Raw genomic sequence first — 83,863 nt, forward strand, 5'->3', positions numbered from 1 at the left:
CTGAATCCTCCTTCGACGAGGTCATGACCGTCAATGTCAAAGCTCCGGTATTCGTCACCCAGCAGGCATTGCCTCGGTTGAGGGATGGGGGGCGCATTATCAATCTCTCCTCATTCGTGACTCGCGCAGCCTCGCCCAGCGTGTTCGCCTACAGTATCACCAAGGGCGCGATAGATACCTTCACGCGCGTCTTGGCGAAGCAGCTGGGAAGCCGCAATATTACAGTGAACGCCATTCAGCCCGGCATTATTAATACCGAGATGAATGCCGGTACGCTGCAGGACCCGAACGGGCAGCAGTTTGCCGCCGGGCTTTCCGTTTTCAGAAGGTGGGGCGAGCCGGAAGACGTAGCGGACATCGCCGCCTTCCTCGCCTCGTCGGACAGCCGCTGGGTCACCGGAGAGTTCATTGACGCCAGCGGCGGCTCGCATCTGTAAGCTTCGCAGATCCGGAATGCGGTCGGAGCCGACAGCCCGTTAGCTGTCGGCTTCCGGCCTACCTCCATAATAGGGATCGCCCGGATCGAGATCGAGTACGACGCGGTGCGGAGCGGCCAGCGCATATTGGTGCGCGCAGCGCCAGCGCATGTCCTCCGTAAAGCCGACGGTCTCCCCATCGCTAATAATATCGCCCTCTTTAAACAGGTAGTAGCCGATATCCGTCAGGAACGAAGCTACTTCGTTCGGGGTAAGGTCGAAAAAATGACACTGCACGTCCGGGACTCCTAGCGCGGCGAGCCCTATCGTATCCATCAGCGATTCGGGACGCGCACTCCCGGTCCCCTGTACATTGTAAAAACGTACATTCATCGCGCCGTACAAAATAGCGCCATTCTCGATAGCGTCCAAATAAGCCCGGGGCTCAACCAGCTTGTCGCTTTCGCGGAAATAAAGAGCATCGCAAGGAGCGGTCTCCAGCACGGCCCGGAGCGAGCCCGTAAACAGCTCTAGTCTATCCTTCGGCTCCAGTCCGGAAGCCAGCATATCGACAAGCAGCAGGGAGTGCCGGCATTGCTCCAACGTCTGTTCCGCTTCCTGCCAATGCCAGGCTTGCTCGATGGCCGTTTTGTATTCCGTTGGCGAACGAAGTTCCGATTCCACCAAGCTCGTTTGGGCGGGCATTTCCCCTTCTGCGTATCCAACCATGTAATTAAGATGGAAGAAGTGCAGCAGATCCTGATCCGTCTCTTCATTGGGCTCCCATACGGCAATTCCTGCTTCGCTCTTCCGCTGTTCCGGCCGATCCAGCTTACCCGTATATCGCTCCATATTGGCGTATAACAGCTCTCTCTGCAATTGAGGCTTCTCCTTGTAGATCAGCTCAACCGAATACACCCGCGCGAATCCGAAGTCCTTTTCACTTTCAACCAGCTCGTCCATTTCCTTATCCTTCATCGTTATCGCCTCCATACTATGCATCTATTATATATAGGCTAATTCGATTCTTCCAGATTCTAGGGGCCTGAAAATCGGCAAGCCTCGTATTGGGAAATATGTCACATCTATTTTAGAGTCTTTATTTGTTATAATCGAACAATGCAGCACGGGCATCGCCGACAACAGGAGGAAATACGCTTTGGTTTTTAGTTCAATTCTCTTTTTATTTTGCTTTTTGCCGCTTGTTCTTGCCCTTTATTTCGCCGTTCCGTCCAAATATAAAAATACGCTTCTACTGATTTTCAGCTTAATCTTCTATGCCTGGGGCGAACCCCGATACGTCGTCCTCATGCTCCTATCGATCCTCTTAAATTACGGTTTTGGAATAGGGATCGATAACGCCGGCGACAATCGCGGCAAAAAAAGAGTCGCAATTCTAACGATGGCAATCGTGGTTAATATCGGACTGCTCGGATTTTTCAAATACGCCAACTTTTTTGTCGATCTGCTCAATTCCGCCTTGCAAACGAATATACATCTCCAACCGGTGCCGCTGCCTTTGGGCATTTCTTTTTATACGTTTCATGTGCTGAGCTATCTAATCGACGTGTATCGCAAGAAGGAGCAGGCGCAACGAAATTTATTCGACCTGGCGCTGTACATTACCTTCTTCCCGCAGCTTGTAGCTGGTCCTATCATTCGCTACAATGCGATCGCCGAGCAGCTTCGCAAACGCGTATTCAGCTCCGTTCAATTTGCCGAGGGCATTCGGCGTTTTATACTGGGCCTGTCCAAAAAAGTGCTGCTGGCCAACCCTCTCGGCTCCGTAGCGGACACCGTATTCGCGACATCCGCCATGGATCTTTCTACGGGAAGCGCCTGGGTAGGCATTATCGCTTATACGCTGCAAATCTATTACGATTTCTCGGGCTACAGCGATATGGCGATCGGTTTAGCCAAAATGTTCGGCTTCGAATTCGCGGAAAACTTCAATTATCCGTACATCGCCAAAAGCATTTCCGAGTTCTGGCGACGCTGGCATATCTCTCTGGGCAGTTGGTTCAGGGATTACGTCTATATTCCGCTTGGGGGAAGCAGAGTCGCTACGTGGAAAATATACCGCAACCTATTCCTCGTGTGGGCTCTGACCGGATTCTGGCACGGCGCCAGTTGGACGTTTATCGCATGGGGAACGTACTACGGCATTCTAATCGCCCTGGAGAAAGCCGGTCTGGAAAAGCTGCTGTCCCGAATCTATCCGTTTAATCACGTTGCCGTCATTCTGCTTGTGATGATCGGATGGGTGTTCTTCCGGGCCGACGACTTCGGGTATGCTACGGAGTTTATCGGCGCCATGTTTCACTCCCGCGGCGACGCTCTATTCGATTCCCAAGCGCTGTCGCTGCTGTCTCTGAATTGGCTGCAGTTTGCCGTTGCGATTATCGTCGCCGCGCCGATCTACCCCAACCTTCGGAAGCTGCAGTTTGGCAAGTCGGTCACGAAGGTTCTTGCGGCAGCCGCATTGCTGCTCCACTTTTTCCTATTCGCCGAAGTCGTACTGTATTTAATTAATTCGACCTATAACCCGTTCTTGTATTTCAGATTCTGATGCAAGTAGAAGGAGTTTCGAAGTGAGTAAACCTGTCTCCATCCTCTATATCGTCGTATTTCTAGCGATCCTCTTCGGCTTTGCGATTGCCGGCATGGTATTACCCGATAGAGCCGTCTCCACCGTCGAAAACAGAGCCTTAAGCAAGCTGCCGGCCTTCAGCTTCGAGGCCGTTGGCACGCGTCGCTTCTTCGAGGAGATGAATCAATATATCAACGACCAAGCGCCGCTCCGCGATGAGATGGTGCGGCTCTACCAAAGTCAGCAAAATTCCGGTATATTCAACTCCATGCTGCTGGAAAACCTGTTTCATGTGAAGCCGCCGCAGAAGCCCGAAGAAGGAACCGTCGTCAAAGATTCGCGCGTCGTATCCAATCTGGTCGTCATCAACAAGAAGTGGATTTTTCCGGTGACGGACCCTCTCGTTCATACAGATAAAATGGACGAATCGACCGCCAAGCTGAACGACGCGATTCAATTCGCCGCGGATCAACAAACCGAGACGTACTTCGTCTTTAATCCGTCGAGAACCAGAACTTTAATGCATCTCTATCCGGATTATATGCAGACCGACGCTTACGCCAAGTCGAAGGCCTACTTCCTATCCAAGCTCGACAAGAGCGTAAATGTCGTCGATATCGGCAAGAAATTCGATGCTTTTACGAACGCGGCAAAGGAAGAGCTTTACTTGGAAACGGATCATCATTGGAATATCCAAGGCGCTTTTGCCGCCTATCAAGAGATGATCGCCGAAATTTCCGCCAAGTCGGCCCAGTTCGAAGATAAACCGATGTCTCTAGATGATATCCGCGTATCCGGACTGACGATCGGCAGCTTCGAAGGCAGCTACAACTCGCAAATCAATTATGCCGTCAATCCCAAAACCGCCGATCGAACGGTGATTTACGAGCCGAACAAGCCGTTCTCGTTCAGTAAATTTGAAGTAATCAATAAAGACGGGACGCAAACCGTCAAAAGCTTTAACGATTTCTACGGCTTCAAACGGGGCCAAAGCACTTATGCCTATGGAACGATCTATGGCGGGGACAGACGGAAAATCGCTTATGAAAACCCGCAAGCCAACAATCGATTAAACGTCCTGCTGCTTAAAGATTCTTTCATGAATCCTCTTACGCCGTATTTAGCGCAGCATTTTAACAAACTCACGGTTTACGACAACCGCTATTATTCCGAATTCAGCTTAAAAGAAATTCTCGCCAGCGAACACTTCGATATGCTCATCATCGCTTTCCATGACGATAATCTGTTTAGCGGCTCATATGAGTTTGACAAACCGCTCTAACGATAAGGAAGTGGGGATGTATCGGGGCAGAGGGACGGCTTATCCGTCTAAACCGGAAATCCCGCGAAGCGACCCTTCCGGATTGAATTGTTCGGGGCTCCTTTTTATTTATTTTTGGTATGATGATAAAAGCGAAGGATAACCAGCAAACTTTTATTTTCAGGAGAGCGGGCGAAAAATTGAGCGCAATTCTTATTGTTGATGATGAGTCTGACATTCGCGCACTGATTCGCATTCACTTAGAGCGAGCGGGCTTGCCAATCGTCGAAGCCCGGTCGGGGCGGCAAGCGATTGAGCAAATACAGGAACACTCGATTGAATTAATAATTTTAGATTTAATGATGGACGACGGAAACGGATTCGAGGTACTACACCATTTGCGCAGAACGAGTTCTAATGTACTTGTAATTGCACTTAGCGCCAGAAGAGAGATTCAGGATAAAGTAGACACTCTTGGCCTAGGAGCGGACGATTATATTACAAAACCGTTTAGTCCGGTGGAGCTGGTTGCCCGCGTTCAAGCCCAATTGAGGAGACATCGTTCCCATACATCGCCACCCTCCGGAATCATTCGATTAAACAACCTGGCCCTCGATGTAGATAATTTAATTCTGCACAATGGCGGGATACAGCATCCATTAACCGAGATTGAATGCGCGCTTCTGCAATTATTCATGACAAATCCCGACCGCACGCTGACCAGAAGGGACATCTATCAACAGATCTGGAAGCATGAAAATTACGACAGCAACAACTTGGGCGTTTTTATTAACCGGATCCGTATAATGCTCGAAGGCACTGACGATTCTCCGCTTCACCTTCATACCGTACGCGGCATTGGATATCGATTTTCAGGGGATGGACGATGAAGAATCGCACAAAGCTATGGCTTATCATACTGACTAGCGCCGTAGGCAGCTTGATTCTGTTTCTTGCTCTCTCTATCGTTGTAGGAAACATTTGGGTCAAGGGCTACAATTTGAACAAGTTGAATGCGATTTCTTCTGAAACACTGAATTTAATCGAACAGCACCATTTTCCCGACAAGGATAACCTTCGGCCTCTGCTGGATTCAGTACATAACCGGAACCCGGACCTGCGCCTGGAATGGGTCGCTCCTGACGGGGCGGTAATCTACGATACCTCAGGTGAAACTGAACGTTACGACTTTACTCAATTGGCGAACCGTATGGTGGATATGCCGAACAACCTTTGGAGCGTCAACAAGCAGGTAACTCTCGTTTATTCCCTCAGCTTGAACGGACAGTCCTATTATTTGCTCTTAAGTCTGCCCAGTGAAGCGATGCAAGCAGGACAATACTTCTTCTATGCGCGTACGAACGAGATCCTTTATACACTCATCCTGCCTATCCTTTTATCCGCCATAGTGCCGTATTTGCTGTCTCTATGGTTTTTCTCCTCCATTAATCGGCGGATCGGCAAGCTGAACGAGGCGCTTAATCAAATCAATTTTCGAAGTGAAGTTATCGTGCTAGAGGATAAGTCGAAGGATGAGATCGGGCAGCTTAACCGGCATTATAATGAGATGGCGCACCGGCTTCAAAGCCAGGCCAGTCAGATCGAGCAATTCGACAACCGGCGCAAGCTGCTGCTATCCAATCTTTCTCACGATTTGCGAACACCGCTAACTATGATTCTCGGCTATGCCGAAACGATTCGCGCAGGCGCCTATAAAGATGAAGACGAGCTTCAGGCCGGCGCAAAAATCATTCTGCAGCGATCCCGCTACATGGACAGTCTGCTAGATCAGCTATTGGACATCTCTCGGCAGAATGAGAATGCGCATGAACTCTATTTTGCCCCACACAATTTGTCCGAAATGTTGAGGAAGATCTTACTGGATTATCTGTTGATTTTGGATGATCGGAACTTCACAATCGAAGTCGACATACCGGATAAAGATGTAGTGATTCCTATCCATGCGCCCCTTATCGAACGTGCCTTCCGCAACTTGCTGGACAACGCCATTCAACACGGAAAAGAAGGGCATTTCATCGGAATTGGATTAACGGAAAATGAAAAGGAAGTGTGCATGACTGTCAAAGATCGCGGCAGAGGAATTTCACCTGGAGATCAAGAGTACGTATTTGAACGATCCTATCGTGTTGACGGAGGGAGAAAGGGCGACGGACTCGGCTTCGGACTGTCAATCGTCCGAGAGATCGTAGAATCTCATCACGGAAGTGTGCAACTGAGCAGCGTCCCCTATACGGAAACCTTATTCCAAGTCACGCTTCCGAAAAATCGACTGGGCAACTGAAGTTTCGTTTCCACGTTATTAAAAAATCCATCGCAGCAGGGGATGTACCCCGTACGATGGATTTTCCAATTTGGATGGTTCGTTAGATTAAGTGTCGGCGTTCGGGTTCGGATTCGGGTTCGGGCCTGTGTTCGGGTTCGGGTTCGGATTCGGGTTCGGGCCTGTGTTCGGGTCCGGGTCCGGGTCCGGGTCCGGGTTCGGGTTCGGGTTCGGATTTGGATTTGGATTCGGGTTCGGATTTGGATTCGGGTTCGGATTTGGATTCGGATTCGGATTTGGATTCGAGCCTGTGTTCGGGTCTGGGCTCGTCGTAGGCTCCGATGTCGATGGCGTCTTAGGGGTCTCCGGTCTCTTGACCGGAGATTCGGTCACCGTAACCGGGACTGGCTTACCCTCCTCATTCTTCACCTCATTGCCAAATAACGTCTTCAGTCCGTTCGCATTGATGACCGGCGTCTTGGACGTATCAAGCTGGAAACCTTCATGCAGTGTAATAATGATCGTCTTCTTGTCCTCGGACAGCACGAAGCTGTCCAGCTTCGGATTAAGCGGAACTCCGTTAATTGTAATCTTGGACAGATCGATAGACGTGGGATCAGCCCCTGCCGTCAACGTCAGATTCAACTTGTTCCCTGCCGCGAAATCCGCACCTGATACCTCAAGAGGTTTAGACTCTTCGAGCGTTCTGGCGGATTCAAATGCTCCGGTTGCAAGCAGTCCTCGATCTGCCGGCGTATTGCCGCCGAACGTACCATCCGGAGCGTTACTGAGTAGTTTAAGCTCAAGGGCTAACCCCACGTAACCTTGCGCCCAACTAGAAACAGTCTGATCGCCAACGCCCGAGGTCTCCTGTGCCTTATCATCCATACCCAACCCTCGTACTAAAAACGTAGCTAATTGCTCCTTAGTTACTTTCCCCGCCGGGTTGAAGGTACCGTCACCCATGCCTGTCGTTATTCCTGCTCTCTTCATCGCTTCAATATACGGTAACGCATAACCTACCCCAGGACTGTCGGATTTTACATCCGTGAAGGAGGATGTCTTGAGATTTCCGTCGACTTTTAGGCCCACAACGAGAGCCATCACTTTCGCGAATTGAGCGCGATTCATCTCTTCTTTTAATCCAAAATTATCCTCAGACATCCCATCAAAAATGCCTACTGAAATCAATGCATCCAACTTAGCCTTCGTCGCTGTGTCCAAGTCTTTTAGATCGGTGAAATCAGCCGACGTTTTTGCTGAAACAATGCTGCCGCTAGACGACACGGCGAAGGTCAAACCAAGAACCAATACGAAAGAACTGATAAGGGATTTCTTGTTCATGATCTTTTCCTAACCTACCTTCTAGTCATATTTTTTGTTGCTTACCCTACGCCCTTTTAAAATCCTAACATCAGAAACACCACCAAATATTAATGAAATATTAATGGGTCCCATCCCCCCCTAAGCGACCGTGGGCTCATCCGCTTGCCGGATAACTATGATATTATTGGGTAAAGCTGAGAAACCAAGGCAAGTTGCGGAAAAGCAGCTTGGTGAACTGAAACGGTATCAAGGAGGATCTCCAATGTCGGATCAAATCGAAGTCAAGTATACTTTTAATGCTCCGCGCAACCTCGTTTTTAAGGCATTCACCGATTCGCAGCATCTGCAAAACTGGTGGGGGCCGCAAGGATGGACATTTCAAGTCGCGAAAGCGGATTTCCGTTCCGGCGGTACCTTTCACTATAGCCAGCAGCCTGCCGACGGCGACAAAATGTGGGTTCGATTTGTATACAATGAAATAATCCCTACCGAGAAGATCGTTTACACCAGTTTCTTCTCCGATGCGGAAGGCAACAAAGCACGCGCTCCTTTCGATGCACACTGGCCCATGGAAACTCTGAACAGCATGACGTTCATTGAAGATGGAGAACAAACGATTCTTACAACGATTATGGCTCCCCTATCCCCAACCGAGGAGGAGTTCAAAACCTACTTTTCTTCGCAAGAGATGATTCACGACGGGTTTACCGGTACGTTCGATCAATTAGCCGCTTACCTTAAAAACAATTCGATCTAGCGAATATTCTGCATTCGACGAGAACGCCAAAGAGGGCCGCGCAGCAGCTGCCTATCGGCAACCTGTCGCAGCCCTCTAACTTATTGTAGGCGCGTAGCCTACAGATACAAATTCAGGCACATGCCTCTATGTCGCTCTGTACTCCAGGTGCAGCAAGGGAAATGGCTTGCCGGAGCCATCCAATTCCGACCGTCCCGTTTGCACGAATCCAAACCGTTTGTAGAAAGCGCAAGCACCCTCGTTTTGTTCGTTGACATCCACTTGGACTGTGCTTCCCTTTAATTTCTGGACATGCTTGATTAAGCGGCTTCCTATCCCCATTCCGTGACATTCCGGATCAACGAACAGCATTTCGATCTTGGTTCCGTCCAGTCCGATAAACCCTGTCGGTTCCTCCCTTTCATTCCTTCCAACCCATATCTCGACTTCCTTTAATGCCCCGTTTTGAACGATTGAACGGTAGAATTGAAGATCCGAATCCGACAAAAAGGTATGGGTAAGACGTACGGCACGATACCAAATGTCGACTAACCGGTCGTGATCCTCATCCTGATAGGGCGTTATTTCATCCGGCACGATTGTTCCTCCATTCGTTCCATATCAGTACGCGCCATCGGCGAACCAATCCCTTAGCTTTTGACCGCCGCAACCAGCAGGAACATCGGGCGACGAACTTCTTCCTGCCAAGCCGGATGGCTATCCAGCATTTCTTGGGTCGGTTGCAGCTCGGAAAGCTTCGTAATCGTAAACCCTGATGCGATTAATGCATTCATCTGAGTGGCGACTGTCCTATGGTATTTCACGACATCGTTATCGAGAAACCTTGCCTGCCTCGGACCTTCTTGATGATAGTTGTCGACAGGCCAATGCAGCTTCTCGCCTTCCGAATTATAGTGCCAGTCCTGAGCGGCAAGCGCGGTGAAAATAGGATGCTCAACCGAGAATACGAAGCTCCCCTTGTCGTCAAGGCAGCGATGGATTTTCCGGCAAATGGCCTCAAAATCTTCTACATAGTGAAGTGCCAGCGAGCTGATCACCGTATCGAACTCTCCCGCTGCAAAATCGATATCCTCGATCCCGAGTCTACGATACTCGATATGCGGATCGTCCGTCATCGTTCTTGCACGCTCCAGCATATTCTCCGAGAGATCTACGCCAATAACCGACTTCGCTTGGTTCTCGCGCGCATAGCGGCAATGCCAGCCAAAGCCGCAGCCGAGATCGAGTACCCTTTTGCCGCGCAAATCCGGGAGCATGGCACGGAAGGTTGACCATTCTCCCGCGGCCTCCAAACCGCCCACCGAACGAGGCATCGAGCTATATTTTTCAAAAAATCCCGAATCGTCATATTTGTTTTGTTGCATAGCAATAACCCCCTAAATCCCGATTCATTTATAGGATTGATAATCCCTCACCTTGTATTATAGAGGGTTTCTCGGTCTCCATCCACTTGTGGCAGGGTCAAATAGATCCTTAAAGCAGATGACGGATTTTGGTTATCGTACCTTAAAGGATCAGGGATAACCTCATTAAACCTTAGCATTTGCACGAATGATGTTTAATAAGGGGGTAGGCAAAAAATGATCCGAACACGGAGGTTGATACGATGACAACAACCCAGAGTGGCGTCGCGATTCCGATTTTCCCCTGCAAGTCCATAGACGAGCAATTGGATTTCTACCAAGCTTTAGGCTTTGAGCTAACTTATCGGCAGGCCAGGCCAAACCTGTACGCCTGCGTCCGGCACCCTGTTGTGGAATTGCATTTTTTCGTGCTAAAGCAGTTGGAGCCGGCCAATTCCTACAGCATGTGTTATGTAAGCGTCTCGGACGTGGATGCCGTGCACAAAAATTTCTGCGAGAATCTAAAAAAGGCCTATCGGAAAATCCCCGTTAAAGGTTATCCTCGAATTACCAAGCTCAATAACCTGGCGGAGGACCGAAGATTCAATCTCATCGATCCAGCCGGAAACCGCTTGTTGATCGGTCAGAAGCACACCGCGTCCGAACCCTCTCGCGTCGATTCATACGTTGTCGTGCACCCGTCGAGATTTGTTAACGCATTTGAAACGGCATACCGATTGGCGTACGCTAAAGATGATCCCGCGGGGGCGGCCCGAGTGCTTGATCTTGTTTTCGCGAAAGACGAAGAAGTACCCGTAACCCTTCTTTACAAAGCTTATGTACTACGGGCCGATATCGCCGTTGCCATGGACGATCCGAATGCCGCAGGAACTTATATTAGACGAACGGAGAGCTTATCCATGTCCGTTCAAGAGCTTGAAGAGGCGGCCGAAGCAACCGAACGGTTAAATGAGCTTAGAACGACTTTAGAGTAGGGATAAACCCCCTAACAGGGAGGGCATAGAATTTGAGAAGCGAGCAGGAAATGAGGCAGCTATTTGTCGACTTTGCCCAGAGGGATGAGCGGATCCAGTTGGCAACGCTTGAGGGGTCGCGGACGAATGTCAACATTGCCCCCGATTCGTTCCAGGATTTCGACATTTCTTATTTTGTGACGGACTTGGAATCGTTTAAGGAGAATGACCGGTGGCTGGACGTGTTCGGCAATCGCTTAATGATGCAGAAGCCCGAGGATATGGAGCTTTTTCCTCCGGAATTGGGCAATTGGTTTTCCTATATCATTCTCTTCGAGGACGGCAACAAGCTTGACTTGACGCTCATTCCGGTTAATGAAGTCGAGGCGTATTGGGAACAAAGCGACGGGCTGGCGAAGGTTTTGCTGGATAAGGCCGGCCTGGTGCAAAATGAAATTCGCGCGAACGATCGGCAGTATTGGATTCGGAAACCGACGGCAAGAGAGTACGACGATTGCTGCAATGAATTTTGGATGGTCTCAACGTATGTCGTCAAAGGGTTGGCGAGAAAAGAAATCCTGTTCGCGAGCGATCATCTGCACGAGATTGCCCGCCCCAATCTGCTCAGAATGATGGCCTGGCACATTGGAGCGGAGCGCGGTTATGACTTCAGCGTAGGGAAAAATTATAAGTTCATCGACCGTTATCTTCCTGCCGAGGATTGGGAGAGCTTGTTGTCTACCTATGACGGAAAGGCCTACCCGAATGTGTGGCGATCGTTGTTCGCCTGTTATGCATTGTTTAGGAAGTATTCAGGATCCGTAGCGGAAAAGCTCGGTTACCGTTACCCCGACTACGATGTTGCAATCACCCCGTATACGGAAAATATCTATGATCAGGTTTCGCGAACGGAATCATAGTCCGGGATATTTCACGACTGGCCACTTTTCCTTCCTCAAGGCATGCATGAGCTCCGGCCCGGCATTTAGATTCTCCTGTACCAGTTGATGAGGGGTCAGCGCCATCCACTGATTCAACGATACGTCTTCAAAACGGCTGCTTTTGAACATCTCCAGAAACCACACGCTTTGATCGCCGGTATTTTGAACGTAATGGCCGAAGGCGCGCGGCACATAGCCTACGTCGCCCGCTCGGTAATCGAAGGTACGCGCTGTCCCTAGACCGCCGAAGACGGTCATCCGCGCCGTCCCCGACATATAGTACTGCCATTCGTCCGCGTTCGGGTGCCAGTGCAATTCCCTCATTCCGCCCGGCTTGATTTCGACTAAAGCCGCTGCGACCGTCGTTGAGATCGGAAAGTTCGTCGAATCGACAATTCGGACGGTACCGCCCGGAAATACCTGCGGAGCCTGCGCAAGCAGACGGTGCGTAAAGCTTAACGGCACGGTTCCGAAGGGATCCTCCACCTTTTGCGATTCAAGGGTGCCGGGCGCGGTTCCCTGGAAAATGTACACCTGATCCTTGGGGATATTCCGAAAGGCATGCTCCGGCACGCCGAAATTCGCGGATAGCACGTCTTTCGGAGTATGCGCGAACCAATCCGTTATAGATAAGGTGTTCAGATCGGAGAAGCTGCCGTCGTCGAAAACGAGCAAAAACTCGCAGCCTTCTTCCAGCCCTTGAATCGAATGCGGAATGCCCGCCGGGAAAAACCACAAATCTCCCACGCCGATATCGGCGATAAAGTTTCTCCCGTTCTGATCGACGGAGGTCACACGCGCGCGGCCCACAAGCATGATCGCCCATTCCGACTGCTGATGCCAATGCAATTCGCGTACGCCGCCGGGAGTCAACGCCATATTCACCCCGGCCAGCGTAGTCGCAATCGGAAGCTGTCTCACGGTGACCTCCCGCGACCAGCCTCCATGATTTAACTGCATATAAGTATCGGAGAACGAAAACTTCAGATTCGGAAGCGTCCCGGCATCGGTAACGGGCGGGACAAGCATATCCGGATTTTCAATATCCCGCATCACATCCCGCGGACCTAGATCCCACCAGCCGGTGCCGTCGCCCCTGATCGGCTGAGGCACATCTCCATACCGTTCTTCATTCTGCAAAATGTACTCCCCTCGCTTCAATAACTTCGAATAGGCACTGGGTAAGCGCCCAATTACAGGTTATGAATGAGATTGAGAGTTGGGAACCTTCATTAAGCGGCTAGCCGCTTCTGGAAATCGGCCGAGTATTCGGCAAGGCATGCTATAATATGGATATCCTAGAACGCTCAATCACAAGATTCATAAATCATCCCAATGCGGAGGCTAAATTCATGAGGCTGGATGCGGATATCACGGAGCTGGTGAAGCACACAAAGCGCAAGTTGAGGGGACTAGCCTTATCTCAAGTATTAGAGGAATTTGACAGCCAGATTATGGGACTGAGCGACGACAAGCGCCGGTTGAAGTACGAGAAAATGAGAGGCAGCGCTTATTCATTTTTTCGCGGCAGCGCCTATTTGTTTTACTACGACATGAGCAATGAATGGCTGCCCTATCACACCCGTCCGGAGCGTCCGACTTGGATTCAAGGCGATCTGCATATTGAGAACTTTGGCGCGTTCCGAAGCGAGAAAGGCCGAATCGTCTTCGACGTTAACGATTTTGACGAAGGCTGCATCGGGTCCTACTTGTATGACGTTCTTCGCATGTCCGTCAGCCTCTTGCTTGCTATGCCCGAAGATACGCTATCGATCGAAGAGCAAATCGACACTGTGAATGCCTACTTGTCCGCCTACGTGGAGCAGATTACAAAGTACGCTGAACGAGAAGAGGATCCCGGCGATCTTGTGTTCGACGAGCATTCGACCAAAGGGCCTATTCGCAAGCTATTGAGGAAAACGGAAAATCTTGCGGCAAGCAATTTCGTTGAAAAGATCACCTTATTGGAAGAAGGGCGGCGCGTATTCCGTTGGTCGGAGGAGATTCAGAAACCGACGGAAGAGGAGGAACAGCTCATCGTAACCGGATGGACCGAATACATGAGCCATTTATCTTCCCGATTAGGACTTCCGGATTCTTATTATCGTCTGAAGGACATTGCGGTCAAACATGGTTCCGGTACTGCCTCTATCGGGTTGGACCGTTATTATGTGCTTATGGAGGGCGGAGAGGAGCACCAAGGGCTCGACGATCTTATTATCGAAATCAAGGAAGTACGCGCGCCGGTTCCGGTGTACTTCATGCCTTTTAACGACGAATTCTGGGAACAGTTCGCCCATCAAGGAAAACGGGTGATTACGACCCAGCAAGCGATGCATCATGAAGCCGATCCTTTCCTCGGCTACTTGACGATGAACGGCCGGCATTTCTACGCCAGAGAAAGATCGCCGTACAAGAAAAAGCTGAAACTGCTTAAGCTCAAGGAATCGAAGGATTGGCTGAAGACGGCGGAATGTATGGGACGGATTACAGCCAAACTGCATGCCCGCGCGGATGCGGATGTAGAGAATGGCATCTTAAGCTATCACAGCGAGGACGAAATTGTCCGGGCGATCGGCAAAGACACAGAAGCATTTTGCGACTATGTAACGAATAGAGCCTTATCCTACTCGCATCAGGTAAGGGAGGACTATGCGTTGTTCGCGGAATGGAGCGAGGCATGGGATGCAAAGACAGCCCGGGCTTCCCGCAGAAAAAGCAAGGCGGCTCGCCTAAAGGAGATGGCCCTTAAAGCCGAAGCGTCTCCTCCTACTCCTAGTAGGAAGAGAACGCGGACCGCGGCCAAAGGAACGGTGCAAGACTCCCCGAAACCGATTGAAACCAGTCAACCGGAGTAACGGAGTGGTTTGTATTCGCTTGTAGGGCTGTCTCGAATTGGTGGGCGAGGCAGCCTGCGGGGGCCACTTAGGCACTTTTTGGGCCTACACTACACAGTCTGGCTAAGCCAAGGCACCTTTTTGGCCTCCGCTACACAGCTTGGCTAGCGCCAAGGCACTTTCTTGGCTTCCGCTACACAGTCTGGCTAGCGCCAAGGCACTTTTTGGGCCTACACTACACAGTCTGGCTAGCGCCAAGGCACTTTTTGGGCCTACACTACACAGTCTGGCTAGCACCAAGGCACTTTCTTGGCCTACACTACACAGTCTGGCTAGCGCCAAGGTACTTTCTTGACCTCCGCTACACAGTCTGGCTAGCGCCAAGGCACTTTCTTGGCCTCCGCTACACAGCCCGACGAGCACCAAGGCACTTTCTTGGCCTACACTATACGAGACAACGAGATGCTCTTAATCGTCCCACCTGAGGCGATGGAGAAATCAGGTTCAACAAGATAACACGACTCCAAGCATCGGCACTCGGGCGAGGATTTCTATTTGAGTTGACTTATGGAATCGGCTTTACGAAATGGGCACATAGATTTCAATGACATTGTCAGCCTTGTCGAGACGGTCGAGTTCTTCCCATCGTTCGATATCATATTCTCTGGCATCGGTGTATCCGTTCAAGTCTAGCCATTCGTTAATAGCCGCATGGGTCGCGTCAATATCGCCTTCATCCCCTTGATGCAGGAAGCGAAGAAACCTACCCTCAGGAACAATGTGAACTATCATCCCCTCCGGTGCTGCAGGCGGGTGTTGGTTCACTTCAACCGCTACAATATGGGTATGCGTTACATCCGGCGTCCAATCGCAATCCGGGTATACCTGAACAAGCATCATACTCCTGTCGACACGCTGCGATATTTCCGCAATCCGGGATGCAAGCTTTTCTCGCAATCCGGCGACAATCGCCCCCTCAACATCATCATTCAAGCTGGCCTCAACGCTGTATCCGACCAAGTTCATCCTCTTGCGCGTAACGATTTCAACCTCGGACTTCAGCATTCTATACCTCGCTCGTTCTTCAATTTTGACACATTGTTGGGTCTCGAATAAGGCCATAGTCCCTGAATCGACCGCGTCCTACGCAACCTAATTTCGTCCGGTTAATGCCAACGACTGCCGGTAATCGCCGAACTCTTTAGCCAAGACGGAACGTACTTGCTTAATCTTCCACTGCAGATGCTCGCGGTCGGTCATGTAGTCCATCGACGCCTCCCAGCCCAGGCGGGAATCGGCTTCGACGAGCGGAATCGTGCTCTCCGCGTTCGCGACCTCCAGCAAGGCAACCCGCTCCATCTCTTTCAGCAGCTCCTCGGCCCTCTCCGCATCGGGTTCGGCGAACAGCTTCGTCTTCAGCATATACCATTTCTTCAGATGAATCGTCGTTTGCACGGAATTAGCGATAAAACGGCCGATGCCCAGCATACGTTCGCCTTCTTCCAGCTTTTGTCGTCCACCCCCGCCTCCAGTCGCATCGCTCCCCAGAGCCGTCAATGCCCGCTCCAAGCAAGCGTTGCCCCGCAGCATCTCCTCCAGCATTCGCTCCAGACTGCGAATCTCGACTCCGAATCGGGCGATGCCGAGCGATTGGCGAGGATCCTCATGCGGCTTGTAGTCCGTCAGGACGATTTCGTTGCCCCACAGCGCGTGCCAGGCCGCCGGAATCTGGACGGGCTGCCGGAACACCATCGGATACGACGGACCGACGCGGAACGGACCGTATTGGTCTTCGTTCGTCGGCACATAATGCCGAATCGCTTCGCTCCAGTGCCCCCAAGCTTCCAGCGCGTGCTCCGCCCCGCTTTCCCCGAAATCGCGTCGGGCGATCCCGGCCAGGGCCTCCTCTGCGGATAACCCGTTCGTCCAATAAGACCATTTCGTCAGCTCGCTGACAAATGACGGCCACCAGCCGTAATGATGTGTTTCCATCAAACCGGACAGGCCCCAATCCACCCTTGCGCGATGAAGGGCTTCGTGGCGTCTCGTCCACTGTCCCGGCATCGGCTGATACGGGATGACGCCGACATCCCAAGTCAACCCTCCCGTATTGCTCATCGCGTACAGCTTGATGCCCCGTTCGCTTGCCGCCTCCGCCTCGCTTCGAAAGTACTCGCCGGGCCCCTCGAACGATAACGTGTAATCCACGCACACGTTCGTGACGTTCTCCCGCTGCACCTGCTCGAACATCTCGAAGGTGACGAGCAGCGTAATGTCGTCCGGCAAGTCGCGAATAAGCCGTAGCCGATCTTCCGCCGGAGCCCAGCCCCAGTTGTACGTCCAGAACACGATCTCCGCCCCGGCGTTATGCTTGCGCACCGCCTTCTTGACCGCGTTCACCCACTGCGGATAGTCCGTGCACGGCCACCAGCCCGGGCTCGGCTTTGTCTTCGGCTCGTCCGAAGGCCAATCCAGCCGAAGCACGCCCGTCGTATTCGGATCCTTGCTCGGAAATTCGACCGACTCCCCGACGAGGATAACCCCTTTGAATCGAGGACAGGCCTCGAAAATCTTGCCGTACGTCCCCGCGTAGTAAGCCTCGGCGCCGGAATCCTCCGGATGCACGCGGCTGCTGTCCAGATAGCTGTACATGTAGACGTCGAGTCCGTATTTCTCCGCCCGGTCGATCAGGTTGTTGAAATCCTGATGCCCGTCCGTCGTCCGATCCACATCCTTGACGAACAGCAAGATCGCGTCGATGCCCGCATGGGCCATCGCGTTCAGATGCTCGTCCGGATAATGATCGAGTCCCCATCCGGAATGCGCCATTCGCGGTGCGAACAGCGGCTCCCGCGTAACGTCCCGGGTCTCGACGATCGGAGCTTCCCGCAAGTTCATCAAGTCTTCCAGAAAGTAGCTTCCTTGCCCGACTCCCCTGTCGTCATATCCGCATACGAGGATACGTTGCTGCTCCACGATCAGTCTGTAGGAGCGAGGCTCGGCCAAGCTCCCCCCTATTCCCGAAGACCAATCCTTCTTCTCCCCCAGCACGATGACGCGCTCCTCGGCAGCTGCCGCCGACACGTCGAGAACTCGCCGCAAGCCTACGGATACGTTCATGCTGACGTCGAAATAGTCCTGCAAATCCTTGGCGACCCGCCGGATTAGCGGCGATGCCCCCTCCCCCGTCACGATGGTCCACCCCTCGTCTACCAGCGCTTCTCCTCCGGATGGAAGAACCTCCGGATTTCGCCTATTCGGTTTATGCGCCGTCTCCAACCGCCTACGAAACTCGTATTTCTTTTCCGCCACGTTAGACCCTCCCTAAGCCGCGTTCTCGTTTTTCCGGATTGCTCCCGTTCCCCATCTATTCTTTGACGCTGCCCATGACGATTCCTTTCACGAAATACCGCTGCAAGAACGGATACACGAGCATGATCGGCAGCGCACCCACGAAGATTTGCGCGGCCTTGGCCGTGCGATCCGATACTTCCCGAAGATTGTTGAGCGCCTCTCCCGTTACGGACGTCAGATCCATACGGACCAGAATCGTCTGCAAATACGTGGACAGCGGATAATTGTCGTGAGACTTCATCAAGATCAGCCCGTCGAACCAGGAGTTCCAATGATTCACGATCGTAAACAGCATAATCGTCGCGATCGCCGGCATGGACAACGGAGCGTATATGCGCCACAGCGTCGTCCAATGTCCCGCTCCGTCGATGGAAGCCGATTCCTCCAGCTCCTTCGGCAGTCCGCGAAAGAAATTCAGCAGCAAAATAATATTGAACACCGGGACCGCGCCCGGGAGCACGAGAGCCCAGATCGTATCCATGATGCCGGTCCACTTGATCGTCATATACCAAGGAATCAAGCCGCCGTTAAACAAAATCGTAAAGACGAAAGCCCAGGCATAGATTGTCCGCATTCGGAAAGCGTGCGTCTCCTTCGATAACGGGTAAGCCACGAGCAGCGTGATGAGCATGCCGACGACGGTTCCGAGCGAGACCCGCTGCAGCGTCACTCCGATCGAGGTTAGAAATTCCGGTTTTTTCAAAATAAACTCGTAAGAGCTCGTCGTGAACCCGACCGGCCACAAACTGACGAGCCCCGCCCCCGCTTCGCTGCTCCCGCTGAAGGAGATCGCCAGAATGTGGATGATCGGCAGCAGGCAAGCGAACGACAAGGCGACCAGGAACAGGATGTTGAACGCGTTGAACACCCGATACCCCATACTCATTCGAATCATGATCGCGTCCCTCCCTCTAGAAAATCCGGTAGTTAGCCAGTCGATACGCCAAGAAATAAGACAGGGAGATCATGACGCAGGAGACGATCGATTTGAACAAGCCGATGGCGGTAGCCACGCTGTACTGGGCTTGCTCCAATCCGACCCGATAGACGAGCGTATCGATGATGTCGCCGCTCTCGTAGACGGACGGGCTATATAAATTGAATACTTGATCGAATCCCGCATTCAGCACGTTTCCTAGACTTAGCGTCGCGAGGAGCACGACGATCGGCAATATCCCCGGTAGCGTAATGTTCAGCGTTTGTTTCCAACGGCTCGCTCCGTCGATGACGGCCGCTTCGTATAAGGAAGGATTAATGCCGGTTAATGCCGCCAAATAAACGATCGTATTGAATCCGAATTCCTTCCAGACGTCCGAGATCACGATCGTAATCGGAAACCAGCGGTTATCCCCGAGAAAATAAATCGGCTCGATGCCGAATACTCCGAGCAGTTGATTCACGATCCCCTGCGACGGCGATAGAATATCGATCAAGATGCCGCCCAGAATAATCCACGACAGAAAATGCGGCAAGTAGATGAGCGTCTGTACGCCCCGCTTCAACCATTCCTTCCGAAGCTCGTTCAGCAGGAGCGCGACCGCGATCGGCACGAGCTGCCCGACGACGATTTTCAGGCTGGCGATGTACAACGTATTCCAGAGCACCCGGAGCGAATTCGGCATGTCCCAGACGTAGCGGAAATGCTCCAAGCCGACCCACGGATTATCGAAAAAGGGACGAGCGGGAAGAAACTTCTGAAAGGCCATCGTCAGACCGAAAAAGGGAACGTAGCTGTAGATCAAAATCAGGACGAGCCCCGGCAATATCATCATGTGCAGCGGAATTTCCCGTCTCCATTTTCTCAGTCCCATGTCTTACGCATCTCCTTACTGAGCGAAGAAGAGGAAGTAACCGAGGCTACTCCCCCTTCTCCGATTCGCATGATTTCCTTTATTGCTGGGCGTACCAGTCGTTGATCTCCTGCGTGATCTGATCGCCGCCGAGCTTCTTCCAGTCCGTGACGAACTTGTCGAAGTCGTCGATCGGAGCGGCGCCCATAATGATCTTCGTGAACGTTTCCTTAAGCAGCGTCATCAGGGTGGCGCCCTTCTCGCCGATCGTCGCCGTCGGCGCGCCGTAAAATTCGTTGCGGAGAATGCTATTCGTCTCCAAATATTTTTCGATGACCGTGAAGGAGCCTTCAGGGCCGAATACCCGTTCATTGCCCCAGCCTTTGTTGTCTCCCTCGCGGTACCTCATGATATCGTCGTAGATCAACTGTACGTCCGGCTTCAGCCCGCTCGGATCCTTAGAGTCCAATCTTGGGGTGACGGTTCTGTACTTGTCGATGTTATACGTAATCGGAGCCCCGGCGATAAGCGAATGCTTAAACGTCTCGATACCGTCCTTCGTCGCGCCGTAGACTTCCTCTTGATACGGATGGTCATAGCGCATATCGAACCACAGATTGAGCATCTTGATCGCCGCTTCCGGATTTTTGGCGCCTTTCTTGACGACGTAATACTGATTGACGGAGAAAGGAACTTGGCCGAGCGCCGGCTTGTCGTCGACGGAAGTAATCGCGAAAGGCCGCCATTGCATATTCGGATCGAGATCCTTGCCTCCCTGCAGCGGCCACAGCGGCGTCCACATCTGGCCGTAGTACATGCCGATCTTGCCGCTCGTGACGGCTTCCGCCACCTTCGTGCCGTCCTTCGTACCGAATTCCTTGTCGATCTCCTTATCCTTGTACATTCTCTGCATTTCGGCCAAGGCCGCCTTCATCTCCGGCTGGATGTTGCTGTTGACCAGTTGGCCGGAGGCGTCCTTGATCCAGATGTTGAAATAAGCATGATAACCGTTCAGGAACCCTTCGAAGCCGGCAAATCCGCCTTCAAGGTCCTTCGTCAGAGCCAGACCCGAGGTGTCGGCCTTGCCGTTGCCGTCCGGATCCTGAGTCGTGAACGCCTTGGAGATGGCCAGCACGTCGCTCATCGTCTTCGGTTCGGGCAAGCCCAGCTTCTCCAGCCAGTCCGTGCGCACCCAGAGAAGCGCCACGTTATCGATGTCGGAGCCGAGCCTCGGAATGCCCATCAGCTTCCCGTCGAACGTTGCCGACTTGAGCGAGACGCCTCCATCCGCGTTCATCGAGGTTTTGACGAATTCGGAAGCAGTGCTCTCGTACACGCCGGAGATATCCTCAAGTTGGCCGGCCTCCACCATCTGCTTCATTTGGTTCGGGTTAACGGCCATGATGTCCGCCAAGTCGTTGCTCGCGATCGCCACGTTCAGCTTCTGGTCGTACTGTTCTCCCGGGCCCTGGAACGTCCAGGCGTGCTTCAGCTTGATGCCCAGCTTCTCTTCGTATACGCTTATCCACTCATTGTTGTCGGCATTCTGACCTTCTACAAACTTCGTCATTTCGTCATAGGGACGGATGGCCGTCACTTCGATCGGAGGATCGTATTTGCCTAAAGGATCGATCGCAGGCGCGGACGATTCCGTTGCGGACCCGGATGCCGCGGCACTTGACTCGGCCGGAGCCGAAGAGCTTGAAGAAGCCTGATTGCCGTTATTGCCCCCGCTGCAAGCGGAGAGTACCGTCGCCAGCAGCAAAGCGGTAGTCGCCGCAGTGGCGACCGTTCTCGTCATCTTCATTCGTTGTTCCCCCTACGTAAATGTGAAATGGCGCGAGACCAAGAAGGAGCTCTCTTCTTGTTTTTGATTATAGGGGCGCGAGGAATTCCGTTCTATTGGACGATTTCTACTTCTCTTGCCTTCTGTCTACGACTTCCTTGGACGCCGGCCGGACGTCAAATCAACGCGACTTTCTGGAAAACTCCCGATATTCCTGAGGCGTTCGCTCCGTCATTTTCTTGAATAGCCTCGTAAAATACGCCGCCGACTCGAAGCCGACCTTGATCGCGACGTCTTGCGCCTTCTCGTTCGTCTCTTCCAACAGACGCTTCGCTTCAGCCAGCCTGGCTTCCGTAATCGTCTCGGAAAGCCCGTTCCCGGTAAGCTGTTTGTATAATCTCGACAGGTACGCCGGATTCAAGGCGACGACTTCTCCGATCCGGGTTAGCGACAAGTCGCCCCCAAGATTATCGGCGACGTATTGGTGGATGGTAGCCACGACGCTGCGGCCATGCTGACGATTCATCCCTTCCTGCCGGACGAAGACGGAGTCGGCTAGATCCGCGAGGCGCAGAATCTCCTCTTCCCAGCTCTCGCGCGTATGTGCCTTCAGCAGCTTGTCCGGGTCAATTCTCTCCGACAGCTCCTTGAGCGCGCCTTCGGCTGAAGCGAACGCCAGGAACGTCGCGAGCAGTTGGCAGCTGGCGACAAGGCGCAGCTCGGGCTCCGAGCCGATCGTCTCGTGCCGGAGCCATTCGGTCAGCTTCGCTTGAAATTCCGTTTGCTGCCCGTTCTCCAAGCACGCTTCCAGCTGCACCGCTTGCTTTCGGATCCACTTGGTCGCGGAATCCCGGCTTGCGCTCTCCGCGGCCTCGGGCTCCGGCTGGTCGTCCGTCAGCAGCAGCTGCTGCCCCATGGCAAAGCTTCTGCGAAGCGAACGGTTTAATCCTTCGAAACGTTCCGCAATGAAAGACCAAGGGACGAGCTCGCTTGCAGAAGCGAAGCTCAGCTTTAATCTCAGCAGCTCGCCGCACGTCGTCTGAATTTTCTCCGCCATGCCCCGGACATATAGCGCGAGGCTGGAGCCTTCCCTCTCTTGATCGTCCGGAGTTTGGATCAGCCACGCGATCCGGTTCTTGTCGTAGGCGAAAGACAGGGTGCGAGCGGCAGGAGACAAGTATTCTTCCGCGATATTCTGAATCGCGTATAGCAGCAGCGTCTGATCGGAAGCGTTGCGATCCGCCCATTCGTCCACTTTGCCGACGAGAAGCAGCACGGGAGCCGCGGTCGAGAACGGCATATCGAGCTCGTCCAGCCTCTCCTGCAGTCTCATCGTCGGATGGAGATCGCCGCGGAACAAATCAAGCAGAAACTCCTTCTGAAGCAGCGGCAGCGCGGATTGAATCTGGGCCTGGGCCTTCTCGAGCTGGGTGCCCATCTCGAATTCCCGCTCCAGCTCGGCCAGCGCTTTGCGCACCGCGGCCAAGATCGCCGCGTCCCCTTCGGTCTTCAGAATGTAATCGACCGCGCGGTGATGAATCGCTTCCTTCGCGTAATTGAAATCGTTGTGTCCGGTTAAGAAAACGATTTTGCAGCGCGGCCAGCGCTGCAGGATTCGGCGCTGCAGCTCCAGACCGTCCATGCCCGGCATGCAGATGTCCGTCAACACGATATCCATAGCCGTTCTCTCCAACCAGCTTAACGCTTCGGCGGCAGAACTGGCCTTATACACTTCCGACTCCGGCAATTCGGCCTCCTTGATCATGCCGGCCAGACCGTTCACGATGAACGGTTCGTCATCGACGATCAGTATCCTTCGTATGGTCATCGTTATTCCTCCTTCCGTTCTCCGCGATCCGCGGGCACAACCATCTCGACCTTTAAGCCGCCGAACGCGCTTCGCGAGACGCTAAGGCCGCAATCCTCGCCGAATCGCAGCGATAATCTTCTATGCACGTTCAGCAATCCCGTTTTCTCCGTCTGATCCTCGCGCTTGCTCTCAAGCCTATATCGAAGGTCTGACAAGCATTCGTCGCTCAGCTCGTCTCCGTTATCCTCCACGGAGAGCGCGAGCGCCCCGTCCTGAAGCCTCTTTGCAGTTAGTGCGACGATCCCGCCAGACACCTTCGACTTCAACCCATGCTGATAGGCGTTCTCCACAAGCGGCTGCAGAATGAGGCGCGGGATTCGAACGCCGTCCGGTTTGACTTCCGGAAGCTCCGATACCCGGGCTTCGATCCGATTGTGCGATCGCATCTGCTGGATTTCCAAATAAGCGAGCGTGTGGTTCCACTCTTCCTCTACGGTCGCCTCGTCAGAGGAATTACGGGTAATATATTGGAAATATTCCCCTAGATATTTCGTAGCCTTGGTTACGTTATCCACGTCGTGCGCTTCGGCCATACGATGGACCATGAAGTACGTGTTGTACAGGAAATGCGGATTGATCTGGGATTGCAGCTGTTTCAGCTCCGATTGCTGGGCCATGATCCGCGACTCGTACACTTCCTGGATCGAGTGTTTCAGCTTGCCGACCATGACGTTAAATTGCCCGTACAGGTATTGAAATTCGTCGTAATTCCGGTGCACGATCGTCAAACTCAAGTCCCCATTCTCCACTTTGCGGAACGCCCGTACCATTTTTCTCAGCGGAAAATGAATTAACCGGAAGATCCAGTAGGAGAATGCGACGACGACGGCAAGCGAAATTCCGGACAGAATCCAAAACCAGGTACGGTATTTATCGAGCGGCCCTAACACCTGCTCTTCCGGCATATAGAGAACCAAGTCCATGTTCAGGAGCTGGGAACGCTCGAACGCCACGTAATAATTCCGATTATGAATTTCAATTTTCCCTTGTCCGGACTTCAGTTCCTGAGGCTGTTGCTTGACGAATTGCCGAGCGATAGCCTGTACGGGTTCTTCCGCGCCGCTCCTCAGCACCCACTCCTGCTCCTCGTTAAAGAGCAGAGAGCCCTCGCGGTCCCCGTTGACGATCTGGCTGAGGAAGCTTTTCAGTCTCGGTTGATCCATTTCCGATTGCAAAATGTAAGCCGGAGATTTATCCGAATACGAGGGATCGGGGTTAATGGAGTTGAGCAAGAGCTTGCCCTTCCAGTAGACGACGGGGGACACCTGGCTCCGATTCAGCTGCTGGAGCTCGCGGACTTCCTCCTCTGTCATGGCTAATTCGTAGTTCGTGGAGAGAAGCGTTTTGCCGATCAAGGGAATATAAGCTTTCGCTTCGGCGATGTAGAGGCTGGAATTTTTCATAACGAGCAGTTTGTTTTGCACTCGCTTCTCCATCAGCATCACGTCGTAATAGGGAAGAATGGGGGAGATCATACTGAGCTTGGTGACGTCGTCGTCGACAATGTACTGCTTGTGAAGCCGGATGAGCCGCTCCATCTCCGCTTCGAGCGATCCCATGTGATAATGGATGCGCGACTCCATGGAAGCGAGAATTTCCTGGCGGACGCTATCCGCACCCATCCGGTTCATCTGCAGGCTCACGAAAAATAGGGGCACGATGGCGACCAGGAACGTTAAGAGCAGTTTCGGGAAAATTGTCATTTTGCGCATGAGGCTTGGAAACCGCATCTGGACACCACATCCTGTTCGAAGAGCATGAGAAGCGTATCCTTAACATTTCGGTAAGCGGAACGGGGTTTCCTACGGAATCGGCTCGAACTTCTCTTGCCTATTCTTTACTTTTCTTGACTTTGAATGACGAAATAAATTGAATCAATGACGAGGATGCCCATTTCATTCCGCAAGGGATGGTTTAGTCACAAAAAACAGGCAGATCACCGGCCCTTCCCGCGCCTGGTGCCCTGCCTGAATTTATTGTCATTTTATTTGTTCCGCCTTGCATACCCGCTTCCTCGTCCCGGCATCGTTTCCTATTCTTCGACTAACCGGTAATGCGGCAAGCGAGACAGAGGCGCATCTGCCTCCAGCGCGCAAGGTCCCTGCACCCTGCTTCCGTCGTCTCCCAGCCACTCGCCTGCAGGAAAACGGATGACGCGACGACGCGCCCCTTCCTCCACGACCGGCGCCACGAGCAAACGGTCGCCGACCATGAACTGATCCGTAACATCCTCCAGCCCGCAGTCGGGAAATACGTAAGCCATGTGCCGCATAATCGGCTCTCCGGTAGTCGAAGCGTGCTGCGCCAGCGCGAGGAACGTGTCGCCAAGCTCCGCATGCAGCTTCGCCGCCTCGACGCAGTATGCGAGATGCTCCCGATCCAGTACGCGCCAAGGCGCCGTCGAGAACTGCATCATCGGAAACAGCGCCGAGCATTGCGCGTAACGGACGAACAGCTCTTGATCAATGCGGAACGACGGATTGTTCTCAACGTCTCCGATCTGCCCTCCGCCAATCATATCCGGGCAAATATAAGCATAACCCGCCAGCCCTTGCGCAAGCCCGTTCGGGATCAGCGAGGCAAGCCCGTTCAGATCCCAGCTGTGCTGGCGGTCCCGCAGACGCTGGACAAGCGGCTGTCCGCCCATTTTCCAGCAGGCTCGATACTCGTTAAACGCATACCGCCGGCCGACTGCCGCCCAAGCCTCGCAATGGCCGTTCGGATGCATCGGAACCGCGCTCCGGTCGGACGCTCGGTAGTATTCGGGATCGCCTGCGTCCAGCTTGAATCCGTCGATGCCGTAATCGTCCATTAGACGCTGCAATTCCTCCTGGTACCAAGCGACCGCATCCGAGTTCGTGCAGTCGAGCACGGCGCTGTAGCCGTTCCACCACCTACGAATGGCGGTCTCTCCCCGCTCGTCGCGCAGAAGATATCCTTTGCTCTCGAGCATCCGGAAATTAGCGGCATTATCCGGGCTGACGAATGGGCAAGTCCACAGCATGACCTGGAAGCCAAGCTCGTGCAATCTGTCTGTCATTGCCTTAGGATCGGGAAACCGATCGGATCGGAAACGCCATACCCCATAGTCCTCCATCCAGTTGTCGTCAATCATGATGACTCCCGGCGGCAATCCGTTCGCCAATACCGCCTCGGCGTAGCGCAGCGTCTTTTCCTGCGTCGGCTCATATTGCAGCTCGATCCACAGGTTATACTGCGGCACCGAGAAAAAACGCGCGTCCGGCAGCGTACCGGTTGCCGGGAAATGCTCGGCCGACGCCGAAAGGAATGCCTGGCGGAGATTCCCGCCCTCTCCCCGCAATACCGGCTCCCCCGAGTCGCTTACAACCGTCAGCAAGCCGTCCTCGAACCGGTACCGAATCGGAGCGTCAGCCCATACGTACCGGCCCTTGCTTGAGACGAGCAGCGGCGCCGCCTGATTCCCGCGAATGCCTGCGGCAAGGTCAATCTCAATCGTCTCTCGTCCAAACGGCATTTGATCTCCGTAAGTAATGTCTCCCCCCCACCAGACTTCGTTATCCATCAGACGAATGCTCAGCTTCCGATTTTCCATGCTCATCTTTCCCCTCTGCCCTGTTCTTTGCCTTGATCATAGAGTACAATCGAGGCACGAGTCTACGGGCAACCTTGCGGGATTTTTACGCGATCTTGCTCATTATCTCCAAGGAGCGACGAAAGCATGACGGACAGCGGAAATAATCAATATTTGGCAATGCTTGGGGATACGTATCCGTTTAATCTGTTCCAACCCGAATGTGTCGGATCGACCATTTTCCCGCCGCATTGGCATAACGATTGTCTGGAATTGATCTACGTGAGGCAAGGACAAGTGGAGCTGCATATCGGGGGACGCTCGTTCGTCGGGCAGGCCGGCGACCTTGTTCTAATCGCAGAAGGGGTCATTCACAGCGGGTATGTCGTCGATACGCCGCCGGACTATTACACAATTTTGCTCGATCGCAGCCGGTTGGCCAGCTCGGACTTCATGAATGTGGCGTCCCGCTCCATGCTGACGGGCAAGCTGCGGCTCCCCGTTCTTCTGCAGACTGGAGACGACGGTTACACGAACTGTATAACCATCATTCGTTCCATCATCGAAGAGTATGTCGCCCGCAGCGCCGGCTTCGAACTAGCGATCAAGTCCTATCTTCATGTGCTGTTATTGGTTCTGGCCCGCGAATACGGGGAGAGCGCAGACGGAGAGGACGTGCGAGGCGAGGCTGCCAAACGCAGAATGGAACGGCTGAAGGATGCCATCTCCTATATCGAAGCCCGATACAGCGATAAGCTGACCGTTGGCGAAGCGGCGCGTGCGGCAGGGATGAGCCCGTACCACTTTTGCCGAGTGTTTAAGCATGCCGTAGGACGCACGTTCACGGAGTATATTCACCTTTACCGCATCGGCAAGGCGGAGGTCCTCATTCGCGACACAGATTTGCCTATTACCCGGATCGCGGAGCAAACCGGTTTCGGAACGATTCAATACTTGGACGAGCTGTTTAAGCGTTATCGCGGCTGCACGCCGATGCAGCTTCGGCGCAGCCCCGCTCCATCCTCCGCCGATCCGAATAACAAGAAAATGTAAAAACCCACCCGCGGCTAACGCCGCAGGTGGGTTCTGGTAGTCATTAGGAACTTGAAGGGAAACCCCATTCAAGCCGATTGTAGACCGGGTGTTACCAGCACTTCGGTCTGCCTAATTGCGATTTTAACATATGCGATGCCGCTTTAACAAGTACCTCTTCAGCAGATGGGCTAAATTTCGTTATTTTTTGACAACCGCCGCCCACAGCCATTTCTATTCTCCTCGGAGGCAAACAGCTCCCTCTCCTACCGTCACCTGTCACGACTCAACTGTAATCTTCAATTAACGTTATTTTGCCTTCCCGGATCTCAAATATGGACTTCCCTTTAAGCTGAATCCGATCTCCCTGCTTCAAGCCATTGGGCAAATCCGCCGCCAATACGGCTTCATAATCAATTTGAATCTCCACTTTGCCGTCAATCTGGCTATAACTCGTAATTGTCTGACACCGACTAGAGAAAATTTGGGCGGAATTTTCCGCCAATTCTTTAAATTCGTGAATGCCCTTAGTCTCCGTGCTCACTTCGCCGTTGGAATAATTTCTAAACAGAACCTCTTCATGCAAGAGCGCAAGCATACCTTCAATATCAAATGAGTTGTACGCCTCAATATAGCTATCAATGATTTCTTTGTCGTTCTTGCTCATTTTTTCTATCTCCCCTTAAATTGATTGGATCGGGTTATATTCGCCGTTGAACTGAAACACGTAGTCGTTGTCGATTCGAACATAACCGAGGATGCAGTGCCGCCGATCCCTCTTGAAAACGCTAGAATAGTTCTGATTGTCTCTGTTGCCCTCAGCCACTTCAATTTCCCCTTCATTGCAGCCTAGAACAATTCCAATATGGTCATGCGAATCATCGGAAAGCAGTTTTTCATAAATCACGATATCCCCGCGCTCCGGAACAAATCCATTCTGTCCGTCAAAATAGAGAAATCCGGTTTCGGGCAGCTGAGCCCACTCTAACCAAGCTCCTACACCGGCAAACCGACATTTGCCGTTCGGGTAGCGCATCGGAAGTTGAAATCCGGCTCGGCGGCAGCAGTGATATACAAATGCGGCGCACCACTCATTCTGTAATTCCTTGTATACGCCAGTATCGGGCCAATATCTGCAGACTTCCCGGTATCGTTGATCTCCCGGTACTCCAACGATGTGTGACCCAGCCAACGCTTCCGCGATGTCGGCTAAATCACTCCGTCTATTCGTCGTGTCCTGATGATTGTCGGTGTTGCCAAGGCCATGCCCTTCTACCGATAAATCGTTTGGAATCGCCAACTCATAAAGCGCCTTTCGAAGTCTATCCGCACCCTGCGACGGAATGCTGCACCCCGTATTTTGAAAATAAAAGTGCAGTAAGCAGGCATCTTTTACAATTTCTTCATACGGCCCGTGAATCCTGCTTCTGTCTTGGCAATAGAAAATAGCTCTCAAGACGGCGATTTGCTCTTCCTTGTCAAAGAGATTCAAGTCCCTTAATAGCGGCCTCACAGCTTCGGAACTGTTAAGGCCCGGGAAATCCCTTATGCCTGTCTTATAAAAGTAATAGTTGTAAAGCAGTCCCGCGATCGCCGCCAACTCTTGGCTTAGCCTTCGTCTCATCGCGAGCATCGCAGCAAAAGCAGACACCCCAAACAGGTGAGCACAGGCTTCTTGTTTCCGGGTCTCGCATGGAATGGACATAATCATGTCATGGACCATAAAGCGAACGCTATCGAGCCTCGTATTCATTTTATCGCCGTTCAATCCTTCCCCTCCTTACTTCTCAGCCAACGAATTCTTGAAAACCGGAGTATCCTGTTATCCGTGTTTAGAGTCGCAATACGTTTATGTGCTCGTCGTTACAGATTTCACCGTTTTCGCGAAAACCAAAGCTTTCATAAAGCTTTTTGGCGGGGAGATTATCGGCGTTATACGGGATCCAACAATATTTAGCGGGTCCTGCCGGAAAGGTGCGGACAAACTCAAGAATTTTCGTCATGGCTTCCCTGCCGTAGCCTCGATTCTGATAGTGTTTGTCAATCATTAACCGCAGGATGCAGTAGCTGTCTTCCGCAATTGTCGGGAGCTCGTACCCTGTAATTTTATAAGTCAGCATAACAAAACCGACCGGCTGTTCATCCGCATAAATGGCAAACGGAAACGGATGTCCCCCATTGGTTGCCAGGACATAACACGAAGCCACGCTCGACAGATTGGACGCCACATAGCGGCGTTGTTCCTCTGAAACCTCCAGATTAAATACGGCACGCCGGTTCTCCAGCGTAATTTTTCTGAGCGTAATCATGTCGGGCTTCTCCTCCCATAAGTTGTTATGCGCCGCGGTCGCTTCTATAACATACAAGCTATACCCAAAAAGAAATAGACTTATGTTCAATTTTTTAATAAACTAGTATGTATCCATGGCATTTTTAGGGTACTCCTTTTGGGAGCTTCTTATAGAAGAGAACGTCGAATAGACCGCATCCCTTGTACGGGAGCAGTCTATTTCTGTTTTATGGACAGGATCGCACCCCCAGCTCAAGAACCCCGCATTTCCGAGAGGATGGAACTGAGAAACTTTTGCTGTTCGACGCTGGCTTTTTCACATAGTCCCCATAGCAGTTGATTCTCATGCTCCGTCAGATCCCGCTTCAGGGTCGAACTCATCCTTCGTTTCAAGTCAAAATACACGCCTCTTTCTTCTACAGCACGCATATAGTGCCCGTCCGGATCGTAAAAGGTGAAATAGCCAAAATCGCTCGTAAATACAGGTTCGCTATCAATACGGGCTCCAGCCAGCTTAATCCGTTCATGTAAAGCGAGCAGGTCATTCGTTAATAGCTCCACCATCGTCACGTGTCCCGTACTGTTTGTGACAAAGAAAGGACGAGGAAATACAAACGTCAACTGCGTAACCTCTTCCGGTTTAGTTTCCATGAGAAAAATACCCGGACCGTTTCTATTCTTCAATCCTACATGTGCCTCTCCAAACGAATAATCCGCCGATAACAATTCATAGCCCAGTACATCGCAATAGAAATCTATCGATTTTTTCAAATCCGTGACCGGAAACCTCATGCAGCAATAACCGATCACATCCGCATCATTCGTTTTTTGGCTCAACATCTTCTTCATCCTCCTTTTTCGGTAAAAAATCCAGGAGTTTCTAACAACACGTCGTGACACTGTTGGCATGCTGATTGTACACGGTCAGAGCTTTAGTTTCTTTGTAAAGAATTTAAGGGCTTTATCGGAGCAGCTTCCGGATAATTCCGCTATCAACCGATTTTTCGCATCTTCAATGGTCGCATAATTAGGACTTGTATGCATCGAGCTCAGCCATAATTCCGATGGCTGGTAACACATACTGCTCCAGCCTGAATCTTCATCGTTCTGATTTGCTGCTCCGGTAATAACTACATCACCGTAATTCTGAAGTTCGACTAGCGATTTTTCGTACTCTTTTTTATTCTCTTTATTATTTAGATCGGTCAATTTTCGCAAATTCCGCGAATCAATATTTCCATGCTCGCACAAAACTTTATAGATATGATATGCAGTTCTTGAAATCAGACCGTCCTTATATCGTTCCTCAACGGTTCTGTCGGATGATAGGATCGACCTGATTATGGGAAAAAATTCGATATGAATAAAACAGGCCTTATCCCTAAAAAATTTCCCATATGCTGCAACGCCATCCTGAACTATCCGAATCCGCCATAACCATGGATCCGTAACGGTCCCTGTATGCCAATCGTTATTGACAGACGCCGCTGTCAACGATGGATATTCCGGTACAAACTCCGAGAAGGGAAGAATCTTATATTTTTCTACCAATTGAACGAATTCTTCATAAGTTAAAGCATTCATTAAAAATCCCCCTTATTCCCCTTCTTCCCCTGTCGCAATCGGATTCTCCGGATAGCTGATCCAATCCGACCAAGACCCCGCATAAAGCTTCACCTTACCGAAGCCCGCTTCCTGCAAAGCCAGCACGTTCGGCGTAGCCGTGACCCCGGAGCCGCAGTAGACGACGATCTCGTCGTCTGCGGACAGGCCCGCGCCCGAGAACCGCTCAAGCTGCTCATTGGCGTTCTTCCAGCTGCCGTCGGCATGGCGGCCTTCCGCCCAGAACATATTCCGCGCGCCGGGAATGTGTCCGGCTATCGGATCGATCGGCTCGACTTCGCCGCGGTAACGAGGAGCCTCGCGGGAGTCGATCAGCACATAGCGCCCTGTATCGAGGGATTCGCGAACCTCGTCGACCTCGACCAGCATGCTGTGCTGCACCGTTGCGACAAACTGCGCGGGAACGATGATCTTCTGCTCGGCCGACACCGGGCATCCCGCCGTTTTCCAGGCCGAGAACCCGCCGTCCATCACGAAGACGTTCTCGTGGCCCAAGTATTTCAACAGCCACCAGAGCCGGGAGGCCATCGCTCCGCCCTGATCGTCGTAAGCTACGACGCGCGTTTCGTTGCTAATACCCGCCTTACCGAACCGGGCGGCCAACTCGGCCGCATCCGGCAGCGGATGTCGGCCCCCATGCTCGTCTAGCGGTCCGGACAAATCCTTCTCCAAGTCCAGGTAGATCGCGCCGGGAATATGCGACTCCTCGTATGCGTTTCTACCGGCTTCCGGCTGTCCCAGTTGGAACCGGCAATCGACGACGACCACATCCGGCTCGTACAAACGCGCCAGCACCCATCTTACGGACACGATATTTTTCATTTTAACGACCGCCTTTCATCTTTTCATTTTTTCGTCTTGCAGCATTTCATCCTTCAATATTTCATTTCTCTATGCGGTCATTAAGCTTTGCCGGCAGCAATCGGCGCTGCGCCGCGAGCCCGATCCAACGCTTTGGCGGACAGCAGCGCCCAGACGATAACCGCAAGCATTAGAACGGCAAAAACGGCGAACAGCCAGCGGGTGGCTTCCATGCCGTTCTCATCCAGGAACCAGCCCGTCAGCTTCGGCATCAGCGCCCCGCCGATTCCCCCGAACGCCATTAGCAAGCTTGTCGTGCGCTCGGTCATCCCCGGCACGGCCCGGTTGGCAAAGACGAGCGCGATCGCGAACATTCCCGACATTGCCAATCCGGCAAGGCATGTCAGCGCAATCGTCGCCCAGGTGCTGCTGAAGCCGCCTAGAAGCGCGAAGACCAACGCCGCGGCTAAGCAGGTCACTAGCATATACGCGCCGCCGCCCCAACGATCAGCCGCTTGCCCCGATACGATTCTTCCCACCGTCATCGCTCCCCAGAACAGGCCAAGCGACAGCGAGGCCGACGATTCCGACAGCCCGTTTTGATTCACCAGCAGCGAAGGAAGATAGTGTACGAAGCTCATCTCCAAACCGACGTAGAGAGCGAAAAACAGAGAACAAGCCGCCAGGACGACAAACGTAAATCCACGGTGCGGCGTACTCTGCCGACGGGCTTGCGAAGGGGCCGCTCCTTCCAAAGGACGATCCAGAATTTTCGGCCAGAAGAAAAACCACGTCACCAGCGCAATCGCGGCCAAGCCGCCGACAAGAGCAAACGCCGACTTCCAGTACCCGCTAGATATAAACGCCGCTCCCGCGAACGGCATTAGCAGCGCGCCGACGCCGAAGAAAATTTCCACCCGGCTCATCGCCACGTTCGCATTGCCCATCGCCGCGCCGATAATGAACGAACCGACGAGCGCCTCCGTCGTTCCGAAGCCAAAGCCGGCGAATGGAGCCGCTGCCAGCATCACGCCCCATGAAGGTTGAAACGCATATATAATTTCAGCGACGGTCATGACCCCAAGCGCGCCAAGCAGCAGCAGCTTCTTGCCGATCCGTCCCATCAGCCACGGAGCAAGCGTAATCCCGACCAATCCGCCTAGAAATTGATTCATAACGAGTTGCCCGCCGTCGCCATACTTGATTCCGTACGCCGCGACCATCGGCTCCATGACAGTGCCCACGACCAGTTGTCCGATCCCCACGACCAAGTATGCGATACATCCTAATAAGACAAGTCTGCCCACGATTCCTAATCTCCTTTTATCCATTCAACTCCCCTATCATACCACGTTCTTTCCTTCAGGAGGTTGTTCAAAAAGCCCGCATTTGCGCACGAGGCATTGCGGGAAGCATACCCGGCACCGGAACATGGGTTCACCCGGTTCTTCCGGTCTTCTTCCCCCTATTAGCCGCGTTTCCCGTGCATGCGTCAAACCCCCAACAAAAGTCCACTTTTCCAAATAATACGCCCCGTGCGGCAATCCGATTTTTACTATAATTAAAGCAATAGGGAGGGAACGCGGATGAAAATATTGATTGTGGACGACGAACCTAGACACCGCAGAGGCATGAAAAATATGATCCTGTCCCTTCGGTCGTCCGACTGCGTCATCGACGCCAGCGACGGTCAAGCCGCGCTCGCGCTGATTCGGGAGGAGCGGCCCGATGTCGTGCTGACCGATATTCGAATGCCCAACCTGGACGGCTTGGAGCTGCTGGGCCTGCTGGAGCATGAAGCCTTCAAACCCAAAGTGGTGATGGTGTCGGCCTACGACCTGTTCGAATATGCGCAAGCCGCCATGCGGCACGGCGCTTACGATTATTTATTGAAACCGATCGATAGGGATAAAGTAGCCGAGCTGCTAAGACGAGTGCAAGCTGCGCTGCAAGAAGAGACGCTTCGACATTCCGAATCGGAGACGCTTAAGCTGCAGCTGCGCGCGGCTGCTTCCGCCTACCGGAAGCGGTTACTTCTGTCGTGGATTAGCGGCGGCGACGTGAAGGAGGCGGAACGGCAGGAGCTGACCGAGCTGGAATGGCTCCACGGAAGCGGCGCCGTCATCTATTCCGAGCTTCAGCCTCATGCCGACTCCGGGCTGGACTATGATGCCGCAGCGCTGATGGCCGATATGGAGCGAGTCTGGGCGCAATATGGAGCGGCCTGCACGCTGCCGCTTGACTCGCCTTCCGGCGTCTCCGGCCAATGGATATCCCTCGTGCGACTGGAGCCGCAGACGCTGGAGGCTAGCTGGGAGAGGCTGCGGACCGATATGCTGTCGTTAAACGAAGCTTGGAGCCTGACGGGGAGGCTCTGGCACTGTGCGGGCGAAGCGCCGCGATCGTTATGGGAGGAAGGAGAGCGCGCCTGCCGTCAAGCCCGCGCCGCAAGCGTGTATCACTTCTATGAGCGGCATAAGGGAGCTTTGACGGCGGAGGACACGACTTCCGTGCCGAGTCCAAGCGCTCCGATCGACAGCGAGGCGCTGTTCGAAGCGCTGCAAGACAGGTCGGCGGACACGGCCGTCGATCTATGCGCTCGCAGCTTCGAACGGTTTGCCGCCGCTGGACGGACAGCGCCCTCCTCCCTCAAGGAGCAGGCCGCTTTGCTGCTGATGAAGATCAAGAGCCGCAACCGCGAGCATGTCGATCGCCAGGTGGGCAGCGCGCTTATGCAGGCGGCCGTCACCGGCGTATCCGCATGCCGCACATTCGGGGAGCTGCTGACGCTGATGGAAAGCAGGCTGCGGGAGCTTCATCAGGCGTTGCATGCCGGCAAAGAGGCGGGTGACAAGGAAATAGCCGCGGAATGCGTCAAATGGATAGCCGACAACCGGCAGAAGCCGATTACGTTGGAGCAGACGGCCGAGCATTTCTTCTTTAACCCGTCGTATTTCAGCACCTGGATCAAAAACCACACAGGCAAAACGTTCACGGAGCATCTGCTGGAAGCGAGAATGGAACGGGCTGCCCAGCTGCTGGCCGATAATCGGCTCAAAATTTACGAGATTGCCGCCGAATCCGGCTATACGGACACGAAATATTTCTGTCGCGTCTTCAAGAAGCATTTCGGACTGTCGCCCGAACGTCACAGACAGATGTCGCTGCTGCAGCAAAGAGGCGGTCTCTCATGAAAATCACTTTCCGAATCCGGCTGCTGGTCAGCTACGTCTTCCTCATTGTTGTTCCGCTCGTGACGGCCGGGATGATCTACTATACGAAAAGCCTGGAAGTAGTCACCGGCCAGGCCCAGCAGAACGTGCAAAGCATCGTCGTCAAAAACAACGAAATTATCGACACCAAGCTGGGCATCGTGGACCGCAACAGCCAGGCTTTGTTTGTGGATAAGGAGCTATTTGAAATCTTCAATACGTTGAATCCGAACGATCAGGCCGAGCTGCTAGCCGCCGACAGAGTCGTCAACCGGGCGCTCAGATCTTATTTCTCGCAAATCGAAGACGTCTACGCCTACCAGCTCTGGACGTCTTATTTTACGTTCGGCCAGACGCTGCCGCAGGGAGACCCGCAGCAGTCGGCGGTTTATAGCGCCGCGCAGCAGGCGGACGGACGAATGGTCTGGTATCCCACTTATGATTTCGCCGATATGTTCGATCAGTCGTATCTGGAGGAAGGACGTCTGGATTTCCGCTATCTCTACTCGGCGACCCGCGTACTCGATTTCTCCTATCTGGATAACTCGACGCTGGAAAGATTGGACGAGCGGGTCGAGCGCCCGGTGCTCGCCGTCAGCTTCAAAGCCGATTCCCTGACCAGGCTGTTCGAGCAGAGCATTCCCGACAATTCGCGCTATTTAATCCTCGATTCGTTCAATACGGTAGTGGGGAGCAGCGAGCCGGAGCGAATCAGTCAGCGCTACGACGGAGATTGGGTACAGGAGCTGCAAGAGCAAGACAGCGGAACCCGGCGCATGAAGCTGGACGGAGAAGCGGTCATTGTCTGCTTCGACCGTTCCAAAGTAACAGGGTGGCTGTCGATCGTCATTACGCCGGAAGCGTCGCTCGTCGGCGAGCTGGCTCCCGTTATACGCACCTCCACCGTGCTGCTGTCCCTGGCGATGGTTGCGGTCGCTCTGGCATTCGCTTATTTTATCTCGGGCAAAATTACGAATCCGATCAAGCGGCTGCTCGGCGCTATGCGTTCGGTTGGAGACGGAGACTTCCATACGCAGCTTGACGTCCGCACAAACGATGAATTCGGCCTGCTCATTCAGCGCTTTAACCGGATGAACGACCGTATACGGCTGCTGGTCACGGAAAACTACGAGAGTCGGCTGAAGGAGCAGGAAGCGGAGATTCGCGCCTTAAACATGCAGATGAATCCGCATTTTCTGTTCAATACCTTAAACATTATGAACTGGACCGCCATCGAGAACGGGCAGAAAGAGCTGAGCCGGATGCTCGTATGTCTCTCCCATATGCTGCAATACACGACGCGCAAGGAATGGGGCTCCGTTCGGCTGAACGACGAGCTGGAATGGATGAAGAGCTATTTCTACATTATGTCGGTACGATTCGAGGATAAGTTCGCCGTTCATTACGATATCGATCCCGAGCTCTATGATTGCAAAATGCCGCGTCTGCTGTTCCAGCCCTTCGTGGAAAACGCGATTCTGCACGGATTCGCGATGATGGAGACGGGCGGAGTCATCACCATTCGCGGGCGCATGACGGAGGAGGCCTGTCGCTTCGAGATCGAGGACAACGGCAGGGGCATGAGCCCTGAGGCGGTGCACAACATTTTCCACAAGGAGATGGCCTCGATCGGCATTCGCAATACGATCTCGCGCATACGCCTTGCTTTCGGCGAGCCTTACGGCGTCGACATCCAGTCCGATCTTGGCAAAGGGACGCGGATCGGAATCACTCTCCCGCGATAATGCGATGAGCCAATGATAGTCCACCAATACAAAGATAATGGGAATATGTAAGCGCTGCAAAATCTCCTATACTGGGTTCAACATAGACTGCAGCTATGTAAAAGAATGAGCCTAGAACATTCGAGAGGGGTTATCGTATGATACGTGGCAAACATACTATCGCTTGGCTGCTGGCACTGGTGCTGCTGGCGACTGTCGCCTTAACCGGCTGCTCCAAGCCGTCGTCTTCCAACCAGCCTCAGAGCGAAGCAAGTCAGACCAACAGCGGAGGAACCGGCGCCAAGCCCGAGTCGATCAAGCTTCGAATGACGGTGTGGGGAGCTCCGGACGAACTGGCCGCATACAAAGTGGCGATCAAGCGTTTCGAAGAAAAGTTCCCGCATATCAAGGTCGATTTGCAGCATATCGCAGCGGATTACGATACGAAGCTGACGACGATGGTCGCAGGCAACGACGTGCCCGACATCGCCATGATGGAATCCGGCTCGATCGCATTCCCGTTGGCCGAGCAAGGAAAATTTTATAATTTGCAAGAATTCCTGGACAAGGACGCTACCATCAACTTCGACAGTCTGGTTCCGAACCTCCTCTACTCGCTGGAGCCGGGACACGTGATCGGCATCGCGCCCGGTCCGGAAACGTTCGGCCTGTTCTACAACGAAGACATCTTCAAGGAAGCAGGCATCGCGCCTCCTCCGTCGAAAGCTTCGGAAGCCTGGACCTGGCAGCAATTCGTAGAAACGGCCAAGCTGCTAACGATCGACTCCAAGGGCCGGAACGCGAACGATCCGAACTTCGATCCCAAGAACATTAAACAATACGGCATTAACTTCCCGACCTGGTGGGGCGGCTTCAGCAACTTTATCTATTCCAACGACGGCGACTTCGTGTCTGCGGACGGAACAACCTTTGCGTTGAACCAACCGGAAGCCGTCGAAGTGTTCCAAAATATTGCCGATCTGATGAACGTGCACCATGTTGCGCCGTCGCCGGTTCAGTCGAAAAATATCCCGGCAACAAACGTAGCGCTGCAGACGAAGAAGGTCGCGATGGCGATCGACGGGCAATGGGCGTCCACCGCACTTGCGCAGTCCAACTTCAACTACAATGTCGGCGTGCTGCCGATTATGAAGAAGCCGATGACAACGGTCGTATGCGGCATGTTCTCCATGTTCAAATCGACGAAGTACCCGCAGGAATCTTGGGAGCTGATCAAGTACTTGATCGACCCTGAATCTTCTATTGATATGATTACCGCGGGAACCTGGATGCCGGCCTACAAGAGCTGGTATACGGAAAGCGATCTGCTCTCCAGATGGACGGACAATCTGGCTTCCCGTCCGTCGGGCTACCGCGACGCGATCGTGGAAGTGATGCTGAACAGCAGCCATCAGACGCCGACCGGCTATGTCAAAAACTTCAGCAAGCTAATGGATATCGTCTCGCCGGCGCTCGATAAAGTGTGGCTCGGCCAGCAATCGGCGCAAGAGGCGATGAACGCGATCGCAGCCAAAGCTCAGGAGCAAGTCCAGGGACGGCGCGACATCTAAGTAAATATGGCATACAGCAAGGGGCTGACCTCCCTCCGATGCTATACGCTCCTGAAATCTGAATTGATAAACTTGTGATAAGGTGATTTCAGGAGCGTATGAGGCAGTCTCCGGGCTTTGATTGACCCACGTAATTTCCAGATAATTACCAGCTCTTATTCGTATAATCATCGAAGACGCTTTAGTGACATATAATCCCTGATCTCTTGGTTGATTTATACGGTTTTTCCTACAAACGTTCGTCGTTTGAGTCTGAGCAGGGCAGCTTTGTACGATTTTTCGAACAAACGCCCGCCGTATAAGCCTGATTCGAGCTGCGTTGTACGATTTTTCGACTAACTTCCCTGCGTAAACTCTTGTGTGCAAATTGATCCGCCGTAAAAGTTTAATATCCAATAAATTGGAAACGCAGTGGGTCAATATAGTTCTACGGGAGGTACTCATGAAAAAAGGGCTATTTTACGGCTTGCTGTTTACGTCCCCCGCGATATTGGGATTTCTGTTGTTTACGCTCGGCCCTATGATTGCCAGCCTGGTGCTCAGCTTAACCGACTACAACGTATTCAAGGAACAAGTCGCATTTACCGGCTTCGACAACTATATCCGCCTGTTCAGCGGAGAAGACGATCTGTTCTACAAGTCGCTAGGCGCGACTTTTTATTTCGTGGCGCTGCGCGTGCCGGCCGTCATTATTATCTCGTTCGCCATCGCGCTTCTATTGAATATGAAGGTCAGAGCCCGCGCGCTGTTCCGCACCATCATTTATTTGCCCAGCATCGTGCCGGCCGTCGCGTCGGCGATGATCTGGATGTGGCTGCTCAATCCCGATCTTGGCTTGATCAACTCGGTTCTGTCGTCGCTGCACCTGCCGACCAGCTCCTGGCTGTACGGGGAAGGCAGCGTTATCCCGTCCGTCGTGCTGACGACGCTGTGGGGCATCGGCGGTACCGTTATTATTTTCTTGGCCGGACTGTCCGGCATACCTCAGCAATACTACGAAGCGATTGAAGTCGACGGCGGCGGCTGGTACAGCAAGCTGCGCCATATTACGATTCCGATGGTCACGCCAACGATCTTTTTCAACACCATTATGACGATTATCGGCTCCTTTCAGGTATTTAACGAAGCCTACATTTTGACCGAGGGCGGTCCTAACAATAAGAGCTTATTCTATGTGTTCTACCTGTGGCGCACCGGCTTCCGCGATACGGAAATGGGATATGCGTCGGCGCTGGCCTGGGTGCTGTTCGTCATCATCCTGTTCTTCACCTTTATCGTATTCAGAAGCTCCAAATCCTGGGTGTATTACGAAGGAGGCGGCCGCTCATGAAAACTTCCCGACTTACGCTTGCCGGAGGATATATCGGGCTGATCTTTGTTTCCATCCTGTTTATTACGCCATTTGTCTGGTTGATAAGAAGCTCGCTAATGAATCTGTCGCAGATTTTCACGATGCCGCCGGAATGGATTCCGAATCCGATTCAGTGGGGCAATTTTCGCAAGGCGCTGACGATTCTGCCCTTCGATACGTTCTTCGTGAACACGGCCATCATCGTCGCGGGCGTTCTGCTCGGCACGGTAGTGACCAGCACGATCGCGGCGTTCGGGTTTTCGCGGATTCAATGGAAGGGACGCGACGTCATCTTCGGCATTCTCATGTCGAGCATGATGCTCCCCGCCGCCGTTACGCTGATCCCCAGCTTCCTGGGCTGGCAGATGCTCGGCTTCTACGACACGTATTATCCGCTGATCGCGCCTGCCTACTTCGGAGGAGGTATCTTTAACATCTTCTTGCTGCGGCAGTTCTATTGGACGATTCCGCGCGACTTCGACGAAGCTGCGGTCGTCGACGGGGCCAGCTATTTCGGCATCTACTTCAAGATCATTTTGCCGCTTAGCCGCTCCGCCGTCATCGTCGTTGCCCTGTTCAGCTTCCTCGGAACGTGGAACGATTTTATGGGGCCTCTCATTTATTTGAAAAGCGATCATCTGTTCACGCTGGCGCTAGGCCTGCAAATGTTCCAAGGCACTTACACCGCGCAGTGGGACCTGCTGATGGCCGCGTCCGCCGCCGTCGTGCTGCCCTGCGTCATCGTATTCCTCGCGGGACAACGCTACTTCCTTGACGGCATTACATTGACTGGTCTGAAAGGATAGCGCGAGACCTGAGCCGATAGAAACAACGAACGAAAAACGGGAGTGTGGAGAAAAATCATGCCGAATACCGAAGCCCCGCTGAAAAGATGGAATAGCATACCGTTTACGAAGGTGCGCATGGAAGACGGCTTCTGGCGGCAGCGTCTCGAAACCGTGCGCAGCGTCACGCTTCCGGCTTGCCTCGAGCAATGCGAGACGACCGGCCGGATCGCCAATTTCCATAAAGCCGGAGGGCGCGCCGATGGCGCGTTCGAAGGCATATATTTTAACGATTCCGACGTATATAAGGTTCTGGAGGGAGCCGCGTATTCGCTGATGCTTAAACGCGACTCCGCTCTGGAAGAGGAAATAGACCGTATCATCGAGGCGATTGCCTCCGCTCAGGAGCCGGACGGCTACCTGTGCACGTATTTTACGCTGCAAGCGCCGGACAGCAAATGGACCGATATGGAAAAGCACGAAATGTACAACGGCGGACACTTGATCGAAGCGGCTGTCGCGTACTACGAAGCGACCGGCAAGCCGCTGATTTTGGAGGTCGCTCGCAGGCTGGCCGACCACTACGACGCGACGTTCGGTCCCGGCAAACGCCATTGGGTGGAAGGCCACGAGGAAATCGAGCTGGCATTGGTCAAGCTCTACCGGATCACCGAAGAAGAACGATACTGGAAGCTGGCTCTGTGGCTGCTTGAGGAACGCGGACACGGACACGGCGTCGGACGAATCTGGGATATCCCGGAGTGGGGCCCTCCCTACTGTCAGGACGACGTTCCGGTTCGGGACATCGAGAAGGTGACCGGACACGCCGTCCGCGCGATGTACCTGTATACGGCGATGGCCGACGTTGTTCACGCCTCCGGAGACCCTGCCTATACGGCGGCTCTGCACCGCGTCTGGGCGCACACGGTGGAGCGAAATATGTACATTACTGGCGGTATAGGCCCTTCGCGGCATAATGAAGGCTTTACGGAGGATTACGATTTGCCCAATGAGACGGCTTATTGCGAGACTTGCGCGGCGATCGCGATGGCGTTCTGGAACCACCGGATGAATCTGCTGTTCGGCGACGGCGCTTATGCCGATATCGTCGAACGCGAAATGTATAACGGAGCGCTGGCGGGCATTTCCCTGTCCGGCAACCGCTTCTTCTACGAGAATCCGTTGGCCTCGCAAGGCGGCCACCACCGTGTCGAATGGTACGAAACCTCCTGTTGTCCGACGAACCTTGTCCGCTTCCTGCCTTCCATCGGCCAATATGTATACGCCGCTACGGAGAACGGTATATCCGTCAATCAGTATGTCAGCAGCGAAGCGGAACTGGAGCTGGATCTGAGCGGCAAAGGCGGGGGTGGAAACGTTCGGCTAACGCAAACGACTCGTTATCCGTGGGACGGCAGCATCGCTCTCGATATACAGCCGTTGTCGGGTAGCGCCGCCTTCACGCTCCGGCTCCGCGTGCCGGGCTGGTGCAAAAGCTATCGTGCATCCCTCAACGGACAGGCACTTGACGAAGCTCGGCTTGTGCTCGACAATGGTTATCTAGTGATCGAACGAGCCTGGTCCGCCGGGGATCGCGTCGTGCTGGAGCTGGATATGCCTGTGGAGAAGGTGCGCGCTCGCGACGAGGTCGAAGCCAACCGAGGCCGGGTTGCGCTGCAGCGCGGACCGTTGGTCTACTGCGCCGAGCAGGCAGACAATTCCGGCCTGCAGTATGACGCTTTCTCGATCGCGGCTGATGCTGTCTTTGCAACGACGCATCGCCCGGAGCTGCTCGGAGGCGTTACGATTCTGTCCGGCCGCGCCGCAGACGGAACGCTCTGCCGCCTGATTCCTTATTATGCCTGGGATAACCGGGATGCGGGCTACATGCAGGTATGGATTCGCGAGGCGACGGATCGACGGTTATATCGAGCTTGACGCGTTGTACGCAGTGCGTAGCATGCGCGACCGGCTCGTTTGAATGAGCATTAATACGGGCGCAACGCGCATGGAGAAAGGAGATCGGAAATGAGCGAAGACAACGGCGGCTTGAAATCGGGCAATCCGGTGCTGGAGGGCTGGTACGCCGATCCGGAGCCGAGAATATTCGACGGGAAGTATTGGATCTATCCGACCTGCTCGGCCCCATATGACGAGCAAACTCGTTTCGACGCCTTCAGTTCGGACGACTTGGTTCATTGGACGAAGTCGGAGCGGATTTTGGAAATGAGCAGCGTCTCGTGGGCCAGACGGGCGATGTGGGCGCCTTCCCCGGTTGAACGGAACGGACGGTATTACTATTATTTTGCCGCCAACGACATCCAGAGCGATGCGGAATACGGCGGCATCGGCGTCGCCGTGGCAGACCGGCCCGAAGGGCCTTATCGGGATGCGCTCGGCAAGCCGCTGATCGACCGTTTCGTGAACGGCGCACAGCCGATCGACCCGCACGCATTCATCGACGAAGACGGCTCCGCCTATTTGTATTACGGCGGCTGGGGACATTGCAATGTCGTCCGGCTTGGCGAGGATATGATCAGTCTGAATTCCTTCGAAGACGGCGAGACGTTTAAGGAAGTGACGCCGGAGCAATTTGTCGAAGGACCTTGCATGATTAAGCGCGACGGCAAATATTACTTTATGTGGTCGGAGGGCGGCTGGGGAGAACCCGATTATTCGGTCGCCTATGCGATAGCCGAATCCCCGGCGGGACCGTTCCGCCGCGTGGGCAAAATCTTGCAGCAAGACGCCGGCGTAGCTACGAGCGCGGGGCATCATGGCGTACTGCAAATTCCGGGCACGGACGAGTGGTATATCGTCTACCATCGGCGCCCGCTGTCGCGTACTGATCGCAATCATCGCGTCGTGTGTATCGACCGAATGAAGTTTGCCGCTGACGGAAGCATCGAGTCGGTGCAGATGACGTTCGAAGGCGTTGCCGCAAGGCCCACCTCGGGCTGGCCAGCCGAGTAACCGCACTATGCCCGGCTGGAGAAGCAGCATTTGGTCATTTCTGAGGAGAAAATCCATGAGCCGTGCCGTCGAAGCGCCTCCGCTGCAGCTTGCCCCGATGACCGAACGGGACGGGCAGGCGATATGCACGTGGCGCTACCCCGAACCTTACCACCTGTTTAAGTGGCCCGACTGGGACGATATGGTCAGGGAAGAAAAAGAATTTGCAGACCCGGAGCTGCGTCGCCTTCAATACTTGGCCGTGAGGAACGCTGCCGACGATTCGCTCGTCGGATACGTCCAGCTGTTCCCGATGGAGCGCACGATTCGGCTCGGAATGGGCTTGCGCCCCGACTGCTGCGACCGAGGCTGGGGAGCTCATCTGACCAGGCTGGTCGTGCAGGAGGCCTCCCGCAGACAGCCCGAAGCGGAAATCGACCTGGAAGTAGAGCAGTGGAATCGCCGCGCGATCCGGGCTTATGAGAAGGCGGGCTTCGTCGTGACCGATCAATACGAACGGAGAGCCTCACACGGAATCGTCCGGGTGAATTGCATGGTATGGCAAGGAATGGCATAACGGCCAAGCCCCCTTTCATAGAACTATAGGGAACAACAAGAATGAGTTTGCTCCTGTCAGGCAGTTTCACCAGCATGGCGTTGCCGCTCGGTTTCTCCGTCGGGGAACGAGAGACAACACTATGGGCGTAAAACCCCTATTTAAGGAGGCTGTAACTGAATGAAGGCGCTAAACGTCATTAGTCTGATCCTTGTCATCTTGGGAGGGTTGAACTGGCTTTCGGTCGGCTTGTTCGAGTACGACGTCGTCAGCGAAATCTTCGGAGGCGCGGCGGAGGTAGGCTCGAAAATCGTGTACATCATCGTCGGCATCGCCGCGCTGTACGCGATCGCCCTTCTTCCGAAGGTCGCCAAAGACAACTAGAGCGGAGCGCAAGAGGCTGCGGCATCCCCCAATGGCACATTGCCAGGGGAGGCCGCAGCCTCTTTGCCGCGCCGGCCGATTTTCTCCCTCGTTTCCTTATTTCTCCGCGCCCTCCCGACTTTCTCTTCCCCTTGCCAGAGCTTGTCCTTGCGACGAATTTGCGAAAATACGGGTTCCCCTCTAAAGCTTTCGCCTTAATCTGTCGATAAACCTATTATAGTGTCGCCTGATGCGGCAGCATTGACTTGTGTACATAATATTCTTTCATATATCGGGGTGTATGATGAAAAATTCAATCTTTATTGGTCTCGGTCTAGGCTTAGTCGCACTTGTGTTAGGGATGTATCTGAAAGGCGCTCCGATTATCAACCTGGTCAACAATCCTGCCGCCTACATCATTATTCTCGTCGGAACCGTCGCCTCCGTCTGCGTTGCTTTCCCGATGTCGGATCTCGCCAAGGTGCCGAAGCTGTTTAAGCTGATTTTCTCCGAGCCCAAGCTGATCCCTCGCGAGAGAGTCATCGCTATGTTTACGGATTGGGCGACAACGACGCGCCGCGAAGGCTTGCTTGCTCTTGAAGCCCGCGTCGACGAAATTGAAGATCAATTTCTGAAAAACGGCATGCGCATGATCATCGACGGCAACGAGCAGGATTTTGTAAGGGACGTTCTGCTTGAGGATATCTCCGCTACGGAAGAGCGCCATCGCGCCGGCGCGCAAATCTTCTCCCAGGCGGGTATGTACGCTCCTACGCTAGGGGTGCTTGGCGCCGTTATCGGACTGATTGCCGCGCTGGGCAATCTGGCGGATATGAACGCGCTAGCGCACGCTATCGCCGCCGCCTTCATCGCGACTCTCCTCGGTATTTTCACAGGATACGTGCTCTGGCACCCGATGTCCAACCGGCTGAAGCGTCTGTCCAAACGCGAGATCGATCTCAAGCTGATGATGGTCGAAGGACTTCTGTCGATTCAATCCGGCGTGTCCACGATTGCGATTCAACAGAAGCTGCTTGTATTCCTTACTCCTAAGGAGCGTCTGGCGTTCGCTGAGAAGGAGGACGAGCCGAATGAGCAAAAAACGGCATGAACATCATGAGGAGCATGCGGATGAATCTTGGCTGCTCCCTTATTCCGATCTGATGACGCTGCTGCTGGCGCTGTTCATCGTTCTATATGCGTCCAGCTCGGTCAACATCTCCAAGCTGGAGGCATTGAGTCAGGCGTTCAAATCGGCGCTTAGCTCCGGCCTCGGCGTTCTGGACGGCGGCTCCGTTACAGATGACAGTATGCAGAGGCGCCTCACAGATGATACGCAAAACCGCTCCAACGACGGCCGGAAGAACAAAAGCCGCGCCGTTCTGCAACAGGAAGAACAAGAAAACCTGGAAAAGCTGAAGGAAAATCTCGATCAATATATCGCGAAGAACGGTTTGTCCACACAGCTTGAGACGCAGCTGAATCAATCGCAGCTGCTGATCACGATCCGGGATAATGCCCTGTTCGCTTCCGGCAGCGCCACCATTAAGCCTGATTCGCAGAAGCTGGCCGCAGCGATTGGAACGATGCTTGAACAATACCCGGATTACGAGGTTCAGGTGAAGGGACATACCGACAACCAGCCGATCAATACCGCCGAGTTTCCGTCCAACTATGAGCTCAGCTCCAAACGGGCCATCAACTTCATGAAAATTTTGCTCCAGAACGAAGCCTTCGATCCGAAGCAGTTCAGCGCAACCGGCTACGCAGAATTCCACCCGCTTAAGAGCAACGCCACTGAAGCCGGCAGAGCCGTAAACCGTAGAGTCGAGGTTTCCATTCTGCGCCACTACACAGAGCCGATGACAGAAGATCAGAAGATCTCGGTAGCGGCCAACGCGAACGGTACGCAGCAAAGCGCTTCTCAATAATCTTCGTCTATTCTCAAGGAACGTCCGGGGTATCCTCCTCGCGGCGTTCTTTTTGCTCTTGCGGTCGACTGCTGTTTTCCCATTGGCGGAGTAGAGCGGCCAGCTCCTCCCAAGTCACCTTGCGATCGGGGTGCGGCGCCGGAACGGGCAGCAGCTGCCGATGCAGAAGCCACTTCATCTGCTCGCTGACGAAGGACGACCAGTCTACCGTGCCGGTTTTCCGCACTGCCGTACGGACGGACGGCGTAAACTCCTGCCGATAGACCGGCAGCTTCGGAGGAACGCCTTGGCCGTCCCATTCCAGCACTCCGCGCCACATGGCCACAACGTATCGGCCATACCCGACATTTCCGGAATGCGACCATTTGCCGCTCAAATCCTCCCAGCAGGCCGCTTTGCCTCGCCAGCCCGACCGTTCGATATGCGCAATCTGCCGGTCGTCCGCAACCTTCGCCTCCGACGGAAACGGCCGGAACGTAGCCAACGCATAGAGCATTTGCATCCGGATCTCGATCGCTTCCTCGTCCGCCCACTGCGCCCTAACCTGCGGCGCCCAGTCCGGACCGGCCAACTCGGAGGTCCACCATCTCGTATCGTAAGCCGCTTGACAGTAAGCTACGTCCCCGCGAATCCCGTATAGCTTTCCGAGACGAATATAGCTCTCCGACACGTCCGGCGATTGCGGATTCCTCCTTCTCGCATAAGCGAGCAAGCGATCCGCAGAGCAGACGGATTCCCCCAACATGCTCAGCTTGCCTGTCGGCTCCAATTCCGAATGCTTCCGAAATACCGCATCCAGCGTTTCCATTGAGACGCCCCCCTCGATCCCGAACAGTTTGTCCGAGCTGATCCTTCTTCTTTGTATATCTATTCCGGGAAGTCGAGGATTTGAACTTATTTCCCAACCTGATACAATTATATTCAGTTATTCACACCGTTATAAACATATTCTGTGTATAACTCTGTGGGTAACTGCCTACTTATCCACAGACTTGTGCACAGCATGTTAACATCGAATGCGTGTTCGCGGAGTAAGGAGACCGATGATGAGTTTGACTGAAGACGAACGTTGGATGAAAGAAGCGATCCGGCAAGCTAAACATGCCGAATCGCTGGGAGAAGTTCCGATCGGCGCCGTTATCGTTCGCGGTGAGGAAATCGTCGGGGCAGGGTACAACCTGAGAGAACGCGATCGCGACCCGACCGCTCACGCGGAGATGATCGCTATTCGACAAGCCAGCGAACAGCTCCAAGCCTGGCGTCTGCTCGACTGCACCCTATACGTCACGCTGGAGCCTTGTCCCATGTGCGCGGGCGCTATTTTACAATCCCGCATCGAACGCGTCGTATACGGAACGACCGACCCGAAGGCCGGATGTGTGGGCACGCTTATGGATTTGCTCCAGGATTCTCGCTTTAATCATGCATCGGCCTGGACCGCTGGCGTGCTTCAAGCCGAATGCTCATCTTTGCTTACCGACTTCTTCCGGAGACTTCGCAGCCGATAAAACTGCGGATACCGCGAAGATGCCACTCTGCTTCCGTATATTCGATTCCTCTTTGCGCAGACGCTGAAGCTGGACAATCAAGCGGTCGGCTTCCTCGCTGACCGCCAGAATCTCCGGATCGGTCAGATTGCCAATGTCGTTGGCCATTTCGCACAATCGCTTCTGCAGCTGCTCGAGGCGAGCGACTAATTCGGTTGTCTCCACGGCCGTCATCTGACCGCTCCTTTCCTCAGCCTCGATCGTAGGCTCTGCCAACATCATCACGAATCGTTAGGAGAATTGAACTACTTTCATTATAGGGCGAAAATATCCATTTTTTTGTAGAATGGTGTCGAGCTGGAATACACATTTTCAAACCATTTTTCGACAAAATTAGGAAGACAGAACTAGGAAAGGAGCGTTCAAGGTTGAGCCTTCGTATATTGCTCGTTGAAGACGACGATTCCTTGCATCGCGGTATTCAATTCACCTTGCAGCAAGAGGGCTTCGAGGTGGTTGGCGCGCGCAATCTGGCCGAAGCGCGGAACGCCCTGAGCCAGCATGAAATTCATCTGCTCTTGCTGGATGTGCAGTTGCCGGACGGCAACGGCTTTGACTTCTGCGAGCGAGTTCGGCAGGAGCGCGACGTTCCGATTATTTTCCTGACCGCTAGCGATCAGGAGTTCGATATCGTAAGGGGCCTGGACCTTGGCGGAGACGACTACATTACAAAGCCGTTTCGCTTGCGCGAGTTCCTCTCGCGTATTCAAGCCGTGCTGCGTCGTAGAGGACCCTCCCTTACCGGCCGAGGAGAGGACACGCTCGTCTCCCGATCTCTGACGCTCCATATCGGCGAGATGCGGCTGGACAAGCTTGGGAAGGATCTTCCGCTTAGCGTAACGGAATTTCGCCTGATGCTGTTGTTCATGACGCATCCTCGCGCCGTACTTTCCAGAGATCAGATTATTCAGCACGTGTGGCCGGACGGCGCCGAGGTGCTGGACGATAACACGGTGGCGGTTAACATCCGCAGGCTGAGGGAGAAAATTGAAGAAGACCCCCAAAATCCTCAATATATTGTCACTGTACGAGGAGCCGGATACCGATGGAACGTCTAGAGCGCCGGAAAGCCGAATTTGCCAGGCAAAGGCGCAACCCCGCTATGCGAAGCCTGGTCTTGATTCTGTCTTTGCTCCTGGTTCTGTCCGTTTCTTTTTCCTTGTTCTATAGCTTCTACTCCACCAAGAAGCTCAAGCAGGTCTGGCTGAGCCGGGAAGCCGCGCTGCTGGGCAGCCTGGCCGAGCGACATCCCGAGTTGGCGGAGGAATGGTTCGACCGGTTGGCCTCTCCCGATCAGGCTTCGCCGCAGGCCGCGGAGGAAGGGCGCCGTTTGCTGGAGCGCTATGGAGTGGGTCAGACGATTGACGCGCGCTGGTTGCCGGCTCTGGAGGAGCATCGCCGCCGCACAACCTGGATTCTACTGCTCGGCAATAGCGCCCTTATCGCGATCGCCGCGGCGCTGCTTTATCGCGAATACGCTCGGCAGTCCCGGGTAATGCGCAAGCTGGCGGTATCGATGGAAGATGCGGTCAAACGCAACGAGCCAATGAGCTATCGGCTTTATGAAGAAGGAGATCTCGGACTGCTGGCCAGCGGCGCGCAAGAGCTCTCCCAACGGCTCAAGGAGACGATCGAGCAGTTGAACCGAGACAAAGCGTTCCTGAAGGAGACAGTCACGGACATCTCCCACCAGCTCAAGACGCCGCTTGCTTCGCTCATGATCTATACCGATCTGCTGCAAGACGGTCAGCTCGACGAAACGCACACCGCCGAATTTCTCGGCCGCTGCCGCCGCGAGCTGGACCGGATGGAATGGTTGATTCTGACGCTGCTGAAGCTGGCCCGGCTGGAGGCGGATGCGCTCGAGCTTAACTCGAAGTCATCCCCGCTCGCAGAGACGGTAAAGCTAGCGGTGCAATCCGTTCATCGCCTGGCGGAGGACAAGCAGGTTCGGATCGTCATTGACGACTCCGACGCTTCACTGAGCCTGCTCCACGATGCCCATTGGATGGGAGAAGCGCTGGCTAACCTGCTTAAGAACGCTGTCGAGCACAGCCCGCCGGGAGGCGAAGTCGCTATCGGATGGGAGCAGACGCACACCTTCACGCATCTGCATGTGAAGGATCAGGGACCGGGCATTGATCCCCGGCATCTGCCGCATATTTTCAAGAAGTTTTACCGTACTTCCGGCGATGGCGGCGGAGTCGGACTAGGACTGCCGCTGGCTCGCTCGATTATCGAGAAGCACGGAGGCGTATTGTCCGCAACCGCGAATGTTCCGCAAGGCACGGCGTTTCATGTAACGCTCCCGCTCCATCCTTTTCCGTCGCTGACGGCGAAATTGTGAAGCTTACAGAACTGTAAGCAATCCCCCCTTAGGCTTGTAAGGCAGCCCCGATATACTGGGTTCATAGATGCGGAGCTATCGCGCTTTCCGCGAATCCAACTTCGGAAGGACGAAAGACATGAATGTGATTAACGTAGACGGCTTAAGCAAGAGCTACGGCAAAGGAACGACGAAAGTAGATGCGCTTAAAGAGGTTTCCTTCCAGATCAAGCAAGGAGAATTCGTAGCTGTCGTCGGAGCCAGCGGATCGGGCAAGAGCACCTTGCTGCACATGCTGGGTGGCTTGGATCAGCCTAGCGGCGGTTACGTTCATATCGACGGGGAAAACCTGTACGCGCTAAAAGAAAAAGAAAGAGCGGTGTTCCGCCGGCGCAAAATCGGGTTTATTTTTCAGGCGTACAATCTGATTCCCGTGCTGAGCGTGGAGGAGAACATTCAGCTCCCGCTGCTGCTTGACCATCGCCAGCCGGATCGGGCCTATATCAACGATCTGATTCATACGCTTGGACTGCACGAGAGACGGAAGCATCTGCCCTCCGAGCTTTCCGGGGGACAACAGCAGCGGGTTGCGATCGGAAGGGCGCTCGCTTACCGGCCGGCCATTATACTGGCCGACGAACCGACCGGCAATCTGGACTCCGCCAACGGGCGGGAAGTGATCGAACTGCTGAAGCTGGCCGTGCGTCAATATCATCAGACCGTGATTATCATTACCCACGACATGAATATCGCGGCGGAGGCCGACCGCGTCCTGAACCTTCAAGACGGCAGACTCCTGAGCGACACGCAAAGTCGCGGGAGGGACGTATGAGAAGCTATGGTGCAATGGCCAATCGATATCTAAAGCAGCAGCGCAAACGTACGATTCTGACGATTGTCGGCATCGTGTTGTCGGTCGCTCTGATCAGCGCGCTCGGGACGATGGGGCAGACGTTGAAGGACAATATGATTTCGAATACGAAATACACGGATGGGGCTTTCCACCTTGGCTACAGCAGCCCAACCCCAGAGCTGTATCAGACGCTGCAAAAGCACATACTCATTGATCAGTTGGGCTATTATCGTTCCGGCCAGAATACCCTACTGGGTGAGTCGGTAACCGTAAAAGTTGAAGAAGGGGACAGCAACGCCTTGCAGCTGCTTCCAATCCATCTGAACGAAGGGCGTCTGCCGGAAGCCTTGAACGAGTTGGCAGTCGAGAAATGGATTCTGGATCTGCTGCCCGGCAATCCCGGTCTGAACAGTACGGCCCGCTTAACCGCCCCCGACGGCACGCAGCAGGATTATGTCATCGTAGGCGTGTTAAACAATGAGAAGTCAAGCCAGGTGAACGGAAATTCCAGAGCTTTCACGCTAGCAGATCCGGACAGCAGGAAGTTCGATAAGGATACGATGCTGTTCCTCACGTTCAAAACAGGCGTGGATATCAGCAGTCAAATTCCCGAATTCGCCAAGCTGAATCCGAACATGTTTCCGAACGATACGCTTCTGGCTCTCATGGGCGAATCGGGGGACAATGGCCTGAATTCGGCGCTCGCGATCATTTTCGGAACGTTGATCGGCTTGGTCGTTCTGTCCACCGTGGCCGTGATCTATAACGCCTTCCATATCGCCGTGCTGGAGCGCATTCGACAGTTCGGCCTGCTGCGCACGTTGGGCGCTTCCCCCGCGCAAATCCGCAGCCTGGTGCTGCGCGAGGCAACCGTACTATCCACTATCGGAGTCCCGATTGGCTTGCTGATCGGATGGTTCGGGCTGTCGCTCGCTCTATGGCTGATGTCGCAATTCGACATGCAGATTCTCATGATGGATACATTTAAACTGACGTTCCATTGGTGGATTTTCGCAGGAAGTCTCGCGATCGGTTATGTTGCCGTTTATTTGGCCGCATGGCTTCCGGCGCGCAAAGCTTCAAGCGTCTCCCCGGTCGATGCTGTGAAGGGTGCGGGAAGCATCGTTCGCGAATCTTATCGGCGCTTGCGCATCCCTTCCCTGTTGAACGCAGCGGGAGTCGAGGGCAGGATGGCATCGAACAATATTCGCCGCAACCGGACGAAGTTCCGGATTACGACCTTCTCGATTGTCATCAGTATTATGCTGTTTATCGTGTTTCATTATTTTACCCAGCAAACGCTGAGCATGACGATCACGACCAACGAGAACGACCGAATCGCCTTTCAGTTGAACCGCAATATCTTCCTGGACGAGCAGGGAACATTGCCGCCGGCCGAGGCTGCGATCCCCGACGAAATGATGCAGGAAATCGCCGCATTGCCGGGCGTAGACGGCGTGTACGGCGTCTATTTCAGGCTGCTGCTGTCCGCCCTCGTTCCGGAAGAGAAGCTGAATCCCGACATCCGCAAAAAGACGGATGCTTCCTACGAGACAGCTAAAGTTGGCGAAGAAGAGAAAAATGTCGTTCAAACCTTCGTGCTGCAGTACGATGAAGCGCGACTGAAGCAGGCGGCCAAATATTTGCAGTCGGGAACGGCCGACCCCGTCAAGCTGGCGGCTGGAGACCAGGTATTGCTGCTGCAGACGGTCAAACCGTATCAGACCAGCGGCAAAAAAGCGATTATGGACTTGACCCGCTATCGGGTCGGCGACAAGATCGCCATTCAGACCAAACCGGCTTCAGGCTCGGCGGAACCCGAATATCGCGAGGTGACTATCGCCGGCATTTTGACGGAATCGCCGTTCGACGCTCCTTATCAGGGCAACATGCTGACGATTATCGGGACCAAGTCGACTTACGCCGCTCTGCTTGCAGGCGCAGCCGATCAATATCCTCCTTCCGATTATACGGCGGAACGTCGCGGTCTCGAAGTCGCGCTTAAGGATGGCGCGGACGAGGAGCCGATTCGAGCGAAGCTGCAAAGCCTTGCGCGGATGAATGCGGGAAGCAGCCTGATCGACTACGCCGAAAATCAGAGACAGACGCGTAACTTCAATGTGCAGATGCGAATTTTCGTTTACGGCTTCCTCGTCGTCATCGGCGTCATCGGCAGTCTGAACATCGTTAACACTGTCCAGACGAACCTGCTGCTGCGCCGCCGCGAAATTGGCCTCCTGCAAGCGGTAGGCATGACGATGGGGCAGATTCGGAAGATGGCCTCCGCAGAGGGGCTTTGGTTTGGAGTGATCGGCGGCTTCTGGGGCATTCTGCTCGGCGCCGGATTCTGCTACTTCCTCTATCGTCAGTTGGAGACCGTTCAAGGCTTCCCGTTCGAATTTCCTTGGGCCGCTTCGCTAATCGCATGTGCCGCCGCCCTGCTTGTCGGGCTGTTCTCGGTGCAAGGCCCGCTGAGAAAGATGGAGAAGGCGAACCTGCTCGAAGAGCTGCGCGAAGAGGTGTAGCTGCGCTTGCAACAATGAATAAGGGGCTGTCCTGTAAGCAGGGTTGCTTAAGATGATCGGTAAAAAGAAGGTGTATAGCCCTCCCGTAGACTGCCTCATACGCTTCTGGAAACTACCTTGTAACGGGTTTACCCATTCAGGTTTCAGAAGCGTATAGCATCGGAGGGAGGTATATACACCTTGCACCTTTATTATCGATTATCTTTCAAAGCAATTTAACATGCTTATAGGACAGCCCCGATTCGATTTTGCCTGACTTAGACTTTAGCAGGCCCGCAGGATTGGCGCACGACCAGCTCCGTCGGCACGATCACTTCAGGAGGAGCAAGCTTCTCGTCGACAATGAGCTCGTCCAGAAGCTCGACCGCCCTCCTGCCGATCGTCGTCATATCCTGACGAATCGTTGTGAGCGCAGGCTGAATGTACTCGGCCAGCTCAATATCGTCGAACCCGAGCACGGATATATCCTCCGGCACGGACAATCCTGCCTCCCTGATAGCTTCAATCGCCCCGATTGCGCTCATGTCCGAGCAGCATAGAACGGCCGTAGGAGGCTCCGGCAAAGCAAGCAGCCGCTGCATGGCGAGATAACCGGCTTCGCGGGTGAAATCGCCCGCAATCCTATATTCCTCGCGGTACGAAATCCCCGCCCGAGCCAATCCCGTTTGAAAACCTGCGAGTCGATGCAGATCCGCATAGGAATCTTTAATGCCGCCAATATAGGCGAGCCTGCAATGCCGCAGATCGGCCAGATAAGCGACCGCCCGCTCCATCGCCTCTCTGTTGTCCGAAGTAATGTAGCCGGCGCGTCCTTCACAAATGTCGAGGTCGATAAACACCGCAGGGAGGCCGGATTCGATCAGTTCACCGAAATCCGCGTTTTCGTGCTGAAACCCGAAGACGACGACACCCTCCACATTGCGGCTCTGGCAATGCTGCACCAGACTGATCTCCTTGCCCAGAGACATCCGGGCCAGATAGATTAGGTCGTAGCCCCTAGCCTGCAGCGCTTGCTCCATTCCCGCAAGGATGCGAGTAAAAAACGGATGCACCAATCCGGTCGTCAGGAAAATACCGATCGTCATCGAACGCCGTCCCACCAGCGAACGGGCCGCCAAATTCGGACGGAACTGCAGCTCCTTCACATATTTCAATACTTTCTCCTTCGTCTGCTCGTTTACCGTCGTGTAGCCGTTTAATACTTTGGACACGGTCGCTACCGACACTCCCGCCGCTTTTGCCACATCCCGTATGCTGGTCGCCATTTCCCGTCCCCCCGACTATCCGCCGCTTTTCTTCTTTGATGGTAACATATGGCCGACGAAGGTTTCCACCGGCAGCCTGACGATTTGGCAATGAATCCCCCGCAGCAAAACATTCTATTTCTAAGCCGAATTTGGTATACTACACTTCATAACTCGGATTAGTATGCTATGACGAAGGAGACGAATTCCATGACAGAAAATCTTATCGCACGATGGCATCGGGAAATCGAACATAAATATGGCAATCAGATCGTAGATTGGCGCAGATATTTGCATCGGCATCCTGAGCTCTCCTTCGAGGAAAAAGAGACTCCCGCCTTTATCGCAGCGGAGTTGAACAGACTCGGACTTGAAGTACGCACCGGAGTAGGCGGCGGGGGCGTGATCGGCGTGCTGCGCGGAGGCCGGCCGGGTCCGACTATCGCCCTGAGAGCCGATTTCGACGCGCTGCCGATCCAGGACGAGAAGGAAGTCGAGTATGCCTCCACCGTTCCCGGCGTCATGCATGCCTGCGGACACGATGGACATACCGCATCGCTGCTCGGCGTCGCTTCGCTGCTCAGCGAACAGCGCGACCTCCTGCACGGATCGATCGTGTTCCTCTTCCAGCACGCAGAAGAGAAACCGCCGGGCGGCGCTCAGGCGATGGTGGCCGACGGTTGCCTGGACGGCGTTGACGCCGTGTTCGGCATTCATTTGGCCTCCGAGCTGCCCGTCGGCCAGTTCGGTTTATGCGACGGCACGTTCATGGCTTCGGTAGACGCCTTCTCCATCCATGTCGAAGGCAAGGGAGGCCACGCTGCACGACCGCATGATTCCGTCGATTCTATCGTAATCGCCTCCGGTCTCGTCGGTCAGCTGCAGCAGATCGTCAGCCGCAGAGTCAGCCCGCTTCACCCCGCCGTCGTGAGCATCGGCAAGATTCAGGGCGGTTCCGCCTTTAACGTCATTGCGAGCAGAACGATGCTGGAGGGAACGGTTCGTACCTTCGACCCTGAGGTCAGAACGCTGATCGAGGAGGAGATTCGCACGATTGCCGAGGGAGCCGCTCGCTCTTCCCATGCGACGATTCGCGTCGATTACATGAACGGCTACCCGTCGCTCATCAACCATTCCGCTGAAACCTCAATCGTAAGAGAAGCCGTCTCCAGCACGCTTCCGGAAGTTGTCATCGTTGATCTGGAGAAACGGATGGGGGCGGAAGACTTCGCTTACTACTTGCAGCATAAGCCGGGAACTTTCTTCTACGTAGGCGCAAGAGGCGAGGACGAACGGACTCACTTCCCGCATCATCATCCCCGTTTTGACATCGACGAGCGCGCGCTTGTGCTGTCGGCGAAAGCTTTCCTGAGCATCGTCGGGCGATATTTGACCGAGCGTTCGCAGCTATGAACGAAGAGGGGCTGGCTCACCCGGATCTCGTATAATCGCAACGCAAAAAAATCCTCAGAGCAGGGCTCTCGAGGATTATCCTTAAAGCTGTTATTCATAGTAAGTGGCGGCCCCGGCCAGAATCGAACTGACATCTACCCTTTAGGAGAGGGTTGCTCTATCCGTTGAGCTACGGAGCCACAACGATAAATATTATAACATAAATTTTTATCGACACCACTATAGATTGATCCATTTTCTCAAAATGTGCAATGGCGACGCAGGGATCTCCCCTACGCCGCCATTTTTCTACTGTGCACGAATATCTTGCTTATTCAGGTTTCGTTATAATCAGTCCTTGCGAGGTTAGCGCGCGAAGCGCGATGACGGCAGCCTCGGAACGCGTGGCGGTCGCTTCGGGACGCAGCTTGCCTCCGCCGCCGCCCTGAAGCAATCCGTTCTGCACCGTATAGGCGATTTGCAGAGACGCCCAGTCCGACACACGTTCGGAGTCCGCGAATCCGCTCAATATTGCTTGCGCGTTCAGCTTCATGTCCGGATCGACGCCAAGCACGCGGAACAGCATCACCGCCATTTCCTCGCGCGTTACCGGATCGCTCGGACGGAAGCGTCCGCCCGCTCCTTGCACGATACCGGCTGCGGCCGCCTGGGAGACAAATGGCGCATACCAGGCGTTCGGCGCCACATCTCCGAACTCCGGAGCTAAGCCCGTCGTAGCTGCGTCGCCAAGCAGAGGCATCAGCAGCTTCACGAACTCGGCCCGGGTGATGCGACCGTTCGGCCGGAAGAAGCCGTCCGGGTCGCCGCTGACAATGCCTCGCGCCGCCAGCGCTTCAACATCGGCGCGGCTCCAGTGATTCGTCAGATCGCCGAACGTCAGATCGGCGATCAACACCGCATAAGTGCCCGGCTCCTCGGTCGCAACCGTCACCGTACGATCCGATCCATTGACGATACCTCCGACGTAGACCCACCGAGTCCGGTCGGCTTCATCCTGACGGTACACGCCTAGCTTACGAATATCCGTCCCGCGAAGCAGAGTCTCGTCGTACGCAATCGTCAGCTTGCCGGCGGCGGTCAGTCGGCCGCTTTCCGGTTCAAGCTTCCACTTGTACGCCTTCGACATCAGCCGCAGATGACCCGGTGTCGGAGCAGGGGCATCGGCATATCTTGTCGCCGCGACTTGCTTCGCCGCCCCCGCCGCTCCGGCCGTCAGCCACAGCTTAAACGCTCCGCCGAAAAACTTCATTTCTGCGTCTGTCGTTCCAATGTCCGCGCGCTCCAGATCGACTTCGCCCGGATTGCTCGGGTTACCGGAGCTGCCTGCGCCGCCGGGACCGCCGGAGCTACCCGGACTGCCCGGATTGCCCGATCCGCCCCCAGCTTTCGTGGTGGCGTTCAGCGTCTGCGCCGGCGAAGCATGGCCGATGGTATCGACCGTCCAGATCGCGATCTCGTACGTCGTGGACGACGACAGACCGCTGATTGTATAGCGCCCTACACCTTTCGCGACGGATACCGGCGCGGAAGCCGCAGTTTCTCCCTGCTTCGTCCACTTGATCATGACGTTCGCCAGATCGCTGTCGGTCGGGTCCGTCCACACGAGGCCGATGCCGTTAGCCGCTGGCGTTGCCTCTTTTACCATTACCGGTCCCGGAGGAACGAAATCGCGGGATCCCGGTTGTATTCCGGCTGTCTCGACCGTAATTGCCGTCTCGCTGAACTTGTCGCCTGCGCCGTAAGCGCGGACTGCCACTTCATAGTTCGTATTGGCCTCCAGTCCTTCCAACACCGCATACGTCCCGACGTCCGGCAACTCGACGAGCTTAGACGCTCCGCTTGAGCCGGACTCACGGTAAGCGACGACGAGACGGTGCAAATTCGAATCGTCCGGCAGCTTCCAAGCGAGGAGAGCAGAGCTGCTGTCGGCTTCCGCCTTCAGCTCAACGACCGCAGCAAGTCCCGTTCCCTCATCCGTCACTTCGAACGTTTCCTCGTAAGGCTCGACAAGCGGAACTCCGGCGTAGCTCGTCAGCCCGCCATCGACGTAAATCCGATAAGCGCCATTTGCCAGCGGCGCATCAGGCGTGAAGCGAATACGCTTGGAGTCGCCGTCGGTCACCGTGCCTGCGACCGTCCACTCGCCCGGCACATCGCCGTCGTCATCGATCACCGCCAGCAGTTGACTCGATACCGCTTCGCCGTCCACATGACGGTCGAACACAATATCGACATAGGCGCCGCCAGGAGCCGCCTCGACTCTGACCGGCTTAGCCGAAAGCGTCGATACCAACGGAATGTTGACGTCGAAGTGCGGCGGCAGCACGATCAATTCCTCGCTCTCCGCCGGGAGATAACCTTCCTTCTCATACCGCACCTTCCATTTGCCTTCCGGCACATCCCATGCGTAGCGGCCGTTCGCATCCGTATACAACGGATTGTCCTGCCCATACCATTCCGAATCCCATACGTCCCAACGTCCGGCTTCCTCGTTCCAACGAAGCGCCGTCGCTCTTACGCCCTCGATTCGATTATCTTCGGACACTTCGTACACGTACCCGCTCGGATCGTAAATCCAATCCGGATCGGCAATTTTCCGCTTCGGCTTCGGTTCCGGCTTCTTGCAATAGCGATCTTGATTCATGAGATCGACTTCCAGACTATCGATCATTCCTTGCATTTGGGCGTCCAGCAGCTTACCCGTCATATTACTGACAAGGAAAAGTGCAACGCTGCCGAGGCCGAACGTGGCCGGTCCTGCGACCGCCCCGGCAACCAGAATTGCCGCTTTCGTCAGTTCCACTGCGATCAGATGATTTTTCAGGTGATTGACCCGGTCGTAATACACATCCTGAATACGCGGATCGCAATTACGCGCGATGTAGTCCATTAACCCTTCCAGGCGGGAAAGCACGTCCCCGGTGCCGCGACCGTCATAGAGGGTCCAGGCGGAGTCGATCGTCTTCCACGTATTCGTGCCCTGATTCTTGCCGAAGAAGACGACGACACGCGTCGCGACCGCGCCGATCCCGCTGCTCAGCGCGTGTACTTCCGCGCCTTTGCCTTTGCTTGCGGAATCGATCGACTTCAGCGCTGCGGCCGACAGTGCATCGGCTCCGGTCGCCAGCAGCGCCATTGCCTCGCCGATGTCCAATCCGCCTTGCAGCGCCGACTCTTGCAAGTAGCCGGTCATTTCGATGCGCAGCACTCCGTTGCTGAACGAAGGCGTCAGGTTCATACCGTACACCGGAACTCCGGTCTCCTCGGCCAGCGCCAGATCGGCTGCCGTCGGCGTATAGGTCGTACGCTCCAGCGAAGCCGTAACCTTCATATCTACATCGCCTTCGGCGCCGGGCAGCTTGCCTTCGTAGGTCATCGACTGGCGGTTTCCATCCGGACTGCGCTGCGATACCGTCAAATTGCCCGTTGTCGCATCGCGGAAGGCAGGCGGCAGCGTCGCGCGGATTTCGGCCGCCGGCGGCACCTGTCCGTTCCCACTTTGGGCCACCTCCAGCGTACGGTAATCGATACCGATCAGACCGGGCTTACTCATCCCGTTCACGACGGCTGCATGAACGCCGTCTTTCAGCGAAGCCTGGACACGAGCGTCGCCGATATAGAACGCAACATCCCGAACCCGGTTCGGATGATTAAACTTCATCGTCAGCGTAAACGGTAAACCCGGTGCAAACACATACGGGAACCGAGGTTCGCTCTCCCGAGGGTCCAGCGTAATTTTGCGGCCGTCGCTTTGCTGCAGCGTGAACGCGATCGGTTCGACGTTGGTCTCGTCGTAATCCACCGTTCGCGCCGCGCTGCTCCAGGATTTGGCGCCCAAGGACGCAACGGCGATCAATTGCCAGCGGTTGACGGTCTCGCCGGTCATCTCCGCTTTGATGCTCCAGCGGCCCGCAGACGTCGTCTCGGACGCTCCGACGACTCGATCCCCGGCATATACGACGACGCTGCTTCCGGCCGGCGCCGTTCCGCTCACGCGGAACTCGCGGGAAGCAGTGCGTTCCGGAGCAACCAACGTCACCTGCGCAATAGCAGCGCTCGCGAAGCCGATCCTTTCCTCGACTTTTGCGCCTTTCTGAGTGAACGCGATAAGAGACGATACGTCCAGATTGCCTCCCGTCCATTCGTTTGGCAGCTGCAGCGAGTATTGAAGCGTTCCCCCTCTCTGCACGGATATGTCCCCCAGATCGAGCGTATACTTGCCGCTTGTCTCCGTCGGTGAAGCAGATTGCCCATTCAATACGACGCTGCCAGGCACAAGCGTAGCTCCCGCCGGTATGTCCAGACGGACGGATGCCCCTCCGACTGGCTCAACACCGCCGTTGTGATAGCCGATTCTGACCGTGACGCGCGTGCCGGGTACGGCATTGGATGTGCTTAACAGCACATAGTTGCCCAGTCGCCCGGAGAACGTGCCTGTCGGTTCGGGACTCAGTTCTCCCAACTCGATCTCATCGTTGGCGGCCAGATCGAAGGCGCGGAACGCCGTGCCGCGGGATCTATGGAATTGAACCATCAGCTCATACCTGCTTCCGCCCGGCAATTCGAGCGAGAAGCGGCGATCGGACACCGTCTTGGCTGCGCTATGCAGCCTGCGTCCGTTTTCATCCAACTTATATACGGTTAAAGATGTCGGCGTTTCGGACAATTCGCCGTTCACATTGCTGACAAGACGCTTCAGCCTTAGATCCGCCTCGACGCGCCGATCGTCGTCAATGACGACCTCGACGCAGCCCGAATCGAATCCGCCCTCTACTCCGTTCGCGCATACGCTCACTTTATCGCCTATATCCGCATAGACAAACAACGGATGAGCTACCGCCTTGTGGCCCGTCGTCTGCACACGAAAATGGATCAGTTCACGCCAATCCAGATCATAAGGTCCGACCCATGTGCCGCTTACGTCTTGCGTATACAGATTCAATTTGATGACTGCCGGGATCGGCTTGCTGAAGCGGAAGTCGTGTCGCAGCGTCTGACCGTTCTCCGTTCTTAGACTCTGCCATCCCCCGCCGACCCAATCATCGATCGACACTTCCAATTGCACATCCCCTGCCGGTGCCGACAGCGAATAATCTCCGTTTTCGTCGGCGACAGTCTTAAAGGTGCTCCCTCGATAGGAGACCTTCACTATCGCACCGCGAACCGGCTGACCTGCTTGATCGAGGATCTTTCCCGCAATCGCGGCGTCGGTGCGCAGCGGAATCTGGATCGCCTCGTGCTGACTGCCTCCCTTGAGATCCAAGGTCAGCTCGATCGGAGCGTACACCGGATCGGACGGGGTGGCGACGATCATCACCTTCCTGCCGGTCATCTGCCGGAAAGGCGCGAACGTTAACGATCCGTTCTTCAAAGTTGTGCTTGCGGCTAACGTGCGTCCCGCCTCGTCGGAGACGACCACGTGAACCCCCTCGAACGAACCGCGCTCGTTGGATATGGCAAGCGACAAGCTGGCCGGCAGCATCGGCGCGAGCTCGACGGTTCTCCGATCGCCCGCTCGCATGTCGAGGGAAGGCGGCCGATCCGGATTCTCGGCAAGTAAATCGACCCCGCCCGCACCGATCAGCACGAACGTATAGTCATTCGCCGGCGGCAAGCCCCTGAACTCAACCGTTGCTCTGCCTCCCAACACAACCGACTGATTCGCATGGGCGGAAACGCTTCGTATCGTCAGCAAACCGTCTTCGGGAGCCGCAGTGCCCGCCACCTCCACGATCGCCGTCGCGCCGACCGGAATCGGCTTGCGCAGCGCTTCTTTCTCCAGCACGCTTCCGTCCGCCGTCTCCAGCGCGCCTTTCAGCGACAGCAGCTCGGCAGCGCGTTCCGGTATTTCCAACTCTCCGGTATAAACGCCGGGAGCCGCATGATCTTCCGTTAGATTGACGCGTTTGTTGCGCTGGATGCCGTCGCTATCCGTATACTCAAGCTGCGCCGTTGCCGATTCGGGACCGACGCCCGGCTCTCCCGTCAGCCGGAGGGCGATCTTTTCCTTCTGTCCGGCGTATTCCCGGAAGTACAACGGTGTCGCATACGAGAACGAACCGAGACCGCCGGCAACGGTTATCGTCTTCTCCACCGTGAACGGCGAGGCTGTGCCTCCGAAGAGGCTATGCACGGCATACGTATAGGTCATGCCGGCCTGTGCCGACTGATCCGTGTACGTACGCGTTGCCCTACCGATATTGTCGGCCAACGTCTCCCACTGGCCGTTCCCTTGCTTGCGCACGACGCGGAAGGCATCGATGTCGCTGCCCGGAGCCGGATCGCCCCATTCGAGCAAAATTTCCGAACCCTGTACGGTTAACGCCAAATCCGCCAGCACGCCCTCCGGAAGAGAGGTCCGCTGCAAATACAGTCCGGATTCGACGCGTTCGCTGCCGCGGACAAGATTCATCATGGCGGACATGAAGGCAGCGCGAGTGCCGTCTCCGCTTAACAAACCATTATACGAACTGGCCGTGATCTGCAAGGCCGGATCGTAAGGAACGCTCACTTTCGAAGCTTGCTGCGTTTCCCGATCCCATAGGAACACATCGCTGTTGTTATCCGTATCCCCCGGTACGATATGTTTGCCAGAGGAACCGAATAACACGTAGCGTCCGTCATCGCTCAGGCCGTAAGGAGCCATGGAGTCGAGCGTCATCGGACTGCCCGCAGGAATTTCGATCAGCGGCGTCGGCGCGGTGCCGGCCGGCGCTTCCGTGTCGAATGCCAGAGTCTGGCTTGTAAAGTTTGTGCCGACCCTAGCCGTCTTGTTGAAGACGATGTGACGGCCGCTTGCATCCATATAAGGCAAACCGGCCGACACGTAGCTGCCTTCGATCAGACCGCTGACCCAGACGAGCCGAGGCTGGTCCGGATTGCGTCTGTCATACCAGTACACGTCCCTATCGCCGTTCCTATCGCCGTCGGCCAGATCGGTAAGGGTTTCGAACGCCATCACCTTGCCGTCCGCGCTGAGATCCAGCTCTGAGCCGCTAACGCGGGGGGACTGGCCGTTCGGCATGTACAACGGCGCCATCGCCCGGCTTCGGACATCGTACGTTGCAGTATAGTCGCCCGTACCGGAAGGCGGCGACTGCACGATATTGCGAGCGTTCGTGCTGAACACGATCGTGCTGCCGTCGGCGCTGATAACCGGATCCGAGCTGTCGCCGTCCTGGCCTTCGCTGCGAACCGGAACGGTCAGCCGGGTCAACGAGGTATCGCCGGGCTCATCGTAAACGCCGTTATCGTTCACATCCCGATCCAGCAGGAATACGTCCCATTTGCCATTCGTATCCGGCGTGTTCGCCAGCAAATTCGAAGCCCGCGAGCCGAATGCGATATAGCGCCCGTCGCTGCTAATCGTGCCGAAGTTCGAATTGGAGTTGCCCAGCTTGCCGTCGTCGCTACGGCTGACGAGCATGACGGCCCCTAGCTCCGCATCGTACAGATACAATTGGGTAGATGAACTGTACGCGTCGTATTGCTGACGGTCATCCTCCGGAACGAGTCCGATCATGTTGGTCAAAAATAGCGTATACCGTCCGTCGTCGCTGACATCGACGATACTGGGACTCTGCCCGGGCGCAGGCTGACCCGTTCCTCGCTGCACGTCGATCCGCACGACTGCCGGACCGTTCGGCAGCCTGCCTTGCGTCCAAGCACCTTCGCCGCGATTGCCGTCGCCGTCGACAATGACAACCGAAAACTCGTAGAACGAACCGTTCTCCAAATTCGGCACCATCGCCGCGGTGACGCTCCTCGGGTAGAGAAGCGACTCGTACACGGTGCCGCCCGGCTTGCGCCAGCGCACCTTCGCACCGACAACATCGGGCTCCGCCGAATACGTCCAAGAGACAAGTGCGCCTCCCAACGCCGGCGCTGCCGATGCGTTCACGGCGGACGGAGACGTCGTCTCCCGAGCGGCCAACGTTGTCACCGTCGACTCCGCCGTCCACGCCGACCAGACATAGCCCGACGTTCCCGCAGCCACTCGATAGCTGTGCGTCGTTCCCGGAAGCAAGCCGTCTACGGCAAACGACGTGGAATCCGTAATGCCGACCACCCGACCATCGATCCATACCTTATACCAGGCAGATCCCGGCACAGCCGGCCAGCTCAGCGCAATATAAGTTCCCCCCGGCGCGGCTGTCACGGATTCGCCTGCCGGCCATTCCGGCGCAATGGTATCCGTCGGAAGCGCTACGGCATACAAATCCCGAACGGCGTCCGCCTCGGCCGTAGCCGTCATATTCGTCGCGGCCGTCTCGAATACGACGGTGCCTCCGTCCGCGCTCAGCGCTGCCCGATCCACAGGCTGATCGGCATTGCTGCCGCCCGCCGTCTTGCTCACCCATCTCGTTACACCGGCAGCCCGGTCGCGGATATACACATCCGTCCTGCCGCCGTCGGCAGGGTCGAAAGCTCCGTCGGTATGGAACGCCACATAGCGGCCGTCCGCGCTGATCGAAGGATCGTAGGCATCCACCGCAACCTGCTGACCCTGGCTGTTCAAGCTGGCCAGTTCCGTGGTGCCGTTCACGCGATCATAGACGTATACGTCCTGGACCTGCTGCGTATCCCCCGGAACAATGTCGCTTGCCTTAGACAGATAGGCGACGTAACGTCCGTCCGCGCTGATGATCGGATAGTAGCTGTAATGATTGGCTCGTTGTCCGGTCGTCGACCGGCTGATCATCTTCATTTCATCCAGAGCGGCATCGTACAAATAGATCGCCCGGTCGTTGTTGCCGATTGTCGTCCGCGTATCGTCGGGTACGATCTTCGTACCGCGCGAATCGAAGGCGATGAAGCGGCCGTCGGCGCTGATCGACACCCTCGCCCGGAATGTCTCGTAAATGTAGTTTTGACGGGCGACCCGCTTTACGACATTCGCCCGCCGATCCAGCAGCCAGATATCGTGATCGCCCGTCGATCCGGGTTTGCCTGCATAGGCTACATATCGACCGTCCGCGCTAATCCCGTAGGAGCTGCCCGCTCCGACGTATTCCGAACCCGAGACAACGGATGCAACCCGCTGTACGGAATCCGCAGCCGCATCGTAGAGGAACAAATCCTCAAGATTGTTCGTATCGCCGCTGACGAGATTGGTGGCCTTCGATGTAAATAACACATACGACCCGTCGAAGCTGGCATAGGGCGCGTAGCTGTCGCCGTTCGACTGAATACCGCCCGCTCCGAAGCTGATCCGCTTCGTCGTGCCGAGCTGCCGGTCGTGAAGGAACACATCTTGCTTGCCATTCGTATCTCCGTCCACGAGATTCGTGCCGGCCGACACGAATGCAACATAACGGCCGTCCCCGCTCACCGACGCAGACGTGCTGTTTCCTGTCCCTGGCGCTCCTCCGCTCGCGGTGCTGATCTTGACCGGCAAGCCGTATACGGCATCCGTGACAGAGAAGCTTTCTTCCTCCCCGTATGTAACGTTCTCATGTAGAGTTCCATTTTCATCCTGCAGCTCTTCGCCTATCTGCCCGACCCATTCGACGAACGAAGCCAGCGTGTCGCTCTCCGGACGCTCCTGTGCGACGGCCAGTTGCTCGAAGCTGCTCATCAGCAATGACGCCGTAAGCAGCAGGGTAAATCCATACTTCCTTGTGCGCCTCCAACGCTGCTTGAAGTTCGGCGCCCACTCGCTTGCCGCCGACTTACTCCTTGTTTCCCGAAATTTGCGCAACATTTGTCCCGCTCCTCCCCTTATCCGACACAATGAACCGCCCTCGCCGGAGCCGGATTGACTCGTGCGAGGGCTTCTCTTTTCAGCGTAAAGGGGGGGCTGTCATCTCGTCTAGTGAGCGGCTGTCATCGGTTTTGTCATGGCAGTCATCTTTTTTGCAAATGCCCCTGTCGATACGTTGACGGCGGGCGTTCCGAAATAGCCGTACATGAAGCAGCATCGCTTCACCGATAGACACCAAACCATATCCGCTCCGCTTCGTCCAGCACAGCACGTACCGACTCGGTTTCCGCTTCTTCCACGTTGGCCAGTACGATTAACACGCGAGCATCAGCGACAGTGCGAACAAAGCGAGTCCAATAGCCCGGCCAACCGCCGCTATGGCTAAGCAATAAATCTCCCCACGGCGTTGTCGACAAAAACCAGCCAAAGCCGCAGGGGGTGCGGCTGCCGTCCGGCAAACGAAATGAAGCAGTCGCCTGAAGGAGCGAGTCGGAGCTCAGAAGCTTTCCATCCCTTAGTGCAGTATCGTAGGCCAGCAGGTCGTGCAGCGTCGAGTGCGCCGTTCCGTCTCCCTGTATTCCGTCCAGGCGAACGACGAAATTCAGAGCATCCAGCTCATCCGGCAGCCGATAGCGGTCCCATTCCGCTCCTTCCTTAATCCACCCGTGAGCCAGATCGTCGATGACCTCTGGCTTTAAGCGTCTGTTGTAAATACGAGAGCGCTTCATTCCCGCAGGCACAAAAAGATGAGCGCGCATAAATTCGGCGTAAGCCATCCCGGATGCAGCCTCTATGACGCTGGCTAGGCAGACGTACCCCGTATTGCTGTATTCGTACCGCTCCCCTGCCGGAAAAAGCGGCGGCGGACAGCGTTCCGCGAGCAAACGGATAACGTCCTCATTCGTTGCAATAGAAGAGGGTTCTCCATGCTGCTCTAACAGTTCCATGTAATCGGGAAGCCCCGATACGTGCATCAGCGCCTGTCTCACGGTAACGTCGCGATAAGGAAGAGCGGGAAGCCAGCGGACGAGCGGATCGTCATATCGCAGCCGCTTACGCTGCTCGAGAAGCTGCACCGCCGTAGCCGTCAGCGGCTTCGTAACGGAAGCCAGCTCATATAATGAGTCGGCCGTAAGATGGGCGTCGGAGCGATAATCCGCCATGCCGTACACACCGGTGCGGATGGCTTGGCCGTTGTATCCGGCAAGCACGCCTCCGGAGAAAAGACCCTTGCGGTGAAGGACCTCAAACAGACGAATTACACGGTCTGCGGCAATTTTCGTATCGCTCATTGAAATTTGTCCAGCACAGCCTGCGTAATCAATATTTTGCCGTTGGCAGTGCCTCCGCCGGAAATAAGCGGATCGACCGCATTAATGAACAGACGATCGCTGCGCACGGCATCTAACCCTTGCCATACCTTGGACTTCTGAAGCTCTTCAAGCGCGCGTTCGCTCCCTCCGTTCTCGTACACATCGTATTGCAGAATAATATAATCGGGATTCGCGACCGACAATCCCTCCAGCGACAATACCTCTTGCTGTTTCGTTTGCTTGACGAGCTCCGGTATTTTGAAGCCGAGTTGCTCATAGAGCACATCGTTCAGAAATACGGATTCCGGGTAGACCATCATCTGCTCTCCGCGTACGCGAATCGCGAGCACCTCCGTGTCCGCATCGAGACCTTTTACGAGCTGTCTTGCTTTGTCCCGATCCTGTTCATACCTGGCAATAACTCCCCTAGCCTCTTCCTGCTTGCCCGTCAGTTCCGCCAACAGTTCCAGATTCGCCTGCCAGTCGGGACCGAAATGGGATACGGGAATCGTCGGCGCAATTTTTGACAACTGTTCATGCACGGCCGGGGTCTCCATATCTGTTCCGATAATGAGATCGGGGTTAAGCTGCAATAAATATTCAAAGCTTTCTTCGGTTGTTCCCATCAACGGGATGGTATTCTGCATGACGGCTCCATAAAATCCTGGAAAAGGCTCGTCTTCATCGCCGATAGCGCTGGACGCATACGGCTCGATTCCAAGCACAACCGCATCTTCCATGGACTCAAAGGCGCTCATAAACAGGATTTTGCGAGGGGCGACAGGCACTTCGTACTGCTTGCCTAAATAAGTAATCGTATGCATGCCGTCTTCTCCATTCGCCTTTAGATCAGGGGAGGGTGAAGACGCTTGACCCGATGGCACGGGCGTTATTCGAGGAGATGATGACGAGCCTGATTGCCCGCAAGAAGCCAACAACGCCGCCAGCAGCAGACAGACGACGAGAGATGAACTGCGATAAGACATAACGTGCTACCTCCATTGAGAATGATTATTACTATTAATTATAGTAGGCAAACCCATTCTCACTGTCTATGCACATTTGGAGTAGAAACTTATGGACAATCCTCGGTTAAAAGCTTAAGAGCCTCTTCCACGATGAGAAGGCGGGACAGAGGAGAATCGTCTCTCCATGGGAAAGGCGATAAGGAATGCATCCGGCCGCAGCGCACAGCGGCGAGCTCCAGCCAGTCCTCGTCGGCTTGCAAATTGTCCCAGGTGCGGATCGTCTCGTCGTCCTGATAGACGAGTACGAACAAATAATCGGGGTTAATAGCCGTCAACTCGGCAGGGCTGACCGCTTCGGGGGCATTCGGTCGAACCGCCGTCGCCGGCAACAGTCCAAGCTCTTCAAATAGAATATCTGCCGGAGCACGGTCATAATGAATGAAGACCTTCTCTCCTTCCACAAGCAGAAACAGGATGCGGTGTCCTGTGCAGCATTTGGCTAGCCGACCAAACGCCATAGCGATGGTCTGATCGTAACGGCTCAACCAGCCGACTGCCTCGGAAGAGGCCCCTATACTCTCGGCTACTTGCATAAACAGTTCGCGCCAAGGTTTCTCGTCTGTATCGAAGACCAGCACACGGCCGAGCTCCTCCAGCTTTTGCGTTTGATGCCGTTCCTGCATTTTGGAGCAAAGAATGAGATCAAACGGTCGGTTGGCACGCAACAATGTCTCGACATTCTCCGCTACGGTAGCGGCTCTACGACCTATGGATAGTCTGGTCTCTACATCGTCGCCGAATATTTCTTCGTAGTGCGCTCTCCAGACCGGATGCAACGGCGCGGCATGGGGAACAAAATGCAAAGGCGCCAGCATGCCGAGAAAGACACTGTCCAATACGGCGATGCTCTTCCCGCGGCTGCGCATGAACGCGGCAGGCGTCATGCCCGTCTCCAGCTTGAAGCGCCGGCCGAAATAAAACTCGTCTCCGAAACCGCAAGCATGAGCGATATCGCGCAGCTTGCCGCCGCCTCGCGCAAGCAGACGCTTGGCCGCTTCCAGGCGGATTCCGCCAAGGTATTGCATAGCGCTCATGCCGTAATGCTTGCTGAACAACTCCATATAATATTTCGAACTAACATTCATGTCGCGCGCCAAAGCATCGATCGTCAGCTTTGTAGAAAAAGCGTACCGCATGTAGGCGCGGCTGCGCTCCAGCCGGTCTCTCAAGTCTTCTCCCCGACTGCGAGTTTCGCTTGCGATCAGATGAAGAAGCTCATGCATCCGAGATTGCATGAGCAGGACAGGAGAGGACGTCGCTCCGCGTTGCCGAAGCTCCAGAAGCGAGCGGCAAAGCTGGATAGCTCGTTCGCTTGAGACGAGACGGGATTCATCCGGGAATAGCGGCCCATTCTCCTCATGCGCCGATCCGCCCGAATATTCAGCCGACTGCCCGTCGGACGAAATACGGAACGCATCGAAAGCGATCAGAAATAAATGAGACTCCTCGTGGGGAACAAGCGTTAGACTGAAGCTGGTTCCGGGAGGACAATAATAGAAAGCGTCTCGATTAATGGGATAGTAGCGCTCCCCCAAGATAATGGTTCCTTCCATATGAACCGCCGCAATCAGATAATGGCCGCCGGTCAACACCCGCCCCAATCGCGTACAAGCTTGACCTTGCAGCCGTTGAATTCGTTTAAGGCGATATAATAGATGACTGTCATTTCTTGTGTGCAATTCATCAACGCCTTTCCGGCACTCGGCAATGACAACGGCGAGAGCAGACTGAAACCTCCCGCCAACACGGTCATTGTATCAAAGTACGCGCTGACTGAGAAGCATTTCACTGTTAGCTGAGAGCTCCTGTGGTGCCCTGAATCGTAAAGTTGATGGAGGAATACAGATAGGACTCTCTTCGGGTTCATCATAGACAAAAAGAGGCCCCCGCCATAATCGGCGAGAGGCCTCCCATTTTCTCTATTTCTCTAACTTAAAATTCTTCTTCGAATCCGCCGAACATGCCGCCCATTTCAGCTTGAACTTCTTCCATGGTCACAACTTCTTCGGCTTTCGGTTCGCCGATTTCAAACTTCGGCTCCTCGTTAATGCCCGTCGTCTGGGAGACGATTTTGATCGCTACACTGCCCGTCAGATCTTCCGATTCAATCGCAGCGCTGATTTTAGCGTCCGTGTAGATCGGATAGTCCTTCTTATCTATTCCGAAGTTCGCGGTAATATCCAGCTTCTTCAGCTCTTTTTTGATTTCGTCAATCGTCTTGGATACTTCTCCGCTTTTCACTTCTTCAAGATCTTTCTTCATCTCGTCAAGATCTTCCTGCTTCAGCTGCATCATATCGCGATATTCCGCATTCGTCGACAGAAGCTCGAAGATTTCCGGAGCGATCTTCTCGACCACGGCATTCACGAAGCCTTCCAGTTGGGATTGATCCAGGTGGAATTGAACGACTTGAGATGCGTTAACGTCGGAAGGAAGAGCTGCGTCCTTCACCTTAATCGACTTCAGGTAAGTCTTTTCGTCCAGGTGCTTGAACAAGATTCCCATGACATCGTTGGAGAACTTCTGAGACTTAGCCACGTCCATGTTAGGCAGCGGTTGGCCGGATTCTTTCGCAAGCTCTTCCAGGTCAAGCTCGACGAACTTATCCTTAACTGTTTCCGGAATTGGCAGCATCGGAATGTTCGGGATTTTAACCCAAATTTTCTTCTCTGTCATAACGACCGGAACGTTGAAGGTGATCGCCAGATCGCCTTTTAGAGCCAGTTGAAGATTCAATTCCATCATCATCGGATCGGCGCGGTATGCACCTGTCCAGGACAGCTCCGCGCTCTTCATCAGATTCAGCACGGCTGCCGCCTCGGCTGCGCTATCGCCTTCCGCAGGGAAGTTGAAATCTTCGAAGACCATGCTGCCTTTGAAGTTGTAAGATTTAATATCCGCCGATTTGGACATAGAAGCCTGTAGTGCGTCTTTCGGAGATTTATCTTTAGTACATCCGCCGAGCACCAGGGCAACCGTCATCAGCAGCGCAACAATTGCAAATCCAAATTTACGCTTGAACAAAATACAAAAACCCCTTCCAATTCATCTAAGATTCAGAAAATCGCACAAAGTTCATTGTAACTTATTTCCGTTCATGGGGAAAGACTTTCAACCCTAAATTTTTGTTAAAACTACGAAGGATTCACAAGCGCTGTTAATGAATGTCTTTCTTCTTGAACCTTCCGCCCTTCACATCGTGAATGTTGCCCACCGCCAGGAACGCGGAAGGATCCATCTCCCCGACGATCGTCTTCAGCTTCGCTTCCTCCAGACGGTTGATTACGCAGAATATTACCTTTTTCGAGTCGCCTGTGTAGCCTCCCTCGCCATGCAGATAAGTAACTCCGCGCCCAAGACGGGCAGTGATGGCGTCCCCGATCTCCTTATGCTGATCGCTAATAATCCAGCAGGATTTCGACTCATCGAAGCCTTCGATCGTAAGATCAATCACCTTAAACGCAATATAATAAGCAATCATGGAGAACATCGCCCGATCCCAACTATAGACGAAGCCCGCACTGCTAAGGATGAAGAGATTGATGAACATAACGACTTGCCCTACGGAAAAAGGAGATTTGCGGTTGAGCAGAATGGCTATGATTTCGGTACCGTCCAGCGATCCCCCTGCCCGGATGACAATCCCTGTTCCCGCTCCGAGGAAGATTCCTCCGAACACAGCCGCTAGCAAAATATCGTCGGTGAAAGGAGAAACGGGATGCAACAAAGCCGTAGATATGGATAATACCCCTACTCCGAGAAGGGTAGACAATGCAAAGGTTTTGCCTATCGTTCGATAACCGAGAATGAGAAAAGGAAGGTTGAGGATAAAGAGGAAAACTCCGATCGGGATGTGGCTTAAGTAGGAGGACATAATGGAGATGCCCGTGATGCCGCCGTCAATGATCGAGTTGTTAACGAGGAAGATTTCCAAAGCTATGCCTACCAGAATCGCTCCGACTATGATTAAGACAGTACGCCGGACAATTTCCAGAGGGGTTTGCTTGTGATGTTGAATCGGTTTTGCCTTATTCACAGAGGTTGGCGCTTCCAAAGATGTTGCTGCATCGGACATATAACAAGTTCCTCCTTCGGACTTCATGAGTCTATTATACCAATCCATATACTAGGGGTAAACCTGACAGAGCAATAGAAATCCGCGATACGGCTTCTCTTTTGTATACAAAAATAAAAAATCCCGGCGTTGTGCCGGGACTTGCGGTACATGGGAGGCCCGATTAGCCTTCCGCGTTATTATGTCGAGTGTGATTGCGGTTTTTGACTTTCTTCGAGCCGGATAGAGGTTTATTGGGCTGATGGTCCACGACGGAATTCCGGGCGCTATGATCCTCATCGGGCTGAGGTACGGATTGCGACTTCGGTTTGCTCATGGCGTTGAAGCCTCCTCTTCTCGTTACAGATGCTCCAAATCGCTCGATTTATCGTGATTGAGCGCATCTTGGTGTCTTCGATCATTTTTCTTCTGCTGATTCTGTTGTGCCTGATGAGAATTGACCGGGCTATTCTCCAGTTCATTCACCACGTTGCTCAAATTTTTGTCCGCCATCTTCCTCGCCCTTTCTACGCATGGGTAAAATGATGCAGCGCTTGCGCGGTCTCGTGCAGGTGTCTGCGATAGTCTCCGATCAGCTCTTGAATCTGCTCCGGACGTTCGTCAACCGTCTGACCGTCCTTCTCCACATCCTTGAGTTGAATGTCGATTTCCCGGCTGTCGACGTATTGAACCGCAAAATCAAACTCCATCATCTGCCGTCCCGCGGTCTTAATATGAACATGGAAGGTACGGGGATCGGCTCCGTCCGAGTAAATTTCGGCCGTGTCTCCCGGGGCCAGTCGCTCGGGGAGCGTCTTTTTCCAAGCTTCAACCAAATCCTCTTGCGGTACGGACAGTTCATCGTTGCTTGACATCATGAACACCTCCACTTCCATTAGGTTGGCTCCTTAGCGGTTTCTTATTCGAAACTTCGGGAAAAAATAAAAACGCCTCCTCCCACTGCGCCATATTAAGAAAAAACGAGCAGTCTGCCTGTTCTTGAAGTTGATAACTTTCCGAAGCGTCGTAAAAGGGGGCTTATCCTTTCGTAAAGATGTAATGAATGTATCCAAAACAAACTGTAGGCGGCTTCCCACTTCGATTCGCACGCCTTGAAGATATTAAAGAGGATTTTCCGCTTTAATTTCGCATCCGCACCCTTTTTGAGGTATTTAAAGCGGATGTTCCGCTCTATTTTCCTAATTTTCCATTTTTATAAAAATTAAAGCGGGATTTCCGCTCTAAATTCACGAAATCGAGCCCCTCGGCGAAATTAACGCGGGACTTCCGCTTTAAATTGTTCCGCCTATTGCTTTCAGAACGGAACCTTTTGGCATGTTCGCTTTACGGCCCGTTCGAATCCCACTTCCGCCTTGACGCAAAAAACCGATTCCTTCTCAGGAATCGGACTGTTTTTTGCTTATGGCGGAGAGAGTGGGATTCGCTCCGTCGCTTCCGCGGCCGTACTTTTCGTCCGGCCACGTCATTCGCGACTATCACGCCGGGGCCTACGAACATGCCTTTTGGCATGTCCGCTTTACGGCCCGTTCGAATCCCACTTCCGCCTTGACGCAAAAAACCGATTCCTTCTCAGGAACCGGGCTGTTTTTTGCTTATGGCGGAGAGAGTGGGATTCGCTCCGTCGCTTCCGTGGCCGTACTTTTCGTCCGGCCACGTCATTCGCGACTATCACGCCGGGGCCTGCGAACATGCCTTTTGGCATGTTCGCTTTACGGCCCGTTCGAATCCCACTTCCGCCTTGACGCAAAAAACCGATTCCTTCTCAGGAACCGGGCTGTTTTTTGCTTATGGCGGAGAGAGTGGGATTCGCTCCGTCGCTTCCGCGGCCGTACTTTTCGTCCGTCCACGTCATTCGCGACTATCACGCCGGGGCCTACGAACATGCCTTTTGGCATGTTCGCTTTACGGCCCGTTCGAATCCCACTTCCGACATGACGCAAAAAACCGATTCCTTCTCAGGAATCGGGCTGTTTTTTGCTTATGGCGGAGAGAGTGGGATTCGCTCCGTCGCTTCCGCGGCCGTACTTTTCGTCCGGCCACGTCATTCGCGACTATCACGCCGGGGCCTACGAACATGCCTTTTGGCATGTCCGCTTTACGGCCCGTTCGAATCCCACTTCCGCCTTGACGCAAAAAACCGACTCCTTCTCAGGAATCGGGCTGTTTTTTGCTTATGGCGGAGAGAGTGGGATTCGAACCCACGTGGGCTTGCACCCTAACGGTTTTCAAGACCGCCCCGTTATGACCGCTTCGGTATCTCTCCAAGATTGATTGGCAGACGCTTCCCCCGAAGGTTCGGTCGACACTGCCAAATCATCATATCACACCTGCTTGGGGCGCATCAAGCCCTGCGTGGCGTAAACGGAATTGCCGACTCTTGTTAGTCCAGCAAATCCGCCCTAATTTTAATCACAACTTTGTGTACCGGCCTTCCCGGGTTCGGGGATACGCACGGCTGGTGCAGTTCGCCGGGAAACAGGATCAAGTAAGTTCCCTCGGTCATATGGACCGAACCCGTAGGCTGAAGTCCCTGGTAGAGCGCAAAATCGTCCGACTCCAGACGGTCGTCATCCGGCAATCGGCCATCGTCCGAGGCGGCCCAATGAATCGTCTCGTCTCCGGAAATGACATATTGTACGTCGATGTGTGCGGCATGCTTTTCGTACATCATCTCCGATACGTCCTTTGTGTCGTATTCTTGGACGTTCATAAACATACGATTGCCCTTAAGCTCGTGCTTACCAAGCGACAGATTTGAGAAATCCGTTGTCTCCAACACGCGGATCGCTTCATCCAGTACAGGGTGCAATCCGCTTCCGTCCTTAGCAGCCTGCCTCAGATTGCCTACGATCATGCCTCATCACCACTTTCCCCTAATCGCAATGACTTCTTCTGCTTCGACAGAGTGCAGAGTGTGCCTGCCATCAAGCCTTGCGAGGCGCTATCGTCTCCAGACCGCCCATGTATGGCTTCAACGCCTCAGGCACTTTAATCGTACCATCGGCCTGCTGGTAATTCTCAATAATCGCTGCAACCGTCCGTCCGAGCGCAAGACCCGAACCGTTTAGCGTATGCACGAATTCCGGCTTAGCTCCGGCTTCCGGGCGATAGCGAATACCCGCTCTGCGCGCCTGGAAATCTTCAAAGTTCGTGCAGGACGAAATCTCTCTGTATGTGCCCGCGCTAGGCAGCCATACTTCCAGATCGTATGTCTTCGCAGAGGCGAAGCCCATATCTCCCGTACACAGCGTAAGTACGCGATACGGCAGCTCAAGCAATTGCAGCACCTTCTCCGCGTGGCCGGTCAACTGTTCAAGCACCTCGTACGACTTGTCCGCCGCTACCAACTGAACGAGCTCTACCTTGTTGAATTGGTGCTGGCGAATCAGCCCGCGCGTATCGCGACCCGAAGCGCCCGCTTCGGAACGGAAGCAACCGCTGAAAGCGACGAACGCTTTCGGCAGATCGTCCACCGACAAAATCTCTTCGCGATGGAAATTCGTCACCGGAACCTCAGCTGTCGGAATCAAGAAATAATCGGTATCCTCGATCTTAAACAGATCCTCCGCGAATTTCGGAAGTTGCGAAGTTCCAATCAGGCTATCCCTGTTTACGATATATGGAGGCAAAATCTCTTCATAACCATGCTTGTCCGCATGAAGATCCATCATGAGGTTGATCAAAGCCCGTTCCAAGCGCGCCCCTAAGCCTTTGTAGAAAACGAATCGCGAGCCTGTCACCTTGGCAGCCGCCTCGAAATCGAGAATGCCAAGCTCCGTGCCGAGTTCCCAGTGCGGCTTGGCGTCAAAATCAAAGGACATAGGCTCTCCTACTCGGCGAAGCTCAACGTTATCTTCTTCGGATGCGCCAACCGGCACACTCTCATGAGGAACGTTCGGGATAGCCAGCAGAAGCTTGTCCATTTCCGCTTCGATTTCGCGCACCTCATCGTCCAGCAGCTTAATTCGGTCGCTGACTGTCCGCATTTCGGCGATCAGGTCATCTGCGTTCTCGCGGTTTTTTTTCAGCTTCGCCACTTCTTGCGATACGACGTTGCGCCGATTTTTGAGCTGCTCGCTCTCTGTCAGCTTTTCCCGGCGGCTCACGTCCAGCTTCGGGAAATCCGCGATCAGCTCCTGAGAAGCGTTGCGATTGCGGAGTGCCTGCGCCACTTTCTCGTAATCGTTGCGAAGTAACTTGACGTCCAACATCGGTTATTGTCCCCTTTCCTGGGCCATGCGAATGAATAGTTCATGGAGTCTATAATCATCGGTTAGCTCGGGATGGTATGATGCGGCCAGCAGGTTACCTTGCCTAGCGGTGACGATTTCGCCCTGATATTCCGACAACACTTCAACCTTCTCGCCGACTTCTTTGATAAGCGGCGCACGGATAAAGACTGCTCTCAGAGGAGTATCGATCCCTTTTACATCCAGATCCGTTTCGAAGCTCTCACGCTGGCGACCGAAGGCGTTGCGGGCGACCGTCATATCCATTAGCCGCAGGTGCGGCTCCTCGCCGCCATCCAAGCGTTCAGCAAGCACGATCATGCCGGCACAGGTTCCGAATACGGGCTTCCCTTGCGCTGCATAATCCCGGATAGCCTCGATAAAATCGTATTTCCGCATCAGCTTGCCGATTGTCGTGCTCTCTCCTCCGGGAATGATCAGGCCGTCGATCTCGGCCAGCTGATCTACCCGTTTGACGGCGACGCCTTGGCCTCCGGCCAGCTCAATGCTGCGAATGTGCTCCGCCACCGCTCCTTGCAACGCCAGTACTCCGATGTTCATCGCTTATCCTTCTTCCGTGCTAATGTGGATATAATCTTAAAGCGGCCTCCTTCGACCCAGCTGCTGCTGAGCCGTAAGGAAGCCGCTCGATGAGTCGATCTTACAGTCCGCGGTCCTGCATCCGTTCGGATGCGGGAAGCTTGGAAATCTCGATCCCTCTCATCGCCTCGCCCAGATCTTTGGACACGCGGGCGATCAAGGCGTAATCTTCATAGTGCGTCGTCGCTTCGACGATTGCGCGTGCGAATTTCTCCGGGCTCTCGGATTTGAAAATACCGGATCCGACGAATACGCCGTCTGCGCCCAGATGCATCATCAAGGCCGCATCGGAAGGAGTCGCTACGCCGCCGGCAGCGAAGTTAACGACCGGCAAACGACCGGATTCGTGAACGTTCACCAGCAAATCGTAGTTTACGCCCAGCACCTTGGCTTCATGATACAACTCGTCCTTGGACAGGTTCTGGATTCTGCGAATTTGGCCGGTAATGATACGCATGTGGCGAACGGCTTCGACGATGTTGCCCGTTCCCGGCTCGCCCTTCGTACGGAGCATCGATGCGCCTTCTTGAATCCGGCGAAGCGCCTCTCCGAGATCTTTCGCTCCGCATACGAACGGAACAGTGAACAGCGACTTGTCGATATGGAACACTTCGTCGGCCGGAGTCAGCACTTCGCTCTCGTCGATGTAATCCACGCCCAGCGACTCCAATACTTTCGCTTCAACATAATGCCCGATTCTGGCCTTGGCCATAACCGGTATGCTGACAACCTTCATGACTTGCTCTACAAGCTCCGGATTTGCCATACGAGCAACTCCGCCTGCCGCGCGAATGTCGGACGGGACACGCTCCAAAGCCATGACTGCAGTTGCGCCAGCCGCCTCGGCGATTTTAGCTTGCTCGGCGCTCATAACGTCCATGATGACGCCGCCTTTTTGCATCTCGGCCATGCCGCGTTTGACTCTCGATGTACCTGTTTCCATGATTCATGCCTCCCGAAGATTCTAAACATAAATTTTACATGAAGAAGCAGTAATAGACAACCATTCGAGTCGGAATTTAGAAAAGATCTACAATTCCTTGGAACAGGCTGGAGAAGAAGTTGCCGATCGCTCGGAGCAGCAGTCTCCACCAGCTTCCCTTACTCACTTCTTCCGATGCGATCAGGTCGATCGTTATCGTCTTCTCTTCTTGCGTGGATGGATCCTTGTACTTATAAGTAACCGTACCGACTTTGTCGCCTTGCGCGATCGGCGCAACAAGCGGGTCTTCGACAGGCTTGACTTCCTGCACGACAGGCTCAACGACAGCGCCCTTCGGAACTAGAACGGTAAGATCCGTTGCCGTAACGACCGGCACGCTTGTCGCTTTCCCTTTCTTGACCTTCAGCGTCTCATATTCAGGCACGGAAGCTTTCGCTTCTACAATTGTTTTCTTCTCAAAGCTCTTAAAGCCGTAATCGAACAGCTTCGCCGTCTCCAAGAAGCGCTTGCCATCTTCAGTTTTGCCCCCTACGCCCATGACAACCGCGATCAGACGCGTACCGTTGCGGAGCGCAGTTCCTGTAAAGTTCTGCCCCGCTCTGCTGGTATGCCCTGTCTTCAGGCCATCGACGCCTTCGTAAGCGAATTTGCGGAGCGTCGGATTATCTTTGTTCGTACCCAGCATCCAGTTCCAGTTTTTCATCGGGGTTTTGTCGCGTTCCCTGAATTTGTGTTCCTGGAGCTTGGACGTCTCCAGAAATTCCGGATCGTCCTTCACGATTCGATAACCGAGAATAGCGGCATCTCTGGCGGACATCGTCGTCTCGCCATCGATAGAGGTCGGCTGATATTTCTCCGGCATATCGGCCCGGTCAAGGCCTGTTGAATTAATGAAGTGTGAATTTGTCATGCCCAGTTCGACCGCGGTCTGATTCATCAGCTTGGCGAATTCTTCTTCGGAGCCCGCCACTTCTTCCGCAAGCTGAACCGTTGCATCGTTAGCGGAATAGACAGCCAGCGCAATATACAGATCTCTTATCGTATGTTGATCCCCTTGCGCCAGAAGAATACGGCTGCCGATTTGTTTGGCCGCATTTTCGCCGATGGTAACTTTATCGTCCCAGTTCAGCTTCCCTTGCTTAACGGCCATCGACACCAAATATTCCGACATCATTTTCGCCATGCTCGCAGGAGGTCTGGCCTCGTCCGCATTGAGCTGGTACAACACCTGTCCGGTTCCCGCGTCCATCAAAATCGCAGATGGGGCTTCCAACTGGGGAGGAGCAGGAAGCTCTTCCGCGGCCGCGGAGGCAAACGAGGAAAGGCCGAACAAGGACAGAAAACTAACAAGTACGGCAGCGGCGACGAACCGCTTCAACGGAAAGATGAGCGGCAACGACAATTGATGATGGCGATTCAACGCATTCTCCCCTTTTTCGATAATAAAATACCTTTCCTATTGTAACATAGGCGCATCAAAGGAAAAAGCCGAAGGTCGGATAATTCCTGTCCCTTCGGCTTCCATATTCTCTCTATCTCCCGCTGGGGGTTACATGGAATAGTTAGGCGCTTCTTTCGTAATCTGGACATCGTGCGGATGGCTCTCGCGCAACCCGGCGCCCGTGATCCGAACGAACTGCGTATCATTCTTCAGCTCTTCGATCGTTCCCGTACCGCAATAGCCCATACCCGAACGCAGTCCGCCGAGCAGTTGATGAATGATATCTTTAAGAGGCCCTTTGTAGGCAACCCGTCCCTCAATACCTTCGGGAACAAGCTTGCTCTCGTTCTCCTGGAAGTAACGGTCCTTACTGCCTTCCTTCATCGCGCCGATCGAACCCATGCCGCGATAAGATTTATAGCGACGACCTTGATAGATTTCGGATTCGCCCGGGCTTTCTTCAGTTCCCGCGAACAAGCTACCAAGCATAACGCAGCTGGCGCCCGCAGCGATAGCCTTCGTAATCTCGCCGGAGTACTTGATTCCTCCATCAGCGATAATCGGAACGTTGTACTCGCGCGCAACAGATGCGCAATCGTACACGGCCGTTATCTGAGGAACCCCGATTCCAGCAATGATGCGAGTCGTACAGATCGATCCCGGTCCGATGCCTACCTTAACGACGGATGCACCCGCCTCGATTAGATCGCGAGTCGCTTCTCCCGTTGCAACGTTGCCGGCGATAAGCGTGAGGTCGGGATACTTCTCCCGCAGCTTGCGAACCATCGATACGATGTCGATATGATGTCCATGCGCCGAATCGACGACAAGCGCATCGACCCCGGCGTGCACCAGAGCCTCGGCACGCTCGAACGTATCTTTGGATACGCCGACCGCAGCTCCGACGAGCAGCCGTCCGTGCTGGTCTTTCGCCGCATTCGGAAATTGAATAGCTTTCTCGATATCTTTAATTGTAATAAGCCCTTTAAGCGTGTTCGTCTCGTCTACAAGAGGAAGCTTCTCGATCTTATGCCGCTGGAGAATGCCTTCCGCCTGCTGCAGCGTAGTGCCTACCGGCGCCGTCACCAGTTCCTCGTGAGTCATGACCTCACTGATCTTGATCGAGTAATCATGAACAAAGCGCAAGTCTCGGTTGGTCAAAATGCCTACCAGCTTGCCTTCTCCGTTGACGATCGGCACCCCGGAAATCCGGTATTTGCCCATAAGTTCCTCAGCGTCGTAAACATGATGATCCGGAGTCAAGGAGAAAGGATTTGTAATAACTCCGCTCTCGGAACGTTTAACCCTGTCGACCTCTTCCGCTTGCTGGGTAACGGACATATTCTTATGAATAATGCCAATGCCGCCCTCGCGGGCGATCGCGATTGCCAATGCCGATTCCGTGACCGTATCCATTCCCGCGCTGATCAGCGGAATATTCAGCTTCACCGAAGGACTCAGCACCGTCGATACGTCCACATCCCTCGGTAGGATAGATGACTTCCGTGGAACGAGCAGTACGTCGTCGAATGTAAGGCCTTCTTTGGTGAACTTATTTTGCCACACAGCAGGTTTCCCCCTATTGCCGGTTGCTTCTCCGGCTATTGTCTCCGATTGATTATCGTCAATCTTAGCAGAGGCATCATGGGCTGTCAAGCACATTCGAAACGTGGAAAACCGCACCAAATCAATACTTTTCCGCCTTGCCGCACTACCGCGTTACGACTTGAATTGGGGATATTTGCAAGAAGAGTTCCACAACATATAAGAATGGATACCTGCTTTGCGGGCAGCTTCGATTTGCTCGCGAATTTGCGCCGCTCCGTATTGTTGATGAGGATGAATCCAAGTGGCGGTAAAGCTTTGAAGCCATGGACGGATTTGTGCTGCCGCTATACCTTTATCCTTTAACTGCCGATTATGATTGGAGGCATCCTTAAGCGCCCTTTTTACAATCGGTCCTGGGGTCAAATCCGGATAAGCGATGGCCCACATTCCTTCCGAGTAATGCGAAGGATACACCATAGGCGATATAACGTCTACCTCAGGCGCGATCGCGTTCCATTTCTGACCAATGCCGATATCGTCTTCCGATGAACCGACCATTCCGAACACGTCAGCCGCAACTGCAATTCCAGTAGGGCGAAGTGCGGCTTTCGCTTGGCGAAGAAAAGCGGCGATGGCTTGCTCCTTAGTCCATTTGCGCGTATTGGCATAGTCGACCTCTCGATCCACCTTGGATTCGTTTTCGGGAAAACGTACATAATCGAATTGGACCTCGTCAAACCCTAACTCCGCAGCATATTTCGCCAACGCAATCGGATATTCCCAGCTCGCCTGCTTATAGGGATTCACCCATGGCGTTCCGCTTCTGTCCGTCCAGGTTGCGCCGCTCTTCCTTTTAATGGCCCAGGCCGGGACCGCCTTAGCGAGCTCCGGATTTTTGAAGGTTACGATTCTGGCGATGAGGTAAATATTCTGCTTCTTAAGTTTGCCGATGACTTCCCTGTAGTGCTTGGCCGCCTTTCTCTCGGAGGGAATCGGCCTGATCGAACCGTCCTTGGCGTTAGAACGACCCGGTGCCGTAAGGGCAATTCCGCTGTTGACGTCCAATACCATTGCATTCAGCTCGGTGCGGTTGACGAGGTCGATCAGTTGATTCATTCTGCTTCCGCTGGCGACATATGAGGTTACATAGATCGCCCTAATCGAGCTGGGAGGCTTGACCGAGCTAAGGGCCTGCTTCTGGGATTGAGCTTTCGGGGCGGGAATCTTAACGTTGATTGAATCGGCGTCTGGCTTGCGCTTGAGCTTCAAATCGTTGATCGGCCGATCCGATGCTTGCCTAAGACCATGCTCCAGCCTGTGCAGATCGCGGGTCGCTGCCGAATCCGAAGCTCCATTCGAACAGCCCGAGCTTATAGTCGCGATCCATACCGACAGAAGGAAAATACCAAATTTATGAATGGGCGGGTGAGCAGCCATTCCCGACACCTCCCCGATAGTTAGAGTATCGGTATTGTTTGCATTCGGTGGGAACGGACTGCATCTGAGTTTATGGGAGATCAGGGGCTTTCTGCATACGGTGGTGCAGCTTGGGAAGGAGTTTTGGAGCGCAAAAAAGACACCTCCGATTTGAGGTGCCTGATGCACTTGTTCCTTGAAAACCGGATACGAACCAAACTCGCGCTTAGAAGAAGGTGAAGTGTCTTGCTTTGTAGGCCAAAACCCTGTTCGTAGCGATTTGCATCGCACGATGTTAGGATAAGCCCTCGACCGATTAGTACTCGTCAGCTCCACACATTGCTGCGCTTCCACCCCGAGCCTATCAACCTGGTGTTCTTCCAGGGGTC

66 protein-coding genes, 2 tRNA genes, 1 rRNA gene and 2 pseudogenes (1 of these 71 running past the window's edge) are annotated in these 83,863 nt (G+C 54.3%); 29 read left to right on the forward strand and 42 right to left on the reverse strand.

The genetic code is table 11. From position 1 onward, the window contains the following. Positions 1 to 437, forward strand: partial view of an SDR family oxidoreductase gene (locus tag DFP98_RS20050; protein ID WP_116062387.1) — the 3' portion only. It extends 328 nt beyond the left edge of the window; the window shows 437 of its 765 coding nt (coding positions 329–765); the start codon falls outside the window, past its left edge; the stop codon is at positions 435 to 437. Between the two features lie 39 nt (positions 438 to 476). Here DFP98_RS20050 and DFP98_RS20055 read toward each other — a convergent pair whose 3' ends face one another. After that, complete coding sequence (locus DFP98_RS20055; protein ID WP_246016612.1) at positions 477 to 1,394, reverse strand: DUF4261 domain-containing protein; 918 nt, start codon at positions 1,392 to 1,394, stop codon at positions 477 to 479. A gap of 181 nt (positions 1,395 to 1,575) precedes the next feature. Between DFP98_RS20055 and DFP98_RS20060 the strand changes: the two genes are divergently transcribed. From DFP98_RS20060 to DFP98_RS20075, 6 genes and pseudogenes are all read left to right on the forward strand, one after another. Continuing rightward, a complete protein-coding gene (locus tag DFP98_RS20060; RefSeq protein WP_116062388.1) occupies positions 1,576 to 2,985 on the forward strand; it encodes an MBOAT family O-acyltransferase in 1,410 nt (469 codons plus the stop codon). 22 nt (positions 2,986 to 3,007) lie between these two features. Then, positions 3,008 to 4,288, forward strand: coding sequence for a DHHW family protein (locus DFP98_RS20065; protein WP_116062389.1), 1,281 nt, complete (start codon positions 3,008 to 3,010; stop codon positions 4,286 to 4,288). Positions 4,289 to 4,410: 122 nt separating this feature from the next. Beyond that, positions 4,411 to 4,749: pseudogene (locus DFP98_RS40265) on the forward strand (response regulator); the annotation flags it as partial. After that, positions 4,741 to 4,828: pseudogene (locus tag DFP98_RS40270) on the forward strand (DNA-binding response regulator); the annotation flags it as partial. The pseudogenes DFP98_RS40265 and DFP98_RS40270, both read left to right, overlap by 9 nt. After that, on the forward strand, positions 4,816 to 5,157 hold the full coding sequence (locus DFP98_RS40275) for a winged helix-turn-helix domain-containing protein (protein WP_425455544.1): 342 nt from the start codon (positions 4,816 to 4,818) through the stop codon (positions 5,155 to 5,157). The pseudogene DFP98_RS40270 and the gene DFP98_RS40275, both read left to right, overlap by 13 nt. Further along, positions 5,154 to 6,569, forward strand: a complete 1,416-nt coding sequence (locus DFP98_RS20075) for a sensor histidine kinase (protein ID WP_116062391.1) — start codon at positions 5,154 to 5,156, stop codon at positions 6,567 to 6,569. Before DFP98_RS40275 ends, DFP98_RS20075 begins: the two co-directional genes overlap by 4 nt. 87 nt (positions 6,570 to 6,656) lie before the next feature. Here DFP98_RS20075 and DFP98_RS39165 read toward each other — a convergent pair whose 3' ends face one another. After that, the gene (locus tag DFP98_RS39165; RefSeq protein ID WP_181917810.1) at positions 6,657 to 7,892 is read right to left on the reverse strand and encodes an S-layer homology domain-containing protein; all 1,236 of its coding nucleotides are present in this window, start codon (positions 7,890 to 7,892) and stop codon (positions 6,657 to 6,659) included. A gap of 244 nt (positions 7,893 to 8,136) precedes the next feature. Between DFP98_RS39165 and DFP98_RS20090 the strand changes: the two genes are divergently transcribed. Further along, positions 8,137 to 8,631 carry an SRPBCC family protein gene (locus DFP98_RS20090; RefSeq protein WP_181917811.1) on the forward strand — a complete coding sequence of 165 codons (495 nt, stop codon included), beginning with the start codon at positions 8,137 to 8,139 and terminating at the stop codon, positions 8,629 to 8,631. Positions 8,632 to 8,757: 126 nt separating this feature from the next. Here DFP98_RS20090 and DFP98_RS20095 read toward each other — a convergent pair whose 3' ends face one another. Both DFP98_RS20095 and DFP98_RS20100 read right to left on the reverse strand, forming a co-directional pair. Beyond that, the gene (locus tag DFP98_RS20095) at positions 8,758 to 9,207 is read right to left on the reverse strand and encodes an acetyltransferase (protein WP_116062393.1); all 450 of its coding nucleotides are present in this window, start codon (positions 9,205 to 9,207) and stop codon (positions 8,758 to 8,760) included. A 53-nt stretch (positions 9,208 to 9,260) separates the two neighbouring features. After that, positions 9,261 to 9,995, reverse strand: a complete 735-nt coding sequence (locus DFP98_RS20100; protein ID WP_116062394.1) for a class I SAM-dependent methyltransferase — start codon at positions 9,993 to 9,995, stop codon at positions 9,261 to 9,263. A 242-nt stretch (positions 9,996 to 10,237) separates the two neighbouring features. Here DFP98_RS20100 and DFP98_RS20105 point away from each other — a divergent pair, with 242 nt between their 5' ends. Both DFP98_RS20105 and ant(6) read left to right on the forward strand, forming a co-directional pair. After that, on the forward strand, positions 10,238 to 10,969 hold the full coding sequence (locus tag DFP98_RS20105; protein ID WP_116062395.1) for a bleomycin resistance protein: 732 nt from the start codon (positions 10,238 to 10,240) through the stop codon (positions 10,967 to 10,969). 32 nt (positions 10,970 to 11,001) lie between these two features. Next, complete coding sequence (gene ant(6), locus DFP98_RS20110; protein WP_116062396.1) at positions 11,002 to 11,868, forward strand: aminoglycoside 6-adenylyltransferase; 867 nt, start codon at positions 11,002 to 11,004, stop codon at positions 11,866 to 11,868. On the opposite strand, the gene DFP98_RS20115 is transcribed toward ant(6), so the two are convergent. After that, positions 11,863 to 13,029 (reverse strand): oxalate decarboxylase family bicupin, encoded by a 1,167-nt coding sequence (locus tag DFP98_RS20115; protein WP_116062397.1) that lies wholly within the window; start codon positions 13,027 to 13,029, stop codon positions 11,863 to 11,865. The two genes, ant(6) and DFP98_RS20115, sit on opposite strands and share 6 nt — an antisense overlap. Before the next feature lie 212 nt (positions 13,030 to 13,241). Here DFP98_RS20115 and DFP98_RS20120 point away from each other — a divergent pair, with 212 nt between their 5' ends. After that, on the forward strand, positions 13,242 to 14,747 hold the full coding sequence (locus tag DFP98_RS20120) for a DUF2252 domain-containing protein (RefSeq protein ID WP_116062398.1): 1,506 nt from the start codon (positions 13,242 to 13,244) through the stop codon (positions 14,745 to 14,747). Positions 14,748 to 15,305: 558 nt separating this feature from the next. Here the strand turns inward: DFP98_RS20120 and DFP98_RS20125 are convergent. The 8 genes from DFP98_RS20125 to DFP98_RS20160 form a co-directional block, all read right to left on the reverse strand. Further along, positions 15,306 to 15,791, reverse strand: coding sequence for a GyrI-like domain-containing protein (locus DFP98_RS20125; RefSeq protein WP_181917812.1), 486 nt, complete (start codon positions 15,789 to 15,791; stop codon positions 15,306 to 15,308). Positions 15,792 to 15,878: 87 nt separating this feature from the next. Next, on the reverse strand, positions 15,879 to 18,038 hold the full coding sequence (locus DFP98_RS20130) for a hypothetical protein (RefSeq protein WP_116062400.1): 2,160 nt from the start codon (positions 18,036 to 18,038) through the stop codon (positions 15,879 to 15,881). 55 nt (positions 18,039 to 18,093) lie between these two features. Continuing rightward, entirely contained in the window at positions 18,094 to 18,978 is an 885-nt protein-coding gene (locus tag DFP98_RS20135; protein ID WP_181917817.1) for a carbohydrate ABC transporter permease, read from the reverse strand. A gap of 13 nt (positions 18,979 to 18,991) precedes the next feature. Beyond that, positions 18,992 to 19,891 (reverse strand): ABC transporter permease, encoded by a 900-nt coding sequence (locus DFP98_RS20140; protein WP_116062402.1) that lies wholly within the window; start codon positions 19,889 to 19,891, stop codon positions 18,992 to 18,994. Between the two features lie 79 nt (positions 19,892 to 19,970). Beyond that, positions 19,971 to 21,677: an extracellular solute-binding protein gene (locus DFP98_RS20145; protein ID WP_116062403.1), complete on the reverse strand. Its 1,707-nt coding sequence runs from the start codon at positions 21,675 to 21,677 to the stop codon at positions 19,971 to 19,973. A gap of 160 nt (positions 21,678 to 21,837) precedes the next feature. Next, entirely contained in the window at positions 21,838 to 23,484 is a 1,647-nt protein-coding gene (locus DFP98_RS20150; protein ID WP_116062404.1) for a response regulator transcription factor, read from the reverse strand. A 2-nt stretch (positions 23,485 to 23,486) separates the two neighbouring features. Next, positions 23,487 to 25,256 carry a sensor histidine kinase gene (locus DFP98_RS20155; protein WP_116062405.1) on the reverse strand — a complete coding sequence of 590 codons (1,770 nt, stop codon included), beginning with the start codon at positions 25,254 to 25,256 and terminating at the stop codon, positions 23,487 to 23,489. Between the two features lie 302 nt (positions 25,257 to 25,558). Beyond that, positions 25,559 to 27,100, reverse strand: coding sequence for a glycoside hydrolase family 31 protein (locus tag DFP98_RS20160; protein ID WP_116062406.1), 1,542 nt, complete (start codon positions 27,098 to 27,100; stop codon positions 25,559 to 25,561). 126 nt (positions 27,101 to 27,226) lie between these two features. Between DFP98_RS20160 and DFP98_RS20165 the strand changes: the two genes are divergently transcribed. Beyond that, positions 27,227 to 28,132, forward strand: coding sequence for a helix-turn-helix domain-containing protein (locus DFP98_RS20165; RefSeq protein ID WP_116062407.1), 906 nt, complete (start codon positions 27,227 to 27,229; stop codon positions 28,130 to 28,132). A 265-nt stretch (positions 28,133 to 28,397) separates the two neighbouring features. Here the strand turns inward: DFP98_RS20165 and DFP98_RS20170 are convergent, their stop codons facing one another. From DFP98_RS20170 to DFP98_RS20200, 7 genes are all read right to left on the reverse strand, one after another. Beyond that, on the reverse strand, positions 28,398 to 28,778 hold the full coding sequence (locus tag DFP98_RS20170; protein WP_116062408.1) for a nuclear transport factor 2 family protein: 381 nt from the start codon (positions 28,776 to 28,778) through the stop codon (positions 28,398 to 28,400). Positions 28,779 to 28,793: 15 nt separating this feature from the next. Further along, positions 28,794 to 29,879 carry a CHAP domain-containing protein gene (locus DFP98_RS20175; RefSeq protein ID WP_246016613.1) on the reverse strand — a complete coding sequence of 362 codons (1,086 nt, stop codon included), beginning with the start codon at positions 29,877 to 29,879 and terminating at the stop codon, positions 28,794 to 28,796. Positions 29,880 to 29,943: 64 nt separating this feature from the next. Further along, a complete protein-coding gene (locus tag DFP98_RS20180) occupies positions 29,944 to 30,420 on the reverse strand; it encodes a GNAT family N-acetyltransferase (protein ID WP_116062409.1) in 477 nt (158 codons plus the stop codon). A gap of 233 nt (positions 30,421 to 30,653) precedes the next feature. Continuing rightward, the gene (locus tag DFP98_RS20185; protein ID WP_181917814.1) at positions 30,654 to 31,250 is read right to left on the reverse strand and encodes a VOC family protein; all 597 of its coding nucleotides are present in this window, start codon (positions 31,248 to 31,250) and stop codon (positions 30,654 to 30,656) included. Positions 31,251 to 31,325: 75 nt separating this feature from the next. Next, positions 31,326 to 31,985: an AlkZ-related protein gene (locus DFP98_RS20190; RefSeq protein ID WP_116062411.1), complete on the reverse strand. Its 660-nt coding sequence runs from the start codon at positions 31,983 to 31,985 to the stop codon at positions 31,326 to 31,328. A 12-nt stretch (positions 31,986 to 31,997) separates the two neighbouring features. Beyond that, a complete protein-coding gene (locus DFP98_RS20195; protein ID WP_116062412.1) occupies positions 31,998 to 32,846 on the reverse strand; it encodes a sulfurtransferase in 849 nt (282 codons plus the stop codon). Between the two features lie 80 nt (positions 32,847 to 32,926). Continuing rightward, complete coding sequence (locus tag DFP98_RS20200) at positions 32,927 to 34,132, reverse strand: MFS transporter (RefSeq protein WP_246016614.1); 1,206 nt, start codon at positions 34,130 to 34,132, stop codon at positions 32,927 to 32,929. A 279-nt stretch (positions 34,133 to 34,411) separates the two neighbouring features. Here DFP98_RS20200 and DFP98_RS20205 point away from each other — a divergent pair, with 279 nt between their 5' ends. The 11 genes from DFP98_RS20205 to DFP98_RS20255 all read left to right on the forward strand — a co-directional run bounded on the left by DFP98_RS20205 (position 34,412) and on the right by DFP98_RS20255 (position 47,270). Then, positions 34,412 to 36,019, forward strand: coding sequence for a response regulator transcription factor (locus tag DFP98_RS20205; protein WP_116062413.1), 1,608 nt, complete (start codon positions 34,412 to 34,414; stop codon positions 36,017 to 36,019). Then, positions 36,016 to 37,782, forward strand: a complete 1,767-nt coding sequence (locus DFP98_RS20210; protein WP_116062414.1) for a sensor histidine kinase — start codon at positions 36,016 to 36,018, stop codon at positions 37,780 to 37,782. Before DFP98_RS20205 ends, DFP98_RS20210 begins: the two co-directional genes overlap by 4 nt. Positions 37,783 to 37,919: 137 nt before the next feature. Further along, positions 37,920 to 39,332: an ABC transporter substrate-binding protein gene (locus DFP98_RS20215; protein WP_116062415.1), complete on the forward strand. Its 1,413-nt coding sequence runs from the start codon at positions 37,920 to 37,922 to the stop codon at positions 39,330 to 39,332. A gap of 442 nt (positions 39,333 to 39,774) precedes the next feature. Further along, the gene (locus tag DFP98_RS20220) at positions 39,775 to 40,662 is read left to right on the forward strand and encodes a carbohydrate ABC transporter permease (RefSeq protein WP_116062416.1); all 888 of its coding nucleotides are present in this window, start codon (positions 39,775 to 39,777) and stop codon (positions 40,660 to 40,662) included. Next, a complete protein-coding gene (locus DFP98_RS20225) occupies positions 40,659 to 41,489 on the forward strand; it encodes a carbohydrate ABC transporter permease (protein WP_116062417.1) in 831 nt (276 codons plus the stop codon). The genes DFP98_RS20220 and DFP98_RS20225 overlap by 4 nt, the downstream gene beginning before the upstream one ends. Positions 41,490 to 41,546: 57 nt before the next feature. Next, entirely contained in the window at positions 41,547 to 43,406 is a 1,860-nt protein-coding gene (locus tag DFP98_RS20230; protein ID WP_116062418.1) for a glycoside hydrolase family 127 protein, read from the forward strand. 90 nt (positions 43,407 to 43,496) lie between these two features. Continuing rightward, complete coding sequence (locus DFP98_RS20235; protein ID WP_116062419.1) at positions 43,497 to 44,441, forward strand: glycoside hydrolase family 43 protein; 945 nt, start codon at positions 43,497 to 43,499, stop codon at positions 44,439 to 44,441. Between the two features lie 55 nt (positions 44,442 to 44,496). Further along, the gene (locus tag DFP98_RS20240) at positions 44,497 to 44,997 is read left to right on the forward strand and encodes a GNAT family N-acetyltransferase (RefSeq protein WP_116062420.1); all 501 of its coding nucleotides are present in this window, start codon (positions 44,497 to 44,499) and stop codon (positions 44,995 to 44,997) included. 159 nt (positions 44,998 to 45,156) lie between these two features. Continuing rightward, positions 45,157 to 45,360 carry a DUF378 domain-containing protein gene (locus DFP98_RS20245; RefSeq protein WP_116062421.1) on the forward strand — a complete coding sequence of 68 codons (204 nt, stop codon included), beginning with the start codon at positions 45,157 to 45,159 and terminating at the stop codon, positions 45,358 to 45,360. Positions 45,361 to 45,643: 283 nt separating this feature from the next. Next, positions 45,644 to 46,450 (forward strand): flagellar motor stator protein MotA, encoded by an 807-nt coding sequence (motA, locus tag DFP98_RS20250; RefSeq protein ID WP_116062422.1) that lies wholly within the window; start codon positions 45,644 to 45,646, stop codon positions 46,448 to 46,450. Then, entirely contained in the window at positions 46,431 to 47,270 is an 840-nt protein-coding gene (locus tag DFP98_RS20255; protein WP_116062423.1) for a flagellar motor protein MotB, read from the forward strand. Before motA ends, DFP98_RS20255 begins: the two co-directional genes overlap by 20 nt. Positions 47,271 to 47,283: 13 nt before the next feature. Here the strand turns inward: DFP98_RS20255 and DFP98_RS20260 are convergent, their stop codons facing one another. Further along, a complete protein-coding gene (locus DFP98_RS20260) occupies positions 47,284 to 48,078 on the reverse strand; it encodes a glucosaminidase domain-containing protein (RefSeq protein ID WP_116062424.1) in 795 nt (264 codons plus the stop codon). Positions 48,079 to 48,316: 238 nt separating this feature from the next. On the opposite strand from DFP98_RS20260, the gene tadA reads away from it, so the two are divergent. Next, the gene (gene tadA, locus DFP98_RS20265; RefSeq protein ID WP_116062425.1) at positions 48,317 to 48,778 is read left to right on the forward strand and encodes a tRNA adenosine(34) deaminase TadA; all 462 of its coding nucleotides are present in this window, start codon (positions 48,317 to 48,319) and stop codon (positions 48,776 to 48,778) included. On the opposite strand, the gene DFP98_RS20270 is transcribed toward tadA, so the two are convergent. Then, the gene (locus DFP98_RS20270) at positions 48,734 to 48,991 is read right to left on the reverse strand and encodes an aspartyl-phosphate phosphatase Spo0E family protein (protein ID WP_246016615.1); all 258 of its coding nucleotides are present in this window, start codon (positions 48,989 to 48,991) and stop codon (positions 48,734 to 48,736) included. The genes tadA and DFP98_RS20270 overlap by 45 nt on opposite strands. A 194-nt stretch (positions 48,992 to 49,185) precedes the next feature. Between DFP98_RS20270 and DFP98_RS20275 the strand changes: the two genes are divergently transcribed. From DFP98_RS20275 to DFP98_RS20290, 4 genes are all read left to right on the forward strand, one after another. Then, positions 49,186 to 49,875 (forward strand): response regulator transcription factor, encoded by a 690-nt coding sequence (locus tag DFP98_RS20275; protein WP_116062426.1) that lies wholly within the window; start codon positions 49,186 to 49,188, stop codon positions 49,873 to 49,875. Further along, entirely contained in the window at positions 49,863 to 51,164 is a 1,302-nt protein-coding gene (locus DFP98_RS20280) for a sensor histidine kinase (protein ID WP_116062427.1), read from the forward strand. The genes DFP98_RS20275 and DFP98_RS20280 overlap by 13 nt, the downstream gene beginning before the upstream one ends. A 118-nt stretch (positions 51,165 to 51,282) precedes the next feature. Beyond that, positions 51,283 to 51,975 (forward strand): ABC transporter ATP-binding protein, encoded by a 693-nt coding sequence (locus DFP98_RS20285; protein WP_116062457.1) that lies wholly within the window; start codon positions 51,283 to 51,285, stop codon positions 51,973 to 51,975. Next, positions 51,972 to 54,521 (forward strand): ABC transporter permease, encoded by a 2,550-nt coding sequence (locus tag DFP98_RS20290; protein ID WP_116062428.1) that lies wholly within the window; start codon positions 51,972 to 51,974, stop codon positions 54,519 to 54,521. The genes DFP98_RS20285 and DFP98_RS20290 overlap by 4 nt, the downstream gene beginning before the upstream one ends. A 257-nt stretch (positions 54,522 to 54,778) precedes the next feature. Here the strand turns inward: DFP98_RS20290 and DFP98_RS20295 are convergent, their stop codons facing one another. After that, positions 54,779 to 55,786, reverse strand: coding sequence for a LacI family DNA-binding transcriptional regulator (locus DFP98_RS20295; protein ID WP_116062429.1), 1,008 nt, complete (start codon positions 55,784 to 55,786; stop codon positions 54,779 to 54,781). Positions 55,787 to 55,975: 189 nt separating this feature from the next. On the opposite strand from DFP98_RS20295, the gene DFP98_RS20300 reads away from it, so the two are divergent. Beyond that, positions 55,976 to 57,178: an amidohydrolase gene (locus DFP98_RS20300; RefSeq protein WP_116062430.1), complete on the forward strand. Its 1,203-nt coding sequence runs from the start codon at positions 55,976 to 55,978 to the stop codon at positions 57,176 to 57,178. A 104-nt stretch (positions 57,179 to 57,282) separates the two neighbouring features. On the opposite strand, the gene DFP98_RS20305 is transcribed toward DFP98_RS20300, so the two are convergent. The 19 genes from DFP98_RS20305 to DFP98_RS20395 form a co-directional block, all read right to left on the reverse strand. Continuing rightward, positions 57,283 to 57,357, reverse strand: a tRNA-Arg gene (locus DFP98_RS20305). 131 nt (positions 57,358 to 57,488) lie between these two features. Beyond that, complete coding sequence (locus DFP98_RS20310) at positions 57,489 to 66,881, reverse strand: S-layer homology domain-containing protein (protein ID WP_116062431.1); 9,393 nt, start codon at positions 66,879 to 66,881, stop codon at positions 57,489 to 57,491. Positions 66,882 to 67,102: 221 nt separating this feature from the next. Further along, on the reverse strand, positions 67,103 to 68,173 hold the full coding sequence (locus DFP98_RS20315) for a serine hydrolase domain-containing protein (protein WP_116062432.1): 1,071 nt from the start codon (positions 68,171 to 68,173) through the stop codon (positions 67,103 to 67,105). Continuing rightward, complete coding sequence (locus tag DFP98_RS20320) at positions 68,170 to 69,180, reverse strand: ABC transporter substrate-binding protein (RefSeq protein WP_116062433.1); 1,011 nt, start codon at positions 69,178 to 69,180, stop codon at positions 68,170 to 68,172. The genes DFP98_RS20315 and DFP98_RS20320 overlap by 4 nt, the downstream gene beginning before the upstream one ends. Before the next feature lie 89 nt (positions 69,181 to 69,269). Then, positions 69,270 to 70,901: a helix-turn-helix domain-containing protein gene (locus DFP98_RS20325; protein ID WP_147310245.1), complete on the reverse strand. Its 1,632-nt coding sequence runs from the start codon at positions 70,899 to 70,901 to the stop codon at positions 69,270 to 69,272. 253 nt (positions 70,902 to 71,154) lie between these two features. Further along, on the reverse strand, positions 71,155 to 72,246 hold the full coding sequence (locus tag DFP98_RS20335) for a hypothetical protein (RefSeq protein WP_116062436.1): 1,092 nt from the start codon (positions 72,244 to 72,246) through the stop codon (positions 71,155 to 71,157). Positions 72,247 to 72,379: 133 nt separating this feature from the next. Continuing rightward, entirely contained in the window at positions 72,380 to 73,297 is a 918-nt protein-coding gene (locus DFP98_RS20340) for a YitT family protein (protein WP_116062437.1), read from the reverse strand. 163 nt (positions 73,298 to 73,460) lie between these two features. Continuing rightward, on the reverse strand, positions 73,461 to 73,613 hold the full coding sequence (locus tag DFP98_RS20345) for a small acid-soluble spore protein P (RefSeq protein WP_116062438.1): 153 nt from the start codon (positions 73,611 to 73,613) through the stop codon (positions 73,461 to 73,463). Positions 73,614 to 73,636: 23 nt separating this feature from the next. After that, positions 73,637 to 73,789, reverse strand: coding sequence for a hypothetical protein (locus tag DFP98_RS39170; RefSeq protein ID WP_181917815.1), 153 nt, complete (start codon positions 73,787 to 73,789; stop codon positions 73,637 to 73,639). A 14-nt stretch (positions 73,790 to 73,803) separates the two neighbouring features. Continuing rightward, positions 73,804 to 74,172 (reverse strand): baseplate J/gp47 family protein, encoded by a 369-nt coding sequence (locus DFP98_RS20350; RefSeq protein WP_371822814.1) that lies wholly within the window; start codon positions 74,170 to 74,172, stop codon positions 73,804 to 73,806. A 1,299-nt stretch (positions 74,173 to 75,471) separates the two neighbouring features. After that, a tRNA-Ser gene (locus DFP98_RS20355) sits at positions 75,472 to 75,560 on the reverse strand. 117 nt (positions 75,561 to 75,677) lie between these two features. Continuing rightward, entirely contained in the window at positions 75,678 to 76,151 is a 474-nt protein-coding gene (locus DFP98_RS20360; protein WP_116062439.1) for a NanQ anomerase/TabA/YiaL family protein, read from the reverse strand. A 70-nt stretch (positions 76,152 to 76,221) separates the two neighbouring features. Beyond that, positions 76,222 to 77,508, reverse strand: coding sequence for a serine--tRNA ligase (gene serS, locus DFP98_RS20365; RefSeq protein ID WP_116062440.1), 1,287 nt, complete (start codon positions 77,506 to 77,508; stop codon positions 76,222 to 76,224). 3 nt (positions 77,509 to 77,511) lie between these two features. Next, entirely contained in the window at positions 77,512 to 78,087 is a 576-nt protein-coding gene (gene pdxT, locus DFP98_RS20370) for a pyridoxal 5'-phosphate synthase glutaminase subunit PdxT (RefSeq protein ID WP_116062441.1), read from the reverse strand. Between the two features lie 100 nt (positions 78,088 to 78,187). After that, entirely contained in the window at positions 78,188 to 79,072 is an 885-nt protein-coding gene (gene pdxS / locus DFP98_RS20375; protein WP_209076822.1) for a pyridoxal 5'-phosphate synthase lyase subunit PdxS, read from the reverse strand. A 73-nt stretch (positions 79,073 to 79,145) separates the two neighbouring features. After that, positions 79,146 to 80,489 (reverse strand): D-alanyl-D-alanine carboxypeptidase family protein, encoded by a 1,344-nt coding sequence (locus DFP98_RS20380; protein ID WP_116062443.1) that lies wholly within the window; start codon positions 80,487 to 80,489, stop codon positions 79,146 to 79,148. Positions 80,490 to 80,618: 129 nt separating this feature from the next. Then, positions 80,619 to 82,076 (reverse strand): IMP dehydrogenase, encoded by a 1,458-nt coding sequence (guaB, locus tag DFP98_RS20385; RefSeq protein WP_116062444.1) that lies wholly within the window; start codon positions 82,074 to 82,076, stop codon positions 80,619 to 80,621. Positions 82,077 to 82,229: 153 nt separating this feature from the next. Next, on the reverse strand, positions 82,230 to 83,495 hold the full coding sequence (locus tag DFP98_RS20390) for a putative glycoside hydrolase (protein WP_116062445.1): 1,266 nt from the start codon (positions 83,493 to 83,495) through the stop codon (positions 82,230 to 82,232). Between the two features lie 275 nt (positions 83,496 to 83,770). Continuing rightward, a 23S ribosomal RNA gene (locus tag DFP98_RS20395) occupies positions 83,771 to 83,863 on the reverse strand; the annotation flags it as partial.

Source organism: Cohnella phaseoli (assembly GCF_003386235.1).
In the GTDB taxonomy this organism is placed as follows: domain Bacteria; phylum Bacillota; class Bacilli; order Paenibacillales; family Paenibacillaceae; genus Cohnella; species Cohnella phaseoli.

Bases quoted from the DNA above. Each gene is read 5' to 3' on its own strand.
- DFP98_RS20150 (WP_116062404.1), bottom strand. From the start codon at position 23,484: ATGACCATACGAAGGATACTGATCGTCGATGACGAACCGTTCATCGTG.
- DFP98_RS20180 (WP_116062409.1), bottom strand. From the start codon at position 30,420: ATGATTACGCTCAGAAAAATTACGCTGGAGAACCGGCGTGCCGTATTT.
- DFP98_RS20220 (WP_116062416.1), top strand. From the start codon at position 39,775: ATGAAAAAAGGGCTATTTTACGGCTTGCTGTTTACGTCCCCCGCGATA.
- DFP98_RS20295 (WP_116062429.1), bottom strand. From the start codon at position 55,786: ATGGCGACCAGCATACGGGATGTGGCAAAAGCGGCGGGAGTGTCGGTA.
- DFP98_RS39165 (WP_181917810.1), bottom strand. From the start codon at position 7,892: ATGAACAAGAAATCCCTTATCAGTTCTTTCGTATTGGTTCTTGGTTTG.
- DFP98_RS20315 (WP_116062432.1), bottom strand. From the start codon at position 68,173: ATGAGCGATACGAAAATTGCCGCAGACCGTGTAATTCGTCTGTTTGAG.
- DFP98_RS20270 (WP_246016615.1), bottom strand. From the start codon at position 48,991: ATGACGGCCGTGGAGACAACCGAATTAGTCGCTCGCCTCGAGCAGCTG.
- DFP98_RS20310 (WP_116062431.1), bottom strand. From the start codon at position 66,881: ATGTTGCGCAAATTTCGGGAAACAAGGAGTAAGTCGGCGGCAAGCGAG.
- DFP98_RS20390 (WP_116062445.1), bottom strand. From the start codon at position 83,495: ATGGCTGCTCACCCGCCCATTCATAAATTTGGTATTTTCCTTCTGTCG.
- DFP98_RS20345 (WP_116062438.1), bottom strand. From the start codon at position 73,613: ATGAGCAAACCGAAGTCGCAATCCGTACCTCAGCCCGATGAGGATCAT.
- DFP98_RS20105 (WP_116062395.1), top strand. From the start codon at position 10,238: ATGACAACAACCCAGAGTGGCGTCGCGATTCCGATTTTCCCCTGCAAG.
- DFP98_RS20055 (WP_246016612.1), bottom strand. From the start codon at position 1,394: ATGAAGGATAAGGAAATGGACGAGCTGGTTGAAAGTGAAAAGGACTTC.
- DFP98_RS20225 (WP_116062417.1), top strand. From the start codon at position 40,659: ATGAAAACTTCCCGACTTACGCTTGCCGGAGGATATATCGGGCTGATC.
- DFP98_RS20340 (WP_116062437.1), bottom strand. From the start codon at position 73,297: ATGTCCGATGCAGCAACATCTTTGGAAGCGCCAACCTCTGTGAATAAG.
- DFP98_RS20210 (WP_116062414.1), top strand. From the start codon at position 36,016: ATGAAAATCACTTTCCGAATCCGGCTGCTGGTCAGCTACGTCTTCCTC.
- DFP98_RS20165 (WP_116062407.1), top strand. From the start codon at position 27,227: ATGACGGACAGCGGAAATAATCAATATTTGGCAATGCTTGGGGATACG.
- DFP98_RS20285 (WP_116062457.1), top strand. From the start codon at position 51,283: ATGAATGTGATTAACGTAGACGGCTTAAGCAAGAGCTACGGCAAAGGA.
- DFP98_RS39170 (WP_181917815.1), bottom strand. From the start codon at position 73,789: ATGGCGGACAAAAATTTGAGCAACGTGGTGAATGAACTGGAGAATAGC.
- DFP98_RS20155 (WP_116062405.1), bottom strand. From the start codon at position 25,256: ATGCGGTTTCCAAGCCTCATGCGCAAAATGACAATTTTCCCGAAACTG.
- DFP98_RS20280 (WP_116062427.1), top strand. From the start codon at position 49,863: ATGGAACGTCTAGAGCGCCGGAAAGCCGAATTTGCCAGGCAAAGGCGC.
- DFP98_RS20205 (WP_116062413.1), top strand. From the start codon at position 34,412: ATGAAAATATTGATTGTGGACGACGAACCTAGACACCGCAGAGGCATG.
- pdxT (WP_116062441.1), bottom strand. From the start codon at position 78,087: ATGAACATCGGAGTACTGGCGTTGCAAGGAGCGGTGGCGGAGCACATT.
- DFP98_RS20125 (WP_181917812.1), bottom strand. From the start codon at position 15,791: ATGCTGAAGTCCGAGGTTGAAATCGTTACGCGCAAGAGGATGAACTTG.
- DFP98_RS20185 (WP_181917814.1), bottom strand. From the start codon at position 31,250: ATGAAGAAGATGTTGAGCCAAAAAACGAATGATGCGGATGTGATCGGT.
- DFP98_RS20195 (WP_116062412.1), bottom strand. From the start codon at position 32,846: ATGAAAAATATCGTGTCCGTAAGATGGGTGCTGGCGCGTTTGTACGAG.
- DFP98_RS20240 (WP_116062420.1), top strand. From the start codon at position 44,497: ATGAGCCGTGCCGTCGAAGCGCCTCCGCTGCAGCTTGCCCCGATGACC.
- DFP98_RS20190 (WP_116062411.1), bottom strand. From the start codon at position 31,985: ATGAATGCTTTAACTTATGAAGAATTCGTTCAATTGGTAGAAAAATAT.
- DFP98_RS20160 (WP_116062406.1), bottom strand. From the start codon at position 27,100: ATGGAAAATCGGAAGCTGAGCATTCGTCTGATGGATAACGAAGTCTGG.
- DFP98_RS20145 (WP_116062403.1), bottom strand. From the start codon at position 21,677: ATGAAGATGACGAGAACGGTCGCCACTGCGGCGACTACCGCTTTGCTG.
- DFP98_RS20360 (WP_116062439.1), bottom strand. From the start codon at position 76,151: ATGATCGTAGGCAATCTGAGGCAGGCTGCTAAGGACGGAAGCGGATTG.
- DFP98_RS20090 (WP_181917811.1), top strand. From the start codon at position 8,137: ATGTCGGATCAAATCGAAGTCAAGTATACTTTTAATGCTCCGCGCAAC.
- DFP98_RS20215 (WP_116062415.1), top strand. From the start codon at position 37,920: ATGATACGTGGCAAACATACTATCGCTTGGCTGCTGGCACTGGTGCTG.
- motA (WP_116062422.1), top strand. From the start codon at position 45,644: ATGAAAAATTCAATCTTTATTGGTCTCGGTCTAGGCTTAGTCGCACTT.
- serS (WP_116062440.1), bottom strand. From the start codon at position 77,508: ATGTTGGACGTCAAGTTACTTCGCAACGATTACGAGAAAGTGGCGCAG.
- DFP98_RS20235 (WP_116062419.1), top strand. From the start codon at position 43,497: ATGAGCGAAGACAACGGCGGCTTGAAATCGGGCAATCCGGTGCTGGAG.
- DFP98_RS20260 (WP_116062424.1), bottom strand. From the start codon at position 48,078: ATGGAAACGCTGGATGCGGTATTTCGGAAGCATTCGGAATTGGAGCCG.
- DFP98_RS20245 (WP_116062421.1), top strand. From the start codon at position 45,157: ATGAAGGCGCTAAACGTCATTAGTCTGATCCTTGTCATCTTGGGAGGG.
- DFP98_RS20300 (WP_116062430.1), top strand. From the start codon at position 55,976: ATGACAGAAAATCTTATCGCACGATGGCATCGGGAAATCGAACATAAA.
- DFP98_RS20120 (WP_116062398.1), top strand. From the start codon at position 13,242: ATGAGGCTGGATGCGGATATCACGGAGCTGGTGAAGCACACAAAGCGC.
- DFP98_RS20075 (WP_116062391.1), top strand. From the start codon at position 5,154: ATGAAGAATCGCACAAAGCTATGGCTTATCATACTGACTAGCGCCGTA.
- DFP98_RS20350 (WP_371822814.1), bottom strand. From the start codon at position 74,172: ATGGAAGTGGAGGTGTTCATGATGTCAAGCAACGATGAACTGTCCGTA.
- DFP98_RS20100 (WP_116062394.1), bottom strand. From the start codon at position 9,995: ATGCAACAAAACAAATATGACGATTCGGGATTTTTTGAAAAATATAGC.
- DFP98_RS20290 (WP_116062428.1), top strand. From the start codon at position 51,972: ATGAGAAGCTATGGTGCAATGGCCAATCGATATCTAAAGCAGCAGCGC.
- DFP98_RS20170 (WP_116062408.1), bottom strand. From the start codon at position 28,778: ATGAGCAAGAACGACAAAGAAATCATTGATAGCTATATTGAGGCGTAC.
- tadA (WP_116062425.1), top strand. From the start codon at position 48,317: ATGAGTTTGACTGAAGACGAACGTTGGATGAAAGAAGCGATCCGGCAA.
- DFP98_RS20255 (WP_116062423.1), top strand. From the start codon at position 46,431: ATGAGCAAAAAACGGCATGAACATCATGAGGAGCATGCGGATGAATCT.
- DFP98_RS20140 (WP_116062402.1), bottom strand. From the start codon at position 19,891: ATGGGACTGAGAAAATGGAGACGGGAAATTCCGCTGCACATGATGATA.
- DFP98_RS20230 (WP_116062418.1), top strand. From the start codon at position 41,547: ATGCCGAATACCGAAGCCCCGCTGAAAAGATGGAATAGCATACCGTTT.
- DFP98_RS20320 (WP_116062433.1), bottom strand. From the start codon at position 69,180: ATGTCTTATCGCAGTTCATCTCTCGTCGTCTGTCTGCTGCTGGCGGCG.